This is a genomic window from Dyella soli (genome assembly GCF_054482295.1).
The window spans coordinates 1919745-2035087 of record NZ_JBTFFU010000001.1 but is presented as its reverse complement, the minus strand read 5'-3'; the positions used below and the strand labels follow the sequence as shown (position 1 = coordinate 2035087).

Sequence of the window (115343 nt, the reverse complement as noted above, 5' to 3'; positions counted from 1 at the left end):
GAACAAGTTCCAGCAGGCGCAGGGCGCCATGGCCAATCGGAAGTACGACGATGCCGCCCTGCTGGCGGACGAGGCCCGGGCCGACGCCGAGCTGGCCAGGGCCAAGGCCCGCCTGGGGGCGGCCCGCGCCCAGATCCAGAACAAGACCTCGGCCAACCAGCAATTGCGCGCGCAGATCGAGCAGTCGCTGGCCACCGAGCAGCGTCAGAGCGACACGCAAAACCCGGCGCTGCCGGCCCAGCAGCCGCCTGCCGACATGCCGGCGCCGGCCAGTTCGTCACTGCTGGAGCCGCTCCCCGCGGGGCAGGGCTTCCAGACCGTGCCGCAGTCGAACAGCGACCAGGGAGGCCACCGATGAAAACCCTGACCCTTCGACTTTCCGCACTCCTGCTGGCGCTGGCCGCCGTGGGCGTGGCCCACGCCTCCAAGGACGACATGGACGTGGCCCGCCTCAACAACAGCCTCGACCAGCTCGCCGGCGACCCGGCCCTGGGCAGCTATGCCCAGGCCGAACAGGCCCGCGCCCGTGACGCCGTGAACCAGCTGGCGCAGGCGCGCTCGCGCGACCGTGCCCATGCGCTCTACCTGGCCGAGCGCCGCGTCGACCTGGCGCGCGCCACGGCCCAGTTGCAGGAGGCGCAGCTGCAGATCAACCGCCTCGACCGCGAGCACGACCAGATCCAGCTGGACGGCAGCCGCCGCGAGGCCGAGCAGGCCCGTCGCGAGCTGGAACGCCAGCGCCTGCAGTACCAGATGGCGGCGGAAGAGGCCGCCCGCCAGGCGGCCGCCGGTGCCGAGGCCACCGCCCAGGCCCAGGCCGAGGCCGAACAGGCCAGGAAGCTGGCCGCGGCGCAGGCCAAGGTCGCCAACGCGGCCAAGAAGCAGGCCGACCTGGCCGCCCAGGCAGCCCGGGCCATGCGCGCCCAGATGCAGGGCGACAGCAGCTCCCCGGCCGACGACAGCGCCAAGAAGAACGGCAAGTAGGCGACGCCGCCCGACAACGGCGGCGTTGGTGCAAAGGGCGGTCGGGGCAACCCGCCGGCCTTTGCTTTTGGCGTCGGTGCGCGCTGAGAAAGCCGTCGGCGCGGTGCTCCATTCAATAAACCGAAAGACCGTGTTTGATTCCTGCAAAATGCTGTTCTGACAGCTTTTTCTTGCGCGATGCGTGCGTTCGGCCAGGCCCTTTGTGACGCTTGCATGACCTCTGGCCGGGGAGTAGGGTCAAGTTCCCGGGGTGCATTTTCGCGCCCCGGGCCACTGACCTGAATCATGCACTCATCCTTCCCCTTCAACGCGCTCCATGGACCGGTCATCCGGCATGGATCGCGGGTGTTTGCGTGTCATTCACCGTCTGCGGGCGCGCCTCTCACGCGTCCGTCGTTCTCTCCAGAGGAGGTCGAATCATGTTTGAAAACCAGCAGCGTGATGATGTCGAAGCCTTGATGAAAGCCGACGCGGAATTCCGTCGGCTGTACCAGCACCATCAGGAACTCGACAGCAAGGTGCACGACGCCGAAATCGGCGTGCTGCCCATCGATGACATGACGTTATCGGGCATGAAGAAGGAGAAACTCCACGCCAAGGAGCGGCTCCAGCGCATGTGGGACAGTCGCGCGCACCGCATCAACTGAATCTGCGAGGTTTCGCATGAATGCGGCCCCGGTGCCACCCGCAAGGGAACGGCTTCCGGGGCCGCTGCGTATCCGCCGTCTGGAAAGTGGCTGCCGGGGCTCGGTTATCATCAGCTTCCCTTCCGGCCCGCACGACGCGACCGGGAACTACAGCCAGGAGCCCCCATGACGGTCCACCAGAGTGTCCTCGAACTGATCGGACGTACCCCGATGGTACGCGCGCAGCGCCTGGACGTCGGACCGTGCGAGCTGTTCCTGAAGCTGGAAAGCGCCAACCCCGGCGGCTCGGTGAAGGACCGCATCGGCCTGTCGATGATCGAAGGAGCAGAACGCGCCGGCAGGATTCGCCCCGGCGATACCCTGGTCGAGGGCACGGCCGGCAACACCGGCCTGGGCCTGGCCCTGGTCGCACAGCAGAAGGGTTACCACCTGATCCTGGTGGTGCCCGACAAGATGAGCCGCGAGAAGATTTTCAATCTCAAGGCAATGGGGGCCGAGGTGGTGCTCACCCGCTCGGACGTCGCCAAGGGCCATCCGGAGTACTACCAGGACATGGCCGAGCGCATCGCGCGCGAAACGCCGGGCGCGTACTTCATCAACCAGTTCGGCAACCCGGACAATCCGGCGGCGCATATCGCCACCACCGGCCCGGAGATCCTCGAGCAGCTGGACGGCAAGGTCGACGCCATCGTGGTCGGCTGCGGCTCGTCGGGCACGCTGAGCGGCCTGTCCAAGTTCTTCGCCGAGCATTCGCCCGAGACCGAGTTCGTGCTGGCCGACCCGGTCGGGTCGATCCTGGCGCAGTACATCAACGAGGGCACGCTTTCGGCCAAGTCCGGCAGCTGGATGGTCGAAGGCATCGGCGAGGATTTCCTGCCCTCCATCAGCGACTTCACCCGCGTGCGCAAGGCTTATGCGATTCCCGACAAGGAGAGCTTCCTGGTCGCGCGCGAGCTGTTGGCGAAGGAAGGCATCCTCGGCGGCTCGTCCACCGGCACCCTGCTGGCTGCCGCGCTGCGCTATTGCCGCGAGCAGACCACGCCCAAGCGCGTGGTGACCCTGGTGTGCGACACCGGCAACAAGTACCTGTCGAAGATGTACAACGACTACTGGATGCTCGACAACGGCTTCATCGAGCGCGAGCAGCACGGCGACCTGCGTGACCTGCTGCTGCGGCCGTTCGCCCAGCGCGACACGGTGGTGGTCGGGCCGAACGAACTGCTGATGACGGCGTACACGCGCATGAAGCTCTACGACGTGTCGCAGCTGCCCGTGATGGATGGCAGTCGCCTGGTCGGCATCCTGGACGAATCGGACGTGCTGATGCACGTGCATGCGGACGAGTCGAAGTTCCGCGACGTGGTGTCCACCGCGATGATCAGCAACCTGCAGATGCTCGACGTGCGCTCGCCGATTGAGTCGCTGTTGCCGGTGTTCGAGCGTGGGCATGTCGCGATCGTCACCGACGGCGAGCAGTTCCTCGGCCTGATCACGCGCATCGATCTGCTGAACTATCTACGCCGCAAGGTGCATTGAACCGCGCCGTGCCAGGCGCCCACGATGGGCCACCGGCCTGACAGCCGGTGGCCATGAAAGTTTGCTGAAATAGGAAACCGACAAAGTCGCGGGCCACGGCCACGCTGGTCGCACCTGTTTCGAAGGAGTAACACTCGATGTGTGGAATCGTTGCCGCGGCGGCCCAGCGTGATGTCGCACCGCTCCTGATCGCAGGACTCAAGGCGCTCGAATACCGGGGCTACGATTCCGCCGGCCTGGCCGTGCTGGACAGCGGCGATATCCGCCGGGTGCGCGCCAAGGGCAAGGTGCGCGAGATGGAAGCGCTTTACCTGGCCGAACCGTTCCCGGGCGGCACCGGCATCGCGCACACGCGCTGGGCCACGCACGGCGTGCCGAACGAGGCCAACGCGCATCCGCACATGGCCGGCAGCGTGGCGCTGGTGCACAACGGCATCGTCGAGAACTACGCCAGCCTTCGCGCCGACCTGCAGGCACGTGGCCACGCGTTCACCTCGGAAACGGATACCGAAGTGATGGCGGCGCTGATCAACGAGCACGTCGAGGCGGGCATGGGCCTGCGCGAAGCGGTGCTGGCCACCGTGCGCGAACTCGAGGGCGCCTATGCCATTGCCGTCGTCAGCAGCAAGGAGCCCGGCCGCGTCATCGGCGCGCGGCACGGCGCGCCGCTGCTGGTCGGCGTGGGCATCGGCGAGCACTTCCTCGGTTCCGACGCGCAGGCGCTGATCCAGGTCACCAACAAGATCATCTACCTCGAAGAAGACGATGTCGCCGACATCACGCGCGACAGCGTGGCGATCTTCGGGCTCGATGGCCAGCGCGTCGAACGCGCCATGCACGAGAGCGAACTGTCTGCCGACGCGGTCGAGCGTGGCGAATTCCGCCACTACATGCAGAAGGAAATCTTCGAGCAGCCGAACGCCGTGGCCGCCACGCTGGAAGCGCGCATCGGCCCGCATGGCGTGCTGCCCAATATCTTCGGCGTGGATGGCGACGACCTGCTGGCCAAGGCGCGTGGCCTGCACATCATCGCCTGCGGCACCAGCTACCACGCAGGGCTGGTGGCCAAGTACTGGATCGAAGAACACGCGCGCCTGCCGGTGAGCGTGGAAGTTGCCAGTGAGTACCGCTATCGCGAGGCCGTGGTGCCCGATGGCACCCTGTTCGTGGCCATTTCCCAGTCCGGCGAAACCGCCGATACGCTGGCGGCGATGCGCGAATCCCGCCGTCGCGGCTACCTCGGCACGCTCGCCATCTGCAACGTGCCGGAGTCTTCCGTGGTGCGCGAGGCCGACCTCAAGCTGATGACGCGCGCCGGTCCGGAAATCGGCGTGGCATCCACCAAGGCCTTCACCACCCAGCTGGCGGCACTCGGCCTGCTCACGCTGCACCTTGCGCAACAGCGCGGGCTGGACAAGTCGCGCTACGCCGACCTGTGCACGCAGTTGCAGCATCTTCCGCGTGCCATCGAAGATGCCCTCAAGCTCGAGCCGCAGGTGGTGGAACTGGCCGCGCATCTGATCCATCGGCAGCACGCCCTGTTCCTCGGCCGTGGCGCCCAGTATCCGGTGGCGATGGAAGGCGCGCTCAAGCTCAAGGAAATCTCCTATATCCACGCCGAGGCCTACGCTGCCGGCGAACTCAAGCACGGCCCGCTCGCGCTGGTCGACGAGGACATGCCGGTGATCGCCGTCGCGCCCAACGGTCCGCTGCTCGACAAGCTCAAGTCCAACCTGCAGGAAGTGCGCGCCCGCGGCGGCGAACTGCTGGTGTTCGCCGATGGTGAAGCCAGCCTCGAAGGCAACACGGCCCGCGGCGTCACCCTGCGCATCAACGGCGGCGGCGATTTCATCGCGCCTGCGGTGTTCACCGTCCCGCTGCAGCTGCTCGCCTACCACGTCGCCGTGCTGCGCGGCACCGACGTCGACCAGCCGCGCAACCTGGCCAAGTCGGTGACGGTGGAGTAAGCAGCGGATGAAGCGGGGCGCGCGTCCAAGGCGCCTCGCCGCTAGAGCACGGTAATCGCCACGATCCGGCCATTGGTGTGGTCGCGGTCGATGAATCTGGCCACGTACTCACCGGGGAAGCTCTGGGTGGGAACCTGGTTAGCGGTGGTGGCTTGCCTTTGTCATGGGTGAACGGCCCGACCCGGAAGGTCGTTGACGGCGGCCGGCCAGATAGCGCGCCCCTGTTGTCATGCACCCGCAAGCGGCGTGCGACGGGAGCAACAAAAAAAGCCGCGCACTTACGTGCGCGGCTTCCCGTGAACATCGGGTGCGGCGATCAGGAGCGCCCGTAGACGTCTTCCAGTCGCACGATATCGTCCTCGCCCAGGTAGCTACCGGACTGGACCTCGATGAGTTCCAGCGAGACTTTTCCGGGGTTGCGCAGTCGATGCACGCTGCCGAGCGGGATGTACGTGCTCTGGTTCTCTCCCAGCAGGAACACGCGATCATCGCAGGTGACTTCCGCGGTGCCGGAGACGACGATCCAGTGTTCGGCGCGGTGGTGATGCTTCTGCAGGCTGAGCGCTGCGCCAGGCTTGACGACGATGCGCTTGACCTGGAAGCGGTCACCCGATTCGATCGAATCGTAGCTGCCCCACGGGCGGCGCACGATGCGGTGCAGCGAGTGCTCGCTGCGGCCCGCGGCCTTCAGCTCGTCCACCACGCGCTTGACGTCCTGCGCCGAGTCGCGGTGTGCCACCAGCGTGGCGTCGGGCGTGGTGACGATGATGAGGTCGTCCACCCCGACCGTCGCGAGCAGGTGCCGGTCGTGCGAACGCAGCAGCGAGTTGGTGGTGTCGACCGCGATGGTATCGCCCTCGCGCAGGTTGCCCTGGGCATCGCGCACGCCAGCAAGCCAGAGTGCGGACCACGAGCCGATGTCGCTCCAGTCGCAGGTGACCGGAATGACGGCCGCGCGCTGGGTCTTTTCCATCACGGCGTAGTCGATCGAGTTGTCCGGCACCCGTGCGAAGGCTTCCGCATCGACGCGGACGAAGTCCAGGTCGGCCTTGGCCGACGCGTAGGCCTGGCGCACCGACTGCAGGATATCGGGGGCGTGCTGCCCGAGCTCCTCGAGGAAGCGCGAAGCCTTGAGCAGGAACATGCCGGAGTTCCAGTCGTAACCACCATCGGCCACATAGGCCTCGGCGGTGGCCAGCACCGGCTTTTCCACGAACTTGGCGACCTGATACGCACCCTCGCCGATGGATTCGGCGCGGCGAATGTATCCGAAGCCGGTTTCCGGTCGGTCGGGGCGGATGCCGAAGGTGACCAGCCAGCCTTCGCGGGCCACCGGCAGGGCCAGCTGCACCGCCTTGGTAAAGCTCGCGGAGTCGCCGATCAGATGGTCGGCCGGCAGGATCAGCAGGATGGCGTCAGCGTCCTGTTCGACAGCCAGCAGCGCACCCAGCGCGATGGCCGGTGCCGTGTTGCGGGCCACTGGCTCCAGGATGATCTTCGCATCGGCGATGCCTGACTCGAGCAGCTGTTCGGCGGCCAGGAAGCGATGGTCCTCGCTGGCCACCACGATCGGAGCACGTACGTCTTCGAGCAACTGCGTGCGGGCCACTGTCTGCTGGAACAGCGTTCCCTGGCCCGTCAGCGACAAGAATTGCTTGGGCAGATTCTTGCGTGACACCGGCCAGAGTCGGGTGCCGCTACCGCCGCTGAGGATAAGAGGTATCAACATAGTTCGTTAGGATCCATTGATTGCAAGTTGCCGCATGACCGGCTCGAGTCCGTCGCGCCAGAAGGGCAGTTTAAAGGCGAATTGTCGCTGAAAGGCACGGTTATCGAGCACGGAGTAGGCCGGTCGCCTGGCCGGCGTAGGGAATTGCGCCGTGCTGATGGCTTCGACCTCGGGCTGCCGGGCAATCAGTCCCAGGGCTTGCGCCACGCCAAAAATCGACCTGGCGAACTCGTGCCAGGTGGTCTCCCCGCTGGCGACCAGGTGGTAAGTGCCCTGCATGGCCGCCTGTTCACTGACAGAGCCCTGCCGCCATTGCTGCAGTGCAGCCAGGGTGGCTTCGACGATAAGGTTAGTGCTGGTCGGGGCGCCATGCTGGTCCGCGACGACGCGCAGGACGTCACGCTCCCTGGCCAGCCGCAGCATGGTGCGCAGGAAGTTCTGGCCATGGACCGAGTAGACCCACGAGGTGCGCAGGATGAAGTGCCGGGCTCCGCTGTCGCGCAGGGCCTGCTCGCCGGCCAGCTTGCTGCGCCCGTAGGCGCCCAGCGGGGCGGTGGCTGCGTCCTCGGCATAGGGGTGGGGACGGTCCCCGGCGAACACGTAGTCGGTGGAGTAGTGAACCACCAGCGCGTCGTGCCGTCGTGCCCAGTCGCCGACTACGCCCACGGCCTCGCCATTCACGCGAAGTGCCAGGGCGAGCTCACTCTCGGCACGATCCACCGCCGTATAGGCAGCAGTGTTGATGATGATCTGCGGTTGGGCCCGGTCCAGTGCGTGCCCAAGCCGAGCGGGCTCGGCCAGGTCGATGGCCGCGATGTCGGCGCCGTCGAACTGACGGCCGTCGCGGCTTGCCGCCACCAGCTGGCCCAGTCCGGCCAGTCCACCATGCTGGATGAAGCTGCGCCCCAGCTGACCGTTGGCGCCAAGCAGAAGGGTCTTCACACGACGTACTCGGGGAGCAGGTGCGCCGGGACGTCCGCCAGGCTGGGCGCCTTGATGTCCTTCTCGGAAAGCAGCGGCTCACTCACCGGCCAGTCGATCCCCAGCGCGGCATCGTCCCAGTGGACGGCACGGTCGGCCGAGGGGTCGTACAGCGCCGTGCACTGGTAAGTGAAGAGGGCGGTTTCGGATACCACGCAGAATCCGTGCGCAAAGCCTTCCGGCACCCAGAAATGCCGATGGTTGTCTGCGGTCAGCATCACCCCCGTCCATTGGCCGAACGTGGGCGAGCCGCGGCGAATGTCGACAGCCACGTCATACACCTCGCCCTGCAGCACGCTGACCAGCTTGCCTTGCGGGTTGGGCCACTGGTAGTGAAGTCCGCGAACCACGCCACGCGTCGAGCTGGAGACATTGGACTGGACGAAGCGCACGTCCAGCCCGATGTCCCGGAATTTTTCCTTGTGAAAGCTCTCGTAGAAATAGCCACGGGAGTCACCGAACACCCTGGGCTCGATGACCAGTGCGCCGGGCAGCGCTGTTTCGATCACTTTCATCGCGAAGCCCCCTGCTCGCACAGCTCGCTCAGATACTGCCCATAGCCCGTCTTGATCATCGGGGCGGCCAGGCGCTGCAGCTGCTCGCGGTCGATCCATCCGTTGATGAAGGCAATTTCCTCGGGGCAACACACCTTGAGGCCCTGGCGCTTCTCGATCGTCTCGATGTAGTTGCCCGCTTCCATCAGCGATTCGTGCGTGCCGGTGTCCAGCCACGCATAGCCGCGCCCGAGCTGTTCCAGGTGCAGCGTGCCGTCCTCAAGGTAACGACGGTTGAGGTCGGTGATTTCGAGCTCGCCGCGCATCGACGGCTGCAGTGCCGCGGCGTAGTCGCAGGCGTTGCCATCGTAGAAATACAGGCCGGTGACCGCGTAGTGGGACTTGGGCTTGGCCGGCTTTTCTTCCAGGCCGATCACGCGGCCCTGGTCGTCGAACTCGGCGACGCCATAGCGCTCCGGGTCCTTCACCCAGTAGCCGAAGACCGTGGCGCCCTGTTCGCGGGCCGATGCCCGGCGCATGCGATCCGTCAGGCCTTCGCCATAGAAGATGTTGTCGCCCAGGACCAGGCAACTGGCCTGGCCGGCAAGGAACTGGCGGCCGATGACGAAGGCCTGCGCCAGCCCGTCGGGCGAGGGCTGGACGGCGTACTGGATATTGATGCCCCACTGCGAGCCGTCGCCCAGCAAGCGCTGGAACAGCACCTGCTCATGCGGCGTATTGATCAGCAGGATGTCCCGCATGCCGCCCAGCATGAGCGTAGCCAGCGGGTAGTAGATCATCGGCTTGTCGTAGATCGGCAGCAACTGCTTGCTGACCGCCTGGGTGACGGGGTACAGGCGGGTGCCCGAGCCACCGGCGAGGATAATGCCTTTTCTCGTGCTCATGCGCCGATCCTTTCCAGGCGATAACTTCCGTCCAGCACGCGACGGGTCCAGGCCTGATGGTTGAGGTACCAGTCCACGGTTTCGGCAATGCCACTTTCGAACGTCCGTGATGGCAGCCAGCCAAGCTCGCGCTGGAGCTTGCCTGAGTCAACCGCATAGCGACGGTCATGCCCCGGGCGATCCTTCACATAGGTAATCAGCGACTCGCGACTTGCGCCATTGGTCAGGGGAATCCGTTGGTCCAGCAGCGCGCAGATGGTCTTCACCACGACGATGTTTTCACGCTCGGCGTTGCCGCCGACGTTGTATGTCTCACCCACGCGGCCCGACTCGAGCGCGCGCGCAATGGCAGCGCAGTGGTCACCCACAAATAGCCAGTCACGAACATTCAAGCCATCGCCGTAGACCGGGAGTGGTGAACCCCGCAACGCCTTCTGGATAATGAGAGGAATCAGCTTTTCAGGGAACTGATAAGGCCCGTAATTATTCGAGCAGTTGGTGGTAACTGTCGGCAGCCCGTAAGTGTGATGGAAAGCACGAACCAGGTGGTCGGAGGCTGCCTTCGATGCGGAATAAGGTGAATTGGGCGAATACGGGGTTGTTTCCGTGAATTTGCCTTCCGCGCCCAGAGAGCCGTAAACCTCATCCGTCGATACGTGCAGAAAGCGGAATTTCAGTCGCGCCTCACCATCGAGGTCGCTCCAATGATCGCGGGCGCACTCGAGCAAACCCAACGTGCCGACGACGTTGGTGTCGATGAACGCCGCGGGCCCGTCGATAGACCGGTCAACATGAGATTCGGCCGCGAAATTCACGATCGCGTCAGGCCGGTGGCTGGCCAGGAGTTGTGCGACAAGCTTGCGATCGCCGATATCGCCTTTGACAAACAGGTGCCGGTCATTGCCCGTCAACGAGGACAGGGTGTCCAGGTTCCCGGCGTAAGTCAGCTTGTCCAGGTTAATGACGCGCAGGCCATCGCTGATGGCCTGCAGAACAAAGTTTGCGCCGATGAAGCCGGCTCCTCCGGTGACCAGGACGGTTTTTGCGGGGTCTCGAAAAAGGGTCATTTTTATCCTGTCCGGATTCCTGCTTCCGGCATCCTGAACTGTGCGCAGGCCATGGGGGCCCATCGCAGGCATTCACCAATGATGCCCGTTCTTGATCGCCCGACCAAGCCAATCCAGTCATCGTAGACAGGCCCCGTTTGTGGCGATCGTTTAGGAACCGTTTTAGGTCCCCGTATCGGGCGGGGAGGGGCAAAGGGTAAGATGTTGTCCCTTAATTTGGCTAAGAGGCCCCTGTCGGGGGTATGCGAACCATATGAAGACCGGTGAGAAGGGACAAAAGCTCGGCCTAGGTACCTTGGCCATTCATGCCGGGCAGAGCCCCGATCCGACCACCGGGGCGATCATGACGCCCATCTATGCCACCTCCACCTATGTGCAGGAGAGCCCGGGAAAGCATAAGGGCTTCGAGTATTCCCGGACGCAAAATCCTACGCGCATGGCCTATGAGCGGTGCGTAGCCGGCCTCGAGGGGGGTAAAGCAGGTTTTGCCTTCGGCTCCGGTCTGGCTGCAGCTGCGACCGTGCTGGATCTGCTGGATAGCGGTAGCCACGTCATCGCCATGGATGACCTCTACGGCGGTACCTATCGGCTTTTTGAGCGCGTTCGGCGTCGCTCCGCTGGGTTGGATTTCAGTTTTGTCGACTTGAACGATAGCGGGGCTCTGAAGGCCGCGCTCAAGCCCAATACCCGGATGATCTGGGTTGAAACTCCGACCAATCCCATGCTGAAGCTGGTGGACCTCGCACAAATTGGCAAGTTCGCCCGCAAGCATGGGCTTATCTTCGTCGTCGACAATACGTTTTGCTCGCCCATGCTCCAGCGCCCCATCGAATATGGGGCGGATCTCGTTCTTCATTCAGCCACAAAATACCTCAATGGTCATTCCGACATGGTTGGGGGAATCGTCGTGGCGCGGGATGAGCAATTTGCAGAGCAGATGGGTTTTCTACAAAACTCGGTCGGTGCCGTTGCTGGGCCTTTCGACAGCTTCCTCGCGCTGCGTGGCCTGAAAACACTTCATCTACGCATGAAGGCACACTGTCAGAGTGCCTTGAGCCTCGCAAATTGGCTGGAAAAGCATCCGTCGATTGACAGAGTCATCTATCCAGGCCTGAGATCACACCCGCAGCACGCGCTGGCCAAACGTCAGATGGACGGCTTTGGCGGCATTATCTCGGTGGAGGTAAAGGGCGGCCTGCGCGCAGCGCGAAAAATGCTCGAGCGTTGTGAGCTCTTCGCACTGGCCGAATCGCTGGGTGGCGTTGAAAGCCTTATTGAGCATCCTGCGATCATGACTCACGCTTCGATCCCGGCGGCAAACCGCAAGCGCCTTGGTATCAGTGACAGTCTGATACGTCTTTCCGTAGGGGTCGAGGACATTGAGGACCTCCGAGGCGAATTGAACGCAGCACTACGTGGTTAAGGATTGCCGCGCGGACCGTCGAACATCGTGGTCCTCGTTTGCAAGAGGACGTTGCACATGAATCCCATCGGATTGCATCGCACAAACAGTTTTGCTCTGCTCAATCTCCTAACCTGGGTGCGAAGACAGGCATGGCTTTCCCGCGCGCTCTCCATCGTACCCTCAGCGTGGAGACGGCGCGTTTCAGCGGGCCTGAAGACCTCTGCATACAAGGGCACCGCGTTCTTGCGTTCCGATCGTTGGGTGATCCAACAGGCCAGTGGCGCGGAGGTTCATCGTTTCGCGCCTGCGCGGGTGAGCAAGGCATGGCATGGTGGTGTAACGGTCCACGCTTTCGCCAAAGGACAGTTTGGCCTGGGTGAGAATGCTCGTTTGCATACGCGCGCACTGATGTCCGTCGGTTACCCCGTGGCGCTTCGGGATATCGCTCTGGGGGTACCGCACAGTCAGAACGACGACAGCCTCGATGCCTATATCGGATCGTCCGCGCCATATCCCGTCGACTTGGTTTTTGCCAATCCGGACCACTTTAGCGAGATCATGCAGGGCATTCGCCGGTCGATCGGTGGCGATCGATATGTCATCGGCTGCTGGTTTTGGGAGCTGGAGAAGTTCCCAGAAGCTTGGCTGCAAGCCCTGGACGATGTTGACGAGGTCATGGTTGCCTCCGATTTCGTCGAGCAGGCCGTGCGGTCCGCTACGCATAAGCCCGTATTCAAAGTGCCGGTGCCATTGGGTGACGTCAACGATAGCGGCCTGGAGCGCGCCGATTTCGGGCTGGATCCAGATGCGACTATTTTCCTCTGCACGTTCGACTTTCATTCATCACTTGCACGAAAGAACCCGCTGGGTACCGTCGAAGCCTTTCAGCGCGCATTTCCTGATCGCTGCGAAAAGGTGTGCCTGCTGCTTAAGTCGAGCAACGGCCATAGTTACCCCGAGAGGTTTCGGGAGCTCATGGCGTCTATCAAGGGTGACTCGCGAATCATCGTTCGCGACGACATTATCGATCGTCAACATCTGCACGCCTTGCAGCGTTGCTGCGACGCCTACGTCTCGCTACATCGCTCCGAGGGCTTCGGTCTCGGCCTTGCCGAAAGCATGCGGTTGGGCAAGCCTGTCATCGGAACCCGATACTCGGGCAATCTGGAGTTCATGACCGATGACAACAGTTATCTCGTGAACTTCCGGATGGCACCGGTGCCGCCGGGCGCGTATATCCACCCAGAGAACCAGTATTGGGCCGAACCTGATCTGGATCACGCGGCCGCATTGATGCGCAGCGTGGTGGCGGCGCCAGCCGAGGCAAAGGCGAAGGGGTCCAAGGCCGCCGAAGACGTCCGTCGCCAGCTCTCCGTGGAGGCGTGTGTGACCGCGATGACCGCCCGCCTAGACAACATCTATCGGCGCCGGCCTGGGGCGCCATTCACGACGTCAGGGAATTCATGAAGGACATCTTGTTAGCGGTATGGCGCTATCGCCACTTCGTGACTTCGTCGGTCGTCAATGAAATGCGCGCGCGCTTTGCCCGAAGCAAGCTGGGCGCGACATGGGTAATCCTGCAGCCCCTGACCCAGGCAGTCATTTACGCCGTCGTATTCTCTCAAGTGCTGGGTGCAAGGATGCCTGGGGTGAGCGATCGCTATGCCTACGGCGTGTACTTGCTGGCCGGTATTCTTGGCTGGTCGCTCTTCAGTGAAATACTGAGTCGCTCCATCAACGTGTTCGTGGATAATGCGCAACTTTTGCGAAAGATCGTATTCCCGCGAATGTGCCTGCCAGTGATCGTCGCAGGTACTGCGCTGGTGAACGCAGGTCTGCTATTCATCGCAATCTTCGCGGTACTGCTTGTGCTCGGGCACCTCCCGGGACCACAAGTGCTATGGCTTCCCTTCCTGGCGATACTCGTGGTTGCGCTGGGGCTTGGCCTGGGGATATTCCTTGGTGTCTTGAATGTTTTCGTTCGCGATGTGGCGCAGACGATGGTGGTCGTATTGCAGATCTGGTTCTGGATGACACCCGTCGTCTACTTCTCTGCCGTGCTGCCGGCGGGCTTCAGGAAGGTCTTGGAGTTCAATCCGATGTTCCCGGTCATAGTCGGCTTTCAGAATGTAGTGGTGTTCAACAAACCGCCACCGTTTGCAGATTTGGCGTGGGTCGCCGCCCTGGCTGTGGCGCTTCTCGGCGTTTCCTTGTTCGTATTTCGACGAGCCTCCAATCAAATGGTGGACGTGCTATGACGGATGTCATTCTGCGTGTCGCCAACGTTGGCAAGTCCTATCGCGAGTACTCCAGCGAATGGTGGCGTTTCGCTGGCTGGTTTGGTCTTGCCAGTAGCCGCTTCAAGGAGCATTGGGTGCTTCGCCATGTGGATTTCAGCATCCACCGTGGTGAAGCCATCGGTATCGTGGGCCAGAACGGTGCGGGCAAGAGCACGCTGCTCAAGATGATCACCGGCACACTGCATCCGACTGAGGGTGGAGTGTCCGTTGGTGGGCGCATCGCCGCGATTTTGGAACTGGGCATGGGATTCGACCCCAATCTCACTGGCCGCCAGAACGTTTGGCACAGCGGTGGTCTCATGGGTTTGACAAGGGCCGACATCGAGTCCGTGATGCCGGACATCGAGGCGTTCGCTGAGATCGGCGCATATTTCGATGAACCGCTTCGCACCTATTCAAGTGGCATGCAGATGCGCGTGGCCTTCAGTCTGGCCACAGCGGTTCGTCCGGACATTCTCATCGTCGACGAAGCACTTTCCGTGGGCGATGCGTACTTCGTCCACAAATGCTTCGCGAGGATCAAGGGATTTCGTGAGCAGGGCACGACCCTGCTCATTGTTTCGCATGATCGATCGGCCGTATTGAGTCTATGCGATCGGGCCGTGCTGCTGGATCGTGGCCGTATGCTGCTCGACAGTCAGCCCCAGGAGGTCATCGATTACTACAACGCCATCATTGCAGAGCGCGAATCGAAAACCATTCGCCAAGAGCGCCGCGACGATGGCGGTGTGGCGACGGTGTCCGGCACTGGCGAGGCTACCATTGCTGACGTCCAGTTGTTGGATGCAAATGGTGCTGTCACCGAGTTGGTTGGAGTTGGAGACAGCGTAACCTTGTCGGTTAGGGTGCACGCAAATGCGGATATCCCGAGCCTTGTTATCGGTTACGTCATCAAGGATAGGCTTGGTCAATCGGTCTTCGGTACCAACACCCACCACACGGGGCATGGGCTGACGAACGTACGAAAAGGACGCAATTACAGCTTCGAAGTTCGGTTTCCGATGAACATAGGTGTCGGCACGTACTCTGTATCCATAGCGCTATCGAGCACTGAAACGCACCTGGTCAACAACTACGAATGGAAGGACCTTGCCCTCGTCTTTACCGTGGCGAATGTATCGCGACCGATGTTTGTGGGTGTGGCCTGGAATCCACCAGAAGAATTGTCAATACGGGAATTGCCGGGCTGACACCGTTCGTACCGCTACCAGCAAAGGGCGGGGCGGGGGAAGCCTGTGACGATTAGAGAATAGAGTATGAATGTTGATCAACTCATGCGGCAAATCCAGGACGAAGTAGTCCAGCGCAGGCGTCACGACGATGCGGCTCCAAGCGGAGTGCCCGATGACGGGGCCGTCGAAGCGAACGACCACTGGGTGCCGGCGACCTCGCGCGTGGTCATCAAACAGGCCTACGCGTTGAGCGACCTTGTCGATCTGGATGATCGGGATTTCGTGGAGACGGCCTATCGTGCATTACTTCGCCGCCCTGCGGATCCCGATGGACTGGCGTCATGTCTGAGCGATCTCCGCAATGGCATACGCAACAAGGTGCATATTTTAGGAGATATCCGGTTCTCCCCGGAAGGCATGTCACGTGGCGTACATGTCGAGGGCTTGCTATTGCCGTATAAGCTTCAGCAGTGGTCGCAAAAGCGCTTCATTGGGCGCCCCCTCGCTTGGCTACATGCTTTCGTCCGCTTGCCAGCGTATCTGAGGCGACTCGATCGAATGGGGGCTGTCCAGGCTCGAGAGGTCCAACATCTGGGTCATCATGTCAATGCATTCGCGGCAGGCATGTTGCGCCGAATCGAGCGCCAGGAACAAGAGATCGAGCAGCACAAGCAAGAGATCGAACAAGAAGAAAAGGCCATTAGCGCAATTCTGGAGTCCGCATTGCCAGAGCGCGACCAGGCGATTCGCCAGGCAGGCGAGAAGATCGACAACCTCAACTCGGAGTTGCAACTTGTTACGGGGCAGTCGCGAGTGGCCTTGGCGCGCCTCTACGAACGACTTGCGCAAAGCTCCTCGGAGCAGGAAAGCCTGGTTGCTACTGCAATTGGCCGTCTAGAGAATCAGTTGGCCAAGCACAAGGGTGAGCTCCAGCGCCTGCACACTGATAGTGCAAGAAGCCTGTTGGAACTTAGATACGTGGTTGAGCGTGGAACTGTTCAGGCGAGTCGTGGCGGTGAGCTTCCCGATCGTAACCAGTCAGAACCATCTTCGGTCCCGAACGCACACGATGCGCTTTATGCCTCATTCGAGGACGAATTTCGCGGGACGAGAGAAGACATCAAGAGTCGCGTAGAGCATTACCTTCCAGCCGTTCGCCATGCAGTCGGCGAGACGTCCGCCGGCTTGGTAGTCGACTTGGGGTGTGGGCGCGGCGAATGGCTCGAGCTTCTGCGAGAGCACGGTATCAAGTCATGTGGCGTTGATCTGAATAAGGTGATGCTCGCCGAATGTAAGGCGAGTGATCTTGATGTCACCGAGCAGGATGCCTTGGTCTACCTCCGCAGCCTGAGTTCGGACTCAGTCTCCGCGATCACGTCAATGCACCTCGTCGAGCATCTTCCCTTTGATGTGCTCCTGGAGCTGCTCGATGAAGCGTTCCGGGTGCTTCGCATTGGCGGCATACTGATACTGGAGACCCCCAATCCAGAGAACCTGCTGATGGCCACACAGTGGTTCTATATCGACCCGACCCATCGCAATCCCATTCCGCCTCCGCTGCTGAGTTGGCTCGCTCGCGCCAGGGGATTCTCCGACGTCTCCATAGAGCGATTGACAGCAAACCGCGGCGTGGTTGAAATCGAGGACGTCCCCGCCGAGACGGCGGCTGCCCCGCAGCTCAACCAGCTTCTGGCGCTGCTGCGTGCCGCGCCCGACTACGCGATAGTGGCCTATAAGCGCTAGTTGCAAAGACCAGGCGACTCCATGACGACCGGACGCGGCTGAGGATTTTGAGATCGAGATGATGTATGAGCATGCCAAATCAGTAGCTGGGGCGCGCGTGGAGTGCTCGGCGGCAACAAGTTCGCCTGCTCGGCGACGTCGGTTGCTCGTGATCAATTTTTTCCCCGCATTTACGCCGCCATCCAGTGGAGGTGAGCAGCGCTATTTCTATCTTTACAAGCACCTCAGCAAGAGTTTCGATATCACTCTCGTCTCGGCTACCTTCCCGAATGCTTCGCTGGAGACCATCACACACAGCGATTGCTTCAGGGAAATTCGTGTTCCCAAGCCAGCTGAGGCTGATCAGATTCATTGGCAGCTATCTTCGGAGGGAATAGGGCCCGAATGCTCAGCGCTCGCGGTGGCGCTCGCCTACCCATTCGACACGCAGATGTCTCGGGTCATTTCGGAGCACGCTGTTGGCGTGGACTTCATCATCCATGAGTCTCCTTTCACCGTGCCATATGATCGCGGCATGGGAAGTGATGGAATTCCTCGCATCTATAACGCCTACAACGTTGAGTACCAACTTGCGAGGCAGATATTCAAAGGTGACATCGGGGTTCGCGCGACTGAGTTCGTGAAGTTTCTGGAGACGGAACTGATCGCGCACTGCGAAGCCCTTTTGGCTATCAGCGATGAAGAGGCCGATACGTTTGAACGCGAGTTCGGATTCGAGGCTTCGAAAATCTTCAGGGCCCCCAACGGTTTCGAGCCGAATGACCAGGACGTCAGTTATGTCCGGAGCCGCAATGAGGTTCTGTTTCTCGGTAGCGTTCACCCGCCGAATGTCGAAGCTCTCGACTTCATTGGCAACATACTAGCGCCAGCCCTTCCGCATATCACATTCAACGTGATCGGCAGCGTATGCAAGGCGTATTTGGGTCCGCAACGAGCAAACCTGAAGCTTTTGGGTTTTGTTGACGAGGCTGAAAAGACGCGCCTGTTGAGCACCTGTGGTGCGGCCATCAATCCGCTCTTCTCAGGTGCAGGAACGAATCTGAAGATGCTTGACTATCTGGCGCATGGCGCGCCAATCGTCAGCACAACAGTTGGTGCGCGTGGCCTGCCGTTGGTCGACGGCGAACATATCGTCGTCAGCGAGAGTGACGCATTTGCGATCACTCTAAGCCGCGTCCTTGGTGACGCCGTGCACGCCGACCGTTTGTCTGCCAAGGGTGCCGAATTTGTCGTCGAGTCCTACAGCTGGGAGGCCATTGCGTCGCGCGTCGCTGGCGATCTGGAGGGGTTGATCCGGCAACGGGAAGCTCGCCGGCCTCGTCGAAAGATACTTAGTGTCTGCGACTATTCCGTCGATCGACCCATGGGTGGCGGCCAAGTACGCATTTCGGCGCTCCTGCGTGAGCTGGGGCGAGAGTTCGACGTGACGTTGTTGTGCATGACTGATGACCTGCAGGAGTCGTCCAGGCGCATACATGATGGTGTCCTCCAGGTTGCGATCCCGAAGTCCGAAGCGCACAGGCTGGCTCAGGTCGAAGCTGACCAGGGTTATTCCGTGTCAGTCGCGGATGTAGTCTCAGGCTTGCAATGTGGTGGGGACTCCCGATACAGGGGCAGGTTTCTGAAGCTCCTGCCGAATGCCGATATCATCTTGTTCGAACAGTGCTATCTGGCTGCGTTGTTAGACGATATTCCGCTCGATGTTCCAGTCGTCTATTCGTCACAGAACATTGAGGTTGACCTCAAGCGCGCCCTCTACGCGCATCGTGATGATGGTGAGCGCTGGCTTGCCGAGGTCGAGCGGATGGAGGCGGCGATGTTCCGGCGCAGCCAGTTGCTCGTTTGCGTGTCGCAGTCTGATCTTGACGGCTTTGGTACCCGGATGCCGGCGATCAAGGGCATGGTGATCGAGAACGGAGTGCGTTTGCGCCCCAACTTCGTCCGTTCCAACCGCAGTGGTCGGAATGAACCGTTGGCGATTTTCCTCGGTAGTTCCCATCCCCCGAACGTTCGGGCTGCGCGTTACATCATCGAAGAGCTGGCGCCGGAATTGCCGCAAATCTCGTTCGCATTGGCGGGTAGCGTTTGCGATGCGGTGGCCGGCGACAGGCTTCCATCCAATGTCCTTTTGCTGGGTTTTCTAGAGGACGAGGAAAAGCTCGCGGCGCTGGGCATGGCAGACGTGGCGATCAATCCGCTGTTCGACGGCGGTGGCTCCAGCCTGAAGGTGCCTGACTTCTTCGCTGCGGGTCTGCCGATGGTTACCTCGGCGGTGGGTGTTCGTGGCTACGATGCCGTCGACGGCGTGCATTGTGTTATCGCTGGCAGCGACACATTCCCGGCATCCGTGCGTTCGTTGATCGGCAATGCTGAGCAAAGGCAGCGAATGTCCGCGCTTTGCCGGCGTTTTGCCGAGGAAGAGCTGGATTGGGAGTTGCTGGGTGGGCGATTCCGGCGCGAGTTGAGAAAGCTCATCCCTGGCCAGGGTATGGCGCGAATGCTGGTCCTCACCTACCGGTTCGCGGATCCGCCGCGAGGCGGCGCGGAAACGTTCATGCTCAGGCTGCTGGAGCAGCTCCGCGCGAACGCGAGCCTGCAGATCGAGATTGCGAGCACCCATGTAGGTGCCATACATGATCACCTGCACTTTTCGGCCGTCTATGACCATCCCGAGGATCGGGATGGCATGCCGGATGGAATAGGTGTGGTGCACTATTTCCCTGTCGATGAAGGACGCTCTGATCCGTTCGAAGCAGCCCGCAAGTTGCACGCAGTGTGGATGAATGAATCGCTTGAGCTGGGCCGACGTCTTGCCAAACGAGACGACCGCCCGGGCCTGTTGGGTGGTTGGAACCATCCCGAGCGAGCGCAAGGCCGTGCCGATGCAATGTGCTGGGCTAGCCGGCATGCCCAGATACGGGTTCCCAACAATGCGACACGCTTGACCATTGCAGGCGTATCTCCTCAGGGCACTCAGACCATATCGGTGCGCGCGCACGAGAAGGAGTTGCGCGCGATCTCGGTCCATGGTGAGTTCGAGTTTACGGTCGATTTGCCTCGGGCCAGCGACATCGTCGAACTGTGTTCGACGGCAGTGTTGAGCGAAGCGTCCGACCCGAGAGTTCTGTCTTTCATCGCCACGTCGCTCTCGTTTGGTACGGCCAATGAGGACATCACCATCGATCTTGGCGTCGGCATGGAAGTGCGCGCCAAGGAGGGTAACGTGGATCGCTGGGTTTCGGATTTGATAGAGGTCGCTGAGATGCGGGACCCCGCGATCGATGCAATTTTCGATCAGATACGAGGCCCTCATTCCACATCCCGCGATCGCTGGTTGCGAAAGAACCTGCCTCAATTCGACCTTGTTCTTGTACAGGGGGTGCCGTTCTCGACCGCCGTAGACGGAGTACACGCCTCGCGGTGCCATGGCGTGCCGTGCATCGTACTTCCGCACTTTCATATGGAAGATCGTTACTACCATTGGCAGTCCTTTTACGAAGCCTTCCGCCACGCCGATGCGGTCATTGCGGCGCCGTCACAAAGCAAACCGCTTTTCTTCGACAAAATTGGGGCCAATAGCGTCGTGCTGCCCGGTGGGGGGCTTGATCCTGCGGACTTCTCTGCGGATTCCATCTTCAACGGAGTCGAGGCGTTCCGGGCGCTCCATACGCAGCGACGCCCGTTCATGCTGGTACTTGGTCGCAAGGCCGGCGCCAAGAACTACGCGATGATCATCGAGGCCGCATCGCGACTCCGCCAAACGGGCCGCAGCTTCGACTTGGTGATGATCGGGCCAGATGATGACGGCGCTCCAGTGGACGCATCCCTTGTGACCTACTACGGCGCGCAGCCGCGGGACGTGGTCATTGGTGCGCTTGCCGAGGCACGCTGCCTCGTCAACATGAGCGACAGCGAGAGCTTCGGTATCGTGCTCTTGGAGGCCTGGATGGCCGGTACGCCCGTCATTGCTCGAACCAGCTGCACGGCCTTTGCGGAACTCGTCTCGCCCGAGAAAAACGGTCTGATGGCAAATGATGTGGCCACGGTGATGGAGGCCATGGCTCGCTATATTGACGACGCCGAGCTTGCTACCCGGCACGCTGCCCAAGGACGGCAGCTTGCCGAAAGTTACGGCTGGGATCGATTGGCTCAGCGCTTCGCTATGGTTGCATCTGACATCTTGGGCGATTGTAAGAATGCGTAAATGGTGTCTGTTCAAATCATGCGTTAAAGCCAGTGTCGACTCTCCGTAAACTTGCTCCACGCACTATCAAGGCTCTCCAGGCAAGCAAGTAAGCGGGGACCTGACGTTGCGCAGTAGCAAATTTACTGAAGGTCATATCGCAGCCTTGCTGCGGTGGGTCGAAGGGATTGGACCGGACAAGGATCTGCAGCAGGTGCAGCGTCCCGATGCCGAGCCCAACCAGCTCAAGTGAATGTATTCCGAGCTGGCCATGGAGAGCCACGCGTTGAAGGACGTAATCGCAAAGCGCCGGCGACCTGTCTCACAAGTACTTGCTCATGGCCTGGTTCATGGATCACCGGATCTGGAGCGAGCGTCAGGGTTGCATGGCGATGGGATTGTTACGGTCGACGGCGCGGTTTAGGGCCGGGTTGCGACGAAGACGTGTTCGCCCTGCTCGCCCAGTTGGCGGGGCGAATTTAAGGAGCGTCGCTTCGACGAGCTGTTCCGGCCGATCTGGACTTCGGCCTGGTGTGAAGCGAAAAATGGGTCTGGCGGGTGTAGCCTGATACAGCTTAATCGCCGTCGTAGCGGCAAAAGGCGTGTCCACAATTGCCATGCATTGCCGTTGTCGCATTTGCTGAGGCCCGCTTCGAGGGTTCCTAGTTCCGGGTATACGGGAGTGGATGAATGGACTATCAGGAAAAAGACGACATCGCGACGCATCGGCAGGAATATGACCGAATGCTTGCAGCCATTGGTTTCAAATCGGGAGCGCAGGCGTTCGAAAGTGCTCTCGATGTCGGGGGAGGGGGCGCCATGCACAGCGCGTTTCTCACTCGAATCGCCAAACGGGTGATTTGCACTGATTTCATCGATCAGAACGCACGCTACGGCGGCGAATTCATCAAGCTTCTCCGTGAGAAATTCGAGCGCAACGACGAGCCCTTCAATGCGCGTTCGTTGGAGTTTCACGCGGGCGATGCCATGAACCTTGTCTACAAGAATGCGGCGTTCGATTTGGTCGTATCGTTCAATGCGCTAGAGCATATTCCGGACCCGAGCAGGGCCGTCGCCGAAATCATCCGAGTACTTAAACCTGGCGGGTTGGCCTATTTGACGTTCGATCCGATATGGAGCTGCGATACGGGAAGCCATTTCTTCCATCGCGTGCCCACCCCCTGGGAGCATTTGCTCGTCCCGCAGGATGAATACGCCCTGAGAATGCGCGAGGCCGGGTCCAATGACGAGGAGGTCGGTGATTTTCTCCATGCCATGAACAAGGTGCGGCTGGATACGTTTCGTCGCATTTTCAAGACCGGCCTGAGTCAGGTGAAGGTCCTGTCCTATCAGGAATGGCAAGGCGTCGCGGATGAGTCGCATTTGCGACACCCCAATTTCGGCGCTGCCCGTGCGCTTGGGTATTCCGAGGAAGATCTAATGGTCCGGGGTATTTGCGTGGTTCTTCGCCGAGAGAATGCGCAGGCATCGGCAATGGTCGCAACGACGGAGCCAGGTAGGCAACCGTTCATTCGACGCATTTTGGGGCGGCGCTGAGCTGAATTGGCGGGTAGCGGATTCCACTGCGCGTAGACGATAATCCATCGTCGCGGGGGCCACACGCTGGGGCTCACTTTTGTCCCGGTAACCTATCCATTGAGCAACATTTGGCAAGTCCTGAGGGCTTGCCGGGCGAACAGACGGGAACGGAGCGGTATGAAGACGGCGTTGATTACAGGTATTTCTGGGCAGGATGGCGCCTATCTGGCGCAGTTGCTTCTTGAAAAAGGTTATAGGGTCTTTGGTACCTATCGAAGGACCAGCTCCGTCAATTTTTGGCGAATCGAAGAGCTAGGCATTGCCCAGCATCCCAATTTGAACCTCGTCGAGTATGACCTTACGGACACGGGTTCGGCGGTGCGTCTACTGCAGCTGTCCGAGGCGACGGAAGTCTACAACCTGGCCGCGCAGAGTTTCGTCGGTGTCTCGTTTGATCAGCCCACCACCACGGCACAGATTACAGCGGTTGGTGCGCTGCACCTTCTCGAGGCCATCCGGATGGTCAACTCGAAGATCCGCTTTTACCAAGCATCGACTTCCGAAATGTTTGGCAAGGTGCAGGCTGTCCCTCAACGGGAGGACACGCCGTTCTATCCTCGTAGCCCTTACGGTGTAGCCAAGCTTTATGCGCACTGGATTACGGTCAACTATAGAGAGTCGTATGACATCTTCGGCTCCAGCGGCATCCTGTTCAATCACGAATCACCACTTCGTGGACGCGAGTTCGTGACGCGAAAGATTACAGACTCGGCAGCAAAAATTAAGCTTGGAAAGTTGGATGTGCTGGAGTTGGGCAATCTCGATGCCAAGCGCGACTGGGGCTTTGCCAAGGAGTACGTCGAAGGCATGTGGCGCATGCTGCAGGCGGACGAGCCCGATACATATGTTCTCGCTACCAACCGCACGGTGACTGTACGTGACTTTGTGACGCTTGCATTCAAGGGGGCCGACATTCCGGTCGAATGGCGTGGCAAAGACGAAAATGAAACGGGTGTGTGTGTGTCCACCGGAAAGGTATTGGTTCGTATCAATCCAAAGTTTTATCGGCCGGCCGAGGTCGACTTGCTCATCGGAAATCCGCAGAAGGCCAGGGAAAAGTTGGGTTGGGAGCCGACGACCACACTCGAACAGCTCTGCGACATGATGGTGAAGGCTGACCTGCGCCGGAACGAACGTGGCCAATCCTTCTGATAATGGTGTCAAGCCCACGGCTCTCATCACTGGGAGTCGTGGATTTACGGGCAAGTATCTCGTTGCGGAATTGGAATCTGCAGGTTACGTCGTCTTCGGGGCATCGCACGAAGAGGGGGGCGTCGGAGCCGAGAGATCGGTAGACCTGTGTAACAGGGGGGCAGTCCATGATCTCGTCATGCGCGTTCAACCTGACGTTGTTGTCCATCTCGCCGCTATAGCGTTTGTGGCGCATGGAGATGTGGACGCCATTTATAGAACCAATGTTCTCGGCACAAGGAATTTGCTCGAGGCTTTGGCTTCAAGTCCGAAGAGACCGCGAGCTGTGCTTCTCGCCAGCAGTGCGAACATCTATGGCAACACCGATATTGAGCCGATCACCGAGGACGTCGCGCCAGCGCCGGCTAACGACTATGCCGTAAGTAAACTTGCGATGGAGTACATGGCGAGGCTTTGGATGGATCGTTTGCCAATAGTGCTCGCTCGTCCGTTCAATTACACCGGGGTAGGGCAGTCTGATAAGTTTTTGCTTTCCAAGATCGTTGAGCACTTTCGTCGAGGCGAAAAGTCCATTGAACTTGGCAATATAGACGTCTTTCGAGACTTTCAAGACGTCCGTTTCGTGGTGAGCGCCTATCGGCGCTTGTTGGAATCGAATGCCATTGGACAGACCGTGAATTTGTGCTCTGGAGTAGGTACTTCGCTGACGGAGGCGATTCAGATCATGGAGGAACTTGCGGGGTACCGGATCGATGTTCGCGTTAACCCGCAGTTTGTTCGCGAGAATGAGGTAAAGCGGCTAGTGGGTTCCAACGATAAGTTGAGGCAGCTGATCGGAGATATTGTTGTCATACCGCTGAAGCAGACGCTCGCTTGGATGTATCAATCGCCGACCTGAATTGTGCAGCACCTGAGCCAGGAGCCGCGTGCGTGTTGAATTTCACCCAAAACTGAGCCATTTGCCGGAGTGGCTTTCGCTTAATTTCGGTAGAAGGCACCGCTTGTACTTCATGGTATGGGGTTAGGGGAAACAATGGACGCTATCTCTGACATCAAAAGGCAATGGGATTCAAGAGTTCCCCACGAGACGGATTTCTACTTCTTCCGAAATTTGACGATCCAGAATCCTGTTGTCGTGGATGTAGGAGCCAATGCGGGACAATCTGTCGTCTCATTTATGTGTACTTGCAATCCGGGAAGGGTTGTTTCCTTTGAACCCAACCCGCGCTATGCCGCGGCGTTGGAGCATTTAAAAACACATCTGATGACTGAAGGACTATTCGAATACCATTTGATGGGTTGTGGATCGTCCTCAGGTAGGCTTGACCTGGTTATCCCCTACGTGGATGGAGAGCCCTACTTTCAGGAAGCATCGCTCAGTGTTTCTCATTTTGAGATTTCCTGGGTTAAAGAGAGGCTCCAGTCCTATGGTAGGGAGCTATCCTTTCAAACCCTGCAGATCGCAATAGCGCCCATGGATACATTCAATCTGCGTCCAAGCGTTTGCAAGATCGATGCAGAGGGGTGGGAGCTCGATGTCTTACAAGGTATGGCTGACACCATTCAGGCATCGCCCCCGATTTTTCTGATCGAAAACAACGACTACACGCGCGTCACCGCGTTCCTCACCGAGCGTGGGTATACCGCTTACGAATACCGTGCTGCCAGTAACAGCCTCGTACCACTTTCGCAGGCGACGACCAACACGTTCTATCTCCGGCCGCAACATTTCGCATGGCTTTCTACAAGCCTTGGCCGTAACTAAAGGTCTCGCTGGTACAAAACTCCATCGCACGCTGCCTTGGGATGACAAGGCATCTTGCGCTGTATGCGGGCCTTGAGATGCCGCCAGGGAACACTTCCTGGCTCGATGCTATCGATATCCCTACGATGGTTCGCGCGCCGCAATTTCGCGCTGCTGCGCGGGCGCACCAGTTGTAACGAGGGTTTTGCGGAACTCTGAATCGGCAGCGCAAGGGCAACCCCCTCCCGGTTCGTTAACGTCAACAGTGAATTTTCCTCATCGTCAGATCCGAGGATGTTCCGTAGGGAAGTCTCGATTCGACAACAAACTCCAAGCCGTGCTCAAGCAAGCCAAGGCCGGCACGCCGGTGACGCAATTGGGTGGTGTGCACTGCATCAGCTCGGCAACCTCCTACCAGTGGCGTAGTAAGCTAGGCGGCATGGATGCATCGGTGCTTTCCCAACTCAGGGAGTTGCCGGACGAGAACCGGCGCCTGAAGCAGATGCAAAACGACGCACAGCTCAACGCGGAGTTGCTGAACGAGGCGATGATAAAATGATGGTGAGGCCATCGTAACGCCGATAGCAGGCCCGGCGGTCAGTTAGCGCTGGGCGAACGAATAACGGTACCAAATTCACTAGCAGCGCATGCTGGTCTCGGCCGCACACCGCGGCAAGCGAACTGAATGACCCAGCCGCGCAAGCCGCAGCAATCAAGCGCTGCAGAAGGCGAGAAACGTGGCCAGGTCTATAGATTTGTCGCGATGAGGCGATCTAGCGGCCGCTGGTGTCACGCGTTGCTGCTCTGCGGTACGTGGCACGCAGCATCAATGAACAGTTACGTTGTAGTGCAGCGGCGCCTGGCCACCTTGCTCAAACTCGTTCGCGTTCTTGCGCTTCATCACGACTTTGAGGATGTAGTCGCCAGCTGCCGTCGGTGCAACGACGTTGAATTTCACAAGCAAGTCTCGCCCCGGCTCGATATTCGCTGGAATTACAGTTTCATTGGCGCCTGGGTTCGCCTCGCCATTCGGCGACAGCCATAGATACGAAATGACAACCGGATGCTCCCCGCTGGCTAAGAGCGTCTCAGTGCTTCCATTTGAGACCATGATCGCGAATTCGACCGACGCGTTCCGAAGAATGCTGCCTGACTGTTCGCCGTAAGCCATGCGAACGTCGGCTGGATCAAAATAGGTACGCCCTAGCGGAGAAGCGATCTGGACACTTGCAGGAGGGCTGACATCCGAAGGGGCGTGCCGCTGACACGCAGCGATCAACGCAATAATGCCCACTGTTCCCCATCCTCTGATGTTCGCCATTTGTCCGCCGAGCGTGGGCATTTTCCGACCTATTTGGATGCGGGTGAGGCGATGAGATAGACCGCGCCGACCAGCATTACGCAACCCACCAAAGAACGGACCGTTACCTGCTCCCGAAAAATCGCAGTACTCGCCGCGTACGTGAGCAGCACCGATAAGGCTGTATAGGTCGGATAGAGTAACGAAAGCGGCAAGCGTTTCAGGATATGTGCATAGATCACGAACACCGCAAAGTACAGTGTCAGCGCCCCGGTAAGGGGTAGATACTGTGGCCAATAGAAAGCGTCAAGCCGGCGATTGATCGCAAACAGCTTGAACATAATCTGCGCGCCAGTGAGTAATGTCGCGAGAAAAGTCGCGTAGCAAACGATGGCTAGGTTCATTTTCGTATGACCATGTACCAGTCGCCCGATAGTGCCCGAGTCGTGCTATTCAGCCCAGGCGCAAGACGGCCAAGTTGCTCTGCATAAAAGAAGAAATTGATGTGCTCGTCAAGCGTGTAATAGAAGGGCCGTTGGCGTGGTGTCACGATGATTACCTTCTCGCGCGCAACGCGGAGCAACTCCCGCACCACCTTGGTCGGATCGATCACGTGTTCGATTACATGCGTACATAGCACGACATCGAAAGCATTGTCCGGAAACGGTAAAGCGTCGGCGGAAGCCTGATGATAGCTAAAAGTAGATCCTGGCACCTCGTTGAGTAGGTCCACGCCGGTTAGCTCGGCTCTTCGTGATTCCTCACGCAGACGGTTTAGGAGGTAACCCAGCCCGCACCCCACATCCAATACGCTCTTTGCGTCCCTGGAGTCGGCGACGATCTGCTCGACGCAGGCGTGGTTATTATCCGTCAGGCGGTTTCTCGACACCGAATTGAGGCTTCGGTAAAAGTCAGCGTAATCGTCCGAACCCATTGTCCAAACGTTGGACTTGAAGCGCATGTACTTCGCGGGCTTGAGCGTCTTGTAGGCCAAACAATAGAACGGCCACATGAAGACTCGGCTGTCCCTGATTCCTGCTGGTACAAGCTCGTCCATCATCCAGCGAATGGCATTTGTCAGTGAGCGGTTCATTGCTTCTCCTGCGAGATCACGCGCCGCACCATATAGGGTGGGCGGGACTTTGATTCGATATAGGTACGTCCGACGTATTCACCCAGCACTCCGATGCCAATCAATTGCGCGCCGCCTAGGAACATCATGCCGCAGAAGATCGAGGCGTACCCTGGCACTTGCCGGCCGTGAACAAATGTCTGGAATGTAATCCAGGTGCCCGTCGCGAGTGATAGTGCGCCAATGATGAGGCCAGCGATGATGGCGAGACGCAATGGTTTGACGGAAAAGCTAGTTATTGCATTGACGGCCAGGGCAATAAGATGACCGAGGCGGAACTTGCTTGCGCCTGCCTCGCGCGACTCGAACTCAATTGGAATGCGCGCGACCGGAAATCCGATCCACGAATATAGGCCTTTGGTAAACCGGTGCTGCTCGCGCAAGCTGCACAGCGCCTCGACAGCAGCGCGCGATAGGAGGCGGAAATCGCCATCGCCGTCCACCATGGGAATATCGGAGAGCCAATTGATGAGCCGATAGAAGCGCCGAGTCATGAAGCGCCGAGATATGGAGTCGCCCGCTCGCGATGTGCGCGAAGCGATCACCACTTCGCTGCCCTCTTTCCACGCTTCCATAAGTGCCGTGATCGCTTCGGGCGGGTGCTGAAGGTCGGCATCGATCATGACAACTGCGTCGCAGTCGGTCTTGAGTGCCGCATCCAAGCCCGCCAGGAGCGCGGCCTCCTTGCCGAAGTTGCGCGACAACTGCACGACGCACGCGCCTTCGGGCAGTGTCCGGAGGCGTCGCGTAACGCGGGCTACGCCATCATCTGAACTCCCGTCATCCACGCAGATTATGCGCAGCGCTACATTCGGCGACGTCATGGCCGGGACAAGGCGATCGAAGAACCGCTCGATATTGGACGCCTCGTTGTACATTGGAACAACAATGGCAATGCTGCTTTTATTCATGTCCCCGATTCTTCGCTGAATACACACGTGCTCCGTACAGTCCCGTCAACGTGGTCAGCAGGGCCGCGAACGCGCTGATCACAATACCGAGCCTCAAGAGCGGGTCCTGATATTCGGCGGTAATAGAGCGGGTATGCGCCGGAACGATCACGCCAATCTGATTGTAGTTGACACGGGCGACAGCTGCAGGACGGCCATCCACCCAAGCAGTCCAGTTGGGTGAATAGTTGTCTCCGATCACGAGCATGATGCGAGCCTGATTGTCAGATTCGAGTGTTACCGCAACTCGTTCCACCTGCTCGTCCGCAATTTTTAACCGCGGCACAGGAACCGTGTTGCCGCTCAGCACAGCGTTGACATTTTCCACCAAGGCAGTCCTCGCGGCCCTGAAAGCTCGCCCGTCTTGTAAGCGAGACGTTTGCAGAGCGCTCAAAATCTGCGGGTCCGACAGCAGGATTGATTCACCTACCAGGCGGATGCGGGGCAGGCTGCGCGTGTTGAAAATGAGGCCTGCGGGATTAGTTGTCTGAACCGGTGCCCATCGCGCGGGCGGATAGAGTTCCTGTCCTCGTGGAATCTCAGGCGCGGAATTTGGCACGTAGGGCTCGACGATCGAAACTCCATAGAGGTCCAACACTTGGTTCTGCTCGGACATGACGTTGGGCTGTGTCCATCCCCCGAGTGTCATTCCTACCAATTCAGCGAAGCGCTTGGATAGCAGTGGCCCGTACCAATTAAGCGATGGGATCCCTGCCGCTCGCGCGATGTCCGGCGATAGGTTCGGGCTGGTCCAGCCGGAGAGCGTTAACAGTCGTCCTTTTGTGGTCGCGATCAGGCCTTTTGTTTGCGAAAGCACCTCGATATGCGCGTCGTCGTGTTTGTTCCCGAGAATATTGGTGGATGGTGCGTGACGAGCGAGGTTGAGGAGTTCGATGGCCGCGATGAGAATCGGAGCGACGAGAAGGAAGTTTGTTTGCCCGAAACCCTTGATGCCCCAGGCGACGCTCACGATGGCTATGAGCGAGAGCGTCAAGAACTGGAACAAAGTTGGACCGGTAAACAGTTGAATCAAGTCAATTGAAGTCGAGCAAGACGTGCATGTGCGAAACAGCGCTATCGTCGCAATTAGCGGCAGTATTGCGGTGACCGCTCGCCGGACCCTGACCTTTACTGGCAAAGAAGCCGAGGTCATGCGTGCAAACGCCATGCATGCTAGTTGCAAGGCAATAACCGACGAAACGATTTGCCACCTTCCCCATGCACGAAACAATGACAAGGCGGGCACATGTACAAGCCAAGCGGAGAGATTCGTCAAGGATGGCGCCAAGGCAAGGATTGACGTCAGAACGAAGGCTAGGATGAGCTTGCGTCCGACCAGGTCGAACCAAAGCTCTCTGGCGCCGATGAGTATTAGGAAGGGAATGCATGCGCCGATGTAGGCGATGTTCTCCGACCAATTGTTAGTTAGATCGGTGCCCGCGTAAGGAGTTGGCGCGGCGCTACCCATGTCTCCACCCGCCAGGTACGGGAATATATTGATGCCCAGTTCGAATGGCCTCAGGCTGAACTGCCTTAGAGTCTCTGAGTCTATGGAGGCGCGCAGCGAGTCCGCAACAAACCCAAGCGCTGGAACGAGGAAAGCCGCCGAAAGTGCAGCGCCTAATGTGACGCCTAACACTATCTGCGCATAGACAGACATGATTTTGGACGGCCGGTGCGTCAGTGGCATCGCGACCAAGCCACATCCCGACAGACCATAAACGGTTATCTGGGTGTGGCCAGTGGCGAGTGACAGGGCGGTTGCTACCGCTAGTAGGGCTACCCATGCAGGCCAGGCCACACTGCGCGTGGACAACCTTAGGCCAGCCAGCAGCATCCATGGTACATAAGCGGCTGCGTGCAACATGGACGTATGCCCAAGATGCGCCACCAGGAAGCCCAGTCCGGGAGCGCACATGACCGCAAGGATGGATGCCGCGCGCGAGCGCGTCAGCGACCACGCGAGACAACTGTTGCCCATGGCGAAAATGAATATCGCCGAGAGCGTGAAGTAGTCGAACCCCTTTTGATTCGCGGGGAAAAGATATTTAAGGAAATAGAAGGCAAAACTATTGGGGTCGGCGTAGCTTGGCCAGCCGCCAATGTAGCGGTCGCTCCAATGGAAGCCATTATCGAAGAACTGCGCAAATTGCCCATCCGAGGATATGTGGGCGTTCGACGCGAGGAAAGGGAAATAAATCGATAGGGTGGCGATTATCCCTAGAACAACCAACGACGGGAAGCCTGCCGACTTGTTCTGCGGTTCGCCTTGAAGTAAGGCCATTATCCATCCCCTGATTACGGCTGCTCATGTTCGATCTATTGAAAACGTCGCTTTGCCACAAATCTATCCATCGACGATGAGGGTATCGGGCGATACAAAAATCCTCCATCTGCGTTTCGAAGCAAGTTTTGCCTTGGCCAATATGGAGCAAGCAATTCAAGTGCTGTCTTCGAATCGGAGTCAAGTTTAGCAGGCCGTCGAGAAACTCCCGCGCCTCGAAGCGGTCGTAGTAGCCCTCTATCGCAGAGCCCTCTGTCCGATGCGTAGCCCTGACCTCCCTTGGCTTGACGCGCTTTCCTATGCGTTCGTGGAAGGCCGCGTGCCGAGCGCTCGTCCGATCTGCAAGCTGCGCGTGCTGGAGGATGGGATGCATGGCGAGCTCGACGGGACGCCGGCCACCAGACACGCCAAGGGCGACCGCTGGTCAAATCCGCCGAAGCGCCTTCTGCCAGCCTCACCGTTGTAGGCGGTCTGCAGCGTGCGCGGTGAGCTGAAGCGGATGGATCTACTGGAAACGAAGCTGCTGCTTCGCTGAGTCGTCGGACCCGACGTGGATGCGCCTGTGGGGGCTCACTCGGTTGGTGGTTGCGGGAGCTGTAGAGTGAGGAGCAGTTTTCCATGGATGGCACGCAGCTGAGGCATGGGCCTCGCACATGAGTTATGGGCCGGAAGACGGAGGCGACGACGGAGATGGCTTTCAGGGCCAAACGTGCCGCAATGTGATGCACGCGTCATCTACCGGCCCGGGCCCGCGGCTGATCCGAATAGGCAGAGGCAACGAAGCGAAGGCAAGTTACCTGGCCAATGCCCTGCTGGAGAGCCGTATCGACCTGATAGTGGCCGTCGACTTGGGCCACGCCAGCAGCACCAGCGAGCGCGAAGGGACGCTCGATTTGCCGACTCGGGCTGGAGTGAAGGCTTGCGCCGCGATGGGTGCAGACAAAGGTAGCGACCAGCGGGACTTCGACGAAGCACTGAAACGGCGCGGCATCCAAGCTCAGATTGCCCGCAACACCAAGGGGCGGCACAGCTCCATTGACGGACGAATCGTTCGAAGCAATGGCTACGAGATCTGCCTGTAGACACGCAAGCGCAACGAACCGGGCTTCGGGTGAATCAAGTCCTTCGGCGGGCTTCGCAAACGGCCATTAGTGGCGTTGTCCAAAGTGTGCGGATGGGTCGCCTCGATGTTGACGGCGTTCAGCCTGATCTGGCTCTGTGGAATCGGCGCGTGGCGGAATCCATCACCGATGTGAGTGATGAGGGGAATTTGGCGCTTGCTCGCGAGGGAAGTAACCGTGATCGCTTCCCGCGCGTGATGTGTCTGATAGAACGACGCTATGCCAGTGGAGCATAAACGTCCATTCCCAAAAGGGTTTTGTGGAACTCGATCGAACTGGATGCTTCACGACGCCAGTAAACTGCCGATCTCTCGCGTGCGCCGCTCCATCAATGCGGCATCGTTGCGACTTTCCACATTTAGCCTTAGTAGTGGCTCGGTGTTTGAGCTACGCAGATTGAAACGCCAGTTACCAAAATCAGCGCTTACACCGTCAGTGTAGTCCAGGGCCGGCTGGCCGCTGGCGTAAAAACTCAGGACTTTCGCAATGGCTTCTTTTGCATCGGAAACTTTAAAGTTGATCTCGCCACTGCAGGGAAAAGTCGACATTCGGTCCTCGACCAGCTCTGCCAAAGACTTGCCCGTCGACGAGACAAGGTTGGCGATCAACAGCCACGGAATCATGCCGGAGTCGCAGTAGGCGAAATCGCGGAAATAATGATGCGCACTCATTTCGCCGCCGTAGATGGCGTTCTCGGCGCGCATGCGTTCCTTGATGAAGGCGTGGCCGGTCTTGCTCATAACCGGAATGCCGCCTGCGGCGCGCACCATCTCGATGGTGTTCCAGGTGAGGCGGGGGTCGTGAATGATCTTCGCGCCCGGGTGCTTGCGCAGCATCGAGGCGGCGAGCAGGCCCACCAGGTAGTAGCCCTCGATGAAGCGACCCGTGGCATCGAAGAAGAAGCAGCGATCGAAGTCACCGTCCCAGGCCACGCCGAAGTCTGCGCCGCTTTCCACGACCGCCTTGGCGGTGTCGGCACGACATTCGGGCAACAGCGGATTGGGAATGCCATTCGGGAAGTTGCCGTCGGGCGTGTGGTGCACGCGGATGAATTCGAACGGCAGGTGCGGGGCAAGCGCATCGACGACGAGGCCGGCGCCACCATTGCCGGCATTCACCACGATCTTGAGCGGCTTCAGTGTTTCCCGTTCGAGGTAGCCGAGCAAATGCTCGACGAAGGCGGAACGATCGTGATGCGTGCGTTGCTGGCCCGAGACCGGGCGGTCGGGCAGGGGGTGCTCGCAGGCATCGCGAATGGCGAACAGGCCGGAATCGCCGCTGATCGGGCGGGAGCCTTCGCGTACCAGCTTCATGCCGTTGTAATCCATCGGATTGTGGCTGGCGGTCACCATGACGCCACCGGCCGCTCCCAGGTGTGCGGTCTGGAAATAGACCTCTTCCGTTCCACCCACGCCGATGTCGATGACGTCGCGTCCGCCGCGTCGTAGGCCGTCCGCCAGCGCCGTCTGCAGCGAGGGGCTGCTCAGGCGCACATCGCGCCCGAGTACCACCGGGCCGGCATCGAGCTGTTGCGCCAGGGCGAACCCGATGCGTCGGGCCAGCTCATCGTCGAGTTGATCCGGAACCCGGCCGCGGATGTCATAGGCTTTGAAGCAGCGCAGGTCCATGTCAACGACGTCCTTATTTCAAAGATGGGGGAGAGAGCTCGAAGTGCCGGCGGCGAGCCGTCGGGGGGCGAGCCGATCGGGCCCGGGTGCACGCACCGGTGTCTTCGGCCTGGGGCGACGGAGGGTGGCACGGAGCAGCAGCGGTCAGTTTACCCTTCCGGGCAGCCGTGCCTCCAGACCGACGTCTGATGGCCTGGCTCCGCTAGCCAGGCTTGTCGGGAGCGTAGGCAGGCCGGCGCGCGCGCCTGGAACGCAGGATGTGCCGGGACCGGCAGCGGCCCCGGACGGCGAGGCCGTTGCCGGGGCGCTGAAGCGGTCAGCCGATCGCGGCTTCCAGCTCAGGGAGCAGCTTGAACAGGTCACCCACCAGGCCGATGTCGGCGATCTCGAAGATCGGCGCTTCGCCGTCCTTGTTGATGGCGACGATCGTGCCGGCGTCCTTGATGCCGGTCAGGTGCTGGATGGCACCGGAGATGCCGATGGCCATGTACAGCTCCGGCGCGATGATCTTGCCGGTCTGGCCCACCTGCAGGTCGCTCGGCACATAGCCGGCGTCGACTGCTGCGCGCGAGGCACCCACGGCGGCACCGATCTTGTCGGCGAACTTGTAGATGACCTCGAAGTTTTCCTTTGAGCCCACGCCGCGACCGCCGGAGACCACCTTGCTGGCGCTCTGCAGGTCCGGGCGATCGCTCTTGCCCGACTGTAGCTCGACGAAGCGGGTGTGCGAGGGCAGGGCGACGTCGAGCTTGAGTGCCTCGACCGGTGCGCTGTTCGCGCCACTGGCGGCAGCGGCCCACGAAGCAGTACGGATGGTGGCGACAACGGTGCTGCCCGCATCGGCCTCGACCGTGATGATGGCGTTGCCGGCGTAGATCGGGCGCTTGAAGGTGTGCGCGCCTTCCACGCTCATCACGTCGCTGACCTGGGCCACGCCGAGCAGGGCGGCCACGCGCGGCAGCACGTCCTTGCCGAACGTCGTCGACGGGGCGAACACGTGGCTGTAACCGGCGGCGGCCTTTGCGATCTGCGGAGCCAGCACGGCGGCCAGCGGGTGCGCGTTCTCGGCGCGAGCGACGGTGAGCACGCGGCTGACGCCGTCGATCTTCGCCGCTTCGGCGGCGAGGGCGTCGACGTTATCGGCCAGCACCAGCACGTCGATGGCTTCGGGCTTGATGGCCGCGGCGGCGCTCACGGCGCGCGCGGTGGAGGGGTTGAGCTTGCCGTTCAGATGTTCGGCGATGACGAGGATCTTGGACATGTCGTTGTCTCCTTCAGGCTGCTTAAAGCAGGCCCTTCTGCTTCAGCGCCGCGACCAGTTCGGCCGCATCCTTGACCATCACGCCCTTGCTGCGCTTGGCCGGCGCGGCGTAGTGCGTGGTCTTGAGGTGGTCGTTGGCTTCCACGCCGAGCGAGGCGAACTCGATGCTGTCGATCGGCTTGGACTTGGCCTTCATGATGTCCGGCAGCTTGATGAAGCGCGGCTCGTTGAGGCGCAGGTCGGTGGTGATCACCGCGGGCAGTTCCGCTTCGATCACTTCGAGGCCGGCGTCGACTTCGCGCGTCACCGTGATCTTGCCGTCGGCGATCTCGACCTTGCTGGCGAAGGTGGCCTGCGGGCGGTCCCACAACGCGGCCAGCATCTGGCCGGTCTGATTGGCGTCGTCGTCGATGGCCTGCTTGCCGAGGATGACCAGGCCCGGCTGTTCTTTCTCGATCAGCTTCTGGAAGATGCGCGCGGCGGTCAGCGGCTGCACGGCATCGCCGGTCACGACGTGGATGGCGCGGTTGGCGCCCATGGCCAGGCCGTTGCGCAGGTGCGCGGTGAGGTCGGCCGGACCAATGCCCACGACCACGACCTCTTCGGCGACACCCTTTTCGCGCAGGCGCAGCGCTTCTTCCAGCGCGATGTCGTCAAACGGGTTGGCGGAGAGTTTCACGCCATCGGTGACCACGCCCGTGCCATCGGGCTTGACCTGAATGCGCACGTTGTAGTCCACGACGCGCTTGTAGCCGACCAGGATCTTCATCTGCTGTTCCTTCTACCGTACGCCCCATGGGCGCTTAGAAAATGGTGATGCAAAGGCCGTATTCTAGCCGATGGCCCATCCGGGCACGAATGTTCCGGCCGGGCTTCAAATCAGCCGCTGCGGCGCGCATAGGGATAGGTACCGGGGGCGCGGGCGTCGCGGGCGAGGCCACACAGCGGTCCGGCCTCGGCAAGCCGGCCGCCGCAGCGCTGCACCGTGAGCGCGATGACCCGTTCCACGGCGTGCGCCATGGTGCCGTCGACCTGGCCCGTTTCGTCTTCGAATTCCCCGAGCCCCAGATGGGCGTCGAGCAGCGGTCGCAGCGATGCCAGGCGCGCCCAGAACATGCTGCCAGCGACAAAATCGTCGGTTTCCGGGGATGGGGCGCCGAGGCCCAGTGCAGTGCACAGGTATCGTACGTTGGCCTCGTTTGCGCCCCAGTAGGGACCCAAGGGCTGGACATGACCCTCGGCGGCGACGATGCCCAGGCCGGGGTCGCTACGGAAGGCCGAGGCGATGCGCGCCGCACGTTCGGGAGAGAGCAGTTTCTCGATCAGTTCCTGGCGCCAGCGATCGCCATCCTGACGGTGTGTGGTGCGCTTGGTATGCAGCTTCAGCACCACCTCGGCGCCCTCGTCGAGAAGACGGTCGCAAACGATCAGGAAAGGCAGGATATCGCGACCGCGATTTTCGCTTGCTTCGATTTCCGCATCCAGTCCGAGGCGGGCCACGCGCTCTCGGACCTCTTGCTCACGTTCGTAGGCCGTGGTGATCACCACGCGCCAGTCGATGCCAGTGGCGCGAAGTGCGCCGACAATCTCGTCAAGCACATCGACATACCAGGCATGGATCACCGCGCAGGGACGGGGGTCCGGGGCACGTGATGGCGCGGCAGCCTCGGAAAGAGCCTGGCGCGTCGCTTCCAGCCACGCATGGCCGAGCCGGGCGTCAGGCTCGAGTACGGCCCCTTCGGCCCATTCGTTCCAGGCGTTGATGAACACCATTGGCGATGCAGGCGCTCGTCGCCTGGCCGTGTGGATGGCATGGCGCAACCAGTCGCGATAACCGCGTGGCGAAGCATGAGCATAGACGCGGCCGCGTCCACTGCGGCGCGGCTCGTTGTCCCAGCCGGGGTTCACTCCGGGATAGAGCAGGTAGGCCGGATCTGGCGTGCTCATGGCCGCGGTTGCCAGTTCACGCCAGTCGTGGACGTCACCGTGGAAGCCGGGATTGATCAGCGTCAGTTGACCAGTGATGGCCTTGAGCGTCGTATTGTTAGGTGGAAACTCCACAGCCGCGTCAAAACCGATGCTGCGCGGGTCGACGCGATCGAAGCTCTGTACATAGGCGAGATGGATCTCGCCTATGCCGTTAGCGTGGCACCATTCACGCCAGCGTTGCGCGGTTCCCATTGGGTCGGGAAGCAAGCCGGGGCGGTAAACAAGCAGCATCGGCTTGCCTTCCACCCTCAGATATCGAGGGTCGGTGAGATAGCGCGACACATGCGCGATAAACGCAAGGTCATCCTCGACGCTGTGTTGCTGGCCGATCAAGATGTCGTCGGCACGCCCATCCCACCGGCGCGACCAGTTTTCGTTGGCCCAGCACAGGCAGAGCGGCAGGTCGAGCGTCGGATCCTGCAGCCACTGCCGTAGCGGGTCCTCGAGCAGCGTCTTGCCGGCGAACCAGTAGAAATAGCTGCAGAAGGCACCAATGCCGTATTCGCGCGCCAACTGCATTTGCCGCCGCATGACCTCGGGCTGGCGCAAGTCGTAGAAACCAAGCGCGCCGGGCAGGCGCGGCTGCAGGTGACCCTCGAACTGGGGCAATGCGCGCGTCACGCTGTTCCATTCGGTGAAACCCGTGCCCCACCAGACGTCATTCTCGGGAATGGCGTGGAACTGCGGGAGATAAAACGCAATCAGCGTGGCAGGCAACGCGTCGGGGAGCGTGCCAGCACGATAGGGTGCATAGCCCAAGGCACGTCCGGCCGAGTGCCGCAATGGTCGATGTGCCTGATGCCGGCTGTCCGGCGACTGGCCGCGTGGGCCCTGCGGAACGAAATCGGCATGGCGTTCCAGAAATCGCTGCCGCAGACGGTCACGCGTCGCTGCGGGCATCGGTGTGAGCCGAAAGCCAGCACGCAGCAGATGGAAAAGGGGGTGTTTGATAATGTTGGGTAGCGACATGGACATCAGCCTGGGTGATGCGTGATGGTCCGGCCTAGGAGCACGGGGGTCAATCCAGTGCTCGGTGCAAGGTGGCATCGGCGGCAGCGGCTGAGAAGTGGTTCCGCACATTCTCAAGGCCCTGCATCGACAGTTCGTTCCACAGGGATTCGCTACTACTCAGGCGCACCACCGACTCCACGAACGCCGGTGCGTCCTGCGCGACCAGTACGTCTTGGCCATCACGCAGTTGCATGCCTTCCACGGCCAAGGGGGTCGCAATGACCGGCACTCCGTAGCTCATTGCCATGTTGATCTTGCCCTTGACTCCCGCCCCAAATCGAAGCGGGGCCAGTGAAGCAAGGGCGCCTTCCAGCCACGGTGCGAGGTCCGGTACCCGGCCGTGCAATGCCAGGCCTGGCGTGGCCAGTTCACTGCGTGCCGAGTCGGGGATGTCGCCGAGTACGTGGATGCGGATATCGGGCAGGCGGGCGCGCAGTGCGGGCAGGATGTCCGTGGCGATCCAGCGGATGGCATCCGCGTTGGGTGGGTGACCGAAGCCACCGATGAAGACCAGGTCACGGCGTTCCGCAAAAGGCCTGTGGCAGCCATGAACCTCGTGAATGTTCGAGAGAACTTCAACCCTGGCATGGGGTAGCTCTGCCGCAAGCAGTGCTTGTTCGTGTGGGCTTACTACGAACGTCACGTCGCATTGTTCGATCAGGGCCACCTCGCTTTTGCGTGACGACTTGGCCTGATGGGCCATGGTGGCACTGCCACTGAGCTCGGCTGCACGCTGCTCACGCAGGAAATGCAGGTCGACCGTGTCGAACAGCAGTCGCGACTTGGGTGCGTGCTTGCGTACCAAGGAGGCGTACTGGCCGGCGACGGTGTGGCGGCACAAAATGACGGCGTGCAAGTCACGTCCGTGCTCAATCAGCCAGTGGGGCAGCTCGGATACCCAGGGGCGGCTCAGCACTTCGGTGCCCAGGGCGCCCAGTGAGCGGATTTCATTATCGGTGGCGCGACCATCGTCCGGCAGGAAGCACACATCCCAGCCCTGGGCATCCAGCAGCTTCAGGATGGCGCACAGTCGCAACGATCCCGAATCGCGCGTGGGATCGGGTGTCATGCTGTCGACGACCAGGATGCGCCCCTTGCGGCGCCACCGTAGCGCGCGTGGCAAGGGGGTGCCGGCCGGTGGCTGGTTGCGCAGCACCGTCGCCCATTTTTCCAGGAATTTGGCCTGGTTGGGCACCTGATGGCGCTTCATGCCCGCCTGCAGATCGGTGCCGGCGGAGATACCTTCGAAATGAACCACCGTGCTTGCCGGTTCGAAGTAGACGCGAAGTCCCATGTGACGAATGGCGAAGGCGAGATCGGCGTCTTCGTAGTAGGCCGGCGTGTAGCGGATGTCGAAGCCACGCACGCGCTCGAAGACGTCGCGGCGGATCATCAGCGAGGCGCCGCTGACGTAATCGACCTCTCGCCGATAGCGCCATGAAGGTGCATCCCGTTGCTCGAATCGCCCCACGGTCCATCCGCTGCCGTCGGCAAAGATCAAGCCGCCCGCCTCCTGCAGCCTGCCGTCCGGGTACACCAGCCTGCTACCGGCAATGCCGCAATCTGTCTTCTCTACAAAACAGTCCAGCAGGCCATCCAGCCAGTTCGACATGACCTGCGTATCGTTATTGAGGAATAGCAGGTATTCGCCGCGGGCAATCGCGGCCCCGGCGTTGCAACTCCCGACGAAGCCCAGATTGGTTTCGTTGTGAAGCAGGCGCACACCGCCCACGCGGGCCAGGGTTTCGGCGCTGTCGTCAGGTGAGGCATCGTCGACCACGATGACTTCGAATGGGGCGCGCGGCGGATGACGTTGGATCGAACTCAGGCAGGCCAGCGTGTATGCCAGCTTGCCGTGGATCGGAATGATCACCGAGACAAGCGGACTTTCGGACGTGGGCAGCACGAAAGGCTCGAACGGCATCACCAGCGGTGCGACCTGCAACGAGTCGTCCACGGCGGGTCTGCGCTCAAATTCCTGGCGCGCACGAGCCAACGTCCCGCGCCATCCGCGCAGAGCTATGCTTCCGCGAAAGCGCTGCAGCGTGTAATGCAGGCGTTTGAGACGCCATGTCAGTCGGGTGGACAGCGCCGTGCCCTCACATCACAAGTTCTGGTAATTCGGCCCCGACCCACCCTCTGGCGTTACCCAGGTGATGATCTCGTAGGGGTCCTTGATGTCGCAGGTCTTGCAGTGCACGCAGTTGGCGGCATTTACCTGCAGGCGCTTGCCGGCTTCGTCGTCGACGATCTCGTAAACGCCGGCGGGGCAGAAGCGCGTGCATGGATTGCCGTATTCCACCGCGCACTTGGTGACGCACACCGAAGTGTCGGCCACGTGCAGGTGGACGGGCTGGTCCTCGTCGTGCTCGGTGGCGGCGAAGTACACGGCGGCCAGGCGGTCGCGCGGCGGCAGTTCGCGCGGCTGCACGTAGTCCCGCTTGGGTTCTTCCTGCTGGCCGAGCTTGTGCAGCGACGACCAGTCGGCCTTGTTCTTCAGCGTCCACGGCGAGGCGCCGGCGACGACGGTTTCCCAGGCGGCGTTCAACATGCCGAACCACAGGCCCTTCTTGAAGGCAGGCTTGATGTTGCGCACCTTCTTCAGTTCGGCCATCACGTCCGAGCCGCGCAACCTGGCATCGAAACCGGCCGGGTTGAGGTCGTTCGCGGCCAGGTGTTCAGCGGCGAGCATGCCGCTCTTGATGGCCTGGTGCGTGCCCTTGATCTTGGGCACGTTGAGCAGGCCGGCGGTGTCGCCGATCAACAGGGCGCCCGGCATCTCCAGCCTGGGCAGCGACTGGTAGCCGCCGGTGACGATGGCGCGCGCGCCGGCCGACAGGATGCTGCCGCCTTCGAGCAGTGCCTTCACCGACGGGTGGTTCTTCCACTGCTGGAAGGCTTCCCACGGCTGGTAGTTCGGGTCGGAGTAGTCCAGGCCGCTGACGTAGCCGAGCGAGATGCGATCCTTGTCCAGGTGATACAGGAAGCTGCCGCCATAGGTATGGTTGTCGGCCGGCCAGCCGAAGCTGTGCACGATCTTGCCTGGCGTCACGCGGCCCGGCGGCAGCTGCCACAGTTCCTTGATGCCGATGGAATAGCCCTGCGGGTCGCTGTCCTTGTCCAGCGCGAAACGCTTGATCAGCTGCTTGGTGAGGCTGCCGCGCGCGCCTTCGGCCAGCACGGTGACCCTGGCCTTGATGTCGATGCCCTGGGTGTAGCCCGGCTTGTGCGAGCCGTCCTTGGCCACGCCCATGTCGCCGATGCGCACGCCAGCGACCGAGCCGTCGTCATTGAACACGGTGTCGGCGGCCGCGAAGCCCGGGAACACGTCCACGCCCAGTGCTTCGGCCTGCGGCGCCAGCCACGCGCACATGGCGCCCAGCGACACGATGAAGTTGCCGTGGTTGTTCATGCCCGGCGGCACCGGCAACCGGCGCGAGCCGGTCTTGCTGAGCAGCAGGAACTCGTCTTCGCCGGCGGGCACGCAGATCGGCGGCGGGTTGTCGCGCCAGCCCGGCAGCAGCGCGTCCAGCGGCTGCGGTTCGATCACCGCGCCGGAAAGGATCTGCGCGCCGATGGTCGAGGCTTTCTCGATGACGCAGACGGTCAGGTCGGGCTTGAGCTGCTTTAGTCGAATGGCGAAGGACAGCCCGGACGGGCCGGCACCCACGACGACGACGTCGTATTCCATTGTTTCGCGGTCGCTCATGGCGGGCCCCATCTGGCAGTGACGTCTCGGTACCGTTCCTTCACGTATGGAACGGGCAAACTGGCATTGTCCGGGTTCGGGACGTGGTGGGCAACGGATGCGCGATGGATCCTTGCAAACCCTTCATCACCGGTGGCGATAATTCCAAGCAGAAAGCCCCAGGGACGAGACCATGAATCAACAGCCCCCGATCAGCGACCTCGACCTCCGTCGGGCCACGATGTGTCAGCTGCTCCACTGGCTGGCGGTGGAGCGGGTCCAGCCGCAGAGGCTGGCCGAGGTTTACCAGGAGGCGATCGAGCGCATCAACCCGCAGATCAATGCGTATGTCAGCCTGAGTCCGGCGATGCTGCAGGAGCAGGCGCTGGCGGCCCAGCATCGCCGCCGCGACGGGGTGATTGGCCGGCTGGACGGCCTGCCGGTGGCGCTCAAGGACAATTTCGACACCGCCGGCTGGCCCACGGGCGCTGGCCTGGCCGGGCGTCGGCCACCGGCCGGCGAGGATGCGCATGCGGTGGCCCGACTGCGCGCCTCCGGGGCGGTGCTGGTCGGCAAGACCAACATGGACGAGGGCGCGCTGGGCGCGGTGACCGACAATCCGCATTACGGGCCCACCCACAACCCCCACCGCCACGGTTTTACCGCGGGCGGCTCGTCGGGCGGCGCGGCGGCGGCCGTGGCGGCGGGTCTGGCGGTGGCGGCGGTGGGGTCGGACAGCCTGGGTTCGATCCGCATCCCGGCGAGTTATTGCGGCGTGTATGCGCTCAAGCCCACGCATGGCGAAATCTCGGCCCGCGGCATGGTGCCCGCCGCGCGCCGGCTGGACACCGTCGGCCTGCTGGCCCGCAGTGCGGACGATCTCACCGTCCTGCTGCAGGTGCTGGCCGGCTATGACGCCGACGACGCACGCTCGCGCCGCCGGCGCGTGGCGTTGTCGCCGCCGGACTGGGAGCCGGGCCGCCTGCGGGCCGGCTTCCTGCCCAACCTCGATGCCCTGGGCGTGCAGCCGGACGTGATCGCCCTGTTCGAGGCCGCGCTGGCGAAATGGCCGCGCGAACTGGGCGAGCGCCGCACGGTCGATTTTTCCGATTGGGATTTCTCGCGCACGCGCCGCGCCGGCCTGTTGCTGATGGAAGCGGAAATGCTGGGCACCTTCGCCGACGACCTGGCCAACCCCGAGCGCCGCGTGTCGGAACACTTCCGGCGGCTGCTCGGCTATGCGGCCGGCAAGAGCGCCGCCGATTACGCCACGGCCGATCGCGTGCTGGATGCCGCCACCCTGAAAATGCGGCGACTGTTCGCCCAGATCGACGTGCTGGTCCTGCCCACCACGCCGCAAGGCGCGTTTCCGCTGGATGGCCCGGTACCCGATTCGCAGGCAGACCTGACCAGCTTCGCCAGCCTCGCCGGGTGCCCCGCGGTGAGTATCCCCATGGGTTACCTGCCCAATGGCATGCCGGTGGGCTTGCAACTGGTGGGCGCGCGCGGGTCGGACCTGCGTCTGCTGGAGCTCGCCTCTGTGTGCGCCGCGACGCTGGACGTCGAGCCCTCGTTTCCGGCCATTGGCTGATCCGTCGCCGGGTTCGATGGTGGAGTGGTGGCGTGAGCCTGTTTGACCTTCCGACGACCGACACCTGGCAGCCCTTGCCGTTGCCAGGCGGGGAGCTGTCGCTATGGCCGCGGTGGCTGTCCGCGGCCGACGCCGATGCGCTGCTGGCGGAATTGCAGGCAGGCATTCCCTGGGAAACCCACCGCATCCGCATCTACGGGCGCGAGGTGGATTCGCCCCGGCTGAGCTGCTGGATCGGCGACGCGGACGCCACGTACGTCTATTCACGCACGCGCTTCGAACCGCATCCATGGACGCCGGCGCTCGCGGCACTGCGTGATCGGGTCGCGGCGGCCAGTGGGGCCCGTTTCAACAGCGTGCTGGCCAACCTCTATCGCGACGGCAACGACTCGATGGGCTGGCACAGCGACAACGAGCCGGAGCTGGGCGAGCGACCCGTGATTGCCTCACTGAGCCTGGGCGCCGTGCGGCGCTTTCGCCTCAAGCCGCGCCACGCGGATGGCCGGCGCGAAGTGCGCGTGATCGAGTTGGGCCACGGCAGCCTGCTGCGAATGGCGGGCGACACGCAGCAGCACTATGTGCACGATCTGCCCCGCACGAGTGCCGCGACCGGTGCGCGCCTCAACCTGACGTTCCGCCTTGTCATGTCGGGCAGGCGCTGAACACCCACGTTCGTTCCGCCACGCCTGCCGACGATGCGGCGGACGTCAGGGTGAGCGCCCGCCGCGCGGCTCCAGCGACTGTTGCATGGTCCACGCCACCAGTTGCGTCGACAGTGCATCGCTGGCCTGTCCGAACGCCGCCACGACCTGTGGCACGGCGGTGCCTGCCGCGACCTGGGTGACATCGAAGCGATGCGCGGCGACGATGCGCAAGCCGTCCGTGCGCACCAGCCTGGCATCGAACTCGATCGTCACCACCGGCTGGCCACCCTGGTAGACCGACTGGAAGGCGCGCAGGTCGCCGGTCAGCACATAGTCTGCCTGCAGGCTGTTGTCATCCGTGCTGAGCGCGCCGATGCGGCCGTCATCGCGAAAGGCATCGACCACCCGATTGCGCAACAGCATGGTCGCGCTATCGCTCCATCGCGCACCCTTGTAGGCGCTCACGACATTGCCCTGCGGCAGCACGGCGATGCGTGTGCTGTCGATCATGCGCTCGGCTTGCGGCGTGTCCACGCGCAGCGACCACGTCACGCCATTCCCTGCGTGACGGGGGAGGGGTGTGGCCGGCAGGCGGTAGACATCCGGCGACTCCGCCTTGGGGAACACCGAGCAGGCGACCAGCAGCATGGTGAACGCCGTGCAGGCGAAGAGGGCGAACAACCTCATGGCACGAACTCCTTGTTGCGGTCACGGCCCAGCAGGTAGCCGGACGGATTCTCTTCCAGCCGACGCGTGATGCCGCGCAACGAACCGGCAGCGTCGCGCAGCTCGCGCACGGCCGGGCCTACCTCGCCCAGTCCCTGCATGCTGCCATTCAGTGCGGCATGGTTGTCGCTGAGCAGCTGGTCGATATGGGCCGTCGCGCGCTCCAGCGAGGCCATGGCGTTCCTGGCGCTGTCCAGCGTGGCGCGCCCCTGGTTGTCGACCAGGCCGTTCGCATGGCGCACCAGCTGGTCGGTTTGCGCCAGCGTCTCGTTCGCCTGCCTGCTCGCCTGGGCCAGTTGTTGCAGCAGTTGGCGGATGTCCTCGCGCTGGTCGGCAACGGCGCCGGTGGCCTGGTCCAGGTGGTCGAGTGTGCGGCTGATGTGATCCAGATTGTCCCTGGACAACAGTTCGCTCGCACGGGCGACGACCTCGTTGATATTGACCACGAGGTCTTCGCCGTTGGCCAGGATGCGGCTGAGCGGGGAGCGGTCGGCGATGATCACCGGCGGGTTGCCGTCCTTGGACTGCAGCGGCGGGCTTTGCGGCGAGCCGCCGCTCAGCTGGATCACCGCCAGGCCGGTCACCCCGGTCAAGGCGAGCCTGGCGTGGGTGTCCTCCCGCACCGGCGTGTCGCCACCCAGGCGGATGCGCGCAAGTACCTTGCGCGGGTCCGTGGCGTCAAGCTTGAGCTGGGTGACATCGCCGACCTTGATGCCGTTGTATTGCACCGCACTGCCCACGGAGAGGCCGCTGACGGCTTCGTTGAAGACCACTTCATAGTAGGAAAACTGCCGGTCGGAACTGGACTTGGTCAGCCAAAGCGCAAACAGCAGCGCCGCGGCCACCACGACCACGGTGAACAGGCCGATCAGCACATGATGGGCTCGGGTTTCCATGTCACGTCACCTCGGGTGAAGGTCCGGCGTCATGCGCTTCTTCGGCAGCGCGCCCGCGCGGGCCATGAAAGTACGACTGCACCCACGGGTCGGGGTTCTGCGCCACCACGTCGAGGGGGCCGGCCACCAGCACCTTCTTCTGCGACAGCACGGCCACCCGGTCGCAGATGGTGTAGAGCGTGTCCAGGTCGTGGGTGACCAGGAACACGGTGAGGCCCAGCGCATCGCGCAAGGTGAGGATCAGCTGGTCGAAGGCCGACGCACTGATCGGGTCGAGGCCCGCGGTGGGTTCGTCGAGGAAAAGGATTTCCGGGTCCAGCGCCAGCGCGCGGGCCAGCGCCGCGCGCTTGACCATGCCGCCGGAAAGCTCGGCCGGCGACTTGGTTTCCGCGCTGGCGGGCAGGCCGGCGAGGGCCAGCTTCACGCCGGCCAGTTGTTGCGCCTCGGTGCGTGACAGGCCGGCGTGTTCGATCAGCGGCATGGCCACGTTCTCGACAATGTCGAGCGACGAGAACAGCGCGCCGTTCTGGAACAGCACGCCGAAGCGCCGCTCCACCAGCGAGCGCTGCTCGGGCGACAGGCTCAGCAGGTCCTGGCCGAAGACGTGCACGCGCCCGGAGGTGGGGCGGCGCAGCCCCACGATGCTGCGCAACAACACCGACTTGCCGGTGCCCGATCCGCCGACGACGCCGAGTATCTCGCCCCGGCGCACATCCAGGTCCAGGTGCTCGTGCACGGCCTGGTTGCCGAAGCGGTTGACCAGGTCGCGCACCTGGATCACCGGTGCCGCCGGCATGGATTCGGCCAGCGCGTTCACCAGCCCATCTCCATGTAGAACAGCGCGGCGACGGCATCGATCAGGATCACCACGAAGATCGACTGCACCACGCTCGAGGTAGTGTGTGCGCCCACCGACTCGGCGCTGCCGGTGACCTTGAAGCCCTCGAGGCAGCCGATCACCGCAATCAGGAAGGCGAATACGGGCGCCTTCGCGATGCCGACCAGGAAGTGCCGTACGCCGATGTCCGATTTGAGCAGGCTGATGAACATCACCGGTGGAATATCCAGCACCAGCGCGCAGACCAGTCCGCCACCCACGAGGCCGGCGATCATCGCCAGGAAGCTCAGCATGGGCAACGCGGCCAGCAGCGCCAGCACGCGCGGCAACACCAGCAATTCCATCGGATCCAGGCCGAGCGCGCGGATCGCGTCGATCTCCTCGTTGGCCTTCATCGAGCCGATCTGGGCGGTGAATGCGCTGGCGGTGCGCCCGGCCATGAGGATCGCGGTGAGCAGCACGCCGAACTCGCGCAGGAACGAAAAGCCCACCAGGTCCACGGTGTAGATGGTGGCGCCGAAGTCCGCCAGCACGGTCGAGCCGAGAAAGGCCACCACGGCGCCGACCATGAAGGTGAGCAGCACGACGATGGGCACGGCGTCCATGCCGGTCTGCTCCAGGTGCGCCAGCAGCGCGGTGCCGCGCCAGCGACGCGGCCGCCCGATCGTGCGGGCCAGCGTCTCCAGGGTGAGGCCGACGAAACCGAGCAGCCGGCGTTGCTGGTGCCCGACCGCTTCCATGGTGCGGCCGATGCGCGCCAGCACCTCGATGACGGCGTTGCCTCGGCGCACTTTTTTCGCCGGCACGCGATAGTCGTCCAGCGCGGTGCCGACGGTCTGCAGCAGGGCACGCCGCGCGGCGGCCAGGCCCGGGGCCTCGCGTGCCAGATCGGCCAGGCGCCCCGCGCCCAGCAGGTTCACCAGCAAGGAGGCGCCCGCCGTATCCAGGGTCCCGAGCTGGCTCAGGTCGACGGTGGTATCGCTGGCCAGTGGCAGGCTGATCGCGGCGATGGCCTGCTCGAGCCGGGCGTAGTGGACCAAGGTCCAGTCCCCCGCCACGCGCAGGCATGGCGGCTTCGCCGTGGCATCGAGTTGTGCGCTTCCGGTCGCCATCGATGTGCTCGCTGGAGCCATTTTCGGATCTTAGCGGAGTGCTGCGCACGTCAGGTGACGGCCTGCCTGCCGCGGTCGGCGTGGGCGCGCCAGGCGCGTTGATCCGTGTTTCGTTGCGCGCCGCCATGTCCGCCCGCGCGATTTCCGCTAGATTTCTCCCGGATGACACCCGTGCCCCGGGGCAACCAAGCCAAAGGCCAGTGAAACAACGTATGTCACCCATGTCCCAGCTGGACGCGCTCGAGGCCGAGAGCATCCACATCTTCCGCGAGACGGCGGCCGCCTTCGGGCGCCCGGTGATGCTCTATTCGATCGGCAAGGATTCGTCCGTCCTGCTGCACCTGCTGCGCAAGGCGTTCTATCCGGCGCGCCCGCCGATGCCGCTGCTGCACGTCGACACGACGTGGAAGTTCCGCGAAATGATCGCCTTTCGCGACCAGGTGGCGGCTGCCGGCGACGTCGAGGTGCTGGTGCATGTCAATGAAGACGGCGTGCGCCAGGGTATTTCGCCATTGACCCATGGCTCGGCCGTGCATACCGACGTGATGAAGACCGCCGCCCTCAAGCAGGCGCTCGACAAGTACGGTTTCGACGCCGCCATCGGCGGCGCGCGCCGGGACGAGGAGAAATCGCGGGCCAAGGAGCGCGTGTTCTCGTTCCGCAACGCCCAGCATCGCTGGGACCCGAAACACCAGCGGCCGGAGCTGTGGCACACCTTCAACACCCAGATCCACCAGGGCGAGAGCGTGCGCGTGTTCCCGCTGTCCAACTGGACCGAGATGGACGTGTGGCACTACATCCGCCGCGAAAACATCCCGGTCGTGCCGCTGTATTTCGCCAGGCCCAGGCCGGTGGTGGAGCGCGACGGCGCGCTGATCATGGTGGATGACGACCGCTTCATCCTGCGCGAGGGGGAGGCGGTGGCGATGCGCGAGGTGCGTTTCCGCACGCTGGGCTGCTACCCGCTGACCGGGGCCGTCGCTTCCCGTGCCGACACGCTGGACAAGATCATCGACGAGATGGCCGCGTCGCGCAGTTCCGAGCGCCAGGGCCGCGTGATCGACCACGACGCCAGCGCGTCCATGGAGCGCAAGAAGCAGGAGGGCTATTTCTGATGGCAACGTTGGCAACCAGCCCCGCCGCGGCCCAGGATGCGACCCAGCTGCGTTTCATCACCTGCGGCAGCGTGGACGACGGCAAGAGCACCTTGCTCGGCCGCCTGCTCTACGACGCCGGCATGGTGCCGGAGGACCAGCTGGCCGCGCTGGCGCGCGACAGCCGCAAGCTGCACGCCGATGCGCCCGACGTGCTGGATTTCTCCCTGCTGACCGACGGCCTCGATGCCGAGCGCCAGCAGGGCATCACCATCGACGTGGCCTACCGCTACTTCCACACGGCTAGGCGCAGCTTCATCGTGGCCGACTGCCCGGGGCACGAGCAGTACACGCGCAACATGGCCACGGGCGCCTCGAACGCCGAACTGGCGGTGGTGCTGGTGGACGCTCGCAAGGGGCTGCTGCCGCAGACGCGGCGGCATACCTATATCTGCGCCCTGATGGGCATCCGCCAGGTCGTGCTGGCGGTGAACAAGATGGACCTGGTCGACTGCCGCGAGGACATCTACGCCGCCATCACGCACGAGTACCGCGAACTGGCCGCGCAGCTGGGCATCACTTCTGTGCATTGCCTGCCCGTGGTGGCGCCGGCCGGCGACAACGTGGGCCGGCGCTCGGCGCGGATGTCCTGGTACCAGGGGCCGTGCCTGATGGAGCTGCTCGAGTCGGCCGACACGGCGGCGACGCAGGCGGCCGAGTTCCGCATGCCGGTGCAGTGGGTCAACCGTCCTGACGCCTCCTTCCGCGGTTATGCGGGGACCGTCAGCGGCGGGCGCATCGCCGTTGGCGACGAGATCGTGGTGCAGCCCGCGATGCGGCGCGCGCGCGTGGAGCGCATCGTGACCGCCGATGGCGACTTGCCCCACGCCGACGCCGGGCAGGCCATCACGCTCACCCTCGATCGCGAGGTGGACATCAGCCGCGGCGATGTGGTCGCCGACGCGGCGCGCCCGGCGCCGGTGGCCGACCAGTTCGCGGCGCACGTGCTGTGGATGGGCGACGAGCCGCTGCTGCCCCATCGCGCCTATTGGCTGAAGATCGGCTCGCGCACGGTCAATGCGCGCATCTCGTCGATCAAGCACAAGGTCGACGTGAACACCCAGGCCGAGCTGGCGGCGCGCCGGCTCGACCTCAACGAGGTGGGCTACTGCAACATCGACCTGGATCACGCCATCGCGTTCGAGTCCTACGCGGACAACCGCACGCTCGGCGGCTTCATCCTGATCGACCGGCAGACCCATGCCACGGTCGGCTGCGGCATGCTGGACTTTGCCCTGCGCCGCGCCGCCAACGTGCACTGGCAGCACACCGACCTCGACAAGGAGGCGCGCAGCACGAGCAAGGGCCAGCAGGCGCACTGCCTGTGGTTCACCGGCCTGTCGGGCGCGGGCAAGTCCACCATCGCCAACCTGGTCGAGCGGCGCCTGCACGCGCTGGGCTACCACACGTACATGCTGGACGGCGACAACCTCCGCCACGGGCTGAACAAGGACCTCGGCTTTACCCCCGAGGCGCGCGTGGAAAACGTCCGCCGCGTGGCCGAGGTGGCGCATCTGATGGTCGACGCCGGCCTCATCGTGCTGGTCTGCGTGATCTCGCCGTTCCAGGGTGAGCGCCGGTTCGCGCGCAGTCTGTTCGACCCGGGCGAGTTCCTCGAGGTCTTCGTCGACACCACGCTGGAAGAATGCGAGCGACGCGATCCCAAGGGGCTGTACCGCAAGGCGCGTGCCGGCGAGATCATCAACTTCACCGGCATCGACTCGCCCTACGAGGCGCCCGAGGCGGCCGAGCTGCACCTGCGCACGGCCGGATGGCGAGCGGAGCAGATGGCCGAGCAGGTGGTCGAGCAACTGCTTGCCGGCATGGCGCCGCGCCCGCCGCACTGACCGACCGGCCGGAATCGGCACGCCGTCGTCCCGACGTTCGCCGGGATGACGGCGGACCCGGGATGTCCGCGACACGGCGCGCCGCGTGGCCGTCGTGTTGCGTTGCAAGGCATGTCGATGGATACGCCGACGCATGGCTGCCATGCGCCGCTCAGCTTGGAATGTGCAGGTGGCAGCGGCGATAATGGCTCTTTCCCCAGAGCACCCCTGCGATGACCGAGAAGACCATACTCAATGACACCCATCGCGCCCTTGGTGCGCGCATGGTCGATTTCGGTGGCTGGGACATGCCGATCAACTACGGCTCGCAGATCGAAGAGCACCACGTGGTGCGCCGGGACGCCGGCATGTTCGACGTCTCCCACATGACCGTCGTCGATCTTCACGGCCCGCGCACGCGCGCTTTCCTGCGCCACCTGCTGGCCAACAGCGTCGACAAGCTCAAGGTGCAGGGCAAGGCGCTGTACTCGTGCATGCTTGACGAAAAGGGCGGCGTCATCGACGACCTGATCGTCTACTTCCTCGGCGAGGAGTTCTTCCGCCTGGTGGTCAATGCCGCCACCCGCGCCAAGGACCTGGCCTGGATCGAGCAGCAGGCCAAGGCATTCGAGGTGCAGGTGAAGGAGCGCCCGGACTTCGCCATGATCGCCGTGCAGGGCCCCAACGCCCGCGCCAAGGCGATTGGGCTGCTCGCCGAGATCGACCACGAGCGCATCGGCAAGCTGGGCAAGTTCGCCGCCGCCGCGGCGCAGGGTCCGCACGGCATGCCGCTGTTCGTGGCGCGCACCGGCTACACCGGCGAAGACGGCTTCGAGATCATCGTGCCGCAGGAGCATGCCGTGGCGCTGTGGCAGGCGCTGGTCGCCGCGGGCGTGGCGCCGGCCGGCCTCGGCGCGCGCGACACGCTTCGCCTCGAGGCGGGCATGAGCCTGTACGGACAGGACATGGACGAAACCGTGTCGCCGTGGGAGGCCAACCTGGGCTGGACCATCGCGCTCGACGAGGGCCGCGACTTCATCGGTCGCGCCGCGCTGGAAGCCCAGAAGACCGCGGGCGTGAAGCGCGTGATGGTGGGCCTGGTGCTGGACGAGAAGGGCGTGCTGCGCCACGGCCAGCCGGTGCTGACCGCCAACGGCGCCGGTGAAATCCTGTCGGGCAGCTTTGCCCCGACGCTCAACAAGGCCGTCGCCTTTGCACGCATCCCGGCCGGCGACCCGGGCGACGTGCGCGTCGACATCCGCGGCCGCGAGGTGCCGGTGCGCATCGTGAAGTACCCGTTCGTGCGTGACGGCAAGCCCTGCGAGGGCATCTGAACCTTGAGCGCAAGCGGGGCTGTGGCTGGCCCGTGTTGCCCATCAGGTGAAGCGGCTAGAATTGGCGCTTCACCCCTGACCCGACATCAACGACTGGATTCGATCATGAGCGAGATTCCCGGCGATCTGAAATTCCTCAAGTCCCACGAATGGGCCCGCGTCGAAGACGACGGCCTGGTGCGCGTGGGTATTTCCGACCATGCACAGGGCCAGCTGGGCGACCTGGTGTACGTGGAGTTGCCGGAGATCGGCGCGAGCGTGCAGGCCGGTCACGGCGTGGCCGTGGTGGAGTCGGTCAAGGCCGCCTCCGACATCTACAGCCCCGTCTCGGGCGAGATCGTGGCGGTCAACGAAGCCCTCAACGACAAGCCGGAGACGATCAACGAAGACGCCTTCGGCGACGGCTGGATCTTCCTGGTCCGGGCCAGCAACCGCGGTGAGCTGGACGAGCTGCTCGACGCCGATGCCTACGCCGAGCTGGTCGAGAGCGAAGACCACTAAGCGCCAGTGCCCGATGTTTTACCCGATGCCGGCCGCCTCAAGCGGCCGGCATCTTTTTGGGCATGCATGCAGCCCGATTCGATGTCGCTCCCGCCACGGATGCTCGATCGACGAAGCCGAAAAACGCGTCGGGCGAGGATGCCTGGAAGCGCACAAGTCTTGGCCGGCCATGCCGATAGATGTCCAAGGCGAAGTGACCGAATCGGGTGGTCGATGCGGATCCCGGGGCAACCCGATGGACCCTCCCGTCCCGCGTTCGACGACGCTGGAGGTCGCCGGGACGGGTTGAAGAGGGGGAAGTTGGCCAGGGCCCGGAAGGTCATTTCGGTCGCCTTTCGTTCATCCATTTGGGCCTCCGGGAAGGCTCATGGATCATGCGACAGGCCGCGCTTCTGTCGCTCAGCAAGCGTGCGACACCCAAATCGGGGCGAGTGGAAGAAATGCCTTGTTTTAAGCGTTTTTCATCCAGGTTTGCATTACCAGGCCATATTGAAATTTGGCAGTATGGACGTCTGATTGAAAATGCATTGACAACCCCCTGAGGCCTTGCCCGGTGGGGGTTTGGACCCTCCCTGGGGTGGATGAAACGGATTGATTTCCTAGCTAAAATCAATTGACAGTTGAAATCTTCAGGAATAGCTTTCGCATCGGAACACGGAGAACGGGTGCCATGGCAACATCGAAATTCATCAAGCCTTATGTCGATCATGGAGAAAAGGCCGGCGCAGTACGCAAGATCACGGTCTCGATTCCGTTGCACGTACTGAGGCCCTTGTCTGACGAACGCACCCGTCGTCAGGTGAACAATCTTCGGCACGCCACCAATAGCGATCTGCTCGTGGAGGCGTTCCTACATGCTTTTACTGGGCAACCACTGCCAACTGATGAGGAGCTGAGACGAACTATGGCCACTGCCAAGAAAGCCGCTGCAAAGAAGCCGGCCGCCAAGAAGGCGACCAAGAAGACCGCCGTGAAGAAGGCCGCCGCGAAGAAGCCGGTTGCCCGCAAGCCGGCCGCCAAGAAGGCTGCCGCCAAGAAGGTCGCCAAGAAGGCTGTCGCCAAGAAGCGCCCGGCGGCCGCCAAGAAGGCTGCTGTCAAGAAAGTTGCCGTGAAGAAGGTCGCGAAGAAGGTGGCGAAGAAGGCCGCCAAGCGCACCGTGAAGAAGGCCGCCGCCGCGAAGGTGGTGAAGGCTACCAAGGCTGCAAAGAAGTAAGCTTCAACATATATAAATAAGCTTCACCGACTTTTCTCCCCGCGGTGCCCAGCGCGGGGGGAGTCCTTGAAAGAGCGATTCGTCCCGGCCCATGCCGGGACGCTTCGTTTCCGGGGTAAGAAAAAGTCTTAGTCCCTCCGCGCGTGATCGCCCCGCGCGTGTGCAGATGCGAATCCTGCGACGTCGATCCAGGCATTTCGCGGCGACGTGCGATTTGCCGTCATGCTGCATTACGGTTACCTTTCACTCATCCGCGCCGCGGGGGCCTGGGGAGGCTCCCGCTCCTGGATCCACAGGGGGAAAAAGCGCGGGTATCTGATGCCACTCGGTGAGAGATCATGGATACCCGATACATACGTTATGCGCGCCGTCGTGCGCGCGGGGCCGTGAGGCCCGCTGCCATTGCCATCGTGGCCGTTGTCGCCGTGCTTGCGGCTGCCTCATGGTTCCTCATTATCAAGCCGCACCAGGACCTGGTCGAATCCGATGCGGGCGGGCATCCGTCGACGCCCGTCACGGCCGCCCGGGCGGCGCCGCCACCGCCGGTCAACGTGGCGGCGATGAGCTTGAACCAGCTGCTGGCCGAGGCGCGCAAGGCGGTGAACGAGCAGCGCCTGCTCGCCCCTGCCGGCAACAATGCGTTCGAGTTCTATCTCAAGGTGCTCGAGAAGCAGCCCGGCAACCAGGTGGCCGCCGATGCGCTGCGCGAAACCTTCCCGGTGGGCGCAAGCCTGGCCGAGCAGGCGATCAACCAGCGTGATTTCTCCGATGCGCAGCGGCAGATCGACCTGCTGGCGAAAGCCGATCCGGCCAATTACACGCTGACCATCCTGCGCTCCAAGCTCGATGCCCAGCGCAAGCTGCAGGATCGCGAGCAGCAGCTGGCGTCGGACAAGGAGAAGCAGAGCCAGCTGGCGGCGCAGAAGGCCGTGGCGGACAAGGCCGAGGCCGACCGTGCTGCGGCCGAAGCCCAGCAGAAGGCGCTGGCCGAGCAGCAGCAGAGGGCCGCACAGACGCGCGTCGCCCAGCAACAGGCCGAGCCAAGCGCTCGTCAGTCGCAAGCTGCCGGTGCAACGGCGGCCAGCGAAGGCACGGCGTCGGCGGCAACGCATGGCCCGGTGCTCGTTCGCAACGTCAACCCGCGCTATCCGGTGGGCGCCGTGCGCTCCAACCAGGAAGGCTGGGTGGAGCTGACCTTCACGGTGACCGCCGAGGGCAATGTCGATGACGTGAAGGTGCTCGATGCCGAGCCGCGCCACGTGTTCGATCGCGCGGCGGTCGAGGCGGTGACGCGCTGGAAGTACCAGCCGGCGACCCAGGACGGCACGCCCGTTCCTTCGCAGGACAAGCGTCGCATCGTCTTCAAGCTCAACTGACGACAGGCGTGCCGCGTACGCGCGGCACGCCCCGAAAGCAATGAGGCGCTGCACGGTTTCGTGCAGCGCCTCATTCGTTTCCGGGGTTACGGCGGTGGGCCTGGACTCAGCGCTTCTGGCCGTGACTGCTGGTGGCCGTCTTGGTCTTGTTGCGGGTCTTGCCCTTGCCCTTGGCGGTTGCCGCGGTCCTGGCCGCGGGCGCATCGCTCTCGATGCCGGCCCAGTCGACATGCGGCAGGCCGAGCAGCCCGTCGAACACCATCGGCATCAGTCCCGACGGCACCGGACCGGCGGAGTTCCACAGCGTCACGATGCCCACGTGGTACTTGGGGAAGAAGCCGATCATCGTGCGATAGCCTTCGACGGCGCCGGCGTGGAACACCAGCGTCTCGCCGCCGTAATCGAACACGCGCCAGCCCAGGGCGTAGTGGGCGTCGCTCACGCGGGCGCGGCGCCAGGGCGTGGAGCGCGTCTCGACGGGCGTGGCCACTTCCGGCGTGTGCAGCGTATCGAGCAACTGCGGCGGCAGCACGTCGGGGCGACCGCCCATCTGCGCGATCAACCACTGCTCCATATCACGCAGGCTGGCGTTCACGCCGGCGGCGGGAGCGACCCGGTAATAGGCTTCCTTCGGTTCGAACGGCGACCAGCCACCACCGGCGGGGCGATGCGGGCGCGCCCAGCTCTTGCTCGCCTCCAGCGCCTCGCGTCCATAGCTGGCGGTCTTCATGCCGAGCGGGAAGAAGATGCGGCGGTCGACCTGCTGCGGGAAGAACTGGCCGGTCTGCGCATAGATCACGTCGCCGATCAGGCTGAAGGCGACGTTCTGGTAGCCATAGCACTGGCCCACGCCACAGGTCAGGTGGACCTCGTCGAGCTTGCGGACCAACTCCTCGTAGGGGACGTTGTCCTCGAGCATGTTGTCGTAAGTGTTCTTCGGCAGGCCCAGGCGCTGGCCGAGGATGTCGCGCACCGTGGCCTGATCGGCGGCGGTGTCGTTGCTGAGCCGGAAGAACGGCAGCACGGACGTCAGCTTGGTGTCCCAGCTCAGCTTGCCATCGGACACCAGCACGCCGGTCACCGCGGTGGCGAATGCCTTGGACAGCGACGCCAGCCGGAACACCGTTTCGGGCGTGACGGGCTCGCGGGTGGCGGCGTTGGCGTAGCCGATCGTGTCTTCGAACACGACCTTGTCGTCCATCACCACGGCCGTGGCCAGGCCCGCCACCGCGTTGCGCTGATCCAGTCGCTGCAGCCACTGCTGGTACGAGGTGAGCGTGTCCTTCATGCGGTCGGGCGGCAGCGGCTGCGCCGGCGCGGCGGCGCTGACAAGCTCGACCGGAGGGCTGGGGGTGCGGGCGGAAAGCGGCGCGCTGGACAGGCCCAGCGCCGCGGCGATCGTCAATGAAATCGTGCGAAACGTCATGCTACTCGAGCGCTTTGGCGGCGCCTGGTCGGCACCGATGGAACGAAAACAGCCCCGGGCGGGGCCGGGCCAGGTGGTTGCGAGCCGGATCCCTCCATGACGCGAGGCCGAGATTACCTCAGGTGGGGGCAAAAATCCCAGTTATTCCGTAGGTTGCACGGCAATCCTTGAGCCGGGAATGGCGGCTGGATCGGGCCGACCCTTGCCCCCGCTAGGTTTCCCCCAGGATCAGCGCACTGGCCCGCTCGGCGATCATGATGACAGGGGCGTTGGTGTTGCCGCTGGGCAGGCAGGGCATCACCGAGGCATCGACCACGCGCAGGCCAGCGATGCCGCGCACGCGCAGCTCGCTGTCCAACGGCGCCCCGGCATCGCTGCCCATCCGGCAGGTGCCGACGGGGTGGTAGATCGTTTCGGCCTTGCGGCGAATGAAATCGGCGTACTCGGCGTCGCTGGCCAGGGCCCGTTCCGGAAACACGGGCGCGCCGCGATAAGGCGCCAACGCGGGCTGCGCGAGGATCTCGCGGGAGAGCCTGGCGCCTTCGATCATCTGCTGCAGGTCATGTCTTTCGGGGTCGCCGAGATAATTGGCGTGGATGGCGATGGGCTGCGCCGGGTTGGCCGAGCGCAGCCGCAGCTGTCCGCGGCTGCGCGGGTGCAGATAGCAGGCGTGCACGGTATAGCCGTAGCCGGGCAGGCGGTGCCGCCCATGGTCGTCGAGCAGGGCGGGCACGAAATGAAACTGCAGGTCGCAGCGCTCGTCGGTGGCCAGGCGGCTGCGCACGAAACCGCCGGCCTCCGCCACGTTGGAGCTGCCCGGGCCGTCGCGATGGCGCAGGAATCGCCAGCCCGCGGCCAGTTCGTTGAGACGGTCGTAGGTGATGGGCTGCGTGCTGCCGTCGAGCGTGCAGATGTCCAGGTGGTCCTGCAGGTTGGCGCCCACTTCCGGCAGGTCGGCCGCGACCTGGATGCCGTGCGCGCGCAGGTGATCGGCCGGTCCCGCGCCGGAGAGCATCAGTAGCTGCGGCGTGTTGATGGCGCCGCCGGAAAGGATGATCTCGCCCGCCTCGATGACGCGGCGCTCGCCCTGCAACTGCACGCCGACGGCGCGCCCGTCGTGGATCACCACGCGTGCCACCGCGGCCTTCGTGCGCACGTGCAGGTTGGGCCGCGTGCGCGCGGGTTGCAGGTAGCCGGCGGCGGTGGAGCAGCGTCGGCCGTTGCGCTGGGTGACCTGGTAAAGCCCAAAGCCCTGCTGGGACGGACCGTTGAAATCGTCGTTGCGTGCAAAGCCGGCGCTCGCCGCCGCATCGACGAACAGCGTCGACAAGGGGTTGTGGTAGCGCAGGTCGCTCACGCCCAACGGTCCCCCCGTGCCATGCAGGGCGCTGGCACCACGGGCGTTGTCCTCGCTCTTGAGGAACCACGGCAACACCTGTGTCCACGACCAGCGAGGGTCGCCCGTGGCGCGCGCCCAGCCGTCGTAGTCGGCGGCGACACCACGCACGTAGCACATCGCATTGATCGAGCTCGATCCGCCCAGCGTCCTGCCGCGCGGCCACCACAGCGTGCGGCCGAACAAGTGCGGCTCGGGCTCGGTACGGTAGTTCCAGTTCAGGCTGCGGATATTGGCCAGTCGTGCGATGCCCGCGGGCATATGGATCAGCGGATTCCAGTCGCTGGGGCCTGCCTCGAGCAGCAGCACGCGCTTGCCCGCCTGCGCGCTCAGCCGGTTGGCCAGCACGCAGCCGGCCGAACCGGCACCGACGATGATGTAGTCGTAATCCACGCACGCCCCCTGCTGTCCGTGCCCCCCGTCAACGCATGCTAGTCTGTTCGGGACCCCCGCTGGAAACGCCGGTGAACACCCCCCGAACCGCCGCAGCGAACGGAGGCCGCGCCTTGACCCTGTCGGCCGTGGCCTTTTTCTTCGTGATGATGGCTTACTACATTGTCCGGCCCGTGCGCGAACAGCTCAGCGGCGCCGTCGGCTCGAAGGAACTGCCCCTGTTCTACGGCATCACCTTCGTCGTGATGCTCCTGCTGACGCCCGTCTTCGGTGCCATGGTGGCGCGCTTTCCACGCAAGCGCCTGCTGGGCTGGAGCTACAGCTTCTTCGTGCTCTGCCTGGTCGCGTTCGTGCCGGCCTTCGTACTGCAGGATCGCATCGGGGCACGCCTGCTCGGTTCGGTGTTCTTCGTCTGGGTGAGCGTGTTCAACCTGTTCGTCGTCTCGCTGTTCTGGAGCCTGATGGCGGACATTTTCCAGAGCGCGCAGGCCAGGCGGGTATTTCCCACCATCGCGCTGGGAGGCATGGCCGGTGCCGTGGGTGGCCCGGGATTGGGCAAGTTGCTGGTCGGCGTGATCGGCGTGCCGGCCTTGCTGGTGGTGTCGGCGATCGCCTTGCTCGCTGCGCTGGCCCTGCTGCTCACCTTGTCCACGCGTTTCGACCAATGCTCTGCGGGCGCGCATGACGAAGCGGTCGGCGGTTCGCTGTGGGCTGGCATCAAGGAGTTGTGGACGCGGCCGTTCCTGCGCTACATGGCCGTACTGATGGTGCTGGGTGATGGCATCGGTACGCTGGCCTACGCACTGATGGCCGACTACACCAACGCGCACTACCCGGATCGCATTGCCCGGACCAACTTCTATTACAACCTCGACTGGGCCACCAACATCCTGGGCGCCCTGTTGCAGCTGACCCTCACGCGCTGGTTGCTGGTCCGCAAGGGGGCCGGCTGGGGCCTGGTCGTGCCTGCGCTGGTCAACCTTGCCTTGCTGCTGTTCGTGGTGGCGCTCGGCATAGGCAACATCAGCCTGTTCGGCATGGCGGTGCCGATGCTCGCGGTCATGATGGTGGGGACGCGGGGGTTCGCCTACGGCATGACCAAGCCGGCGTCCGACGCGCTCTATACCCGCGTTCCCCGCGAGACCCGCTACAAGGGCAAGAACTTCGTGGAGACCACCATCTGGCGCTTCGGCGACGTGGTCGTCACCAGCGGAGTCAGTGTGCTGGGGACGCTGGGCGTGGCGGTGACCGGCATGGCCGGCATCGGCGCAGCCATTTCCGCGCTGGCGACCTGGGTGGCCGCGCGCGCGGGCCGTTCCCCCGACCTGCTGCCGGAGCAGCAGGGCGGAACGGCAGGTGCAGGGCAGGCGCGCACGGCCGAAGCGTGAGCGGGTCGCCTCGCTCAGCTGGTGATGTAGCGCTGCAACTGCTCGATCTGTTCGGCCTGCGCGTCGATGACTTCCTTGACCAGATCGCCGATGGAAATCACACCCACCACGTGGTCATCGCGCACCACCGGCAGGTGGCGAATGCGGCTGTCGGTGCACAGGCGCATGCAGTCGAACACGTCGGTGTCCGGCCCCACCGTCAGGGGCGGGCTGCTCATGATCTCGGAAACGGCGGTCTGCGCTGAAGACCGGCCTTGCAGGATGACTTTGCGGGCATAGTCGCGCTCGGAAAGGATGCCGACCAGCCGTTCACCTCGCATCACCAGCAGCGCGCCGACCCGGCGCTCTGCCATGTGCTTGATCGCTTCGAGTACGGGCGCGTCCGGCGCGATGCTGTAGATGTCGCTGCCCTTGCCTTCCAGCAAATGCTTGACTTGGCGCATGCTTGAACCTCCTACGCGGCGACGGACGGCCGCATGGGATGAGTCTAGCGCCGCCCTCGCGAGCAGGTGTAGCGTCGACGTGAAGCCGCCACGATTCAGCTTGCGCGTCGTGGCGCGCGCTGTTCCTCGATGAAGTAGAGCGGGCGCTGCTTGCTCTCGGCATAGTTGCGGCCCAGGTACTCGCCGACCACGCCCAGCCCGAGCAACTGCACGCCGCCAAGGAACAGGATCACCACCATCAGCGACGGATAGCCATGGACCGGGTCGCCGAACAGCGCCGCCTTGCCGAACACCCAGGCGCCGTAGAGGAAGGCCAGCAGCGATGACATCAGGCCCACCCATGTCGCCAGGCGCAGCGGGGCGGTGGAAAACGAGGTGACGCCCTCGATCGCCAGTTGCGTGAGCCGCCAGTAATTCCACTTGCTGGCGCCCGCCTGGCGCGACTCGCGCAGGTAGTACACCGCGGTCTGGCGATAGCCGATCCACGCAAACAGCCCCTTCATGAAGCGCTGGCGTTCGCGCAGCTGTCGCAAGGCCTCCAGTGCGCGCCGCGAGAGCAGGCGAAAGTCGCCGGTGTCGCGGGGCAGGGCCGTGTCGGACAATCGCTCCATGCCGCGGTAGAACAGGGCGGCAGTGAGGCGCTTGAGGCCGGTTTCGCCGGCGCGGGCCGTGCGCGTGGCATAGACCACGTCGAAACCCGCGTGCCACTGGTCCACCAGCGAGGGAATCAGTTCAGGCGGGTCCTGCAGGTCGGCGTCGATGATGACGGCCGCATCCGCGTCGACATGATCGAGCCCTGCGGTGAGGGCCGCTTCCTTGCCGAAATTGCGCGAGAGCTTGATGGCGCCGACGCGCGCGTCGCGCGCCATCAGGCCCTGGATCAGCTGCCAGGTCGTGTCGGTGCTGCCGTCATCGACATACAGCACGCTGCCATCCAGCGGCAGCTCGTCCAGGACGCGGCCCAGCCTGGCGTGGAACTCTTCCAGCACGGCGGCTTCGTTGTAGGCAGGTACGACGACGGCGAGGCTGGGCATGAGTGGCGCGGACCTTCCTGGCTGGTGGCCGCATGCTAGTGCAGCCACGGCGTGGCGGCGAGCCTCAGCGCTGTCGTTGCACCCGCGGCGGCTGCCGGCTTTGCAGATAGCCCGGTCCACCCAGCTGGGCCATCTGCTGCTGGATCCAGTTGGCCCGGCCCAGCACATAGCCCGAAGGGCGGTCCACGCGGAAGCGGCGGGGGCTGGGCAGCACGGCGGCCAGCCGGGCTGCCTGGGCCGGGCCCAGCCGCGACGGCGGCTGGCGGAAGAACGCATCGCTGGCGGCACCCACGCCGTAGATGCCATCGCCGAGCTCGGCGATGTTCATGTAGACCTCGAGGATGCGCTGCTTGGGCCAGGTCAGCTCGATCAGCACCGTGAAATACGCCTCCAGCCCCTTGCGCACGAAGCTGCGGCCGTTCCACAGGAACAGGTTCTTGGCAGTCTGCTGGCTGATGGTGCTGGCGCCACGCAGGCGGCGGCCCTCGTCGGCCGCATCCATCGCGTCCTGGATGGAGTCGAAATCAAATCCGTGGTGGAACGGAAACTTCTGGTCCTCGCCGGCCACCATCGCCAGCGGCACATAGGGCGAAACCTGCGCCCACGGCACCCAGCGATGCTGCAGCCGGAAGCCGGGATCGCGGTGGACCAGCGCGCCGACCCGGCGCTCCATCATCACGGCGGACGTCCAGGGCGGCACGAAGCGCAGCACCAGCACTGCCAGCCAGGTCAGGCCCAGCCAGGACACGGCGAGAATGGCGAACAGGCGGAGCAGGCGGGCGGCTGGCGAGCGTCGTGGGGTCATGGCGGCGCGTGGACGAGGTTCGCGGCAGTATATAGATGCCGCCCGGTTCCCCCATCGCCGGGCCGCCACCGTTGTCCTGTGGCGAAGGCGACCCCATCTGGGGAGACTGTTCCTGTGAGGTCCCGGCTGTGGAAACCGTACTTGTCGAAGATGTGCTGCACCGTTTCCTGCTCGAACGCGCCGGCGTGCGCGGCGTGCTCGTCCGGCTGGGTCCGGCGTGGCGCGAGGTCGCCGGCCGCTCGGCGTACCCGGGCGTGCTGCGTTCCGTGCTGGGCCAGACGCTGGCCGCCAGTGCGCTGCTCACCGGCAACATCAAGCTGGAAGGTTCCCTGTCGGTTGAACTGAAGAGTGGCGGCCCGCTGCGCCTGTTGTTCGCCGAATGCACCGACCAGGGGCGCCTGCGCGGCCTGGCACGCTGGTCCGATCCGCTGCCCGAATCGCTGGATCTCACCGCCATGCCCAAGGCCATCATGGCGATCACCATCGGTCACGCCGAGCGTGGCCAGCGCTACCAGGGCCTGGTGGACCTGCAGCATCCCGACGTCGCTTCGGCGCTGGAGAACTATTTCAGCCAGTCGGAGCAGTTGCCGGCGCGCATCGTGCTGGCGGCCGACGGCGAACATGCGGTTGGCCTGATGCTGCAGAAGATGCCCGACGAGGGCGGCTACGACGCGGCGCAGGACGAGGATGCCTGGACGCGCATCCAGCACCTCACCGCCACCCTCGGCCGCGAGGAATTGCTGGCTACGCCGCCCGAGCAGTTGCTCTACCGTCTCTATCACGAAGAGTCGGTGCGCCTGTTCGAACCCCGTCCGCTGGCCTTCGGCTGCAGCTGCACGCGCGAGCGCGTGGAGGCGGTGTTGCGCTCGCTGGGGCGCGACGAAGTCGAGGCAGCGCTGGAGGCCCGGGAAGGAGAAATCGAGGTGATCTGCGAATTCTGCGCGCAGCGCTACACCTTCGACCGCATCGACGCCGAGCACCTGTTGAGCCCGAGTCCGGGCGCGAGCGCGCCCAGCACCGCGCAGTAAACCGCCTCATCGCGCGACCGGCCACGTGCCGGTCGTGTCGTCTCAGGGCAGCGCGAAATTGTGCTCGCGCTGCAGCCACACCTCCGCCATCTTGGGCGTGGCGAACAGGAAGCCCTGGCCGTAGCGGCAGCCGATGCGCAGCAGCGCCTGGCGCTGCTCCTCGTCCTCGATGCCTTCGGCAATCACCTGCATCTGCAGCGAATCGGCCAGCGCCTGGATCGCGCGCACCACGGCCGTACCGTGCCCGCCTTCGCGCGGAAGCTCGACGATGAAGGAGCGATCGATCTTCAGCGTCTCGATCGGATACTGGTGCAGGTAACTCAACGACGAGTAACCGGTGCCGAAATCGTCCAGCGCGATGCTCACCCCGTGCGAGCGCAAGTTGTCCAGCATGCGCTTCACCTGCGTGGCGTTTTCCAGCAGCGCGCGCTCGGTGACCTCGATGCGCAGGCAACTCGGCGGGAGGCGGTGGGCCTGGATGAGGTCGAGCAGGCGGCGGTCCAGGTCGGGCGAGCGGAAATGCCGGCCGGACACGTTGATGCTGACGAAGCCTTCGTTGCCGGCCAGCGCCTCGGCCTGGGCGCAGACCTGGTCGAAGATCTGCCAGTCGATGCTCTCGGCGCAACCGCTCTCCTCCGCCACCGCCAGGAAGTCGGCCGGCGTCAGCAGGCCCCGATCGGGATGGCGCCAGCGCAGCAGCGCCTCGTAACCGACCGTGCGCCCGCTCTGCAACGCCACGATGGGCTGGTAGAACGGCACGAATTCGTTGCGGCCCAGTGCGCGGCGCAGGTCGCCTTCCATCTCCAGCAGCGACAGTGCCTCGCGGCGCAGGCGGTCGTCGAACACGGCGGCGCGGTGTCGACCTTCGTCCTTGGCGCGGTACATCGCGGCATCGGCGTCGCGCAGCAGTTCCTCGGGCCGCTGGTAATGCGGGCTGGGCAGCGCGATGCCGATGGAGGCCGAGGTGAAGATCTCCTTGGCGCCGAGACGAAAGGGTGTCTGCAGTTCGTCAATGATGCGCTCGGCGATCAGCAGCGCCATCTTGGGATCGGTGATGCCTTCGGCCAGCACGGCGAATTCGTCGCCACCCAGTCGCGCCACCACGTCGCGCGTCTTCAGGCACGCGCGGATGCGGCCACCCACCTGGAACAGCAGGTCGTCGCCGACCAGGTGGCCGACCGAGTCGTTGATGACCTTGAAGCGATCGAGGTCGATGAACAGCACGGCGAACAGTTCCTGCGTATCGCTGTGGTAGCGCTGCAGGGCCTGCTCCAGGCGTTGCAGCAGCAGGGTGCGGTTGGGCAGGCCGGTCAGCGAGTCGTGCAGCGTTTCGTACTTGAGGCGGCGCTCGACGCGCTCGCGTTCGGCGATCTGCTCGCGCAGGTCGCGGTTGGCCAGCGCAAGTGCGCGCGTGCGTTCGGTGACGCGGCGCTCGAGGCTGGCGTAGGCCTGCTTCAACGACTCGGTGGTGTGCTTGCGCTGCAGGGCGTTGGCGACGTGGTAGCCGACGAAGGTCAGCAGTTCCTGGTCGCGCACATCGTAGGTGTGCTCGGGCGAGTAACTCTGCACCGCCAGCACGCCCATCGCACGATCACCCCAGATCAACGGCACGCCAAGCCAGCACACCGAGCGCGAGCCACGATGGGTGACTTCGCCCAGGCGCGACAGGCGTTCGAGCTCCTCCGGATCAGCCAGCAGCGGCTTGCCGTGGCGCAGCACGTACTCGGTGACGCCGCGGCCATGCGCGCGCGGCAGGCGCACCGTGTCGAACTCGTCGACCGAATAGGGGAAGCTGAGGTTCTTCTGCTCCTCGTCCAGCAGCGCGATGTAGAAATTGCGCGCGTACAGCAGGCCGCCGATGACGCGGTGCACGGCGGCGTAGAAGTTGTCCAGGCTCTCGGACGCATTGGCCAGCTCGGCGATGCGGAACAGCGCCGCCTGCAGGCGTTCGCCGCGCTGGCGCTGCAACACCTGCTGGCGCAGCACGCGGTTGGCCTCGCGCAGCGCTGCGGTGCGGCTGGAAACGCGGCGCTCCAGTTCCTGATGGGCCTCGCGTCGTTCCAGCGCGGTCTGCACGTGCTTGGCCACGTAGCTGAGCAGTTCGCGGTCGTGCTGCGAGTAGTGCGTGTCCTCGCGGTAGCTCTGCATCACGATGCCGCCCACCACGCGTCCGTCGCGCAGCAGCGGAACGCCCAGCCAGTGCTCGCAGACAGGCCCCAGCAGCACGAAGCGGCCCTTGAACTGCTCGGTCAGTTCGGCCACCGAACCCATGATCGCCTGGCCGCACTGCAGCAGGTTCCAGGTGAGGCTGTGGCGCATGTCCTGCAACGGCACCGCCGCGTCGGGCGAGGGCGGGTCCTTGTCCATGGTGTCGACGTAGTACGGGAAGCGCACGCTGTCGGTCGCGGCGTCGTACAACGCGATGTAGAAGTTCTCCGCGTACATCAGGCTGCCGAGGATGGCATGCAGCGAATGCATCATCTCGGTCATGTTGTGCTCGGCGCCGGCCTGGTCGGCAATGGCGTAGAGCGCACGCTGCAGCCGTTCGGCCAGGGCGAGGCGTGAAATCGCCTCGTACAGGCGCGAGGTCTCCGCAAGCTGGCGCAACCGCGATGCCGCCAGCCGGCCCATCCAGGCCAGATGCTCGCGCAACGGTTCGGGCATGGAGCCCGCGGGCAGTTCGAGCACCAGCGTGCGCAGCCCCTGCGGGTCCTCGGCCAGGTCCAGCCGGGTGGTGTCGCCTTCGACCGGCTCCTCGTCGCCCAGCAGGCGCCAGTGCAGGTGGCCCGGGGCGTCCAGTTCGCCCAGCATGGCCTCGCAGATTTCCAGCACGCTGGCAGCGTCCGTCGCGCGGAACAAGCGCTCCACGGCCGCATGCATGGCAGCGATGTCGCCATCCGCGCGCCAGGGCAGGTTCACGTTGCTGGTAGGAACCGAAGTCATCAGTCGCAGGCGGATCCGCGCGTTGTCGACAGGCGGACTATATCGCGCCTCCGTTCAGCTTTGTCGCCGCCCCCGCCAGATGAGGAACCTGGTGCGTTTCCGGATGTCAAAAAAGCGTGATTCCGGGAACCAGGTCTCTTTGCGGGGCGCAAATTCTTGGTGTTAGCAAAAAGTAAAATGTGCTATCTTTAGTCCCGATCGTCTCTGGGAGGGGGCGACCCGTCCCGATAGTCAAAGGCCCGCGGGGGTTTTCGCGTACATGCGTCGTCTGTTGCTTGCATTGCCACTGTTGCTCATGCCGTTTGTCGCGGCAGGGCAGTCTGCGGCCAGCGATTCATTCGACGTGGCGAACCGCCTGCTGATGCAGAAGCCCGATCAGGTGGCCGAAATCGGCCCTGGCGTGGGCGTGCCTCTGTGGCGTGGTGCCGACGGCCACTGGCTGGCGCTCAAGGTCGACAGCAAGAACCTGACGTCCGCGCAGCGCGCCGACGCGCCGCTGCAGTTCCGTGCGGTGGACGCCGCCTCGGTGCTGTCCAGCGACCTGCAATACGGCCTGGCTCCGAACCTGCAGGCGCATCTGGGCGTCAGCGAGCACAACTGGGTCAACAACCAGGCGCCGCGCGTGATCGGCAGTGAAGTGGGCGCCACCTACAACGGCGGTCGCTACAGCCTGGGCGTCAGCGTGGGTGCCGACAGCGTTCCCGGCAACACGTCGTTGCCCCGCCTGCTGCCAGGCGTCACGCCGGGCGTGAATGGCCTGTCCGGTTTTGACGGCAGCACGCAACTCAATGCGCGTGGACGCCTTGCGCTGGATGGCAAGAGCGGCATCGACCTGGGGGCCAGCGTGGGTCGCGTGCGCCTGTTGCCGGGCAACCTGCTGGGCGTCAACACGCTCGACCAGAAGGCGCTGAGCTTCGGCGTCGACCGTGGCCCGCTGAGTGGCAGCATCGTCGGCCGCGTCATGCAGCCCGAGACCGCGATTCCCGGAGCCGGCTACAACCAGGATCGCCGCTGGAGCAGCATCGACCTGGGCGTGACCTGGCGCTTGCCGTGGCAGGGTGAGTTGAGCATCGGTGCGCAGAACCTTTGGTCGTCCGGCAGTGCGGTGAATACCCCGATGGGTCCGGAGCCGGACCAGTCGCGCACGCCTTACGTGCAGTACCACCAGGATCTTTGAGGCGGGCTGGCGCAGTCCCGCGCAGCTCGATCCGCAAGTCATGAAAAACGCCGGGCCTGCCCGGCGTTTTTGTTTGCCCGCGTGGCGGATCAATCCTGGCGGCGGATGCGCAGGTCGCCGCTGAACGTTTCGATGCTGATCTTGCCGTTGCCGGCGCCCGTGGTCGTCTGCAGTTCGCTGCCAGGCCCATGCTCGACCTTGCGGACCGTGCCGAAGTCGCTGCGCAGGTCGCCGCTGAAGGTGTTGGCGTGGATCGTGGCCGAGGTGCTGGCGGGAATCTGCAGTTGCACGTCGCCGCTCATGCTGTCGACGTCGAAGCTGCCGTTCGGCGCGAGGCCGCCGGCCAGCTGTACGTCGCCGGAGACCGTGCTGAGGTTGAGCTTGCGCCACGGCCCGCCACTCACGCGAATGCGTCCGGACACGGTCTGCAGCTCGGCCTCGTCGCCGACGTTGGGGGCGAGGATGTCGCCGCTGACGGTCTGCAGTGCCACCTTGGTCGCGCTGCCTGCCAGTTCGATGCTGCCACTGACGCTGTCCACATCGGCCGAAGGCGTGCGGGCGTTCACGCGGGCCTTGCCGCTGACCGTGTTCACCTTGATCTTGCCGCCGTCGATGCCATCGATGCTGAGCGGTGCGCTCACCACGTCGACATCCAGCGAGGCGCCCCTGGGCACGCGCACCTCGAGGGTGCTGGCGGCCATCGAGGTGTCGCTGTTCCAGTTGAACCAGCCGGACTTGCCCTGCGATTCCACCTTGATCGACATGTCGCTGCTGCTGCCCGCGATGGCGAGCGGCTTGGCGCCGTCGCCGAGGCGTCCGCTCACCTCCACCTGGTTGCGATCCCAGGCGGTGACGCTGACCGAGCCTTTCACGTTGCTGATGCTCACGCGCACGTTCGGCGTGGCGTCGTGGCTGAGGTTGATCGGCGTATCGGCCAGTGCCTGGCCGATCGACAGGCTGAGCAGGAGTGGAACGAAGAGTGCGGATTTCATGGTGAATGCTCCTCTGGACTCAACCAGCCTGGTGTTCCATCTGACGCAATTGCGATTGCTGCTTCTGGGTGCGGAACAGCAGGCGCTGCAGTGCGGGCGAGCCGGGCGCCTGTTGCATGGCCTGGCGCAACTCCATGCTGGCAGCGTCGAGCTCGACGGCGGCGCCGGCCAGCCGTGGGTCGGTCGGGCGCCAGCGCGCGGCATCCGGCGTGACGCTGGCCGTGTTGGTGGCCAGCGGACGATCGCGCAGGTGCACCGCGATGCCGCCGGCGAACAAGGCCATGCCGGCAAAGCTCGCGGCCAGCAGCCAGGCCTGGTATCGCTGCGAGCGGCGGCGCGCCGGGGGCGCGCCCGTGCCTGCGGCATCCAGCGCGGCATCGAGGTCCGGCCACAGGTCGCGGCGGGGCGTCACCGGTTCGCGCAGGGCGCGGGTCTGGCGGAGCCATTCGAATTCGTTCATGAGCGTTCTCCCAATACTTTCCGCAGCAGTCCGCGTGCGCGATGCAGCTGCGCTTTCGACGAGCCCACTGCCATGCCCAGCTCGGCACCGATCTCTTCGTGCCGCCAGCCTTCAATGTCATGCAGCACCAGCACGGCGCGCGCGCGCGGCGGCAAGCTGCCGATGGCGCGTTCGAGCTCCTCGCGCTCGGCGGCGCAGAACGGCGTTTCGCCGCGATCCGGGATGCTGTCTTCATCCATCATGCTGACCGGGTCGGCGCCGCGCGCCCTGATGTCCATCAGCGCGACGTTGACGGCGAGCCGGTAGAGCCAGGTGCCGAACGCGCTTTCGTGGCGAAAGCCGGCCAGCTTCTGCCAGGCCCGCACGAACGCGTCCTGGGTCAGGTCTTCCGCACGCGCATGGTCGTAGCCGGCAAGCCGGTAGATGGCGCCGTAGATCCGGTCCACGTGCAGTCGATAAAGCCGGTGGAAGGCCTGCCGATCACCCGCGGCGGCCGCGTGCACGTCGTCCGTGTCGGTGGGCTCCGCGGCGGGCGCAGGCGGCATCGGGCTTCCGTTGGCAGGGCAGGCTGCAATCATCTTGCCAGCTTGGATGCGCGTGCGCGTGGCAAGGTTTAGAGGGGCGTGCCGCAGGGCACTCCACCGGCCGCGCGGGGCGGCCGCTGGAAGGCGCTGGGGTCAGGAGGCGATGGCTGCGCGCGGCGCCGTGGCCGCCGCCAGCGCGCTGGCCACGCGTTGCTGCTCGTCGTGCAGCGGCTGCGGCATGCGCGTGCCGAAGCTGTGCAGGTAGTCGCCGATGGCGGCCAGTTCGGCCCGCCAACCTTCGTTGTCGACACCCAGCAGCGTGTCGACGGTGCGGCGATCAAGGGCCAGCTCGGCGAGCTTCAGCTCATCACTGGCCGGCACCGTGCCGATCGGCGTCTGCACGCCCGTGGCGCGGCCTTCGACGCGGTCGATCATCCATTCCAGCACGCGCAGGTTGTCGCCGAAGCCCGGCCACAGGAACTTGCCGTCGTCGCCCTTGCGGAACCAGTTGACGTGGAAGATCTTCGGCAGCTTCGCGCCCGCCTGGTCGAACGACAGCCAGTGGCGGAAGTAGTCGCCGTAGTGATAGCCGGCGAAGGGCTTCATCGCCATCGAATCGCGGCGCAGCACGCCGACCGCACCGGTGGCGGCGGCGGTGGTTTCCGAACCCATCGCGGCGCCGATCAGCACGCCGTGGGTCCAGTCATTCGCCTCGAACACCAGCGGGATCAGCGACGGGCGGCGGCCACCGAACACAATGGCGCTGATCGGAACGCCCTGGGCGTCCTCGGCATGCGGCGACCAGGTCGGGCACTGCTTCGCGCTCACCGTGAAGCGCGAATTCGGGTGGGCGGCGGGACCATTGGCGGCGTCGTACGGACGACCCTGCCAGTCGGTGACCGGCGTGCCGGGCAGGCCTTCCCACCACGGCTGGTTGTCCGCCGTTACGGCGACATTGGTGAAGATGGTGTCGCGCGCGATGGTCGACAGCGCATTGGGATTGGTCGCCACGCTGGTGCCCGGCGCCACGCCGAAGTAGCCGGCTTCCGGGTTGATGGCATAGAGGCGACCGTCCGCGCCGGGGCGCATCCAGCAGATGTCGTCGCCCACGGTCCACACCTTCCAGCCTTCCTTGCGGTAGCCCTCCGGCGGAATCAGCATCGCGAGGTTGGTCTTGCCGCAGGCCGAGGGGAACGCCGCGGCGATGTAGTGCGTCTCGCCCGCGGGGTTTTCGATGCCCACGATCAGCATGTGTTCGGCCAGCCAGCCTTCGGACCGTGCCTGGTAGCTGGCGATGCGCAGTGCATGGCACTTCTTGCCCAGCAGCGCGTTGCCGCCGTAGCCGGAGCCATAGGACTTGATGGTCAGCTCTTCGGGGAAATGCATGATGAAGCGGCGGTCCGGATCCAGCTCGCCGGTGGAATGCAGGCCCTTCACGAAGCTGCCCTCGCGCTCGATGCGCGCCTGTGCGGCGGCGCCCATGCGCGTCATGGTGCGCATGTTGATCACCACGTACGGGCTGTCGGTGATCTCCACGCCGCAGCGTGCCAGCGGCGAATCGATCGGGCCCATGCAGTACGGGATGACGTACATGGTGCGGCCTTCCATGCAGCCTTCGAACAGCGCGTCCATCTTGGCGTGCGCCTCGGCCGGGGCCATCCAGTGGTTGTTCGGGCCCGCGTCTTGCTCGTCGCCCGTGCAGACAAAGGTGAGGTGTTCGACGCGGGCGACGTCGGAGGGGCTCGAGCGATGCAGGTAGCAGCCCGGGTGGGTCTGCTGGTTCAGCTCGATCAGGTCGCCGGTCTGCAGCATCTGCTGCACCAGCTGCTGGTACTCGGACTCCGAGCCGTCGCACCAATGGATCTTTGCGGGACGGGTCAGCGCCGCGACCTCATCAACCCAGCGCTGCAGCGCTGCCAGCTTGCTCGACATCATTTCCTCACTCTGGTCTTAAGCCAAAAAAGAACAGAAACGCTAACTTACGTGCACTGGCATGGCAAGGTTCGACGCAGCAAAATGCAACTGGGCGCACCCGGAAATCTCCGCCCAACCCGATAGTTACAGATGCAACTGCAGACCACTTTGCCCGGTGGAATACCAGTGGCCAGGGGCCCAAAGAAAACGCCGCCCGGGGGCGGCGTTCGCGCGAGCGATGCTGCCTGACGAAAGGTCAGGCCGGCGTGAGCGTGCGGATCATGTGCTCGACGTAGGCATCGAATTCGTCGTGGCTGATGCGTGGCAGGCCCAGCGTGAAGTTGAGCTGCAGGAAGCCGACATAGGCCGCATAGGTCAGGCGGGCGCGGTTCAGCGCTTCTTCCGCGGGCAGGCCTGCCTCGCGGTAGATGTTGGTGAGGAACTCCATGCGTCGCTGCGAGACACGCGCCATCACCGGCACCACCTGCGGATGGTCCAGCGCCTTGAGCAGGGCGGCATAGACCCGGTGGGGCGCCAGTTCGTGCGCCACGCGGCGGAACAGCTCCGGCAGGCGCGCGCGAGGATCGGGCATGGACTCGATCTGCGAGATGACTTCGCGTTCGCCGTATTGCTCCCAGCGCTCCAGGGCGGCCTGCAGCAGGGCCTCGCGAGTGCGGAAATGCCAGTAGAAGCTGCCCTTGGTGACGCCAAGCTGGCGGGCGAGAGCCTCCACGGCCAGCGCGCCGACGCCTTGTTCGGCGATCAGCTTGAGGGCGGCGTCTTCCCAATCCTCAGCGGAAAGGCGGGTGCGTTCGGGTTTTGCGCTGACATTCATACGCGCATGGTAGCCCCAGTCAGCCTCTTTGTAATCGGCGCGGATGCAAGTCATTGAATCGTGGGCCGCTGACGGTGCAGTGCGTATTGACGGCGTCGGGAAGCAACTACATACTCATGCGTATGGTAGACATCAACCCCTCAGAAACCTCGATTCACCGCGTCAGCGCGGCCGATGGCCTTGAACTGGCGGTGGAAGTGCGCCATCCGGCTGGCGACCCGACGCTGCTGTTTGCCCATGGCTTCGGCCAGACGCGCGGTGCCTGGCGCGGCGCGGCCACCGCACTCGCGGCCCAGGGCTATCGCTGCGTCAGCTTCGACAGCCGTGGCCATGGCGAAAGCGGCCGGCTGGCGGGTGGTGACTATCACATGGAGCAATTCGTCGGCGACCTGCGCCTGCTGGCGCATGCCGAGCTGCGCAAGCCGATCCTGGTAGGTGCTTCCATGGGTGGTCTGCTGGGCCTGGTGATCGCCGGCGAAATCGATCCCGAGGCGTTTCGCGCCCTGGTGCTGGTCGACATCACGCCGCGCTGGGAAACCGCCGGCGTCGAACGGATCCTGGCCTTCATGCAGGCGCACCCTGATGGCTTCGCCAGCTATGCGGAGGCGGCCGAGGAAATCGCCAGCTACCTGCCGCATCGCGCCGGTCGCAAGAGCGAAGACCAGTTGCGTCCGCTGCTGCGCGAGGGCGCCGATGGCCGCCTGCGCTGGCACTGGGACCCGGCCCTGCTTGGCGGGCTGGTGAGCGAGAGCGAGCGTTACCAGCCCCGCCTGATGGCCGCCGCGGCCAAGGTGCGCGTGCCGGTGCTGCTGCTGTCCGGCGGACGCAGCGACGTGGTTTCGCGCGACAACGTCAACGAGTTCATGCAGCTGGTCCCGCATGCCGAGCACGTGGAATTGCCGCGCGCCACGCACATGGTGGCCGGCGACGCCAACGACGCATTCACCCGCGAAATCGCACGATTCGTGCAAAAACTTGCCACCCCCGGCCGCAGCGATGCGGCCGTGGCCTGAACCCGCGAGATGCCCGTGATCCGCGAAGTCGTCATCCGTAACGAGGTGTTGTGATGTCCGTGATCCTGACCCTGCTGGCGGCGCTCATCGCCACCGGCACCTGCGCCTACCATCGCACCAGCCTGCGCACATGGGCGATCGCCACGGTGATTGCCACCGTCGTGGTCGGCCTGCTTGCCAGTGCTCCGTGGACGATGGTCCTGCTGTTGGCGATCGAACTGCTCATCGCCGTGCCGCTGCTGATGGACGGCTTCCGCCGCAAGCAGATCAGCGCGCCGTTGCTGAAGATGTTCGCGCGGGTGACGCCCAAGCTGTCCGAAACCGAGCAGACCGCGCTGGAGGCTGGCACCGTCGGCTTCGAGGGTGAGCTGTTTTCCGGCAAGCCCGACTGGCATGCGCTGCTCAAGCAGCCCAGGCCCGAGCTGAGCGTGGAAGAGCAGGCCTTCATGGATGGCCCGGTGGAAGAACTCTGCGGCATGCTCGACGACTGGCAGATCACCCACGAACTGGCCGACCTGCCGCCGGAGGTCTGGGCCTTCGTCAAGAAGTACAAGTTCTTCGGCATGATCATTCCGAGGGCGTACGGCGGCCTGGGTTTCTCGGCGCTGGCGCATTCGGCGGTGCTGCAGAAGCTGGCCACCATGTCGGCCACGGTCGCTTCCACCGTCGCGGTGCCCAACTCGCTCGGCCCGGCCGAGCTGCTGCTGCACTACGGCAGCGACGAGCAGAAGAACCACTACCTGCCGCGCCTGGCGATCGGCGAGGAGATTCCCTGTTTCGCGCTCACCGGCCCGTATGCGGGTTCGGACGCCACCTCGATCACCGACTTCGGCATCGTGTGCAAGCAGGTTGTCGACGGTGTCGAGACGCTGGGCATGAAGCTCACCTTCGACAAGCGCTACATCACCCTGGCGCCGATCGCCACGGTGGTCGGCCTGGCCTTCCGCCTCTACGACCCGGAGAAGCTGCTGGGCGACAAGGAAGACCTGGGCATCACGCTGGCGCTGCTGCCGCGCTCGACGCCGGGGCTGGAAATCGGCCGGCGCCATTTCCCGCTGAACGTGCCGTTCCAGAACGGTCCGCTGCATGGCAAGGACGTGTTCGTGCCGATGTCGGTGCTGATCGGCGGTCCGCACATGGCCGGCCACGGCTGGCGCATGCTGGTGGAGTGCCTGTCGGTGGGTCGCGCGATTTCCTTGCCTTCGAATGCCACCGGTGGCGTGCGCGCCGCCGTGGCGGCCACCGGCGCGTATGCGCGCATGCGCAAACAGTTCGGCCTTTCCATCGCCCGCTTCGAGGGCGTGGAAGAGGCGCTCGCGCGCATTGGCGGCCTCACCTATGCGACCGCGGCGTTGTCGCGCGCCACGGCCGCCGCCGTGGATCGCGGCGAGAAGCCGGCGGTGCCGTCGGCCATCGCCAAGTACCACGCGACCGAATGGGGCCGCGTGATCGCCGGTGACGCAATGGACGTGCATGGCGGCAAAGCCGTGCAGCTCGGTCCGAAGAACTATGCGGGCCGGGCGTGGCAGGGTGTGCCGATCGCCATCACGGTGGAAGGCGCCAACATCATGACCCGCAGCCTGATGATCTTCGGGCAGGGCGCCATCCGCTGCCATCCCTACGTGCTGAAGGAAATGCAGGCGTTGTCGATCGCCGACTACGGCGACCGTTTGCGCACGTTCGATCGCGCCCTGTTCGGCCATATCGGTTTCGGCATTTCCAACGCCGTGCGCAGCTTCACGCTGGGCCTCACCGGGTCGCGCTTCGGCGAGACGGCGGGTGACGCCTATACGCGTCGCTATTACCGCAAGCTCAACCGCTACTCGGCGGCGCTGGCGCTGTGTGCGGACACTTTCATGGGTGTGCTGGGCGGCAAGCTGAAGTTCAAGGAAAAGCTGTCCGCCCGCCTGGGCGACGTGCTGAGCTACCTGTATATCGCCAGTGCGATGCTCAAGCGCTATGAGGACACCGGCCGGCCGGAAGCGGATCGTCCGCTGCTGGCGTGGGCGTTCCACGAGTGCGTGTGGCGCATGCAGATGGCACTGGATGGCGCGATCCGCAATTTCCCGGTGCGTCCGGTGTCGTGGTTGCTGCGCGCGCTGGTGTTCCCGCTGGGTCGCCGCGAAGTGCCGCCGTCCGATCGGCTGGGTCGTCGCGTTGCCGCGCTGATCACCGCGCCGGGCGAAGCGCGCGACCGCCTGACCGAATGGACCTACCTCACGCCGACCGCCAACAACACCATTGGCCGCATGAACGCGCTGCTGCCGGACGTGATCGCCGCCGAGCCGGTGGAGCGCAAGTTCGGCAAGGCGCAGAAGGCCGGCCAGTTCAAGTCGCATGAGTACATCGGCCAGCTCGCCGAGGCGCTGCAGGCCGGCGTGATCAGCGCGGCCGAATTCGAGCTGCTCAAGCGCGTGCGCGAAGCCGTGTCCGAGTTCATTGCGGTCGACGACTTCGATCCGGCCGAGCTGCGTGCGGCGGTCACTCGCGCCGACCGCAACAAGAAGCTCGCCGACGCGGCCTGATCAACCACCTCATGTAACCCGGGCGGAGCGCGAGCGCCGCCCGGGCGGGAGACTGCCATGAGCCAGGCACTGTCGCTCTATCGCCGATTGCTTGCCGTGCCGGGCGGTCGCTGGCTGTATGGGCGCCTGATCAGCTTCAAGGCACCGTACTTCGCCACCATTGCGCCGCGTTTCGTGGCGCTGGAGCCGGGGCGTTGCGCGGTGGATATCCGCGATCGTCGCCGCGTGCACAACCACATCGGCACGGTGCACGCGATCGCCCTGTGCAACGTGGCCGAACTGACCGCGGGCATGATGACCGACGTGACCATCCCGCCGGCCATGCGCTGGATTCCGCGGGGCATGACGGTGGAATACCTGGCCAAGGCCAGGGGCACCATGCATGCCGTGGCGATGCCGATGGGCGCCGCCACCGAGTCAGCAAGCGGCTATGCGTGGCCGGTAGCCGTCCGCGTGCACGACGATGGCGGGCAGGAGGTGTTCCGTGCCCGCATCGACATGTGGGTGGCGCCGCGCGCGAAGCACGCCTGACCGATCAGGCGGTGCGGCGCCAGCCGGGTGACACGATGGTGTTGCGGCGGATGGCGATGACCAGCAGCACCGCTGAGCAGCACGAACAGAGCAGCAAGGCCACCACCGAAGCTTCGGCGCCGAACTCGCCGCCGCTCAGCCAGTCCGGCCCGGTGCGGTTGGAGACCAACCAGCCCTGTGCCTCGGTGCCCGAGACGGGAATGCCGAACACCGTGCCCTGCATGATGTTCCACGCGGCATGCAGGCCGATGCAGGGCCACAGCGAACGGGTGACGTGGTAGAGCAGGGCGAGCAGCACGCCGGCCTCGATCGCGATCGCGAGCGAACTCCATGCCGTGGCGCCCGGGTTGAAGATATGCGCGGCGCCGAAGAACAGCGCGGAAATCGCCAGCGCCCACCACGTGCCGAGGCCTTCCTCCACGATGCGGAACAGCACGCCACGCGTGATGATCTCCTCGCCGACGCCTGCACCGATGCCGGTGATCAGCACGGCCGGTACCCAGTCCACGCCGGGGTTCGTGCCCGTCACGTGGTAACTGCCGGCGAGCCACAGCACCAGCACCACGGCACCGAACAGGCCGCTGCCGAGCAGCAGGCCGACCGTTCCCAGCGAGGGCAGGTCGCGCAGCGTGAATTCGCGCATGGGGCGGCGTTCGATCGCCTTGACCAGCACGACATAACTGACCAGCGCCGGCACCAGCGACAAGGCCAGCACGGCCAGCGAACGGGTCAGCGGATCGACGCCCTTGCCGAGCATGCCCAGGCCGGCGACGCCCATGTGGACCACGTTGTACAGCACGAACATCATCGCGGTGAAGAACACGATGCGCGCCAACGGCGAGAACACCAGCCAGCGTTGCCAGCCCGTGGCGTTGGTCGGTGTGGTGAAGACGGCTTGTCCTGCTTGCATTGGCACTGCTCCCCCTGTTGAAGCGGGCAGGGTAGCAGCGCGCACCGCAGATGCGCACCGCGGCTGGCTCCCCCGACGAACGTGCCGGAGGAGCCGGGTGGCGCGGCGCCTAGAGGTCGACCGAGGTCGCGTGCTCGCGCGTGGCCGAGAATCGCACTTGCGGCCAGCGTTCCTGCGCCAGCTGCAGGTTCACCCGCGACGGCGCCAGGTAGACCAGTTCGCCGGCGGCATCGATGCCGAGGTTCATCGCGTTCTTCTCGCGAAATTCCTCGAGCTTCTTGGGGTCGTCGCAATGGATCCAGCGGGCGGTGGCGACGGTGACGTTCTCGAAGCTGGCGTCGACGCCGTATTCGTCCTTGAGGCGATAGGCCACCACGTCGAACTGCAGCACGCCGACCGCGCCGAGCACCAGGTCGTTGCTCATCAGCGGGCGGAAGAACTGCGTGGCGCCTTCCTCGGACAGCTGGGCCAGGCCCTTCTGCAGCGCCTTCATCTTGAGCGGGTCGCGCAGGCGGGCGCGGCGGAACAGTTCCGGCGCGAAGTTGGGGATGCCGGTGAAGCTCACCAGGTCGCCTTCGCTGAAGGTATCGCCGATGCCGATGGTGCCGTGGTTATGCAGGCCGATCACGTCGCCGGGATAGGCGCTTTCCACGATCTCGCGGTCGCTGGCCATGAAGGTGAGCGCGTTGGCGATGCGCACTTCCTTGCCGGTGCGCGTCTGGATCATCTTCATGCCGGCGGTATAGGTGCCCGAGCACACGCGCATGAAGGCAATGCGGTCGCGATGCGCCGGGTCCATGTTGGCCTGGATCTTGAACACGAAGCCGGTGAGCCGTTCTTCCTCCGGCTTCACCTCGCGCGTGAGCGTGGCGCGCGGACGCGGCCCGGGTGCGTGCTCTACGAAAAAGTCCAGCAGCAGCTGCACGCCGAAGTTGTTCACGGCAGAACCAAAGAACACCGGCGTGAGCTTGCCGGCGAGGTACAGCCCGATGTCGAACGGATGCGAGGCGCCCTGCACCAGTTCCAGTTCGTCGCGCAGTTCGGCCAGCGCCTCGGCGCCGATCTTATCGGCCAGGCCCGGGGCATCGAGGCCCTTGAAGATGGTCGAGTCCTGGCGCGTGAAGTTCTTGCCCTGCTCGAACACGTGCACTTCGTCGAGCAGCAGGTGGTACACACCCTTGAGGCGCTTGCCCATGCCGATCGGCCAGGTGAGCGGGGCGCAGGCGATGCCCAGCACCGATTCCACTTCGTCGAGCAGTTCGATCGGCGAGCGGCCTTCGCGGTCGAGCTTGTTGATGAAAGTCATGATGGGCGTGTCGCGCAGGCGGCACACCTCCATCAGCTTGATGGTGCGTTCCTCCACGCCCTTGGCGCAGTCGATCACCATCAGCGCCGAGTCCACCGCCGTGAGCACGCGGTAGGTGTCTTCGGAGAAGTCCGCATGGCCCGGGGTGTCGAGCAGGTTGACGATGCGGCCCTCGTAGGGGAACTGCATCACCGACGAGGTCACCGAAATGCCGCGCTCCTTTTCCAGCGCCATCCAGTCGGAGGTGGCGTGGCGGGCGGCCTTGCGGCCCTTCACGGAGCCGGCCATCTGGATCGCGCCGCCGAACAGCAGCAGCTTTTCGGTCAGCGTGGTCTTGCCCGCGTCAGGATGGCTGACGATGGCGAAGGTACGGCGGCGGCGGGTTTCGGTGAGATGGGTGGACATGGCGGTATCTGGGCTCGCGAACCGGCCATTCTATCAAGACTGGGGCCGGGACCGCTGTTCCCGCAGGATGCGTCGCCGCTCCAGGCTCTCCGGCGGCCAGTAGTCGTCCAGCCGGTAGAACTCCTCCACGGCCGGCAGGCCCGCGGGAATCACCACCCAGGGCTGCTTGGAGGTGGTGTAGATGTGGATGTCCGGGCTGACCCGGTGGGGTTCGTCCAGCGTGCCGACCCGGATGAAGGCGACGGCATCACCGCCGCCGCCGTAGTGGCTCCACAGCGCCAGGCGGCAGCCGGGGCAGCGCATGATCTTCTGGCCCATGCCGCTGTGCGATGGCGTCATGATCACTTCCGTCATGCCCCGGAGCAGGGTCAGCCGCTCGGTCTCGATCATGGCGTTCAGGGCGAACGCGGTGCCGGTTTCGCGCTGGCACCAGCGGCAATGGCAGCAGTGCACGAACAGCGGCGGGCCGATCAGCTGGTAGCGCACCTCGCCGCAGTCGCAGCCGCCTGCCAGGACAGGATCGCCGGTCATCATGTCGTGCCCTCCTATCCGGTGGTCAACAGGTCCTCGAAGAACGCGCCGTACGGTTCGCTCGGGTGGGTGATCTGGATCTCCAGGATCCACAGCCCGTCCGACGGTCGTTCGCCCAGTTCGCCAAGGTCGCCGGCCTTGTGCACGGCGTGCGGAAAATCGCTGACGCGATGGCCCTTGACCTCATGGTGCAGGCGCCAGCCCATGGCCTCGGCGCGCTGGCTGGCGAAAGCGTAGAGCGCCTCGCCGGTCATGCCCTGTGTGCGCCAGGCCTCGGCCACCGTGCGGAACAGCTCGCGCGCGGCTGCGGCGCAGGCGTGGTGTTGCGGATCGTTGCCGACCACGAAGGTGTCGCCGACGTCGCCCTCGTGCCCCTCGAAGACCAGTCCCAGGTCGACGAAGTAGATGTCGTTTTCGCCAAGGCGTACCGACGGGTCCGATGGCTCGCGATACGTGCGCGTGGTGTTCGGGCCGATGCGGATGATCACCGGGTGCCAGAGGCGCTCCATGCCCAGCTGGCGAAACACCTCGGCCGCCTCGGCCTTCGCCTCGTCTTCGCTGATGCCCGGGCGCATGCGCTCGCGGATGCCGTGCAGTGCGGCCCAGCTGCGCTCGCGCGCGTGCTGCATCCGTTGGGGGTCGAAGCGATCGCCGACCGCTTCCTGCCGGGTGTGGTTCATGGGGCGATTCGTGGGTGCGGGCGAAGATCAAGCATGGCACAGCGGCCCGTCGTCGTCTTTGCCGGGGCGCTCAGGAGAGTGCCACCAGGGCCAGCCCGATGAGCGCCGGCAGGGCCTGGATCAGCAGGATCTTCCTGCTTGCCGTGAAGCCGCCGAACACGCCGGCAATCAGCACGCAGCCGAGGAAGAACAGCTTGATGTCGGTGCCGTTGCGGCCCAGCCAGCAGCCCCAGAACAGGCCTGCAGCGAGAAAGCCGTTGTACAGGCCCTGGTTGGCCGCCAGCACCTTCGACTGCGCGGCGAATTCCGCGGTGAGGCCGAACGCGCGCCGTCCCGAGGGTCGGTCCCACAGGAACATTTCAAGGACCAGGAACCACACGTGCAGCAGGGCGACCAGGAGCACGACAGCGTTGGCGGCAAGGGACATGGGCTTGGCAATGGGCTGGACGGGAGGCGCAGTGTTGCAGCCGGGGCGCTTTCCCGCAAACCGCGAAGAGCGGCCGCAGTCGGCCGTTTTCCTAGGACTTTCAGCCGATTGTGGGGCATGGGGGCAGGGCGTACGGTCGCGGGGCCGGGTTCCGAAGGGAGTCATGCCAGGCGACAGCGACGTCCAGTCAGGGGCGGTGGGCAACGCCCGGCCACATTCCACATCCGGAGAGTCGCAATCATGAAGAAATCACTGCGTGCGGGCCTGCTGCTGGTCCTGCTCTGTCCCGTGTGCGCGATGGCACAAAGCGCCTTCGACGGCACGTGGAAGGTCGACATGAGCAAGGTGCAGATGTCGAAGAAACCCGATGTCGTCGTGCTGCAGAACGGCAAGTACGAGTGCAAGACCTGCGTGCCGGCGATCGACATCAAGGCCGATGGGCAGGACCAGATGGTCACCGGCCATCCTTATTTCGACACCATGGCGATCCAGGTGGTCGACGACCACACGGTGAAGGAGACGGACAAGAAGGGCGGCAAGGTCGTGGTGACCGCGACCACCAAGGTCAGCGCGGACGGCAAGACCGCCCATGTCGACTTCACCGACAGCAGCAACACCAACTCGGCGCCCGTGACCGGCAGCGGCGACATGAAGCAGGTGGCGAAGGGTCCCACTGGTTCCCATGCCCTGTCCGGTTCCTGGGTGATGGCGAACATGGACAACATCTCTGAGAACGGCATCCTTTTCACCTACAAGAATGCCGGCGGCATGTTGAGCATGACGACGCCGACCGGGCAGTCCTACGAGGTGAAGACCGACGGTACGGAAGCACCTTTCAAGGGTGATCCGGGCATCACCAGCGTGATGGTCAAGCAGATGGGCAAGTCGACCATCGTCGAGACCGACAAGCGTGACGGCAAGGTCATCGCCGTCATCAAGTCCACGGTATCCGCCGATGGCAAGAGCATGGACGTGACCTACGACAACAAGCTGCAGGACCGCACGATGTCCTACGTCGCGGTCAAGCAATAGGGCATGCGCCGCCGTGCCCCCGGGGCGCGCCCGGGGCACGGCGGCCCGCGAAGCCATGTATGCCACGGCAATTGACCGACGTTTATGCGCCTAGACGTTTAGACGTCTATTGACACGCCATCCGGTTGTCGCTAGATTCCCCCTTACTCATCGAGACCGGCGGAGGGACAGGCCCTTTGAAGCCGGGGCAACCTGCGGAGACAGTCCGCAACGGTGCCAATTCCTGCGGCGGCGCTTCGGGCGCCAGCCGCGAGATGAGGGCAGGTCAGCACCGCCGCGCGTTTGCCGGCCGTGCCTTGCTCTCTTCTCCGGTCCGCAGCGCGATGCCCGACCGGAGAACAGACGATGTCCAGCCAGCCGCAACCCGTTCCTCCCGCCGTGACCGCGCTTCCCGTGGCTGCCGGCGCCCAGCGGCCGGACCTCACCACCCAGCGATGCGCCCGCCGCGTTTCCGTCGCGCCCAAGTACGGCAGCGCGCCGGTCGAAGTGGATGTTCGCTACCTGTGGTGCGGCGCGCCTGATGCGCCCACGGTGATCGTGCAGGGCGGCATCTCCGCCAGCCGCGACGTCGTGGCGCTGGACAGCGAGGCCGCGCCGGGCTGGTGGCAGGCGCAGGTGGGCGCCGGACAATCGCTGGACCTGGACCGCTTCCGCGTGCTCTCCATCGACTGGATCACGCCGGCGGATCTCGGTGGCGTGCAGGCCGTTTCCAGCGAAGACCAGGCCGACGCCTTGGCCGCCCTGGTCGATGCCTTGGGCATCGGGCGTGCGCATGCGTTCATCGGTTCCTCGTACGGCGCGATGGTGGCGCTGGCGTTTGCCGCGCGCCACCCGTACGCGCTGGGCCGTCTCGTGCTGCTGGCCGGCGCGCATCGCCCGCATCCGCTGGCCACCGCGCAGCGCTCCGTGCAGCGCGGCATCGTGCGGCTCGGCCTGGAAAGCGGCCAGCCCGGGCAGGCGCTGGCGCTGGCTCGCCAGCTCGCCATGACCACCTATCGCGGCAGCGAGGAGTTTGCCCGGCGCTTTACCGCGGCGCCGGAATTTCGCGACGGCCGCTTCCATTTCCCCGTCGAGGATTACCTCGAGCACGCCGGCCGCCGCTTCGTGGAGCGTTTCGACGTGGAACGCTTCCTCGCGCTGTCCGAATCCATCGACCTGCACGACGTGACGCCCGAGCGCGTCGCCGCGCCCGCCACGCTGATCGGCTTCCCGTCCGACCGCCTGGTGCCGCTGGCCGACCTGTGCGAGCTGCAGCGCCGCCTGCATGGCCCGGCCACGCTCGAAGTGGTCGAGTCGCCGTATGGCCACGATGCCTTCCTCAAGGAAACCGATCGCCTCGCACCTTTGCTGCGCGAAGCGCTGGCCGGCTGTTGATACAGACCCCAAGAGCAAGAAGCACGCACGGAGATTCACCATGAGCGACACCACCGCCCCCTGTACCCAGTCGGGCATAAATACCCCGCCGGGTATCAATACCCGCGCCGTGCGCGCCGGCATCGAATCCGACACCCAGCATGGCGCCGTGGTGCCGCCGCTGCACCTGTCGACCAACTATGCGTTCGACGGCCTCGGCGGCAAGCGCGCCTATGACTACTCGCGCAGCGGCAATCCCACGCGTGACCTGCTGGGCAACGCACTGGCCGAGCTGGAGCAGGGTGCAGGCGCGGTGGTGACGGCCAGTGGCATGGCGGCGGTGGCGCTGGCGCTGGAACTGGTGCCGGCCGGCGCGCTGGTGCTGGCAGCGCACGATTGCTACGGCGGCACCTGGCGCCTGCTCGATGCATGGGCGAAGAAGGGCCGCTTCCAGGTGCGCTTCATCGACCTCACCAGCAGCCATGCGCTGGCCGAAGGCCTGGCGTCGAAGCCCGCGCTGATCTGGGTGGAGACACCATCCAACCCGCTGCTGCGCATCACCGATATCCGTCACGTGGCGCAGGCGGCGCACGCGGTCGGCGCGCTGGTGGTGGTGGACAACACCTTCCTGTCGCCGGCGCTGCAGCAGCCGCTGGCCCTGGGCGCGGACGTCGTGGTGCATTCCACCACCAAGTACATCAACGGCCACAGTGACGTGGTGGGCGGCGCCGTAGTGGCGCGCGACCCCGCGGTGGCCGAGCAGCTGAAGTGGTGGGGCAACTGCAATGGCCTTACCGGGGCGCCGTTCGACAGCTTCCTCACCTTGCGCGGCCTGCGCACGCTAAGTGTCCGCCTGCGCCAGCACCAGGAAAACGCGGTGCGCATCGCCGAGCGTCTGGACGGCCATGCGGCTGTGCGCAAGGTCTACTATCCGGGCCTCGAGAGCCATATCGGCCATGCGCTGGCAGCCCGGCAGCAGCAAGGTTTCGGCGCCATGCTGAGTTTCGAGCTGGCGGGCGAGGTCGAGCACATCGCGGCTTTCGTCGATGGCTTGCAACACTTCTCGCTGGCCGAGTCGCTCGGAGGCGTTGAGAGCCTGATCGCCCATCCCGCGTCGATGACGCATGCCTCCATGGCCGTGGAAGCGCGCCGCGCCGCCGGCATTGCCGACAGCCTGCTGCGCCTTTCCGTCGGCATCGAGGACGGTGATGACCTGCTGCGCGACCTGGACGCCGCGCTGCTGCGCGCCGAGGCCGTGGGTGCCGTCAAGCGCCGGGTGAGCGCGTGAGCGCGGTGCTGCAGCGGGAGACCGGGCCCGCGGCGAAACCGCGGGCGTCGTCGGCCATCGCCGCGGTGCTGCTGGGTACCGGCGTGGTGGGCGGTGCCTTCCTCAAGCTGCTCAATACGCCGGCGGCGTCATCCATCCGCCTGGTGGGTGCGGCCAATTCGCGTCGCCAGCAGGTCCGCGCTGAACATCTGGCCGATCGCCAGCTGCGCGAGAAGCTGAAATCCCATGGCGACGCGCGCGACGATGCCGCCTTGCTCGACGCGCTCGATGCCACCGACGCGCCGGTCAAGGTCATCATCGATGCGACGGCCTGCGGCACGCTGGCCTCGCGTCATGCCGACTGGCTGGCGCGCGGCTATCACGTGGTCACCGCCAACAAGTCGTTGGCCGGCGGTGACCTGCCGGGCTGGCGCGCGCTGCAGGCGGCGCTGGCGCAGGGCGGTCGCTACGGCGACTCGGCCACGGTCGGTGCGGGCCTGCCGGTGATTTCCACGCTGCGCCGTTTGCGTCATTGCGGCGATGCGCTGCTGACGCTGGAGGGCGTGTTCTCCGGTTCGCTTTCCTACCTGTTCAACCAGTACGACGGCAGCCAGCCGTTTTCGACCTTGCTGCGTCGCGCGCGTGAGCTGGGTTATACCGAGCCCGATCCGCGCTCGGACCTGTCCGGCGAGGACGTGGCGCGCAAGCTGCTGATCCTCGCCCGCTGCGCCGGCTTTGCCCTGCGCCCGGACGAAGTCGAAGTGGAAAGCCTCGTGCCGGAAAGCCTGCGGCAGCTCGATGTCGACACCTTCCTTGCGCGGCTGGAGGAACTCGACGCACCCCTCGCTGCGCGTTACGCCGAAGCCCAGGCTCGTGGTGGCGCTCTGCGCTTCCTGGCGCGCCTCAACCAGCGCGGCCGTGCGCGCGTGGGCCTGGTCGAGGTGCCGGCTCATCATCCGGCCACGCGCCTGTACGGCACCGACAACCAGTTCGCCCTCAGCACCACGCGCTACAACACGCAGCCGCTGGTGATCCAGGGTCCGGGCGCGGGGCCCGAGGTGACGGCGCAGGCCTTGCTCGGGGATGTGCTGGCGCTGGCCTAGGCCATAAAAAAACGCGCGGCTCTCGCCGCGCGTTTCGGGTGCGCCCGGAACCGATGGCTCAGTGGTGCACGGGGTTGCTCAGGGCTTCCTGCTCGGCCTGTTCCACCGACGGCGTGCGCCAGCCGGACTTCACGCCCCACAGGTAGAACACCAGGCCGATCACCGCGACCACCACCAGGTCCACGCCGTAGGGCAGGTAACCCTGGCCGCCGAACATGTCGCTACCGAGCCACGACACCAGCGCCAGCGTCGGCAGGTAGCAGATCAGCCACCAGGCGCCCTTCATCTGCCGGCCGAAATCGTGCCAGCCGGACTTCGCCTGGTAGTACAGGTACACGGGCAGGGCCACCACCATCAGCAGGATGATCTCGCCGGTGAGCGGCCAGCGTCCCCAGTACAGCAACTCGGTCGCCATGATGAAGGCGATGCCGGCCAGCACCGGCAGGCCGCTGATGCGCAGCGGACGATGCAGGTTGGGTGCCGTGCGGCGGAGCGTCATCGCGCTCACCGGGCCGGTGAGATACGAAATGATGGTGGCCACCGAGATCACCGCCGCCAGCGTGCCCCAGCCGCGGAAGAAGAACAGGAACAGGAACGACACCGCCAGGTTGAACCACATGGCCGGACGCGGCACGCCCCACTTGGGGTGCAGGCGGCCGAGCAGCTTCGGCAGCGTGCCGTTGCGCTCCATGCCGTAGATCATGCGCGCGGTGGTCGCGGTATAGGTCATGCCGGTGCCGCTGGGGCTGACGAACGCGTCTACGTACAACAGCATCGCCAGCCAGTGCAGGTTGACGATGATCGCCAGCTCCGCGAACGGCGAGCGGAAGTCGATGCCGTGCCAGCCTGCCTTGGCCAGCATCTCCGGCGGCACTGCGCCGAGGTAGGCCACCTGCAGGATCACGTAGACGATGGTGGCGAGCACGATCGAGCCGATCACCGCGAAAGGAATGCTCTTGCCCGGGTTGCGCGCTTCACCGGCCAGGTTCACCGGACTCTGGAAACCGTTGAAGCTGAAGACGATGCCCGCGGTGGCCACAGCCGTGAGCACGGCGGCAAAGTCGATGGAGTGTGCATCACCATGCACGCCCACCGCGAAGTTCTCGCTGTGGAAGCCGCTGGCGATCAGCGCCAGGCCGGTCGCGGCCGGCACCACCAGCTTGAACACCGTGATGGCGGTGTTGGAGCGCGCGAACAGCTTCACGCTCCAGAAGTTCACCAGGAAATAGATGATCACCAGCACGGCGGCAATCGACAGGCCGGCGGGTGCCAGTTCGCCGCGGCCATCGGGCATGTGGATGTACAGGTCGTGCGCCCACTGCCACGGCCACGACGCCATGTACTGCACCGATGCCTCGGCCTCCACCGGAATCACCGAGACGATGGCGATCCAGTTGGCCCAGGCGCCGATGAAGCCGACCAGCGAACCGTGCGAATAGTGGCTGTAGCGCACCATGCCGCCCGACTCGGGGAACATGGCGCCCAGTTCGGCATAGGTCAGCGCGATGGTCATGATGATGGCCGCGCCCAGCACCCAGGCCCAGACGGCGCCCGGGCCGGCCAGTCCCGCCGCGCGCCAGGCGCCAAACAGCCAGCCGGAGCCGATGATCGAACCCAGGCCGGTAAGCATGAGGGCGAACGGGCCGACGTCGCGTCGGATCGGAGATTGAGACATGCAGGTCCCCAGTGCAGTGGATCGACGGGCCGCCACCGGGGCGACACACAAGGGGCGGATGATGACAGACCCGTCACGCCGCTGTCAGCCCGCCGGGAGTCATGGTCGGTTGCGTGGTGCGGCAGGCAAGTGGCTGAAGCGGTTGTGGAAAGGGGTGCTTGCTGGGTGCTTCGCATGGGTCGGCGGGGCGTTGTCGCCGGCGTGCCGCCTGCCGGCAGGCAGTCGAAACGCCCGCTGCGTAAGCGGCAAGCTGGCCATGGCGCTCAGCACTCGATCACATTGACGGCCAGTCCGCCACGCGACGTTTCCTTGTACTTGTCCTTCATGTCGCGCCCGGTGTCGCGCATGGTGGCGATCACCTTGTCCAGCGACACGCGATGCTTGCCGTCGCTCTTGAGCGCCATGCGGCTGGCGTTGATCGCCTTCACCGAACCCATCGCGTTGCGCTCGATGCAGGGAATCTGCACCAGGCCGCCGATGGGATCGCAGGTCAGGCCGAGGTTGTGCTCCATGCCGATTTCGGCGGCATTCTCCACTTGCAGCACATTGCCGCCGAGTGCGGCGGTGAGGCCGCCCGCGGCCATCGAGCAGGCCACGCCCACTTCGCCCTGGCAGCCCACTTCGGCGCCGGAGATCGAGGCGTTTTCCTTGTAGAGGATGCCAATGGCGGCGGCCGTCAGCATGAAATCGACGATGCCGTTCTCGTCCGACTTCGGGCAGAAGCGGTGGTAGTAGTGCAGCACCGCCGGCACGATGCCGGCCGCGCCATTGGTCGGCGCGGTGACCACGCGGCCGCCGGCGGCGTTCTCCTCGTTCACCGCGAGCGCGTACAGGTTCACCCAGTCGAGGATGGTCAACGGGTCCTTCAGGGCGGCTTCCGGCTCGCTGCGGAGCTCGGCCGCCATGGCCGGCGCGCGACGCACCACCTTCAGGCCGCCCGGCAGCACACCCGGTGAACGCAGGCCGCGGTTGACGCAGTCCTGCATCGCCTTCCAGATGGTGAGCAGGCCCGCGCGCGTATCCGCCTCGCTGCGCCAGACTTTCTCGTTCTCCATCATCAGCTGGGCAATGGACAGCTGATGCTTCTCGCATAGCGCCAGCAACTGGTCGCCGGTGGAGAACGGATAGGGCTGCTCGGTGGTGTCGGCCACGATGCGGTCTTCGGCCGCCTCGTCGTGATTCACCACGAAGCCGCCGCCGACCGAGTAGTAGTCGCGCGTGGCCAGCTCGTGGCCTTCGGCGTCGTAGGCGGAAAAACGCATGCCGTTGGTGTGGAACGGCAGCTTCTGGCGCTTGTTGAACACCAGGTCGCGCTTCTCTTCGAATTCGATCTCGTGCTTGCCCAGCACGCGCAGGCGATGCGTCGTGCGAATGCGCGAAAGCGTCTCGGGAATGTGGTCGGGGTCGACCGTATCCGGATGCGCGCCTTCGAAACCCAGCAGCACCGCCTTGTCGGTGCCGTGGCCGCGACCGGTCATGGCCAGCGAGCCATAAAGCTCGGCACGCACGCGCGTCACGCGGTCAAGCACGCCTTTTTCTTCCAGCCAGCGCTCGGCGAAGCGCGCGGCGGCGCGCATGGGGCCAACGGTGTGCGATGAGGAAGGACCAATGCCGATCTTGAACAGGTCAAATACGCTGACAGCCATGGACACACGCAGAGTGGGCGGGGAGAGCCGCACATTCTACGCGGCCTGCCGCGCCATGGTTGCCGCGCCGCAGCGACGGCAAGGGTGCGCACGCGTATGGAGCACAGCGCGGCGGCATGCCCCTGGCTTCTCTTCCTGCACGTGCAGCGTGCATGTCGGGCGGCGTCCTGGCGCCGCGCCCTGAAGATCCAGGCCGATCGCGCCTGGCACCGCTGACGACCACGTCCGCCCGTCGCAAGAGTGGGCGCAGCCCGGTGAAGCCGGGCAAGTGACACCCGGCTGGGTACGACGCGGTGGCTGCCCCGCGCCACCGCCACGGTGGCGCTCGCCGGATCGGCAGGGCTCGGGTATCTTCCGCGGCCTATGTCGACGCGATATGTGCTTTACCAGCGGGACTACTGCCATCTGTGCGACCAGGCGCTGGCCGTGATGGCCGAGGCGCTGGCGCCGGATTTCGACAGCGTGTGGGTCGACGACGATGCGGCGCTGGAAGACCGCTACGGCGTGCGTGTGCCGGTGCTGCGGGACATGCAGGACGGACGTGAGCTCGATTGGCCGTTCGATGCGGCGGCGGTGCGCTCGTTTTTGGCCGTGGCGGGCTGAGCGCACGCCGGGCTGGCCCTGGCGGCGGGCCTCAGCGCGACTTCAGTCGCCGCAGGATTTCATCGCGCGCCTCGCGCAGGATCGAATCGCGATCGAGGCTGGCGACGATGTCGGCGACGGCACGCTTGGCGCCTTGTTCACCCCACGACTTGCCCGCCACCAGGTAGCGTTCGGCCGCGCGACCGATCAGCACCGTCGCGTACCAGCCCAGCGCGCCCTGCGCAGCGGCAGTCACCACCACCGACAGCCCCGTGCTGACTCCCTTGAGCGCGGAGGCGACCAGCTGCACGCCCCATATCGCACCCATCAGCGCCGCCAGCTGCGCGGAAATCACCGCGACCAGCCGGCCGGACTCGCTGCGCGTCAACGGCAGGCCGTAGACGCGTGACAGCTGCACCACCATCGCGGCATCCAGCCCGGCGGCAGCCAGCAGGTCGGCGATGGGGATCGGGTTGAGGGCCACGGCCACGCCCTTGGCCAGGCAGTACTGGCGGATGACCCGGCTGGCCAGCTCGCGACGGCTGCGGGCGATGCGCGCGCTGACCTGGTCGGTGAGTCGCCCTGCATAAAGTCCGGCGTTGAGCGCAGACAGCGTCTTGCCTTCGCGGCGCGCGATCGCCAGCAGCCGCTCGCGCAATGCCGCCACATCGGGAAGCGGCGCTTGTTCCGGGGCGTGCGTGTCCGCAGGCATGGCATGGGCGGCAGCGGGGCGGGCAGCCACGGCGATCACGTCCTCGGCGCGCAGCAAGCCTGCGGTGCGCTCGCGCAAGCGTTCAAGCAGCGCGGCGATGTCGTCCGCACCGTAGCGGTCGGCCTTGTTGAGCGCGAGCAGCAGCGGGCGCTGCGTGGCGGCCAGCGTGTGGATGGCGTCGAGCTCGTCGCGGGTGAGGTCGCCGTCGGCCACGAACACCACGAGGTCGCTCACCTCGGCCACGTCGAAGGCCAGTCGCTCGCGTGCTTCGCCATCCAGTTCGTTGATGCCGGGCGTGTCGATCAGCACCAGGCCGTCCTGGTTCGCTTCGTCGAGCACGGCCTGCTGGGCCGTCGTGGTGGTGCCGTGCAGCACGCCGACGGCGAAGCGCTCGCGACCGAGCAGTGCGTTGCCCAGGGCGGACTTGCCAACGGAGACGCGACCGAACACGGCCACATGCAGTTCACCGCGCTCCAGCCGTTCCAGCATGGCTTCGATGCGCCGGAAATCGCCGGCCAGCTCGCTGCGGATCGCGTCCGGAATGGTGGGGTCGTCGAGCAGGCTGCGCAGGCTCGCCGTGACGCGCGATGAGGCGGCTCCCGTGTGCATGGCCCCGCGCGTGCCGGCAGCCTGCGCGTCCGGCTTCAGCCAGCCGCGCAGGCGCCGCCACAGCGAGTCGGTCGCCATGCTGGCGAATTACTTGGCGGTGAGTACGAGGTGCGCGTTGATCTTCACGTCGGCGCCGATCACCGAGGTGTCGGCGTAGTCGCCGGTGCCCACGCCGAAGTCGAGGCGCTTGACCGACCCGGTGACATCGAGCGTGGCGCCGGCGCCCTGCGGCTTGAACGTCACGTTGAGGCTGACCGGCTTGGTCACGCCACGCAGGGTGAGGTTGCCATCGGCGATCACCTGCGCGCCGTTCTGGCGGAAGCCGGTGGTGACGAAATGGGCCTTGGGAAATTTCGCGACGTTGAAGAAGTCGGGTCCCGGCAGCGCACCGTCGCGATCGCTGTCGCCGGTCTTCACGCTGGCGAGGTCCACCTCGACGTCGAACTTCGACGCGGGGAGCTTGCTGGCGTCGTAGCTGATCGCCGCCGTCCACTTCGCGAACGTGCCATCGAACGACTGGCCTTGGAAACTGGCGGCAAAGCCAAGCTTGCTGCCGGCCGGTTGCGTCACGTAGTCCGCGGCACTGGCCAGGCCGGGCAGGGCCAACGTGAGCAGCAGCGGGGCGAGGAAGCGGGAAGCCAGGCGGTTCATCAGTGTTCTCCTTGGGATGGGGCGCCGTTGCGCAGGCGGCGGAAGGGGAGCATGCGCAGCAGGGTGTTGTCGCGGTCGACCAGGTGGTGCTTGAGCGCGCCGGCAATATGCGGCACCAGCACCAGCACGAGGAACCAGAACAGGTATTCGTGCACGGCATGCGCCACAGGGCTCATGTCGCGGTTGGCCTGGGCCAGCGCAGGCAGGTTGAACAGCTTGAAGAACTGCAGCGGCTTGCCCACGATCGAGTTGAACCACCAGCCGCTGAGCGGCAGTGCGGCGATCAGCAGGAACAGCAGGCCGTGGACCGCGTGAGCGGCGACCTTCTGCCAGCGCGGGGCGGGATCTTCCTGCGGGCGGCCATCAAGCCAGCGCCACAGCACGCGCAGCAGCAGCAGCGCCAGCACGGTCAGGCCAATGGACTTGTGCAGCGCCAGCCAGTTGATCTTGCGCATCGGCGATCCGGCCAGCTCCATGCACAGGCCGAAGATGCCGTTGCCGATGATCAGCAGGGCGGTGATCCAGTGGAACGACTTGGCGACCGCGCCCCATTGGCGACGGTTGCTGCGAAGACTCATGGTGACTCCTTGTTGGATGGCGCGTGATCGTCCTGGATGGCTTCCAGCTCGAGCCAGACGCTGACGCCGTGGCCGATCGAATTGGCGTTGGCGGTGATGCCGAAATCGTCGCGGTTGAGCAGGGTGGTGGCGGAAAATCCGGCGATGGTGTGCAGGCCGTATACCGTCGCGCCCACGCGGTTGACGGTGAACGCCAGGTCCACCGGCCGCGTCACGCCGCGCAGGCTGAGCGTGCCGTGCAGCACGCCGTGCTGCTCGTCCTTGCGCTCGACCGAGGTGCTGGCGAAATGGGCATAGCGCGTGCGCTCCGCATCGAGGTAGGCCGGCTTGCGCACGGCCGCGCTCCACGCCTCGTCGCCCATGTCCAGGCTGGCCAGGTCGATGTCGAGTTCGGTGGCGGACTGGCTCCAGTCGTCGGGATCGAAGCGCAGCCAGCCCTGGGCGATATGCAGCCGGCCAAACGGCCGCGAGAAGCCGTTGTGGTCGATGCTGAAGACGATCTGGCTATGGGTGGTGTCGTAGTGATACGTCGTCGGCGCGGCGAACGCGGCGGCGAGTGGCAGCCACGCGATCGCGGTGGCGAACAGGGCTCGTCTTGTCAGGCGTGACCAGGGCATGGGCGAAAGTCTGGATGATCCGGAAGGGTGGCGCCAGCGGCACGATCGGAACGGATTGTTTCCGCCGTGACATCTTGGCCTTGCCCGGTGGTGGGCACGGCCGGGCGGCGGGACGGCCGCTCGTCACGGCGCATGGTCGCGTTCCCGCCAGGCATCCATGGTCAGGGTCGCCAGCTGGCGGATGCGCGTCGAACCACTGTCGCTGAGCAGGGTCTGGAGCCGCGCGCCGGCGTCCTGCTGGTCCAGCGCCTTGCGTTCGGCGAGCGATGCGGCGAGCGCGCGACCCATGCTGTCGAAGATCAGTGCATAGGCAAAGGCATGCAGGACGCCACCACCGAGGGTGCCCAGTCCGGGGAACGCCTTGAGCGCGTTGCCCGCGATGGCCAGCACGATGGAACTGCCGGTGCGCAGGCTGAGCCTGGCCTGCTGCACGAAGTCGTCGATCTGCACATCGCTGACGCGCACCTCATGCAGCGCGGCGAGTTCGCGCGTCAACGCCGCGGCCAGCGCGCCCTGGATCACCAGGTCGCTGCCGGGTGCCACCGCGGCCATGGCGCCCACCACGGCACGGCGTGCGTACTTGCGCACGATGCGTTCGCTGTCGGCCGCGCGCGTCTTTGCCTCCAGCGTGCCGGTGCGTTCGTGCAGGCCGGCGAGCACCGCGTGTTCGCGCTGCGCTTCGAGGCCTTCGGCGCCTTCGGCCACGAGGCGGGACAGGGCGTCGAGCAGGGGCTCGATGGCGGGCTTGCGCTGGCGCTCGACCTGTTCGATGCCGCCGTCGGCGAGCTGGCGCTGGAAGCGTTCCGCACCGCCCGCGCTGACGGCGACGACGGCACTGGCCAGCCCCGTGGTCTGCTGGCGCAGGCGTTGCCTGAGCAGGTCCAGCTCGTCGATGCTCCACTGGTCGGCCTTGTTCAGCGCCACCACCAGGGGCTTGCCGAAGGCGGCGAGCCAGCGCACTTCCTCGGCCTGGCTGCGGGTGAGATCGCCCGCGCACAGATAGACCACCGCGTGCGCGCGCAGGGCCTCTTCGCGCGCCATGGTTTCGTAGGCCACGCCATCCGCCTCGCGGCTGCCCGGCACATCGGCAACGACCAGCATGCGGCCGTCCGGCAGCTGGCTGTCGACGTGCATGACCTGGCGCGTGGTACCGCCGCGCACGTCGCTGCGCGCCGTCGATGACGGCGACAAGGCGCGCAGCAGGGTCGACTTGCCGGTGGAGATCTGCCCGAACAGCGCCACGTAGACGCGCCCGGTGGCGCGACGGCGATCGAGTTCCGCCAGTTCCTCGTCCAGCGCCTGGGTCTCGGCCCCACGGGACTGCAGGCGCTCGAGGCGTTGTTCCAGCGTGCCGCGGTCCGGTGCCGGCATCGGCTTTGGCCGGCGGCGGGGGCGCACCAGCCACCACAGCACGGCCAGGCCCGCGATCGAGAACGCGGCCAGCACGCTGCCCAGCGTCCATTGCAGCCAGGCGGGCAGGCCCAGGAAGCGTTGTGCCAGCGCCAGCGCGCGCTCGGCGATGGCGAGCAGCAGCCATAGCAGGGCCGCCAGGGCAATGGCGGCGATCAGCCAGCGCAGTCGACGTGACATGGCCGCATGGTAGAGCTTGTCCGGTCGCGGCGCCCGTGAGGCCCTTTCACGAAGCCTTGATCGTGGCGCGCGGCACCGGCGACGGGCGCAGGCGCTGCCCGCGCCGGCCAACGCCGGGTTTACCTGGCGCGGCTCGTCCTGACACAACGGCTCTGGCATGATCGATCGACTTGGGGGAGAACATGCTGCCGTCCTTGCTGCTCAGTGCGTTCCTGTTGGGGAGTGTGCCCACGGCGTCGCCGCCGGTGGCGCCTGCCGCGCCCGCGGCCAGCACGCGGCCCACGCCGCAGTTCCGGCGCTACGGCACGGCCGAAGGGCTTCCCAGCAGCAGCGTGTACACCGTGGTGCAGGCACCGGACGGGGCCATGTGGTTTGGCACCAAGAGCGGCATCGCGCGTTACGACGGCGTGCGCTTCAGGGTGTTCCGCCATGACGTGGGCGACCCGCAGTCGCTGTTCAACAACGGCATCTCGGCCCTGCTGTTCGATCGCGGCGGGCGCTTGTGGGCGGCGGGGCTGGAGGCGGGCCTCAACCGTTACGACGACCGCGCCGGCAGCTTCCGCCACTGGGGCCACGACCCCGGCGATCCGTCCAGCCTGGGCAGCGACAAGGCGTGGTCCATCGCGCAGACCGGCGACGGCACGCTCTGGGTCGGCACCGCCGTGGGTCTGGACCGCCTCCGCGTCGACGGGCGTGGTTTCGACCACGTGGTGGTGGCCGGTGGCGATGCCACCGCGCTGGGCACCGTGGGTGCCCTCTACGTCGACGCCCAGGGACAACTGTGGGTCGGCAGCGACAACGGCGTGTACCGCCGCGACAGCCTGGGTGACTTCCACGCCGTCACCACAGGGGTCGCGGGGCAGGCCCTGGATGCGTGGCGCATCGAGGGCGATGGCGACGAAGTGCGCATCGCCTCGTCGCATGGCCTGTTCATTGTGGGCAAGGACGACATCGCGCGGCAGGTCGGGCGCGGCCAGGTGCCCGAGACCAACGTGCTCAGCAGCGCGCGCGATCGCGCCGGGCGGCTGTGGATAGGCACTCAGCGCGGCCTGTTCCTGCAGAACGGCAAGGACGATCCGATCGAAGGCGTGGTGAACCAGCCGGTGCTGTACGGCAACCTCCCCGGCACCTGGGTATGGCAAGTCCAGCACGACAACGAAGGCGGGCTGTGGATCGCCTTGTTCGACGGCGGCGTGGCTTATCTCGCGCCGGGCTGGAACAGCGTCAGCCGCTTCACCCATATTCCCGACGACGACAGCAGCCTGCGCGACTCGGTCGCCTACGCCGTGGCGCGTGCGCGCGATGGCGCCGTGTGGGTCGGCGAACGCAGTGGTCGGGTGGATCGCCTGTGGCCGGCGACCGGCAAGGTCGAGCACGTCTTGTCGGGCCTGCGCGGCGACGTGCTGGGCATGACCGAGGACGCGCACGAGCGCCTGTGGATCACCGTTCAGGGCGCGCTGTTCCGTTATGGCGATGGCAAGCTCGACATGGTGCCCGCCAGCAGCCAGGGCATGAAACATCCGCTCGAGGTGGAGCTTGGTCCGGACAGCAAGCTCTATGCCCGCACCTTTGGCGAAGGCCTGTTCCGGGTCGACCAGGACACGCTCGCCGTCACGCCGGTGCCCTTCGTTCCGGCAGAAGAGAAGGCTCGCTGGGGCAGCCAGATCACGCTGCACGATGGCGTGTTCTGGTACGCCAGCGATGCCGGCATGCTGCGCCTGGACCGCACCTACGATCACTTCGAGCCGGTGCCCGGCGTGACGCGCGGCGAGGCCGTGGACGCGTTCGACTTTACCGACGACGGCATGTGGATGGCGCGGCCCGATGGCCTGGAGCATTACCACTACGACGGCGACGGGCTGCGGCTCGATCGCAAGGTGGATGCGGCGCATGGGTGGCCGTCGATCAACGTGGTCGACCTCGCCGTCGACCGCCACCGGCGCGTATGGGTGTTCGGACGCGATGGACTGTGGCGATTCGATCCGCGCAGTGGCGGCTTCCACCAGCTGGGCCTGCAGGACGGCCTCAGCAACGGCGAATTCCTGCGCGGCTTCGCGCGCGCACCCAACGGCGGCATCTACGCGCCCACGCTGGGCGGTGTGATGGGCTTCAATCCCAATCGCGTCGACGAGGCGGTGACGCCGCAGCCCGTCACGCTCACGCGCATCAGCGTGCGGCGCGACGGCGAGCTGCAGAACCTGCCGGTGCCGGTGTCCGGCGAACTGTTCCTGGGCTGGAAGGACAGCGGGCTCAACATCGAGTCGCGCGTGTTCTCCTATGTCGACCCCGCGGCCAATCGCTACCGCTTCCGCCTCAGCGGCGTCGATGCGGGCTGGGTCGACACGGGCAGCCGCGGCGAGCGCGATTTCGCCGGCCTGGGCATGGGCGACTACACGCTGGACGTGATGGCGGCCGGCGCCGATGGCGTGTGGGCGCACCTGCCGGTGCCGCTCACGATCCACGTGCAGGCGCCGCCGTGGGCGCGCTGGTGGGCCTGGTGCGGTTACCTGGTGATCGTCGTGCTGCTGGTCTGGCTGGCCTTGCAGGCATGGCGGCGCCGGCTGGCGCAGCGCCACCAGATGCAACTGGCGGAACAGCGCAGTCGCCTGGCCGAACAGGCCAGCGCCGCGAAGACGCAATTCCTCGCCACGCTCAGCCACGAGATCCGTACGCCGATGACGGGCGTGATGGGCATGGCCGAGTTGTTGCTGAGCACGCCGCTGAGCGGCACCCAGCGCGGCTTTGCCGAGGCGATGCAGCGTTCCGGCGGCATGCTGCTGAAGCTACTCAACGACGCGCTGGATCTGGCGCGCATCGAGGCAGGCAGGCTGGAACTGGAGAACGCGCCGTTCGATCCGCGCGGACTGGTCAACGACGTGGCGCAGCTGGAACTTGGCCAGGCCCGCGCCAAGGGACTGCGCTTCGACATCGACATCGCCGACGAGCTGCCGCACCGCATGATCGGCGACGCGGTGCGCATCAAGCAGGTGTTGCTCAACCTCGCCAACAACGCGCTCAAGTTCACCGAGCATGGCGGCGTCACCGTGCGCGTGCGGCGCACCGACGACGGCCTGCGCTTCAGCATCATCGATACCGGCCCGGGCATTCCCGAGGCCAGCCAGGCGCGCCTGTTCCAGCGCTTCGAACAGGTCACCGGGCCGCAGCGGCGCGCCGGCAGCGGCCTGGGCCTGGCGATCTGCCGCGAGCTGGTGGCGATGATGGGCGGCAATATCGAGCTGGAATCCAAGGTTGCCCACGGCAGCACGTTCCACGTGCGCCTGCCGCTGGCGGTGGCGCAGGAGCCGCCCACGGTCGCGGCGACGCGGGGCGAAGGGCAGGCGGCCGGCCAATGGCACGTGCTGCTGGTCGAGGACGATGTAATCGTCGCGGCGGTGATACGCGGCCTGCTGGAGCGCCAGGGGCATGAAGTGCGCTACGTCGGCAACGGCCTCGGCGCCCTGGCGGAACTGGCCCAGGCGTCATGCGACGTGATCCTGCTGGACCTGGACCTGCCCGGCATCGATGGTTTCCAGATCGCGCGCCTGATCCGCCAGCGCGAAAAGGCGGGGCAGCGCTTGCCGATCGTGGCGATCACCGCGCGCTCGGGCGGTGACGAGGAAGCGCGCGCGCGTGCCGCGGGCATGGACGGTTTCCTGCGCAAGCCGCTCACCGGCGAGCAATTGACCGATGCCATTGCCGAGCAGCTGGGTGCACCGGCGGCGGATATCCAGGCGCACGCGGACGGCGACTGACGCGGCCGGCGCGGCTGCCGCCTTACATGTCGAACTTGTTGACCTCGAAGCCCCGGCGCTTGTACTCGGCCCAGCGCGTGCGCGAGCCCTCGCGCTCCGCCGGATCGGCGGCGACCACTTCCAGCACCCGGTCGCAATGGCCGGCCGGGCATTGTTCGCGCAGGTTGATCTGCAGCGGGCGATCGGGCGTGTCGATGCCGGGCGGCACGATCAGGACGGCGGTATGCACGTCGTCATCGTCGCCGGCGAGCTGGTGCGTGATGAAGCCGTCCTCGTCGAATTCCCACAGCAGTTCGTCGATCGCCTCGGCCTGCGCGAAATCGCGCGCCAGGATCAGCGTCGGCTGCTGCGTCGCGTGCGCGCGCTTGGCCAGCTCGCACACGAGCAGCAGGGGCTGTTCGCGAAAGCGCGGCTTGTCGATCAGGTAGAAGTCGGCGCGGGGCATGGGCGAACCGGGCAGTGGGTGACGAGGAGTGACGAGTGGGGGGAAGGCGTCAGGCACCTTCCCCCGTGGCTCACTTCTGGGTCTGGCTGGCCTGGTTGATCAGCCACTGCACCAGCAGCGACACCGGGCGACCGGTGGCCAGGCCCTTGCGGCCTTCATCCCATGCCGTGCCGGCGATGTCCAGGTGCGCCCAGCGCTGGCCTTCGGTGAAGCGCGCCAGGAAGCAGGCCGCCGTAATCGCACCGGCGTTCTTGCCGCCGATATTGGCGACGTCGGCAAAGCCCGATTCCAGCTGCACCTGATAGTCGTCCCACAGCGGCAGGCGCCAGGCGCGGTCGAGCGTCTGCTCGCCGGCGGCGACGAGCTCGGCGGCGAGGTCGTCATGCTTGCTCATCAGGCCGGTGGCGTGCTTGCCCAGGGCGACGACGCACGCACCGGTCAGCGTGGCGGCGTCGATCAGCACCCTCGGCTGGAACGTCTGCACGGTGTAGGTCAGCGCGTCGCACAGGATCAGGCGGCCTTCGGCGTCGGTGTTGAGCACTTCGATGGTGAGGCCCGACAGGCTGGTCAGCACGTCGCCCGGGCGGTAGCTGTCGCCGTCAGGCATGTTTTCCACCGCCGGCACCACGCACACGAGGTTGAGCGGCAGGCCCAGTTCCACCGCGGCGATGAAGCCGCCGAGCACGCCGGCGGCGCCGCCCATGTCGAACTTCATTTCTTCCATGCCCGGGCCGGGCTTGAGGCTGATGCCGCCGGTGTCGAAGGTGATGCCCTTGCCGACGAACGCGTAGGGCTTGTCGCCTTCGGCGCCACCCTTGTATTCGAGCACGACGAGCTTGGGCTTGTTGGCCGAGCCACGGCCCACGGCGAGCAGCGAGCCAAAGCCCAGCTCGGCCATCTTGTGCTCGTCGAGCACGTTGCAGCTCACCTTGTCGTGCCGGCCCGCGAACTGCTCGGCCTGGCTGGCGATGTAGGCGGGATTGCAGATGTTCGGCGGCAGGTTGGCCAGCTCGCGCGCGAAGCGCACGCCGGCGGCGATGGCGACGGCCTGGTCGAGGCCGGCCTGCGCATCGTTGCCCGCGGCCAGGGTGAGGGCGGCGAGTTCCGGCTGCGCGCTCTTGTCGCGGGGCTTGAAGGTGGCGGTGTAGCGATAGGCGGCGTAGTCGGCGGCCAGTGCGGCGGTGCGCACGCGCCAGGCGGCGTCATGGCCGGGCACGTCCACGTCGGTGAGGTAACAGGCGGCACTGTCGATGGGCAGGCGGCCGAGCGCACGCACCGCTTCGATGATCACGCGCTGGAAGCGTGCACCGTCGAAGGTCTTCTGCGTTCCCAGTCCCACCACCAGCACGCGCCTGGCCGTCACGCCCTCGGGCGCAAACAGCAGGGCGGTGGTGCCGGCCTTGCCGGTGATGTCGCCGCTCTCCACCTGGCGCTTGATGGCGCCGTGCGCGGCGGTATCCACGCGGGCGGCTGCACTGGTGAGTACGCCGTTCTCATAGACGCCGACCACCACGCACGGGGTGTCGACGGATTCGGGAGCGGCGGAGCCAAGGCTGAACTGGAGAGTCATGAAAACGTCCTGCGGAAAGGTCCGGAAAGGCCCGGACAGGCTAGACTTGAGGTTTGCCGACCCCGGAAAGGGCGGCGCCAAGCCCTTTATGTTATCGCATGTCGAGAACCTGTCCCCATGACCCGGGTGATAGCCCTTACACTTCAGCGTTGTTTCCCGCCCTGCGCGCGACCCCCGGGCGGCGCGGGCCATTGTGTGCGTGAGGGCCGTTTCTGAGCATCCTCGACCGTTATTTCCTGCGTGAGCTGGCTCAGACCGTAGCCGCGACCGCCATCGTGCTGCTGGCCATCATGTCCGGCACCTCGTTCGCGCACGTGCTGCAGCAGGTGGCCAACGGCAGTTTCCCGGCCAGCGTGATGTTCCAGGTGCTGGGCCTGAACATGCTCGACGGCCTGACCACCCTGCTGCCGCTGTCGGCGTTCCTGGGCGTGCTGCTTGGCCTTGGCCGCATGTACCGCGAGAGCGAGATGCACGTGCTGGCCTCGTCCGGCATGGGCGCGACGGGACTGTTGCGCCCCATGGCCATCCTGTCGCTGGCAGTCGCCTTGCTCGTGGGCACGGTGTCGTTGTGGCTGGGACCGTGGGCGGCGCGCACGTCCGATGCGCTGGTCGCCGCGGCCAACCGCTCGGTGATCGCCGCCGGTCTCGATGCCGGTCGCTTCACCGAACTGCCGGGCAAGGGCGGCATCATCTTCGTCGACCAGCTCAGCCGTGACGGCAGCCAGCTCGGCAACACCTTCATCGCCACCGAGCGCGTCGGCAAGGACAAGGTGCCGCACGTGAAGCTGGTGACCGGCAAGACCGGCCAGCTCTACCAGGAAAGCGACGGCAATGGCCGCTTCCTGGCGCTGCACGCGGGCTGGCAGTACGAAATTCCGCTGGGCGCCGACAACTGGCGCAAGATGCAGTACGAGCGCAACGATGCCTCGCTGTCCAGCATCCAGTCGGACAACAGTGACGAGGATCCCGCGCACTCGCTGGGCACGCTGGCCCTGCTGCGCGTGGAAACGGGCGATGCGCGCGCCGAGTTCGCCTGGCGCACCATCGCGCCGGCGATGACCCTGGTGCTGCTGATGCTGGCGCTGCCGCTGTCGCGGGCGACGCCGCGCGAACCGCGCTTCGGCCGCCTGCTGCTGGCCGTGCTGAGCTTCTATCTTTACTACCTGCTGCTGGCGTTGTGCCGCGGGCAGATCATCAAGGGCCACTGGCACCATGCAGGACCGATGTGGATGGTGAGCTTCCTGGTGTTCGGCCTCGCCGCGTGGATGTTCCGCAGCCAGTACATCGAGCGCAGGCCGCGCAAGGCGGCTGCATGATCGCCGCGCTTCGCATCAAGCGGGTCGACTGGCTGGTCGGCATCACGGTGCTGTCCTCGATGCTGATGGTGTGGCTGGTGATCACCGGCCTCGATGCGGTGGTCCAGTTCCTGCGCCAGCTCGGCAACGTGGGCAAGAACGGCTACACGCTGACCAGCGCGATCATCTACGTGCTGGTGACGTTTCCGCGCCGCCTGTACGAGATGTTCGGCAACGCCGCCTTGATCGGCGGCCTGCTGGGCCTCGGCGGCCTGGCCGGCAGCAACGAACTGACGGCGCTGCGCGCCTGCGGCCTTTCCAAGCTGCGCATCGCGCTCTCGGCGATGGGCGTGGTGGCCGTGCTCATCGTGGGCGTGGTGATCCTTGGCGAGACGGCGGCGCCGTGGGGCGACCAGCAGGCGCAGGCCATGCAGCTGCGCCTGAAGTCCAATACGGTCGGCATGGGCGGCAGCTCGGGCCTGTGGGCGCGCGACGGCGAGCGCATCATCAACGCCAAGGGCTGGACGGCCAAGCGCACCGGCACGCACAGCACCGTGCAACTGCACGACGTGCGCGTGTTCACGCTGACGCCGGACGGCCAGGTCACCCGTTTCGACTGGGCGCAGTCCGCCGAACACGACGGTCGCCAGTGGGTGATGAGCAAAGTGCGCAGCACCACGCTCGATGAGCAGGGCACGCACTCTTCGGTGGCAGCCAGCCAGCGCTGGGAATCGCATCTCAACCCGCAGGTGCTGGAGCAGTCGGTGATCCAGCCGCAGTACCTGCCCATGCGCGACCTGCGACGCAACATCAACTACCTGGAAGAGAACGGGCAGAACCCGGGCGTGTATGCCTCGGCGTTCTGGACTCGCGCGCTTTATCCGCTGAACGTGCTGGTGCTGGTGTTGTGCGCCATGCCGTTCGCCTTTGGCGCGTTGCGCTCGGGCGGCCTGGGCAAACGCATGTTCATCGGCATGCTGCTGGCCATCGGCTGGTATTTCCTGCAGAAGGCGATGGTGAATTTCGGCACCGTCTACGGCGTGCCGCCGCTGCTGGCCAACCTGTTGCCCGCACTGATCCTCGCCCTGGTCGCCTGGCTGTACTTCCGCAAGTACGGCTGATGCGCAGGGCGGCGGTCGCCCGGGTGTCCGGGTCCGCCGGCGCACCTGATGCAAAGCTGCGTTCCTGCGCGAGTCGGGCGAACAAAGCGGCATGGCGAGCCCGGCTCGCGCAGGGCGCTTGCTCCGCTGCGGGCGAGGGCTCAAGCTTCGGGTCTGCATCTGGAGCGAGCTACCGTCGTGGACCTGATTGACCTGCGCAGCGATACCGTCACCCGTCCCACCGCCGCCATGCGCGCGGCCATGCTGGACGCCGCCGTGGGCGACGACGTCTACGGCGAGGACCCGACCGTCAACGCACTGCAGCGACGGGTCGCGGCCGAGCTGGGTTTCGAGGCGGCCCTGTTCGTGCCCACCGGCACGCAGTCGAACCTGCTGGCGCTGATGTCGCACTGCGAGCGCGGCGACGAGTACCTGGTCGGCGCCGATGCCCATACCTACAAGTTCGAAGGCGGCGGCGCGGCGGTGCTGGGTTCCATCCAGCCGCAACCGGTGGCTCACGACGGTGACGGTACGCTGCCGCTGGACAAGGTTGCCGCGGCGATCAAGCCGGTGGACCCGCATTTCGCGCGCACGCGCCTGCTGACCCTCGAGAACACCTGGCACGGGCGCGTGTTGCCGATGGACTACCTGCGTGCCGCGCACGATTTTGCACGTGAGCGCGGCCTGGGCCTGCATCTGGACGGCGCGCGCCTGTTCAACGCGGCCGTGGCCAGCAACGTGCCGGCGCGCGAGATCGCGCAGTTGTTCGACAGCGTGTCGGTGTGCCTGTCCAAGGGGCTGGGTGCACCGGTGGGCTCGGTGCTGGCCGGTTCGGCCGCGCTGATCGACAAGGCGCGCCGCTGGCGCAAGGTCGCCGGTGGCGGCTGGCGACAGGCCGGCATGCTGGCGGCCGCCGCCCAGTATGCGCTGGACCATCACGTGGCCCGCCTGGCCGATGACCATGCCCGCGCCGTCAGCCTCGCCGCCGGCCTTGGCGTCATTCCCGGCGTGAAGCTGCTGGGGCAGTTCACCAACATGGTGTTCGTCGACGTGCCGGCCGACCGGCTGCGCGAACTGGACGTCCATCTGCGCGAGGCCGGCGTGCGTATCAGCATCGGTTACCTGCCGACGCTACGGCTGGTCACGCACCTGGACGTCGATGACGAAGGCATCGCGCGGACCGTGCAGGCCTTCCGCAGTTTCTTCGCGCGCGGCTAAGCCGCCGCCTCGCACCGACCCCGGGCCGGGGCGCGCCGGATCACTTCGCGGCGCGATCGAACTTGCGGATGAAATCCTTCACCTGCGGGTAAACCGTCTGGCGCCAGCGACGCCCGCTGAAGATGCCGTAGTGACCGGCGCCTTCGACCACGCGGTGCGCACGGCGATCGGCAGGGATGCCGCTGCACAGGTCGTGGGCAGCCTCGGTCTGGCCCAGGCCGGCGATATCGTCCAGCTCGCCTTCGATGGTCAGCAGGGCGGTGCGGGTGATCGCCTCGGGCTTCACCCGTTCGCCTGCCACGTCCCACAGCCCGCGTGGCAGCAGGAACTGCTGGAACACGGTGGAAATGGTGTCGAGGTAATACTCGGCCGGCATGTCGAGCACGGCGTTGTACTCGTCGTAGAACTTGCGGTGTGCCTGGGCGTCGTCTTCGTCGCCGCGCAGCAGGTTCTCGTAGAAATCCCAGTGCGAATTCACGTGGCGACCGGGGTTCATGGCGATGAAGCCGGCGTGCTGCAGGAAGCCGGGATACACCTCGCGGCCGCCACCGGGGTAGTTCGACGGCACCGTGTGGATGACGTTGCCCTTGAACCAGCTCAGCGGACGCGTGGTGGCCAGGTTGTTGACGCCGGTGGGGTTGCTGCGCGGCTCGATGGGGCCACCCATCATGGTCATGCTCAGCGGCGTTTCCTCGCCGCGCGCGGCCATCAGCGATACCGCGGCCAGTACCGGCACGGTGGGCTGGCACACCGAGATCACATGCAGCTGGCTGGCGCCGATGTGGCGGATGAATTCCTCGATATAGGCCACGTAGTCGTCGAGATGGAACGGGCCTGCGCTGGCCGGCACCATGCGCGCATCGACCCAGTCGGTGATGTAGACCTTGTGGTCCTGCAGCAGCGTGCGCACGGTGTCGCGCAGCAGCGTGGCGTGATGGCCCGACAGCGGCGCCACCACCAGTACGGCCGGATCGGTCTTCAGTTGCTCGATGGTTTCCGGATCGTCGCTGAAGCGCTTGAAGCGCTTGAGCTGGCAAAACGGCTTGTCCAGCACCACGCGTTCGATCACGGCGATTTCCTGCCCGTGCGCGGTGACCTGCGGAAGATCGAAGGACGGCTTCTCGTATTCCTTGCCCAGCCGGTGCAGCAGTTCGTACCCGGCCGCCAGCCGCTGCGCTCCCGGCATGTGCGAGAGCGGACTGGTGAGGTCGCTGAACATCTTGGCACTGGCGTCGGCGTAATGGCTCAGCGGGCCGAGGAAGGCACGCTGCCACTCATGGATCTGATAGAGCATGGGGTCGAACCGGGAGCGTCTGAAGACCTCATCTTACCCGGTTTGCGGGCGTCCTGTTGCACTGCCGCATCGTCTCAGTCCTGTTGAATCAGTCGCTTACGCGACGGCACAGCAGGAGCACCTCATCGACCCCCTGGGTGGTGCCCAGCCCGGGCCGCCAGTGCAGGGTCCGCTGCAGCCGCAGACCCAGCGGCATGAAGACCCGGTCGTACCACCAGGTGGCCCGTTCCGGCTGCCGGGTGAGGTAATGCTGCGCCAGGCCGAGCAGCCGGGGCGACGAAGACTGCATGCCGTAGATCGCGCTGCGCTCGATCCGCCAGCCATGGGTCGCCAGCCGCCGCGCGATGTCCTCCGGTTCGTAACGGCGGTAGTGCCCGACCAGTTCGTCGAAATCCGTCCAGGCAGCCGGGTGCAGCGGCAGCGACAGCAGCATCCAGGCGCCGGGCGCCGATACGCGCGCCAGCTCGCGCAGGGCCTGGTCGTCGTCCACTACGTGTTCAAGGATGTCGAGCGCGCAGACCAGGTCGAAACCCGCATCGGCACAGGGCAGGGCGCTGATGACGCCGCGGGCGGCGCGGGCTCCGCGGGCATGCAGCCGGGCCAGCGCCGAGTGGCTGAGATCGACGAAAACCGTGCCATCCAGCGGCAGTCGCGGTCGCAGGCCCGGCGCCACTTCGAGCCGACGGGGCAGCGCCAGGCTCAGCTCGCGCACCAGCGGCCAGGTGTTGAAGCGGCAGGGATCGGTCAGGCGCGATCCGCTCCAGAGCATGTCGTAGAAGCCCGCGTTGACCTGCTGCAACTGGGCTTGCGTGGGTCTGGTCTGGGCAGGACGCGGCATGGCGCCATCTTGCCCGAGTGAGCTCAGCCCGCCGTGAAGATCAGCCCATGCGGCGCAGCTGGGTGCGCGCCACCACGTCGTGGAACGCCCGCCGCTGCGGATCGATCGCCGCCCAGCCGAGTCCGCCGACCCAGGCCGTCGCGACCGCCCACAGCGCGCCGCGCAGGCCGACCCATGGCGCCAGTTCCAGCAACAGTAGCGGCAGCGCCGCTACCACGAGGCGGACCAGCGCCTGCGCCGGCGCGAGCCGGCCGCCATCGGCCGCGGTGATGCGGATGCGCCATGGCCGCATGCCGAGCGTCTGGCCGCCACGCAGCCACGACGCCACGAAGTACGCCGCCACCACCAGCGCCTGCAGCGGCCGATACCACCACGCGATCTGCACCTGGCCGTCGGTGCTGATCAGGTTGCCGCCAGTGAGCCGCTGGCAGACGTAACCGACCACCATCACGATCGCGACGACCGCCAGCAGGTCATAGACCAGGGCGAGCAGTCGGCGCCACAGCGGGCAATAAACGACGGCGGCAGGGGTGTAGGCATTCATCGATGGCAACCGTTGGCGGGGAGTGCTTGCGCGCGAGGCAGCCGGCGGCCAGCATCGCGTCCATGCAGGAGCAATCACCAAGTATCGCCGAAGCGGATCGCCGCAGCATCGACGCCTTTGTCGAGCGGGTCTGGTCCGAGGATGGCCTGGCCGACCGCACGCTTGAAGCCTATCGCCGCGACCTGGAGTCGCTGGCGCGCTGGCTGGCGGCGCACGGCCTGGGGCTGCGCGCCGCGCAGCGCCAGCATCTGTCCGCCTATCACGGCAGCCAGCCGATGGCGGTGCGCTCGCTGGCGCGGCGGCAGTCGGCATTCCGGCGCTACTACGCCTTTCTCGCGCGTACGGAGCCCGGCTTCGAGGATCCGACGCTGCTGATCGAGCGGCCCAGGATGCCGCGCAGCCTGCCCAAGGCGCTGGCCGAGCGCGAGATCGAAGGCCTGCTGGATGCGCCGGACCTCGGCACCACGCTGGGCCTGCGCGACCGCGCCATGCTGGAACTGATGTACGCCTCCGGCCTGCGCGTCTCCGAACTGGTGGAGCTGCCGTTTGCGTCGCTGAACCTGCGCCAGGGCGTGGTCCGTGTCACCGGCAAGGGTGGCAAGGATCGCCTCGTGCCGATCGGCGAGGTTGCCGCGGAACGCATCGAGGCCTATCTGGCGGGCGCGCGGCCACAGCTGGCCAAGGGACGCCAGCCGGCGGCGCTGTTCCTCAGCAATCGCGGCGAAGGCATGACGCGGCAGATGTTCTGGACGCTGGTGAAACGCTACGCCGTGCAGGTGGGCATCGTATCCAGGCGCATTTCGCCCCATGTGCTGCGGCATTCCTTCGCCACCCACCTGCTCAACCACGGCGCGGACCTGCGCGCCCTGCAGATGTTGCTGGGCCACAGCGCGCTGAGCACCACCCAGATCTACACGCTGGTGGCGAAGGAAGGCCTCAAGCGCCTGCACGCGCAGCATCATCCGCGCGGCTAGCCGCGGCGATCGCGCTTCGGGGGTGCCAAATGGCCGGCGGAACGGTTCATGGCGCTGTGCGAGAATGGCAGCCCCCGGCGTTTCCCGCGTGGAAACGCATGCCCAAGAGGTTTGCGATGTTCAAGAAGTGGTTGCTGGCCCTGTGCGTCAGCGGGTTTGCGCTCAACGCCTGCGCCGCCGGTGACGGCGCGACGGCGAGCCCGGAAAGCACCGTGCGCAAGGCCGTGCTGTCGCTGGCGCCGAACGTGAGCGTCGATTCGATCAAGCCGGCGCCGATGCCGGGGTTCTACCAGGTGATTGCCTCGGGGCAGCTCGTCTACGTGAGTGCCGATGGCAAATACCTGATGCATGGCGACCTGCTGGACCTGACGTCCAAGAAAAACATCAGCGACGACGGCTGGGCGCAGTTCCGCAAGGCCGAGCTGGCCAAGCTGCCGGCGTCCGAGCGCATCGTGTTTGCGCCGGCCAATCCGCGCTATCGCGTCACCGTGTTCACCGACGTCAACTGCGCCTATTGCCGCGCACTGCATGAGCACATCGCGGCCTTCAACAAGGCCGGCATCGCGGTGGAATACGTGGCCTGGCCGCGCGACGGCGTGACCAATCCCGCCGGCCGCAACACCGAGACCTACAACGAGATGGTGTCGGTGTGGTGCGCCGCGGACCGCAAGGCGGCGCTCACCGCCGCCAAGCAGGGCAAGGCGCCGAAGGCGAACAGCTGCGCCAATCCGGTCAAGGACGAGTTCGAGCTCGGCGTGAAGCTGGGCGTCACCGGCACCCCGACCATCATTGCCGAAGACGGCAGCCTGCTCGGCGGCTACGTGACGCCGGAGCAAATGCTGCAGCTGCTCGGCAAGGGCGGCTGACGCCCCGGCGCCCTTGCGGCGTCGGCAATGCAATCAGTGACTTGTCCCCTCGCCGGGCCTGCATCGACGGCGCGGGGTCGGTCCGGGCGTGCGGCATGTTGCGTCGCGGTAGTGTTGACCCGCCTTGGGGTACAATAGGCGTTTTCGCATAGCTCCCGTTCCCCGAATGATCGCACTCGACGGGCAGGGCGCCCTCTCGCCTTTTCGCCTCGAACGCCTGAACGCGCGCCTTGAAGCCATTCACCGTGGCACGCGCGTGCAGGCATCGTGGTTCGTTTATTTCATCGACGCCGCCCGCATGCCGGAGGGCGAACAGCGCCGCCGCCTGCTGGAAGTGCTGGAAGCCAAGGACGCCACGCCTGAAGCGGCGTCGCTGTGGGTGGTTCCGCGCCTGGGCACCATTTCGCCGTGGTCGAGCAAGGCCACCGATATCCTGCATGGCGCCGGCTTCGACGTGCGCAGGGTCGAGCGTGGCGTCGCCTGGCAGGTCGCCGGCCTGCCGGCAGCGGGCGCGCCGCAACACGACGCCGTGATGGCCGTGCTGCACGATGCGATGACTCAGTCGGTGCTGACCAGCCTGGATGATGCGCGAGGCCTGTTCCTCGCCGGCGAGCCGGGTCCGCTGGTGCATGTCGCGCTGGGTGGCGATGCCCGGGGCGCGCTGGCCAAGGCCAACGCCGAGCTGGGCCTGGCGCTGGCCGACGACGAGATCGATTACCTCGCCGAACGCTACGCGGAACTCGGCCGGGACCCCACCGACGCCGAACTCTTCATGTTCGCGCAGGCCAACTCCGAGCATTGCCGCCACAAGATCTTCAACGCCAGCTGGACGCTGGATGGCGTGGCGCAGGACAAGAGCCTGTTCGGCATGATCAAGAACACGCACCAGCACTCGCCGGCGCATACCTTGTCCGCCTACAAGGACAACGCGGCCGTGATCGAGGGGTACCAGGGCATGCGCTTCTACGCCGGCACCGACGGCGTGTGGCGCTCGCGTCCGGAACGCGTCGAGTACGCGATCAAGGTGGAGACGCACAACCATCCCACCGCCATCGCCCCGTGGCCCGGCGCGGCCACCGGTGCGGGCGGCGAGATCCGCGACGAGGGCGCCACCGGTCGCGGCGCCAAGCCGAAGGCAGGCCTCACCGGTTTCTCGGTGTCGGACCTGCGCATTCCCGGCAAGCCGCGGCCATGGGAAGTGGAGCGTCCGCTGCCACCGCACATGGCCACCGCATTCGAGATCATGCGCGACGGCCCGCTGGGCGCGGCCGCGTTCAACAACGAGTTTGGCCGTCCGTGCCTGGGCGGCTATTTCCGTACCTATGAGCACGAAACCGGCGAAGCCGGCGTGCGCCGCGGCTACGACAAGCCGATCATGATCGCCGGCGGCCTGGCCAACATCCGCGCCAGCGACGTGCAGAAGCGCGACGTGCAGCCGGGCAACAAGGTGATCGTGCTGGGCGGTCCGGCCATGTTGATCGGCCTGGGCGGTGGCGCCGCCTCGTCGGTGGCTTCCGGCACCTCGAGCCAGGAGCTCGATTTCGCTTCCGTGCAGCGCGACAACGCCGAGATGGAGCGCCGCTGCCAGCAGGTGATCGACAGCTGCTGGGCGCGCGGCGACCAGAACCCCATCGTCAGCGTGCATGACGTCGGTGCGGGCGGCTTGTCCAACGCCATCCCGGAACTGCTCAACGACGCTGGCGTCGGTGGCCGCATCGATCTTTCCCGCGTGCCGTGCGACGACCCGTCGCTGTCGCCGATGCAGGTGTGGAGCAACGAGTCGCAGGAGCGTTACGTGCTCGCGATCGGTGCCGGGGACCTGGCCGAGTTCGAAGCGTACTGCGCGCGCGAGCGCTGCCCGTATGCCGTGGTCGGCGACGCGACGGCCGAGCGCCGCCTGGTCGTGCACGACCCGCGCACCGACATCAGCGTCATCGACCTGCCCATGGACGTGCTGTTCGGCAAGCCGCCGCGCATGCACCGCGATGCCACGCGCCTGAAGCCGCGCATCGACCTGGTGCCCGACCTCACCGGCATCGGCATGGACGAGGCCTTGTTGCGCGTGCTGCGCCTGCCCACGGTGGGCAGCAAGAGCTTCCTCATCACCATTGGCGACCGCACCGTGGGCGGGCTCAATGCGCGCGACCCGATGGTGGGGCCGTGGCAGGTGCCGGTGGCTGACGCCGCGGTCACCATTACCGATTTCGACGGCTACACCGGCGAAGCGATGGCGATGGCCGAACGCGCGCCGGTCGCCCTGCTGAGCAGTGCCGATGCGGCGCGCCTTGCCGTGGGCGAGGCCATCACCAATCTGGCGGCGGCGCCGATCGCCTCGCTCGGCGAAGTGCGCCTGTCCGCGAACTGGATGGCGGCAGCGAACTATCCGGGCGAAGACGCCGCGCTGTTCGATGCGGTGAAGGCCGTGGGCATGGAGCTGTGCCCGGAGCTCGACATCTCCATTCCGGTGGGCAAGGACTCGCTGTCCATGCAGACGGTGTGGAAGGACGGCGACACCCAGCAGCGCACCATCTCGCCGGTGTCGCTGGTGATCACCGGCTTCGCCCGCGTCACCGACGTGCGCCGCACGCTCACGCCGCAGCTGCGGCTGGATCGCGGCGATTCCGAGCTGTGGCTGCTCGACCTCGGCGCCTGCCGCGATCGCCTCGGTGGTTCCGCGCTCACCCAGGTCTTCAACCGTGGCGGTGGCGTGCCGCCGGATCTCGATGATGCCAGGCGCCTGAGGTCGCTGTTCGAGCTGGTGCAGGAGGCCAATGCGAGCGGCCTGCTGCTGGCCTATCACGATCGCTCCGACGGTGGCGTCATCGTGACGCTGCTGGAAATGGCCTTCGCGGGCCGTTGCGGCCTGGAAATCCAGCTCGACGGCTGGGCCGAAGCCACGCTGCGCGCGCTGTTCAACGAAGAGCTCGGTGCGGTGCTGCAGGTGGCCACGGCCAACCGCGAGGCGCTCGAGGCGCTGCTGGTCAAGCATGGCCTCACCAGCATGGCCTATCGCATCGGCCGTCCCAAAGAAAAGCTGGGCATCAAGCTGTTCCACAACGGCGACACGGTCTTCAAGTGGAACTGGCGCACGCTGTTCGAGGCCTGGAACGAAACCAGTTACGCGATGCAGCGCCTGCGCGACAACCCGCTCACCGCCGACGCGGAAAACGAGTGGCGCCTTGACGACGCCGACCCGGGCATCAGCCCGAAGCTGACTTTCGATCCGGCCGAGGACATCGCCGCGCCGTACATCGCCAGGGGTGCCAGGCCGCGCGTGGCGGTGCTGCGCGAGCAGGGCGTCAATGGCCAGGTCGAAATGGCCGCGGCGTTCACGCGCGCGGGCTTCGAGGCAGTGGACGTCCACATGTCCGATCTCGCCAGCGGCCGCATCAAGCTGGCCGACTTCCGCGGCCTCGCGGCGTGCGGTGGCTTCTCGTACGGCGACGTGCTCGGCGCGGGTCGCGGCTGGGCCACCTCGATCCTCTACAACGAATACCTGCGCGCGGAATTCAGCGCGTTCTTTGCCGACACCTCGCGCTTCGCGCTGGGCGTTTGCAACGGATGCCAGATGATGAGCCAGCTCAAGGACATCATTCCCGGTGCGCAGCACTGGCCGAAATTCCTGCGCAACGCGTCCGAGCAGTACGAGGCGCGCCTGGCCACGCTGGAAGTGCTCGATTCGCCGAGCATCTTCTTCAAGGGCATGGCCGGTTCGCGCATTCCGGTGGCGGTGGCGCACGGCGAAGGCCGCGTGAGCTTCCCCTACAGTTGCAGCCCGTCCAAGGCCGGTGGCGCCGCACGCTTCGTCGACAACCGCGGCAAGCCGACCGAAGACTATCCGCTCAACCCGAACGGATCGCCCGGCGGCCTCGCCAGCTTCACCGCAGCCGATGGCCGCGCGACGATCCTGATGCCGCATCCCGAGCGCGTGTTCCGCAGCGTGCAGATGAGCTGGCATCCGGAGAAGTGGGGCGAGGATTCGCCGTGGATGCGCATGTTCCGCAATGCACGGGCGTGGTGCGGCTGATGAACCGCGGCCACGCCGGAAACCTGCATGGGTTGCTGGCGTGGCCTGCTTCTGTCTCGAGGCCCTAGGGTGGCTTCAGTGCTGGCCCGCTGGTTGAGGCGCGTGCTGCCGGCGGCGGCGTGGACCGGACTGGTCGCGCTGTTGCCGTGGTGGGCGGATCTGTCGGTGTTGCTGCTGCTGGCACTCGGTGCGGTGCTGCTGGCGCAACGCATCGTGCACTACGCCGCGCGTTGCCGGCGCGGACTGCGCTGGGGGCTGCCAGGACTGCTGTTCGCCGTGCAGCGTGCGCTGGGCGGCGACCTGGTGGCGTGGGGCGCGGCCCTGCTGGGTGCGCTGGTCGGCTTTTCGCTGGTGGCGCTGATGGAATCGCTGCTCGACCGACCGGTCAGGCGCGTCGCGCATGCGCCGGCGTCGCCCGAATGGAGCGAGCTGGCGCTCGCACCGACGGGCCCGCGGGCGCACATCATCGAACTGGTCCGCGTCGCATGGGGCGAAGTCGGCGGCGAGTTCACCGATCCGGACGGGGACCCGGTGCGCTACGAGGCGATCGGTGCCGGCCAGGGGCGCTACGTGTTCGCGGCAGGGCAGGTGATCGAGCGCGTCAGCGCCCGTTGCTGCTTCGGACCCGACGGGCGCTGGTTCGTCGCCAGCCTGCCGGGCGGCCGCGGCGATGTGCTGTGGGACCGCCACGGCGAGCGCATGCATCGTGTGTCTGGCTGGGAGTTGTGCGGCTGGGAGGGCGGGCAGCCGTGGCTGGCCAGGCGCGGCGACGGCGTGCCGGCGCCGTTGCACGAGGTGCTCGGCCGGGGACGTCGGCGCTAGCTCCGGCATTGGATTGGCCATGCGGTGACCCCTTTCACGTGCCAGACACATGCTGTCTCGCGCATACTTGTGGAAGTGAATACTTCAGTGAACCCCGACTCCTCCTCCGTGTTGCCGGTCAGTGTGATCGTGGTGGCCGCCGACAGCGGGCCCTCGCTGCGCGACTGCGTGCGCCGCGTGCTCGCGTGCGATGTTCCGCTGGAAATGATCCTGGTCGACAACGCCTCGTCCGATGGCATTCCGCAGGCCATTGCACGTGCGCATGAAAGCGACGAGCGCCTGCGCGTGATCTACAACCACGCGAACCTCGGCTTCGGGCCGGCGGTGAACCGGGGCGCCGCGCAGGCGCACGGCAAATCCCTGCTGGTGCTCAATCCGGACTGCCTGCTCGACACCGGCACGCTGCAGCAACTGGTCGACCACCTCGCCACGCATCCGCGTGCCGGGCTGATCGGCGCCGTGGTCTGCGACGAGAACGGCGTGCCCGATCCGGCATCCCATCGCCGTGATCCCCTGCTCAGTCGTGCGCTCACCACGATGCTCCATCGCGAGGGGGAGGGCGTCAACATCGAGGGCCCGATGCCCGGGTCGCTGGTGGAAGCGGAAGCGGTATCCGGCGCGCTGATGCTGGTGCCGCGCCGCGTGTTCGAGTATCTCGCCGGGTTCGACGAAGACTATTTCCTGCATTGCGAGGACCTGGACCTGTGCCGTCGGGTTCGTGATGCCGGCTACCGCGTGATGCTGGCGGGCGATGTGCGCGTGCTGCATGGCAAGGGCAGTTCGAGCCGGCATCGCCCGGTGTTCGTGAGCCGCCACAAGCATCGCGGCATGTGGCGCTGGTTCCGCAAGTTCGATCCGGATGCGCGCAAGCCGTGGCTGTCGGCGCTGGTGTGGCTGGGCATCTGGAGCCACTTCCTGCTGCAGATTCCCGGGCAGCTGTGGCGGCTGGCCCGCCGACGGCTGACCAGGGGGAGCGGTGCATGAGCGGCGCGTCTTCGCGCAAGGCGACGCTGGCGACGTTCGGGCTCATTGCCGTCACGGCGATCTGGGGTTCCACCTTTTTCCTGATCAAGGACCTGGTCGCGCGCATGGCCGTGGCGGATTTCCTGGCCGTGCGCTTCGCCATCGCCGTGCTGGCGATGGCGCTGCCGTTTCATAGGCACCTGCTGCGCCTGAGTCGTCGCGAGTGGGGGCAGGGCATCGCGCTCGGCACCATCTTTGGCGTGGCGCAGCTGTTGCAGACCTTCGGCCTGGAGCACACGTCTGCCAGCATCAGTGGCTTCGCCACCGGGATGTACGTGGTGTTCACCCCCTTGCTGGGCACGGTGCTGTTGCGCCAGCGCCTGCCGTCGGTCACCTGGATCGCGGTGCTGCTGTCGGTCGGCGGCCTGGCCCTGTTGGCCCTGCATGGCCTGAGCATTGGTTACGGCGTGTGGCTCACGCTGGCCTCGGCGGCGTTGTATGGCCTGCACATCGTCGGCCTGGGCACGTGGTCGCGCCCGGGCAGCGCGTTTGCACTTTCCACCGTGCAGGTGATGGTGATCGCCGCGATCTGCCTGATCGCCACCTTGCCGTCCGGTCCCGCCTTGCCGCCCGACCGCGGTGCCTGGATCGCCGTGGTGTACATGGCGATCGCCGCCGGCGCCGGCGCCATGCTGGTGCAGACCTGGGCGCAGGCGCACCTGTCGCCCACCCGCGCGGCCATCGTGATGACGATGGAGCCGGTGTTCGCCGCAGGGTTCGCGGTGAGCTTCGGCGACGACGTGCTGACCTGGCGCATGCTTGCCGGCGGTGTGCTGATCCTCGCGGCTATGTACCTGGTGGAACTCGCGCCGCGCAGCGCGGCACTGCAGGCGGAAGGCTTGCATCACGAGGTCTAGCGGCGGCGCGCCGGAGCGCGGCCATGCCTGGGGGCTTATTTCGCCCTGGGTGGCCGTGGCTGCATGGCGATCCTCACCAGGTACACCACGATGGCGATGTTGGCCAGCAGTGCGCCCAGCTTCAGCCAGGTGAAGCGGTGCAAGGTCTCGTAGAACTCCAGCGGAATCAGCGAGCTGGTGGCAATCACCGTGAACCACTCCGCCCAGTGCTTGCGCAGCCACAAGCCGGTGCCTTCGGTGGCGAAGATCGCCGCATAGGCGAGCGCCACCAGGCCAATGGCGACGAACTTGCTCGGGCCCATTGCCTGCAGCAGGCCCACCAGTTGCCAGCGCAGCCCGTTGCTGTCGGTGAGCGACAGGTGCTCGAGCCAGTGCACCAGCTTTTCGAAGTTCTGCTCGCGGTCCAGGTGGAAGGCAAAGGCTGCCACGAACAGCAAGCCGACGGTTTTCACCGCCTTGTAGATGGCAATGACGCGCAGGCCCAGGCTGTGCTGCGCCTCGACCTCGGACGTGGGCTGGGTGAGATGGTGTTCGGTCATGGTCGAGCGAATGGAACGGGGATGGGCAGGGTCACCGCGTGATGATGATGGGAACCGCGCGGAATGCCCAGCACCGCGCAAGCCCCCACACGACAAAGGCCATGCCCCGGCGGGGCATGGCCCTGGCGGAACCCGCGCCGGCTCAGCAGCAACGCCCGCCGGTGCCCTTGTAGCGGGCGATCTGCCGCTCGCGGAAAAACTCCTCGTAGCTCGGCACCGGGCGATCGGGATGGTGCTCGCGCAGGTGCTTCACGTAGACGTCGTAATCGGGGACGCCGCAGCAGAGGCGGGCGGTCTGCACCGCCCACTTCCGTATCGCCTGCAGGTTCGGCTTCATCGTGCTGGCCCTCATGCGCTGGGCACGCTGCCCAACGGTACGTAGGGCTCCTCGTGCGCGGTCGGGTGATTGACGCGCCATGCCTTGCCGATGGCATTGAGCGCGAAGGCCAGCATGGTAAGGATCAGCAGCATGAAGATGCCGGTGAGCGCGGCATC

Annotated in this window: 96 protein-coding genes, 1 pseudogene and 1 riboswitch (2 of these 98 cut by a window edge); of the genes and pseudogenes, 46 read left to right on the top strand and 51 right to left on the bottom strand. The window is 65.3% G+C overall.

Annotation, left to right across the window (positions count from 1 at the left end; all coding sequences use genetic code 11):
* The 5 genes from ACXU4B_RS09355 to glmS form a co-directional block, all read left to right on the top strand.
* Nucleotides 1-358: the 3' portion of a DUF4398 domain-containing protein gene (locus ACXU4B_RS09355; protein ID WP_240734056.1), read on the top strand. The gene continues 161 nt to the left of window position 1, outside the view; only the last 358 of its 519 coding nucleotides appear in the window; its start codon lies beyond the left edge, outside the window; the stop codon is at nt 356-358.
* Entirely contained in the window at nt 355-984 is a 630-nt protein-coding gene (locus tag ACXU4B_RS09350; RefSeq protein ID WP_131409853.1) for a DUF4398 domain-containing protein, read from the top strand. Before ACXU4B_RS09355 ends, ACXU4B_RS09350 begins: the two co-directional genes overlap by 4 nt.
* 419 nt (nt 985-1403) lie before the next feature.
* The gene (locus ACXU4B_RS09345; RefSeq protein WP_114824176.1) at nt 1404-1631 is read left to right on the top strand and encodes a YdcH family protein; all 228 of its coding nucleotides are present in this window, start codon (nt 1404-1406) and stop codon (nt 1629-1631) included.
* A 165-nt stretch (nt 1632-1796) separates the two neighbouring features.
* Complete coding sequence (locus ACXU4B_RS09340; RefSeq protein ID WP_131409851.1) at nt 1797-3167, top strand: pyridoxal-phosphate dependent enzyme; 1371 nt, start codon at nt 1797-1799, stop codon at nt 3165-3167.
* 137 nt (nt 3168-3304) lie between these two features.
* Nucleotides 3305-5134, top strand: coding sequence for a glutamine--fructose-6-phosphate transaminase (isomerizing) (gene glmS, locus ACXU4B_RS09335; RefSeq protein WP_131409849.1), 1830 nt, complete (start codon nt 3305-3307; stop codon nt 5132-5134).
* A gap of 316 nt (nt 5135-5450) precedes the next feature.
* Here the strand turns inward: glmS and ACXU4B_RS09330 are convergent, their stop codons facing one another.
* Genes ACXU4B_RS09330 through rfbB form a run of 5 tightly spaced genes read right to left on the bottom strand, consistent with a single transcriptional unit; the run spans nt 5451 to nt 10310 of the window.
* The gene (locus tag ACXU4B_RS09330; protein WP_131409847.1) at nt 5451-6863 is read right to left on the bottom strand and encodes a mannose-1-phosphate guanylyltransferase/mannose-6-phosphate isomerase; all 1413 of its coding nucleotides are present in this window, start codon (nt 6861-6863) and stop codon (nt 5451-5453) included.
* A 6-nt stretch (nt 6864-6869) separates the two neighbouring features.
* The gene (gene rfbD, locus ACXU4B_RS09325; RefSeq protein ID WP_131409845.1) at nt 6870-7805 is read right to left on the bottom strand and encodes a dTDP-4-dehydrorhamnose reductase; all 936 of its coding nucleotides are present in this window, start codon (nt 7803-7805) and stop codon (nt 6870-6872) included.
* Nucleotides 7802-8359 carry a dTDP-4-dehydrorhamnose 3,5-epimerase gene (rfbC, locus tag ACXU4B_RS09320; protein ID WP_131409843.1) on the bottom strand — a complete coding sequence of 186 codons (558 nt, stop codon included), beginning with the start codon at nt 8357-8359 and terminating at the stop codon, nt 7802-7804. Before rfbC ends, rfbD begins: the two co-directional genes overlap by 4 nt.
* Nucleotides 8356-9243, bottom strand: coding sequence for a glucose-1-phosphate thymidylyltransferase RfbA (gene rfbA, locus ACXU4B_RS09315; RefSeq protein WP_131409841.1), 888 nt, complete (start codon nt 9241-9243; stop codon nt 8356-8358). Before rfbA ends, rfbC begins: the two co-directional genes overlap by 4 nt.
* Nucleotides 9240-10310, bottom strand: a complete 1071-nt coding sequence (gene rfbB, locus ACXU4B_RS09310) for a dTDP-glucose 4,6-dehydratase (RefSeq protein WP_131409839.1) — start codon at nt 10308-10310, stop codon at nt 9240-9242. The genes rfbA and rfbB overlap by 4 nt, the downstream gene beginning before the upstream one ends.
* 253 nt (nt 10311-10563) lie before the next feature.
* Between rfbB and ACXU4B_RS09305 the strand changes: the two genes are divergently transcribed.
* From ACXU4B_RS09305 to ACXU4B_RS09255, 11 genes and pseudogenes are all read left to right on the top strand, one after another.
* The gene (locus ACXU4B_RS09305; RefSeq protein ID WP_131409837.1) at nt 10564-11733 is read left to right on the top strand and encodes a trans-sulfuration enzyme family protein; all 1170 of its coding nucleotides are present in this window, start codon (nt 10564-10566) and stop codon (nt 11731-11733) included.
* A 57-nt stretch (nt 11734-11790) separates the two neighbouring features.
* Nucleotides 11791-13182: a glycosyltransferase family 4 protein gene (locus ACXU4B_RS09300; RefSeq protein ID WP_131409835.1), complete on the top strand. Its 1392-nt coding sequence runs from the start codon at nt 11791-11793 to the stop codon at nt 13180-13182.
* Nucleotides 13179-13973 (top strand): ABC transporter permease, encoded by a 795-nt coding sequence (locus ACXU4B_RS09295; protein WP_131409833.1) that lies wholly within the window; start codon nt 13179-13181, stop codon nt 13971-13973. The genes ACXU4B_RS09300 and ACXU4B_RS09295 overlap by 4 nt, the downstream gene beginning before the upstream one ends.
* Nucleotides 13970-15205, top strand: a complete 1236-nt coding sequence (locus ACXU4B_RS09290) for an ABC transporter ATP-binding protein (RefSeq protein ID WP_131409831.1) — start codon at nt 13970-13972, stop codon at nt 15203-15205. Before ACXU4B_RS09295 ends, ACXU4B_RS09290 begins: the two co-directional genes overlap by 4 nt.
* A 66-nt stretch (nt 15206-15271) precedes the next feature.
* The gene (locus tag ACXU4B_RS09285; RefSeq protein ID WP_131409829.1) at nt 15272-16930 is read left to right on the top strand and encodes a methyltransferase domain-containing protein; all 1659 of its coding nucleotides are present in this window, start codon (nt 15272-15274) and stop codon (nt 16928-16930) included.
* Between the two features lie 58 nt (nt 16931-16988).
* On the top strand, nt 16989-21134 hold the full coding sequence (locus ACXU4B_RS09280) for a glycosyltransferase family 4 protein (protein ID WP_131409827.1): 4146 nt from the start codon (nt 16989-16991) through the stop codon (nt 21132-21134).
* A gap of 669 nt (nt 21135-21803) precedes the next feature.
* Nucleotides 21804-22670 carry a class I SAM-dependent methyltransferase gene (locus ACXU4B_RS09275; protein WP_131409825.1) on the top strand — a complete coding sequence of 289 codons (867 nt, stop codon included), beginning with the start codon at nt 21804-21806 and terminating at the stop codon, nt 22668-22670.
* Nucleotides 22671-22829: 159 nt separating this feature from the next.
* Nucleotides 22830-23864, top strand: a complete 1035-nt coding sequence (gene gmd / locus ACXU4B_RS09270; protein ID WP_131409823.1) for a GDP-mannose 4,6-dehydratase — start codon at nt 22830-22832, stop codon at nt 23862-23864.
* The gene (locus tag ACXU4B_RS09265; protein ID WP_131409821.1) at nt 23848-24762 is read left to right on the top strand and encodes an NAD-dependent epimerase/dehydratase family protein; all 915 of its coding nucleotides are present in this window, start codon (nt 23848-23850) and stop codon (nt 24760-24762) included. Before gmd ends, ACXU4B_RS09265 begins: the two co-directional genes overlap by 17 nt.
* Nucleotides 24763-24897: 135 nt before the next feature.
* On the top strand, nt 24898-25629 hold the full coding sequence (locus tag ACXU4B_RS09260) for an FkbM family methyltransferase (RefSeq protein WP_165583171.1): 732 nt from the start codon (nt 24898-24900) through the stop codon (nt 25627-25629).
* Nucleotides 25630-25894: 265 nt separating this feature from the next.
* Nucleotides 25895-26164: pseudogene (locus tag ACXU4B_RS09255) on the top strand (transposase); the annotation flags it as partial.
* Nucleotides 26165-26434: 270 nt separating this feature from the next.
* Here ACXU4B_RS09255 and ACXU4B_RS09250 read toward each other — a convergent pair.
* From ACXU4B_RS09250 to ACXU4B_RS09230, 5 genes are read right to left on the bottom strand one after another with little or no spacing between them, the layout of a single operon-like run.
* Nucleotides 26435-26950, bottom strand: coding sequence for a hypothetical protein (locus ACXU4B_RS09250; protein ID WP_131409815.1), 516 nt, complete (start codon nt 26948-26950; stop codon nt 26435-26437).
* Between the two features lie 8 nt (nt 26951-26958).
* A complete protein-coding gene (locus ACXU4B_RS09245) occupies nt 26959-27312 on the bottom strand; it encodes a DMT family transporter (protein ID WP_131409813.1) in 354 nt (117 codons plus the stop codon).
* Nucleotides 27309-28001 carry a class I SAM-dependent methyltransferase gene (locus ACXU4B_RS09240; protein WP_131409811.1) on the bottom strand — a complete coding sequence of 231 codons (693 nt, stop codon included), beginning with the start codon at nt 27999-28001 and terminating at the stop codon, nt 27309-27311. The genes ACXU4B_RS09245 and ACXU4B_RS09240 overlap by 4 nt, the downstream gene beginning before the upstream one ends.
* A complete protein-coding gene (locus tag ACXU4B_RS09235; RefSeq protein ID WP_131409809.1) occupies nt 27998-28951 on the bottom strand; it encodes a glycosyltransferase family 2 protein in 954 nt (317 codons plus the stop codon). The genes ACXU4B_RS09240 and ACXU4B_RS09235 overlap by 4 nt, the downstream gene beginning before the upstream one ends.
* Entirely contained in the window at nt 28944-31274 is a 2331-nt protein-coding gene (locus ACXU4B_RS09230; protein WP_131409807.1) for a YfhO family protein, read from the bottom strand. The genes ACXU4B_RS09235 and ACXU4B_RS09230 overlap by 8 nt, the downstream gene beginning before the upstream one ends.
* A gap of 653 nt (nt 31275-31927) precedes the next feature.
* On the opposite strand from ACXU4B_RS09230, the gene ACXU4B_RS09225 reads away from it, so the two are divergent.
* Nucleotides 31928-32356, top strand: a complete 429-nt coding sequence (locus ACXU4B_RS09225) for a hypothetical protein (RefSeq protein ID WP_131409805.1) — start codon at nt 31928-31930, stop codon at nt 32354-32356.
* A gap of 323 nt (nt 32357-32679) precedes the next feature.
* Here ACXU4B_RS09225 and ACXU4B_RS09220 read toward each other — a convergent pair whose 3' ends face one another.
* From ACXU4B_RS09220 to ACXU4B_RS09195, 6 genes are all read right to left on the bottom strand, one after another.
* Nucleotides 32680-34023 (bottom strand): phosphohexomutase domain-containing protein, encoded by a 1344-nt coding sequence (locus ACXU4B_RS09220; protein ID WP_131409803.1) that lies wholly within the window; start codon nt 34021-34023, stop codon nt 32680-32682.
* A gap of 316 nt (nt 34024-34339) precedes the next feature.
* Nucleotides 34340-35284 (bottom strand): electron transfer flavoprotein subunit alpha/FixB family protein, encoded by a 945-nt coding sequence (locus ACXU4B_RS09215; RefSeq protein WP_131409801.1) that lies wholly within the window; start codon nt 35282-35284, stop codon nt 34340-34342.
* A 22-nt stretch (nt 35285-35306) separates the two neighbouring features.
* Nucleotides 35307-36053, bottom strand: coding sequence for an electron transfer flavoprotein subunit beta/FixA family protein (locus ACXU4B_RS09210; protein ID WP_131409799.1), 747 nt, complete (start codon nt 36051-36053; stop codon nt 35307-35309).
* Between the two features lie 110 nt (nt 36054-36163).
* Nucleotides 36164-38242 (bottom strand): glycoside hydrolase family 99-like domain-containing protein, encoded by a 2079-nt coding sequence (locus tag ACXU4B_RS09205; protein ID WP_425481392.1) that lies wholly within the window; start codon nt 38240-38242, stop codon nt 36164-36166.
* A gap of 49 nt (nt 38243-38291) precedes the next feature.
* Complete coding sequence (locus ACXU4B_RS09200; protein WP_240734055.1) at nt 38292-40241, bottom strand: glycosyltransferase; 1950 nt, start codon at nt 40239-40241, stop codon at nt 38292-38294.
* Nucleotides 40242-40388: 147 nt separating this feature from the next.
* Nucleotides 40389-41993, bottom strand: coding sequence for an electron transfer flavoprotein-ubiquinone oxidoreductase (locus tag ACXU4B_RS09195; RefSeq protein ID WP_131409796.1), 1605 nt, complete (start codon nt 41991-41993; stop codon nt 40389-40391).
* 172 nt (nt 41994-42165) lie between these two features.
* Between ACXU4B_RS09195 and ACXU4B_RS09190 the strand changes: the two genes are divergently transcribed.
* A complete protein-coding gene (locus ACXU4B_RS09190; RefSeq protein ID WP_131409794.1) occupies nt 42166-43563 on the top strand; it encodes an amidase in 1398 nt (465 codons plus the stop codon).
* A 32-nt stretch (nt 43564-43595) separates the two neighbouring features.
* Entirely contained in the window at nt 43596-44225 is a 630-nt protein-coding gene (locus ACXU4B_RS09185; RefSeq protein ID WP_131409791.1) for an alpha-ketoglutarate-dependent dioxygenase AlkB family protein, read from the top strand.
* 45 nt (nt 44226-44270) lie between these two features.
* Here ACXU4B_RS09185 and ACXU4B_RS09180 read toward each other — a convergent pair whose 3' ends face one another.
* Genes ACXU4B_RS09180 through ACXU4B_RS09165 form a run of 4 tightly spaced genes read right to left on the bottom strand, consistent with a single transcriptional unit; the run spans nt 44271 to nt 47779 of the window.
* Nucleotides 44271-44894: an ABC-type transport auxiliary lipoprotein family protein gene (locus ACXU4B_RS09180; RefSeq protein ID WP_131409789.1), complete on the bottom strand. Its 624-nt coding sequence runs from the start codon at nt 44892-44894 to the stop codon at nt 44271-44273.
* Complete coding sequence (locus tag ACXU4B_RS09175) at nt 44891-45829, bottom strand: MlaD family protein (RefSeq protein WP_131409787.1); 939 nt, start codon at nt 45827-45829, stop codon at nt 44891-44893. The genes ACXU4B_RS09180 and ACXU4B_RS09175 overlap by 4 nt, the downstream gene beginning before the upstream one ends.
* A 1-nt stretch (nt 45830) precedes the next feature.
* On the bottom strand, nt 45831-46625 hold the full coding sequence (locus tag ACXU4B_RS09170; protein ID WP_131410507.1) for an ABC transporter ATP-binding protein: 795 nt from the start codon (nt 46623-46625) through the stop codon (nt 45831-45833).
* Nucleotides 46626-46642: 17 nt separating this feature from the next.
* Nucleotides 46643-47779, bottom strand: coding sequence for an ABC transporter permease (locus ACXU4B_RS09165; protein ID WP_205746541.1), 1137 nt, complete (start codon nt 47777-47779; stop codon nt 46643-46645).
* 221 nt (nt 47780-48000) lie between these two features.
* On the opposite strand from ACXU4B_RS09165, the gene cysD reads away from it, so the two are divergent.
* The 6 genes from cysD (at nt 48001) to ACXU4B_RS09135 (ending at nt 55183) form a co-directional block, all read left to right on the top strand.
* A complete protein-coding gene (gene cysD, locus ACXU4B_RS09160; protein ID WP_425481390.1) occupies nt 48001-48894 on the top strand; it encodes a sulfate adenylyltransferase subunit CysD in 894 nt (297 codons plus the stop codon).
* On the top strand, nt 48894-50780 hold the full coding sequence (cysC, locus tag ACXU4B_RS09155; protein WP_131409783.1) for an adenylyl-sulfate kinase: 1887 nt from the start codon (nt 48894-48896) through the stop codon (nt 50778-50780). The genes cysD and cysC overlap by 1 nt, the downstream gene beginning before the upstream one ends.
* A 212-nt stretch (nt 50781-50992) precedes the next feature.
* Nucleotides 50993-52093 (top strand): glycine cleavage system aminomethyltransferase GcvT, encoded by a 1101-nt coding sequence (gene gcvT / locus ACXU4B_RS09150; protein ID WP_131409781.1) that lies wholly within the window; start codon nt 50993-50995, stop codon nt 52091-52093.
* Nucleotides 52094-52198: 105 nt separating this feature from the next.
* Nucleotides 52199-52594: a glycine cleavage system protein GcvH gene (gene gcvH, locus ACXU4B_RS09145; protein ID WP_131409779.1), complete on the top strand. Its 396-nt coding sequence runs from the start codon at nt 52199-52201 to the stop codon at nt 52592-52594.
* Nucleotides 52595-53264: 670 nt separating this feature from the next.
* The gene (gene metJ, locus ACXU4B_RS09140; RefSeq protein WP_131409777.1) at nt 53265-53807 is read left to right on the top strand and encodes a met regulon transcriptional regulator MetJ; all 543 of its coding nucleotides are present in this window, start codon (nt 53265-53267) and stop codon (nt 53805-53807) included.
* Between the two features lie 338 nt (nt 53808-54145).
* Nucleotides 54146-55183, top strand: a complete 1038-nt coding sequence (locus ACXU4B_RS09135) for an energy transducer TonB (protein ID WP_131409775.1) — start codon at nt 54146-54148, stop codon at nt 55181-55183.
* 106 nt (nt 55184-55289) lie between these two features.
* Here the strand turns inward: ACXU4B_RS09135 and ACXU4B_RS09130 are convergent, their stop codons facing one another.
* Together ACXU4B_RS09130 and ACXU4B_RS09125 are read right to left on the bottom strand one after the other, a co-directional pair.
* The gene (locus ACXU4B_RS09130; protein WP_131409773.1) at nt 55290-56609 is read right to left on the bottom strand and encodes a serine hydrolase domain-containing protein; all 1320 of its coding nucleotides are present in this window, start codon (nt 56607-56609) and stop codon (nt 55290-55292) included.
* Between the two features lie 211 nt (nt 56610-56820).
* A complete protein-coding gene (locus ACXU4B_RS09125; RefSeq protein ID WP_131409771.1) occupies nt 56821-58398 on the bottom strand; it encodes a GMC family oxidoreductase in 1578 nt (525 codons plus the stop codon).
* A gap of 71 nt (nt 58399-58469) precedes the next feature.
* Here ACXU4B_RS09125 and ACXU4B_RS09120 point away from each other — a divergent pair, with 71 nt between their 5' ends.
* Entirely contained in the window at nt 58470-59786 is a 1317-nt protein-coding gene (locus ACXU4B_RS09120) for an NTP/NDP exchange transporter (protein WP_458910857.1), read from the top strand.
* A gap of 14 nt (nt 59787-59800) precedes the next feature.
* Here ACXU4B_RS09120 and ACXU4B_RS09115 read toward each other — a convergent pair whose 3' ends face one another.
* The 3 genes from ACXU4B_RS09115 to mtgA all read right to left on the bottom strand — a co-directional run bounded on the left by ACXU4B_RS09115 (nt 59801) and on the right by mtgA (nt 62068).
* Entirely contained in the window at nt 59801-60229 is a 429-nt protein-coding gene (locus tag ACXU4B_RS09115; protein WP_131409767.1) for a CBS domain-containing protein, read from the bottom strand.
* A 95-nt stretch (nt 60230-60324) separates the two neighbouring features.
* Nucleotides 60325-61263, bottom strand: coding sequence for a glycosyltransferase family 2 protein (locus ACXU4B_RS09110; RefSeq protein WP_131409765.1), 939 nt, complete (start codon nt 61261-61263; stop codon nt 60325-60327).
* Between the two features lie 64 nt (nt 61264-61327).
* The gene (gene mtgA / locus ACXU4B_RS09105) at nt 61328-62068 is read right to left on the bottom strand and encodes a monofunctional biosynthetic peptidoglycan transglycosylase (RefSeq protein WP_131409763.1); all 741 of its coding nucleotides are present in this window, start codon (nt 62066-62068) and stop codon (nt 61328-61330) included.
* 128 nt (nt 62069-62196) lie between these two features.
* Between mtgA and hslO the strand changes: the two genes are divergently transcribed.
* Nucleotides 62197-63096 (top strand): Hsp33 family molecular chaperone HslO, encoded by a 900-nt coding sequence (hslO, locus tag ACXU4B_RS09100; RefSeq protein WP_131409761.1) that lies wholly within the window; start codon nt 62197-62199, stop codon nt 63094-63096.
* A gap of 42 nt (nt 63097-63138) precedes the next feature.
* On the opposite strand, the gene ACXU4B_RS09095 is transcribed toward hslO, so the two are convergent.
* Entirely contained in the window at nt 63139-66039 is a 2901-nt protein-coding gene (locus ACXU4B_RS09095) for a bifunctional diguanylate cyclase/phosphodiesterase (RefSeq protein WP_131409759.1), read from the bottom strand.
* A 259-nt stretch (nt 66040-66298) separates the two neighbouring features.
* Here ACXU4B_RS09095 and ACXU4B_RS09090 point away from each other — a divergent pair, with 259 nt between their 5' ends.
* Nucleotides 66299-67216, top strand: coding sequence for a hypothetical protein (locus ACXU4B_RS09090; protein WP_131409757.1), 918 nt, complete (start codon nt 66299-66301; stop codon nt 67214-67216).
* 89 nt (nt 67217-67305) lie between these two features.
* On the opposite strand, the gene ACXU4B_RS09085 is transcribed toward ACXU4B_RS09090, so the two are convergent.
* From ACXU4B_RS09085 to ACXU4B_RS09065, 5 genes are all read right to left on the bottom strand, one after another.
* Nucleotides 67306-68208 (bottom strand): DUF4097 family beta strand repeat-containing protein, encoded by a 903-nt coding sequence (locus ACXU4B_RS09085; protein WP_131409755.1) that lies wholly within the window; start codon nt 68206-68208, stop codon nt 67306-67308.
* Nucleotides 68209-68227: 19 nt separating this feature from the next.
* The gene (locus ACXU4B_RS09080; protein WP_131409753.1) at nt 68228-68668 is read right to left on the bottom strand and encodes a hypothetical protein; all 441 of its coding nucleotides are present in this window, start codon (nt 68666-68668) and stop codon (nt 68228-68230) included.
* Nucleotides 68665-69213 carry an RNA polymerase sigma factor gene (locus ACXU4B_RS09075; RefSeq protein WP_131409751.1) on the bottom strand — a complete coding sequence of 183 codons (549 nt, stop codon included), beginning with the start codon at nt 69211-69213 and terminating at the stop codon, nt 68665-68667. Before ACXU4B_RS09075 ends, ACXU4B_RS09080 begins: the two co-directional genes overlap by 4 nt.
* A gap of 132 nt (nt 69214-69345) precedes the next feature.
* Complete coding sequence (locus ACXU4B_RS09070) at nt 69346-71124, bottom strand: phosphoenolpyruvate carboxykinase (GTP) (protein WP_131410503.1); 1779 nt, start codon at nt 71122-71124, stop codon at nt 69346-69348.
* 238 nt (nt 71125-71362) lie between these two features.
* Complete coding sequence (locus ACXU4B_RS09065) at nt 71363-71941, bottom strand: TetR/AcrR family transcriptional regulator (protein ID WP_131409749.1); 579 nt, start codon at nt 71939-71941, stop codon at nt 71363-71365.
* Nucleotides 71942-72063: 122 nt separating this feature from the next.
* On the opposite strand from ACXU4B_RS09065, the gene ACXU4B_RS09060 reads away from it, so the two are divergent.
* The 3 genes from ACXU4B_RS09060 to ACXU4B_RS09050 are packed head-to-tail and all read left to right on the top strand — an operon-like array spanning nt 72064 to nt 76010.
* Nucleotides 72064-72954 (top strand): alpha/beta fold hydrolase, encoded by an 891-nt coding sequence (locus ACXU4B_RS09060; protein WP_131410501.1) that lies wholly within the window; start codon nt 72064-72066, stop codon nt 72952-72954.
* Between the two features lie 53 nt (nt 72955-73007).
* Nucleotides 73008-75479 carry an acyl-CoA dehydrogenase gene (locus tag ACXU4B_RS09055; RefSeq protein ID WP_131409747.1) on the top strand — a complete coding sequence of 824 codons (2472 nt, stop codon included), beginning with the start codon at nt 73008-73010 and terminating at the stop codon, nt 75477-75479.
* 57 nt (nt 75480-75536) lie between these two features.
* Nucleotides 75537-76010, top strand: a complete 474-nt coding sequence (locus tag ACXU4B_RS09050; protein ID WP_131409745.1) for a hotdog fold domain-containing protein — start codon at nt 75537-75539, stop codon at nt 76008-76010.
* 4 nt (nt 76011-76014) lie between these two features.
* Here the strand turns inward: ACXU4B_RS09050 and ACXU4B_RS09045 are convergent, their stop codons facing one another.
* The 5 genes from ACXU4B_RS09045 to ACXU4B_RS09025 form a co-directional block, all read right to left on the bottom strand.
* The gene (locus ACXU4B_RS09045; protein ID WP_131409743.1) at nt 76015-76920 is read right to left on the bottom strand and encodes a CPBP family intramembrane glutamic endopeptidase; all 906 of its coding nucleotides are present in this window, start codon (nt 76918-76920) and stop codon (nt 76015-76017) included.
* A gap of 109 nt (nt 76921-77029) precedes the next feature.
* Nucleotides 77030-78631 carry a peptide chain release factor 3 gene (locus ACXU4B_RS09040; RefSeq protein ID WP_131409741.1) on the bottom strand — a complete coding sequence of 534 codons (1602 nt, stop codon included), beginning with the start codon at nt 78629-78631 and terminating at the stop codon, nt 77030-77032.
* A gap of 33 nt (nt 78632-78664) precedes the next feature.
* Nucleotides 78665-79165, bottom strand: coding sequence for a GFA family protein (locus ACXU4B_RS09035; protein WP_131409739.1), 501 nt, complete (start codon nt 79163-79165; stop codon nt 78665-78667).
* Nucleotides 79166-79176: 11 nt separating this feature from the next.
* Nucleotides 79177-79842, bottom strand: a complete 666-nt coding sequence (locus tag ACXU4B_RS09030) for a M24 family metallopeptidase (RefSeq protein ID WP_165583169.1) — start codon at nt 79840-79842, stop codon at nt 79177-79179.
* Between the two features lie 70 nt (nt 79843-79912).
* Entirely contained in the window at nt 79913-80269 is a 357-nt protein-coding gene (locus tag ACXU4B_RS09025; RefSeq protein ID WP_131409737.1) for a DUF1304 domain-containing protein, read from the bottom strand.
* Nucleotides 80270-80509: 240 nt separating this feature from the next.
* Here ACXU4B_RS09025 and ACXU4B_RS09020 point away from each other — a divergent pair, with 240 nt between their 5' ends.
* From ACXU4B_RS09020 to ACXU4B_RS09005, 4 genes are all read left to right on the top strand, one after another.
* Nucleotides 80510-81301: a hypothetical protein gene (locus tag ACXU4B_RS09020; protein ID WP_131409735.1), complete on the top strand. Its 792-nt coding sequence runs from the start codon at nt 80510-80512 to the stop codon at nt 81299-81301.
* Nucleotides 81302-81445: 144 nt separating this feature from the next.
* Nucleotides 81446-81562: riboswitch (SAM riboswitch) on the top strand.
* 84 nt (nt 81563-81646) lie between these two features.
* Entirely contained in the window at nt 81647-82675 is a 1029-nt protein-coding gene (gene metX, locus ACXU4B_RS09015) for a homoserine O-succinyltransferase MetX (RefSeq protein ID WP_131409733.1), read from the top strand.
* Between the two features lie 40 nt (nt 82676-82715).
* Complete coding sequence (gene metB / locus ACXU4B_RS09010) at nt 82716-83942, top strand: cystathionine gamma-synthase (RefSeq protein ID WP_131409731.1); 1227 nt, start codon at nt 82716-82718, stop codon at nt 83940-83942.
* Entirely contained in the window at nt 83939-85024 is a 1086-nt protein-coding gene (locus ACXU4B_RS09005) for a homoserine dehydrogenase family protein (RefSeq protein WP_131409729.1), read from the top strand. Before metB ends, ACXU4B_RS09005 begins: the two co-directional genes overlap by 4 nt.
* Before the next feature lie 58 nt (nt 85025-85082).
* Here ACXU4B_RS09005 and ACXU4B_RS09000 read toward each other — a convergent pair whose 3' ends face one another.
* Nucleotides 85083-86699, bottom strand: a complete 1617-nt coding sequence (locus ACXU4B_RS09000) for an APC family permease (RefSeq protein WP_131409727.1) — start codon at nt 86697-86699, stop codon at nt 85083-85085.
* 263 nt (nt 86700-86962) lie between these two features.
* Nucleotides 86963-88345, bottom strand: coding sequence for an L-serine ammonia-lyase (locus ACXU4B_RS08995; protein WP_131409725.1), 1383 nt, complete (start codon nt 88343-88345; stop codon nt 86963-86965).
* A gap of 363 nt (nt 88346-88708) precedes the next feature.
* Between ACXU4B_RS08995 and ACXU4B_RS08990 the strand changes: the two genes are divergently transcribed.
* Nucleotides 88709-88948: a glutaredoxin family protein gene (locus tag ACXU4B_RS08990; protein WP_131409723.1), complete on the top strand. Its 240-nt coding sequence runs from the start codon at nt 88709-88711 to the stop codon at nt 88946-88948.
* Between the two features lie 31 nt (nt 88949-88979).
* Here the strand turns inward: ACXU4B_RS08990 and ACXU4B_RS08985 are convergent, their stop codons facing one another.
* From ACXU4B_RS08985 to ACXU4B_RS08965, 5 genes are all read right to left on the bottom strand, one after another.
* Nucleotides 88980-90326, bottom strand: a complete 1347-nt coding sequence (locus tag ACXU4B_RS08985; RefSeq protein WP_131409721.1) for a GTP-binding protein — start codon at nt 90324-90326, stop codon at nt 88980-88982.
* Nucleotides 90327-90335: 9 nt separating this feature from the next.
* Nucleotides 90336-90899 carry a YceI family protein gene (locus ACXU4B_RS08980; RefSeq protein ID WP_131409720.1) on the bottom strand — a complete coding sequence of 188 codons (564 nt, stop codon included), beginning with the start codon at nt 90897-90899 and terminating at the stop codon, nt 90336-90338.
* The gene (locus tag ACXU4B_RS08975) at nt 90899-91477 is read right to left on the bottom strand and encodes a cytochrome b (protein WP_131409717.1); all 579 of its coding nucleotides are present in this window, start codon (nt 91475-91477) and stop codon (nt 90899-90901) included. Before ACXU4B_RS08975 ends, ACXU4B_RS08980 begins: the two co-directional genes overlap by 1 nt.
* On the bottom strand, nt 91474-92094 hold the full coding sequence (locus ACXU4B_RS08970) for a YceI family protein (protein WP_131409715.1): 621 nt from the start codon (nt 92092-92094) through the stop codon (nt 91474-91476). The genes ACXU4B_RS08975 and ACXU4B_RS08970 overlap by 4 nt, the downstream gene beginning before the upstream one ends.
* Before the next feature lie 123 nt (nt 92095-92217).
* Nucleotides 92218-93684, bottom strand: a complete 1467-nt coding sequence (locus tag ACXU4B_RS08965) for a GTPase (RefSeq protein WP_131409714.1) — start codon at nt 93682-93684, stop codon at nt 92218-92220.
* A 182-nt stretch (nt 93685-93866) separates the two neighbouring features.
* On the opposite strand from ACXU4B_RS08965, the gene ACXU4B_RS08960 reads away from it, so the two are divergent.
* Nucleotides 93867-97436, top strand: coding sequence for a hybrid sensor histidine kinase/response regulator (locus ACXU4B_RS08960; RefSeq protein ID WP_131409712.1), 3570 nt, complete (start codon nt 93867-93869; stop codon nt 97434-97436).
* Nucleotides 97437-97458: 22 nt separating this feature from the next.
* Here ACXU4B_RS08960 and ACXU4B_RS08955 read toward each other — a convergent pair whose 3' ends face one another.
* On the bottom strand, nt 97459-97881 hold the full coding sequence (locus ACXU4B_RS08955) for a DNA polymerase III subunit chi (protein ID WP_131409710.1): 423 nt from the start codon (nt 97879-97881) through the stop codon (nt 97459-97461).
* 70 nt (nt 97882-97951) lie between these two features.
* Complete coding sequence (locus ACXU4B_RS08950; protein ID WP_131409708.1) at nt 97952-99451, bottom strand: leucyl aminopeptidase; 1500 nt, start codon at nt 99449-99451, stop codon at nt 97952-97954.
* 218 nt (nt 99452-99669) lie between these two features.
* Between ACXU4B_RS08950 and lptF the strand changes: the two genes are divergently transcribed.
* The 3 genes from lptF to ltaE all read left to right on the top strand — a co-directional run bounded on the left by lptF (nt 99670) and on the right by ltaE (nt 103064).
* The gene (gene lptF, locus ACXU4B_RS08945) at nt 99670-100767 is read left to right on the top strand and encodes an LPS export ABC transporter permease LptF (protein WP_276322570.1); all 1098 of its coding nucleotides are present in this window, start codon (nt 99670-99672) and stop codon (nt 100765-100767) included.
* Entirely contained in the window at nt 100764-101867 is a 1104-nt protein-coding gene (lptG, locus tag ACXU4B_RS08940) for an LPS export ABC transporter permease LptG (RefSeq protein WP_131409704.1), read from the top strand. Before lptF ends, lptG begins: the two co-directional genes overlap by 4 nt.
* 177 nt (nt 101868-102044) lie before the next feature.
* Complete coding sequence (gene ltaE / locus ACXU4B_RS08935; protein ID WP_131409702.1) at nt 102045-103064, top strand: low-specificity L-threonine aldolase; 1020 nt, start codon at nt 102045-102047, stop codon at nt 103062-103064.
* Nucleotides 103065-103104: 40 nt separating this feature from the next.
* Here the strand turns inward: ltaE and ACXU4B_RS08930 are convergent, their stop codons facing one another.
* The 3 genes from ACXU4B_RS08930 to ACXU4B_RS08920 all read right to left on the bottom strand — a co-directional run bounded on the left by ACXU4B_RS08930 (nt 103105) and on the right by ACXU4B_RS08920 (nt 105740).
* Nucleotides 103105-104358 carry a polyhydroxyalkanoate depolymerase gene (locus ACXU4B_RS08930; protein ID WP_131409700.1) on the bottom strand — a complete coding sequence of 418 codons (1254 nt, stop codon included), beginning with the start codon at nt 104356-104358 and terminating at the stop codon, nt 103105-103107.
* 88 nt (nt 104359-104446) lie between these two features.
* A complete protein-coding gene (locus tag ACXU4B_RS08925) occupies nt 104447-105196 on the bottom strand; it encodes a class I SAM-dependent methyltransferase (protein ID WP_131409698.1) in 750 nt (249 codons plus the stop codon).
* A 40-nt stretch (nt 105197-105236) separates the two neighbouring features.
* Nucleotides 105237-105740 (bottom strand): RDD family protein, encoded by a 504-nt coding sequence (locus tag ACXU4B_RS08920; RefSeq protein WP_131409696.1) that lies wholly within the window; start codon nt 105738-105740, stop codon nt 105237-105239.
* A gap of 62 nt (nt 105741-105802) precedes the next feature.
* Between ACXU4B_RS08920 and xerD the strand changes: the two genes are divergently transcribed.
* The 6 genes from xerD to ACXU4B_RS08890 all read left to right on the top strand — a co-directional run bounded on the left by xerD (nt 105803) and on the right by ACXU4B_RS08890 (nt 114309).
* Nucleotides 105803-106714 (top strand): site-specific tyrosine recombinase XerD, encoded by a 912-nt coding sequence (xerD, locus tag ACXU4B_RS08915; protein WP_131409694.1) that lies wholly within the window; start codon nt 105803-105805, stop codon nt 106712-106714.
* Between the two features lie 116 nt (nt 106715-106830).
* Nucleotides 106831-107580 carry a DsbC family protein gene (locus ACXU4B_RS08910; protein ID WP_131410497.1) on the top strand — a complete coding sequence of 250 codons (750 nt, stop codon included), beginning with the start codon at nt 106831-106833 and terminating at the stop codon, nt 107578-107580.
* Nucleotides 107581-107746: 166 nt separating this feature from the next.
* The gene (gene purL, locus ACXU4B_RS08905) at nt 107747-111607 is read left to right on the top strand and encodes a phosphoribosylformylglycinamidine synthase (protein ID WP_131409692.1); all 3861 of its coding nucleotides are present in this window, start codon (nt 107747-107749) and stop codon (nt 111605-111607) included.
* A gap of 69 nt (nt 111608-111676) precedes the next feature.
* Nucleotides 111677-112429 carry a hypothetical protein gene (locus ACXU4B_RS08900; RefSeq protein WP_131409690.1) on the top strand — a complete coding sequence of 251 codons (753 nt, stop codon included), beginning with the start codon at nt 111677-111679 and terminating at the stop codon, nt 112427-112429.
* Between the two features lie 87 nt (nt 112430-112516).
* Nucleotides 112517-113413, top strand: a complete 897-nt coding sequence (locus tag ACXU4B_RS08895) for a glycosyltransferase family 2 protein (protein WP_240734054.1) — start codon at nt 112517-112519, stop codon at nt 113411-113413.
* Nucleotides 113410-114309 carry a DMT family transporter gene (locus ACXU4B_RS08890; RefSeq protein ID WP_131409689.1) on the top strand — a complete coding sequence of 300 codons (900 nt, stop codon included), beginning with the start codon at nt 113410-113412 and terminating at the stop codon, nt 114307-114309. The genes ACXU4B_RS08895 and ACXU4B_RS08890 overlap by 4 nt, the downstream gene beginning before the upstream one ends.
* A 35-nt stretch (nt 114310-114344) precedes the next feature.
* Here the strand turns inward: ACXU4B_RS08890 and ACXU4B_RS08885 are convergent, their stop codons facing one another.
* The 3 genes from ACXU4B_RS08885 to ACXU4B_RS08875 all read right to left on the bottom strand — a co-directional run.
* Entirely contained in the window at nt 114345-114848 is a 504-nt protein-coding gene (locus ACXU4B_RS08885; protein WP_131409687.1) for a DUF2127 domain-containing protein, read from the bottom strand.
* A gap of 142 nt (nt 114849-114990) precedes the next feature.
* A complete protein-coding gene (locus ACXU4B_RS08880; protein WP_131409685.1) occupies nt 114991-115185 on the bottom strand; it encodes a YbdD/YjiX family protein in 195 nt (64 codons plus the stop codon).
* 11 nt (nt 115186-115196) lie between these two features.
* Nucleotides 115197-115343 carry the 3' end of a carbon starvation CstA family protein gene (locus ACXU4B_RS08875; RefSeq protein ID WP_131409683.1) on the bottom strand. It continues 1929 nt past the right edge of the window, so 147 of the gene's 2076 nt are visible here — the last part of the coding sequence; its start codon lies off the right edge, out of view; its stop codon occupies nt 115197-115199.

Coding starts and splice junctions, on each gene's coding strand:
- ACXU4B_RS08955 (WP_131409710.1), bottom strand. CDS start 97,881: ATGCCCCGCGCCGACTTCTACCTGATCGACAAGCCGCGCTTTCGCGAA.
- ACXU4B_RS09040 (WP_131409741.1), bottom strand. CDS start 78,631: ATGTCCACCCATCTCACCGAAACCCGCCGCCGCCGTACCTTCGCCATC.
- ACXU4B_RS08920 (WP_131409696.1), bottom strand. CDS start 105,740: ATGAATGCCTACACCCCTGCCGCCGTCGTTTATTGCCCGCTGTGGCGC.
- ACXU4B_RS08925 (WP_131409698.1), bottom strand. CDS start 105,196: ATGCCGCGTCCTGCCCAGACCAGACCCACGCAAGCCCAGTTGCAGCAG.
- ACXU4B_RS09230 (WP_131409807.1), bottom strand. CDS start 31,274: ATGGCCTTACTTCAAGGCGAACCGCAGAACAAGTCGGCAGGCTTCCCG.
- metJ (WP_131409777.1), top strand. CDS start 53,265: ATGGCAACATCGAAATTCATCAAGCCTTATGTCGATCATGGAGAAAAG.
- mtgA (WP_131409763.1), bottom strand. CDS start 62,068: ATGACCCCACGACGCTCGCCAGCCGCCCGCCTGCTCCGCCTGTTCGCC.
- ACXU4B_RS09065 (WP_131409749.1), bottom strand. CDS start 71,941: ATGAATGTCAGCGCAAAACCCGAACGCACCCGCCTTTCCGCTGAGGAT.
- ACXU4B_RS09260 (WP_165583171.1), top strand. CDS start 24,898: ATGGACGCTATCTCTGACATCAAAAGGCAATGGGATTCAAGAGTTCCC.
- ACXU4B_RS09055 (WP_131409747.1), top strand. CDS start 73,008: ATGTCCGTGATCCTGACCCTGCTGGCGGCGCTCATCGCCACCGGCACC.
- ACXU4B_RS09280 (WP_131409827.1), top strand. CDS start 16,989: ATGATGTATGAGCATGCCAAATCAGTAGCTGGGGCGCGCGTGGAGTGC.
- ACXU4B_RS09350 (WP_131409853.1), top strand. CDS start 355: ATGAAAACCCTGACCCTTCGACTTTCCGCACTCCTGCTGGCGCTGGCC.
- ACXU4B_RS09025 (WP_131409737.1), bottom strand. CDS start 80,269: ATGTCCCTTGCCGCCAACGCTGTCGTGCTCCTGGTCGCCCTGCTGCAC.
- ACXU4B_RS09075 (WP_131409751.1), bottom strand. CDS start 69,213: ATGCCGCCTGCGCCCGCCGCGGAGCCCACCGACACGGACGACGTGCAC.
- ACXU4B_RS09050 (WP_131409745.1), top strand. CDS start 75,537: ATGAGCCAGGCACTGTCGCTCTATCGCCGATTGCTTGCCGTGCCGGGC.
- ACXU4B_RS09135 (WP_131409775.1), top strand. CDS start 54,146: ATGGATACCCGATACATACGTTATGCGCGCCGTCGTGCGCGCGGGGCC.
- ACXU4B_RS09240 (WP_131409811.1), bottom strand. CDS start 28,001: ATGAACCGCTCACTGACAAATGCCATTCGCTGGATGATGGACGAGCTT.
- ACXU4B_RS09130 (WP_131409773.1), bottom strand. CDS start 56,609: ATGACGTTTCGCACGATTTCATTGACGATCGCCGCGGCGCTGGGCCTG.
- ACXU4B_RS08885 (WP_131409687.1), bottom strand. CDS start 114,848: ATGACCGAACACCATCTCACCCAGCCCACGTCCGAGGTCGAGGCGCAG.
- ACXU4B_RS09080 (WP_131409753.1), bottom strand. CDS start 68,668: ATGAACGAATTCGAATGGCTCCGCCAGACCCGCGCCCTGCGCGAACCG.
- ACXU4B_RS09115 (WP_131409767.1), bottom strand. CDS start 60,229: ATGCGCCAAGTCAAGCATTTGCTGGAAGGCAAGGGCAGCGACATCTAC.
- rfbB (WP_131409839.1), bottom strand. CDS start 10,310: ATGACCCTTTTTCGAGACCCCGCAAAAACCGTCCTGGTCACCGGAGGA.
- ACXU4B_RS09020 (WP_131409735.1), top strand. CDS start 80,510: ATGAAGAAATCACTGCGTGCGGGCCTGCTGCTGGTCCTGCTCTGTCCC.
- ACXU4B_RS09250 (WP_131409815.1), bottom strand. CDS start 26,950: ATGCCCACGCTCGGCGGACAAATGGCGAACATCAGAGGATGGGGAACA.
- ACXU4B_RS09330 (WP_131409847.1), bottom strand. CDS start 6,863: ATGTTGATACCTCTTATCCTCAGCGGCGGTAGCGGCACCCGACTCTGG.
- ACXU4B_RS09290 (WP_131409831.1), top strand. CDS start 13,970: ATGACGGATGTCATTCTGCGTGTCGCCAACGTTGGCAAGTCCTATCGC.
- ACXU4B_RS09225 (WP_131409805.1), top strand. CDS start 31,928: ATGAGTTATGGGCCGGAAGACGGAGGCGACGACGGAGATGGCTTTCAG.
- ACXU4B_RS08930 (WP_131409700.1), bottom strand. CDS start 104,358: ATGCTCTATCAGATCCATGAGTGGCAGCGTGCCTTCCTCGGCCCGCTG.
- ACXU4B_RS09000 (WP_131409727.1), bottom strand. CDS start 86,699: ATGTCTCAATCTCCGATCCGACGCGACGTCGGCCCGTTCGCCCTCATG.
- ACXU4B_RS08985 (WP_131409721.1), bottom strand. CDS start 90,326: ATGGCGACCGACTCGCTGTGGCGGCGCCTGCGCGGCTGGCTGAAGCCG.
- ACXU4B_RS09030 (WP_165583169.1), bottom strand. CDS start 79,842: ATGAACCACACCCGGCAGGAAGCGGTCGGCGATCGCTTCGACCCCCAA.
- ACXU4B_RS09210 (WP_131409799.1), bottom strand. CDS start 36,053: ATGAAGATCCTGGTCGGCTACAAGCGCGTCGTGGACTACAACGTGCGC.
- ACXU4B_RS09110 (WP_131409765.1), bottom strand. CDS start 61,263: ATGCCCAGCCTCGCCGTCGTCGTACCTGCCTACAACGAAGCCGCCGTG.
- ACXU4B_RS09170 (WP_131410507.1), bottom strand. CDS start 46,625: ATGCCGGCGGCACCGGTGATCCAGGTGCGCGACCTGGTCAACCGCTTC.
- gcvT (WP_131409781.1), top strand. CDS start 50,993: ATGACCGAGAAGACCATACTCAATGACACCCATCGCGCCCTTGGTGCG.
- gmd (WP_131409823.1), top strand. CDS start 22,830: ATGAAGACGGCGTTGATTACAGGTATTTCTGGGCAGGATGGCGCCTAT.
- ACXU4B_RS09095 (WP_131409759.1), bottom strand. CDS start 66,039: ATGACTTCGGTTCCTACCAGCAACGTGAACCTGCCCTGGCGCGCGGAT.
- glmS (WP_131409849.1), top strand. CDS start 3,305: ATGTGTGGAATCGTTGCCGCGGCGGCCCAGCGTGATGTCGCACCGCTC.
- ACXU4B_RS08960 (WP_131409712.1), top strand. CDS start 93,867: ATGCTGCCGTCCTTGCTGCTCAGTGCGTTCCTGTTGGGGAGTGTGCCC.
- ACXU4B_RS08990 (WP_131409723.1), top strand. CDS start 88,709: ATGTCGACGCGATATGTGCTTTACCAGCGGGACTACTGCCATCTGTGC.
- ACXU4B_RS09070 (WP_131410503.1), bottom strand. CDS start 71,124: ATGTCGAGCAAGCTGGCAGCGCTGCAGCGCTGGGTTGATGAGGTCGCG.
- ACXU4B_RS08880 (WP_131409685.1), bottom strand. CDS start 115,185: ATGAAGCCGAACCTGCAGGCGATACGGAAGTGGGCGGTGCAGACCGCC.
- rfbA (WP_131409841.1), bottom strand. CDS start 9,243: ATGAGCACGAGAAAAGGCATTATCCTCGCCGGTGGCTCGGGCACCCGC.
- ACXU4B_RS09275 (WP_131409825.1), top strand. CDS start 21,804: ATGGACTATCAGGAAAAAGACGACATCGCGACGCATCGGCAGGAATAT.
- rfbC (WP_131409843.1), bottom strand. CDS start 8,359: ATGAAAGTGATCGAAACAGCGCTGCCCGGCGCACTGGTCATCGAGCCC.
- metX (WP_131409733.1), top strand. CDS start 81,647: ATGTCCAGCCAGCCGCAACCCGTTCCTCCCGCCGTGACCGCGCTTCCC.
- ACXU4B_RS08995 (WP_131409725.1), bottom strand. CDS start 88,345: ATGGCTGTCAGCGTATTTGACCTGTTCAAGATCGGCATTGGTCCTTCC.
- xerD (WP_131409694.1), top strand. CDS start 105,803: ATGCAGGAGCAATCACCAAGTATCGCCGAAGCGGATCGCCGCAGCATC.
- ACXU4B_RS09195 (WP_131409796.1), bottom strand. CDS start 41,993: ATGAGCGACCGCGAAACAATGGAATACGACGTCGTCGTCGTGGGTGCC.
- ACXU4B_RS09205 (WP_425481392.1), bottom strand. CDS start 38,242: ATGTCGCTACCCAACATTATCAAACACCCCCTTTTCCATCTGCTGCGT.
- ACXU4B_RS09300 (WP_131409835.1), top strand. CDS start 11,791: ATGAATCCCATCGGATTGCATCGCACAAACAGTTTTGCTCTGCTCAAT.
- ACXU4B_RS09035 (WP_131409739.1), bottom strand. CDS start 79,165: ATGATGACCGGCGATCCTGTCCTGGCAGGCGGCTGCGACTGCGGCGAG.
- ACXU4B_RS09285 (WP_131409829.1), top strand. CDS start 15,272: ATGAATGTTGATCAACTCATGCGGCAAATCCAGGACGAAGTAGTCCAG.
- ACXU4B_RS08970 (WP_131409715.1), bottom strand. CDS start 92,094: ATGCCCTGGTCACGCCTGACAAGACGAGCCCTGTTCGCCACCGCGATC.
- ACXU4B_RS09060 (WP_131410501.1), top strand. CDS start 72,064: ATGGTAGACATCAACCCCTCAGAAACCTCGATTCACCGCGTCAGCGCG.
- ACXU4B_RS09180 (WP_131409789.1), bottom strand. CDS start 44,894: ATGAGGTTGTTCGCCCTCTTCGCCTGCACGGCGTTCACCATGCTGCTG.
- cysC (WP_131409783.1), top strand. CDS start 48,894: ATGGCAACGTTGGCAACCAGCCCCGCCGCGGCCCAGGATGCGACCCAG.
- ACXU4B_RS08910 (WP_131410497.1), top strand. CDS start 106,831: ATGTTCAAGAAGTGGTTGCTGGCCCTGTGCGTCAGCGGGTTTGCGCTC.
- ACXU4B_RS09345 (WP_114824176.1), top strand. CDS start 1,404: ATGTTTGAAAACCAGCAGCGTGATGATGTCGAAGCCTTGATGAAAGCC.
- ACXU4B_RS08980 (WP_131409720.1), bottom strand. CDS start 90,899: ATGAACCGCCTGGCTTCCCGCTTCCTCGCCCCGCTGCTGCTCACGTTG.
- lptG (WP_131409704.1), top strand. CDS start 100,764: ATGATCGCCGCGCTTCGCATCAAGCGGGTCGACTGGCTGGTCGGCATC.
- ACXU4B_RS09235 (WP_131409809.1), bottom strand. CDS start 28,951: ATGAATAAAAGCAGCATTGCCATTGTTGTTCCAATGTACAACGAGGCG.
- ACXU4B_RS08975 (WP_131409717.1), bottom strand. CDS start 91,477: ATGAGTCTTCGCAGCAACCGTCGCCAATGGGGCGCGGTCGCCAAGTCG.
- gcvH (WP_131409779.1), top strand. CDS start 52,199: ATGAGCGAGATTCCCGGCGATCTGAAATTCCTCAAGTCCCACGAATGG.
- metB (WP_131409731.1), top strand. CDS start 82,716: ATGAGCGACACCACCGCCCCCTGTACCCAGTCGGGCATAAATACCCCG.
- ACXU4B_RS08950 (WP_131409708.1), bottom strand. CDS start 99,451: ATGACTCTCCAGTTCAGCCTTGGCTCCGCCGCTCCCGAATCCGTCGAC.
- ACXU4B_RS09045 (WP_131409743.1), bottom strand. CDS start 76,920: ATGCAAGCAGGACAAGCCGTCTTCACCACACCGACCAACGCCACGGGC.
- ACXU4B_RS09215 (WP_131409801.1), bottom strand. CDS start 35,284: ATGTCCAAGATCCTCGTCATCGCCGAACATCTGAACGGCAAGCTCAAC.
- ACXU4B_RS08965 (WP_131409714.1), bottom strand. CDS start 93,684: ATGTCACGTCGACTGCGCTGGCTGATCGCCGCCATTGCCCTGGCGGCC.
- ACXU4B_RS09305 (WP_131409837.1), top strand. CDS start 10,564: ATGAAGACCGGTGAGAAGGGACAAAAGCTCGGCCTAGGTACCTTGGCC.
- ACXU4B_RS09220 (WP_131409803.1), bottom strand. CDS start 34,023: ATGGACCTGCGCTGCTTCAAAGCCTATGACATCCGCGGCCGGGTTCCG.
- ACXU4B_RS09165 (WP_205746541.1), bottom strand. CDS start 47,779: ATGGCGACCGGAAGCGCACAACTCGATGCCACGGCGAAGCCGCCATGC.
- cysD (WP_425481390.1), top strand. CDS start 48,001: ATGTCCCAGCTGGACGCGCTCGAGGCCGAGAGCATCCACATCTTCCGC.
- ACXU4B_RS09340 (WP_131409851.1), top strand. CDS start 1,797: ATGACGGTCCACCAGAGTGTCCTCGAACTGATCGGACGTACCCCGATG.
- ACXU4B_RS08890 (WP_131409689.1), top strand. CDS start 113,410: ATGAGCGGCGCGTCTTCGCGCAAGGCGACGCTGGCGACGTTCGGGCTC.
- ACXU4B_RS09090 (WP_131409757.1), top strand. CDS start 66,299: ATGCGTCGTCTGTTGCTTGCATTGCCACTGTTGCTCATGCCGTTTGTC.
- ACXU4B_RS09085 (WP_131409755.1), bottom strand. CDS start 68,208: ATGAAATCCGCACTCTTCGTTCCACTCCTGCTCAGCCTGTCGATCGGC.
- purL (WP_131409692.1), top strand. CDS start 107,747: ATGATCGCACTCGACGGGCAGGGCGCCCTCTCGCCTTTTCGCCTCGAA.
- ACXU4B_RS09190 (WP_131409794.1), top strand. CDS start 42,166: ATGAATCAACAGCCCCCGATCAGCGACCTCGACCTCCGTCGGGCCACG.
- ACXU4B_RS09245 (WP_131409813.1), bottom strand. CDS start 27,312: ATGAACCTAGCCATCGTTTGCTACGCGACTTTTCTCGCGACATTACTC.
- ACXU4B_RS09295 (WP_131409833.1), top strand. CDS start 13,179: ATGAAGGACATCTTGTTAGCGGTATGGCGCTATCGCCACTTCGTGACT.
- ACXU4B_RS09175 (WP_131409787.1), bottom strand. CDS start 45,829: ATGGAAACCCGAGCCCATCATGTGCTGATCGGCCTGTTCACCGTGGTC.